Annotated in this window: 102 protein-coding genes and 5 pseudogenes (2 of these 107 only partly in view); 50 read left to right on the top strand and 57 right to left on the bottom strand. The window is 40.8% G+C overall.

Features of this window, described 5'->3' with window-relative positions; translation table 11 throughout:
• From FCN25_RS15215 to FCN25_RS15150, 14 genes are all read right to left on the bottom strand, one after another.
• Positions 1-304: the 5' end (the start) of an FAD:protein FMN transferase gene (locus tag FCN25_RS15215; protein ID WP_137226194.1), read on the bottom strand. 710 nt of this gene lie to the left of the window's left edge; 304 of the gene's 1,014 nt are visible here — the first part of the coding sequence; its start codon is at positions 302-304; the stop codon falls past the left edge of the window.
• 121 nt (positions 305-425) lie between these two features.
• Positions 426-1,673 carry an NADH:ubiquinone reductase (Na(+)-transporting) subunit F gene (gene nqrF, locus FCN25_RS15210; RefSeq protein WP_137226192.1) on the bottom strand — a complete coding sequence of 416 codons (1,248 nt, stop codon included), beginning with the start codon at positions 1,671-1,673 and terminating at the stop codon, positions 426-428.
• Positions 1,674-1,719: 46 nt separating this feature from the next.
• A complete protein-coding gene (gene nqrE / locus FCN25_RS15205; RefSeq protein WP_011636427.1) occupies positions 1,720-2,328 on the bottom strand; it encodes an NADH:ubiquinone reductase (Na(+)-transporting) subunit E in 609 nt (202 codons plus the stop codon).
• A gap of 5 nt (positions 2,329-2,333) precedes the next feature.
• The gene (locus tag FCN25_RS15200) at positions 2,334-2,966 is read right to left on the bottom strand and encodes an NADH:ubiquinone reductase (Na(+)-transporting) subunit D (RefSeq protein WP_137226190.1); all 633 of its coding nucleotides are present in this window, start codon (positions 2,964-2,966) and stop codon (positions 2,334-2,336) included.
• A complete protein-coding gene (locus FCN25_RS15195; protein WP_137226188.1) occupies positions 2,966-3,751 on the bottom strand; it encodes a Na(+)-translocating NADH-quinone reductase subunit C in 786 nt (261 codons plus the stop codon). Before FCN25_RS15195 ends, FCN25_RS15200 begins: the two co-directional genes overlap by 1 nt.
• Positions 3,744-4,943 carry an NADH:ubiquinone reductase (Na(+)-transporting) subunit B gene (locus FCN25_RS15190; protein ID WP_137226186.1) on the bottom strand — a complete coding sequence of 400 codons (1,200 nt, stop codon included), beginning with the start codon at positions 4,941-4,943 and terminating at the stop codon, positions 3,744-3,746. The genes FCN25_RS15195 and FCN25_RS15190 overlap by 8 nt, the downstream gene beginning before the upstream one ends.
• Complete coding sequence (locus FCN25_RS15185; RefSeq protein ID WP_137227427.1) at positions 4,943-6,277, bottom strand: Na(+)-translocating NADH-quinone reductase subunit A; 1,335 nt, start codon at positions 6,275-6,277, stop codon at positions 4,943-4,945. The genes FCN25_RS15190 and FCN25_RS15185 overlap by 1 nt, the downstream gene beginning before the upstream one ends.
• A gap of 444 nt (positions 6,278-6,721) precedes the next feature.
• Positions 6,722-8,797, bottom strand: a complete 2,076-nt coding sequence (locus FCN25_RS15180; RefSeq protein WP_137226184.1) for a TonB-dependent receptor — start codon at positions 8,795-8,797, stop codon at positions 6,722-6,724.
• 198 nt (positions 8,798-8,995) lie between these two features.
• Positions 8,996-9,505, bottom strand: a complete 510-nt coding sequence (luxS, locus tag FCN25_RS15175) for an S-ribosylhomocysteine lyase (protein ID WP_137226182.1) — start codon at positions 9,503-9,505, stop codon at positions 8,996-8,998.
• Between the two features lie 90 nt (positions 9,506-9,595).
• Complete coding sequence (locus FCN25_RS15170) at positions 9,596-10,720, bottom strand: TRAP transporter substrate-binding protein (RefSeq protein WP_137226179.1); 1,125 nt, start codon at positions 10,718-10,720, stop codon at positions 9,596-9,598.
• 148 nt (positions 10,721-10,868) lie between these two features.
• A complete protein-coding gene (locus tag FCN25_RS15165) occupies positions 10,869-11,168 on the bottom strand; it encodes a BolA family transcriptional regulator (protein ID WP_137226177.1) in 300 nt (99 codons plus the stop codon).
• A 167-nt stretch (positions 11,169-11,335) separates the two neighbouring features.
• Positions 11,336-12,013, bottom strand: coding sequence for an alpha-ketoglutarate-dependent dioxygenase AlkB (locus tag FCN25_RS15160; protein ID WP_254693659.1), 678 nt, complete (start codon positions 12,011-12,013; stop codon positions 11,336-11,338).
• Between the two features lie 172 nt (positions 12,014-12,185).
• A complete protein-coding gene (locus FCN25_RS15155) occupies positions 12,186-13,154 on the bottom strand; it encodes a magnesium transporter CorA family protein (protein WP_137226175.1) in 969 nt (322 codons plus the stop codon).
• A gap of 42 nt (positions 13,155-13,196) precedes the next feature.
• Complete coding sequence (locus FCN25_RS15150; RefSeq protein ID WP_137227425.1) at positions 13,197-13,523, bottom strand: winged helix-turn-helix domain-containing protein; 327 nt, start codon at positions 13,521-13,523, stop codon at positions 13,197-13,199.
• Positions 13,524-13,748: 225 nt separating this feature from the next.
• Between FCN25_RS15150 and FCN25_RS15145 the strand changes: the two genes are divergently transcribed.
• On the top strand, positions 13,749-14,477 hold the full coding sequence (locus tag FCN25_RS15145) for a PH domain-containing protein (protein WP_137226173.1): 729 nt from the start codon (positions 13,749-13,751) through the stop codon (positions 14,475-14,477).
• Complete coding sequence (locus FCN25_RS15140) at positions 14,470-16,227, top strand: PH domain-containing protein (protein WP_175405887.1); 1,758 nt, start codon at positions 14,470-14,472, stop codon at positions 16,225-16,227. Before FCN25_RS15145 ends, FCN25_RS15140 begins: the two co-directional genes overlap by 8 nt.
• A gap of 88 nt (positions 16,228-16,315) precedes the next feature.
• On the opposite strand, the gene FCN25_RS15135 is transcribed toward FCN25_RS15140, so the two are convergent.
• Positions 16,316-17,470: a transposase gene (locus FCN25_RS15135; protein ID WP_254693782.1), complete on the bottom strand. Its 1,155-nt coding sequence runs from the start codon at positions 17,468-17,470 to the stop codon at positions 16,316-16,318.
• 81 nt (positions 17,471-17,551) lie between these two features.
• Between FCN25_RS15135 and tnpA the strand changes: the two are divergent.
• Both tnpA and FCN25_RS15125 read left to right on the top strand, forming a co-directional pair.
• A pseudogene (tnpA, locus tag FCN25_RS15130) lies at positions 17,552-17,967 on the top strand (IS200/IS605 family transposase).
• 90 nt (positions 17,968-18,057) lie between these two features.
• Entirely contained in the window at positions 18,058-18,594 is a 537-nt protein-coding gene (locus tag FCN25_RS15125; RefSeq protein ID WP_137226167.1) for a DUF924 family protein, read from the top strand.
• Positions 18,595-18,643: 49 nt separating this feature from the next.
• Here the strand turns inward: FCN25_RS15125 and FCN25_RS15120 are convergent, their stop codons facing one another.
• On the bottom strand, positions 18,644-19,075 hold the full coding sequence (locus tag FCN25_RS15120) for a universal stress protein (RefSeq protein ID WP_137226165.1): 432 nt from the start codon (positions 19,073-19,075) through the stop codon (positions 18,644-18,646).
• A 243-nt stretch (positions 19,076-19,318) separates the two neighbouring features.
• Between FCN25_RS15120 and FCN25_RS15115 the strand changes: the two genes are divergently transcribed.
• Together FCN25_RS15115 and FCN25_RS15110 are read left to right on the top strand one after the other, a co-directional pair.
• Positions 19,319-20,740, top strand: a complete 1,422-nt coding sequence (locus FCN25_RS15115; protein WP_137226163.1) for a coniferyl aldehyde dehydrogenase — start codon at positions 19,319-19,321, stop codon at positions 20,738-20,740.
• A 146-nt stretch (positions 20,741-20,886) separates the two neighbouring features.
• Positions 20,887-21,474 (top strand): TetR/AcrR family transcriptional regulator, encoded by a 588-nt coding sequence (locus tag FCN25_RS15110; protein WP_175405886.1) that lies wholly within the window; start codon positions 20,887-20,889, stop codon positions 21,472-21,474.
• Between the two features lie 15 nt (positions 21,475-21,489).
• Here FCN25_RS15110 and FCN25_RS15105 read toward each other — a convergent pair whose 3' ends face one another.
• On the bottom strand, positions 21,490-21,807 hold the full coding sequence (locus FCN25_RS15105; protein WP_175405945.1) for a DUF1289 domain-containing protein: 318 nt from the start codon (positions 21,805-21,807) through the stop codon (positions 21,490-21,492).
• Between the two features lie 187 nt (positions 21,808-21,994).
• Between FCN25_RS15105 and FCN25_RS15100 the strand changes: the two genes are divergently transcribed.
• The 3 genes from FCN25_RS15100 to FCN25_RS21195 all read left to right on the top strand — a co-directional run bounded on the left by FCN25_RS15100 (position 21,995) and on the right by FCN25_RS21195 (position 24,183).
• On the top strand, positions 21,995-22,573 hold the full coding sequence (locus tag FCN25_RS15100) for a DUF4136 domain-containing protein (protein WP_137226157.1): 579 nt from the start codon (positions 21,995-21,997) through the stop codon (positions 22,571-22,573).
• Positions 22,574-22,729: 156 nt separating this feature from the next.
• Positions 22,730-23,374 carry a DUF2913 family protein gene (locus tag FCN25_RS15095; RefSeq protein WP_137226155.1) on the top strand — a complete coding sequence of 215 codons (645 nt, stop codon included), beginning with the start codon at positions 22,730-22,732 and terminating at the stop codon, positions 23,372-23,374.
• Positions 23,375-23,709: 335 nt separating this feature from the next.
• The gene (locus tag FCN25_RS21195; RefSeq protein ID WP_368074089.1) at positions 23,710-24,183 is read left to right on the top strand and encodes a substrate-binding periplasmic protein; all 474 of its coding nucleotides are present in this window, start codon (positions 23,710-23,712) and stop codon (positions 24,181-24,183) included.
• A 25-nt stretch (positions 24,184-24,208) separates the two neighbouring features.
• Here FCN25_RS21195 and FCN25_RS15085 read toward each other — a convergent pair whose 3' ends face one another.
• Positions 24,209-24,781 (bottom strand): DsrE family protein, encoded by a 573-nt coding sequence (locus FCN25_RS15085; protein WP_137226153.1) that lies wholly within the window; start codon positions 24,779-24,781, stop codon positions 24,209-24,211.
• Between the two features lie 114 nt (positions 24,782-24,895).
• On the opposite strand from FCN25_RS15085, the gene FCN25_RS15080 reads away from it, so the two are divergent.
• From FCN25_RS15080 to FCN25_RS15065, 4 genes and pseudogenes are all read left to right on the top strand, one after another.
• On the top strand, positions 24,896-25,390 hold the full coding sequence (locus FCN25_RS15080; protein ID WP_137226151.1) for a GNAT family N-acetyltransferase: 495 nt from the start codon (positions 24,896-24,898) through the stop codon (positions 25,388-25,390).
• A gap of 10 nt (positions 25,391-25,400) precedes the next feature.
• Positions 25,401-25,737: pseudogene (locus FCN25_RS15075) on the top strand (DMT family protein).
• 15 nt (positions 25,738-25,752) lie between these two features.
• Positions 25,753-26,007, top strand: coding sequence for a DUF2960 domain-containing protein (locus FCN25_RS15070; RefSeq protein ID WP_137226149.1), 255 nt, complete (start codon positions 25,753-25,755; stop codon positions 26,005-26,007).
• Between the two features lie 27 nt (positions 26,008-26,034).
• Positions 26,035-26,544, top strand: coding sequence for an RDD family protein (locus FCN25_RS15065; RefSeq protein ID WP_137226147.1), 510 nt, complete (start codon positions 26,035-26,037; stop codon positions 26,542-26,544).
• Between the two features lie 122 nt (positions 26,545-26,666).
• Here FCN25_RS15065 and lptG read toward each other — a convergent pair.
• Positions 26,667-27,723, bottom strand: a pseudogene (gene lptG / locus FCN25_RS15060) (LPS export ABC transporter permease LptG).
• Complete coding sequence (lptF, locus tag FCN25_RS15055) at positions 27,720-28,832, bottom strand: LPS export ABC transporter permease LptF (RefSeq protein WP_137226145.1); 1,113 nt, start codon at positions 28,830-28,832, stop codon at positions 27,720-27,722. Before lptF ends, lptG begins: the two are co-directional and overlap by 4 nt.
• Before the next feature lie 273 nt (positions 28,833-29,105).
• Between lptF and pepA the strand changes: the two genes are divergently transcribed.
• The gene (gene pepA, locus FCN25_RS15050; RefSeq protein WP_137226143.1) at positions 29,106-30,614 is read left to right on the top strand and encodes a leucyl aminopeptidase; all 1,509 of its coding nucleotides are present in this window, start codon (positions 29,106-29,108) and stop codon (positions 30,612-30,614) included.
• A 109-nt stretch (positions 30,615-30,723) separates the two neighbouring features.
• On the opposite strand, the gene punR is transcribed toward pepA, so the two are convergent.
• Positions 30,724-31,626, bottom strand: coding sequence for a DNA-binding transcriptional activator PunR (punR, locus tag FCN25_RS15045; RefSeq protein ID WP_137226141.1), 903 nt, complete (start codon positions 31,624-31,626; stop codon positions 30,724-30,726).
• Positions 31,627-31,829: 203 nt separating this feature from the next.
• Between punR and punC the strand changes: the two genes are divergently transcribed.
• The 7 genes from punC to FCN25_RS15010 all read left to right on the top strand — a co-directional run bounded on the left by punC (position 31,830) and on the right by FCN25_RS15010 (position 41,135).
• Positions 31,830-33,113, top strand: a complete 1,284-nt coding sequence (punC, locus tag FCN25_RS15040; RefSeq protein ID WP_137226139.1) for a purine nucleoside transporter PunC — start codon at positions 31,830-31,832, stop codon at positions 33,111-33,113.
• A 265-nt stretch (positions 33,114-33,378) separates the two neighbouring features.
• Positions 33,379-34,086, top strand: a complete 708-nt coding sequence (locus tag FCN25_RS15035; RefSeq protein WP_175405885.1) for an ABC transporter substrate-binding protein — start codon at positions 33,379-33,381, stop codon at positions 34,084-34,086.
• A gap of 235 nt (positions 34,087-34,321) precedes the next feature.
• Positions 34,322-35,014, top strand: a complete 693-nt coding sequence (locus tag FCN25_RS15030; RefSeq protein WP_137226135.1) for a hypothetical protein — start codon at positions 34,322-34,324, stop codon at positions 35,012-35,014.
• A 466-nt stretch (positions 35,015-35,480) separates the two neighbouring features.
• Positions 35,481-35,930 (top strand): DNA polymerase III subunit chi, encoded by a 450-nt coding sequence (locus FCN25_RS15025; protein WP_137226133.1) that lies wholly within the window; start codon positions 35,481-35,483, stop codon positions 35,928-35,930.
• 33 nt (positions 35,931-35,963) lie between these two features.
• A complete protein-coding gene (locus FCN25_RS15020; RefSeq protein ID WP_137226131.1) occupies positions 35,964-38,870 on the top strand; it encodes a valine--tRNA ligase in 2,907 nt (968 codons plus the stop codon).
• 225 nt (positions 38,871-39,095) lie between these two features.
• Positions 39,096-39,434, top strand: a complete 339-nt coding sequence (locus tag FCN25_RS15015) for a PBPRA1643 family SWIM/SEC-C metal-binding motif protein (RefSeq protein ID WP_137226129.1) — start codon at positions 39,096-39,098, stop codon at positions 39,432-39,434.
• Between the two features lie 165 nt (positions 39,435-39,599).
• Positions 39,600-41,135 (top strand): MFS transporter, encoded by a 1,536-nt coding sequence (locus FCN25_RS15010; RefSeq protein ID WP_137226127.1) that lies wholly within the window; start codon positions 39,600-39,602, stop codon positions 41,133-41,135.
• 638 nt (positions 41,136-41,773) lie between these two features.
• Here the strand turns inward: FCN25_RS15010 and FCN25_RS15005 are convergent.
• From FCN25_RS15005 to FCN25_RS14975, 7 genes are all read right to left on the bottom strand, one after another.
• Complete coding sequence (locus FCN25_RS15005) at positions 41,774-44,164, bottom strand: OmcA/MtrC family decaheme c-type cytochrome (protein WP_137226124.1); 2,391 nt, start codon at positions 44,162-44,164, stop codon at positions 41,774-41,776.
• Between the two features lie 258 nt (positions 44,165-44,422).
• On the bottom strand, positions 44,423-46,018 hold the full coding sequence (locus tag FCN25_RS15000; RefSeq protein ID WP_254693658.1) for an IS66 family transposase: 1,596 nt from the start codon (positions 46,016-46,018) through the stop codon (positions 44,423-44,425).
• Between the two features lie 83 nt (positions 46,019-46,101).
• Positions 46,102-46,449 (bottom strand): IS66 family insertion sequence element accessory protein TnpB, encoded by a 348-nt coding sequence (gene tnpB / locus FCN25_RS14995; protein ID WP_137221684.1) that lies wholly within the window; start codon positions 46,447-46,449, stop codon positions 46,102-46,104.
• A complete protein-coding gene (locus tag FCN25_RS14990; protein WP_137221686.1) occupies positions 46,443-46,772 on the bottom strand; it encodes an IS66 family insertion sequence element accessory protein TnpB in 330 nt (109 codons plus the stop codon). Before FCN25_RS14990 ends, tnpB begins: the two co-directional genes overlap by 7 nt.
• Before the next feature lie 227 nt (positions 46,773-46,999).
• Positions 47,000-49,351, bottom strand: coding sequence for an OmcA/MtrC family decaheme c-type cytochrome (locus FCN25_RS14985; RefSeq protein WP_137226122.1), 2,352 nt, complete (start codon positions 49,349-49,351; stop codon positions 47,000-47,002).
• A 337-nt stretch (positions 49,352-49,688) separates the two neighbouring features.
• Positions 49,689-50,645, bottom strand: a complete 957-nt coding sequence (locus FCN25_RS14980) for a LysR family transcriptional regulator (RefSeq protein ID WP_137226120.1) — start codon at positions 50,643-50,645, stop codon at positions 49,689-49,691.
• A gap of 64 nt (positions 50,646-50,709) precedes the next feature.
• Positions 50,710-51,423 carry a 16S rRNA pseudouridine(516) synthase gene (locus FCN25_RS14975; protein WP_137226118.1) on the bottom strand — a complete coding sequence of 238 codons (714 nt, stop codon included), beginning with the start codon at positions 51,421-51,423 and terminating at the stop codon, positions 50,710-50,712.
• A 76-nt stretch (positions 51,424-51,499) separates the two neighbouring features.
• On the opposite strand from FCN25_RS14975, the gene glnD reads away from it, so the two are divergent.
• Entirely contained in the window at positions 51,500-54,145 is a 2,646-nt protein-coding gene (gene glnD / locus FCN25_RS14970) for a [protein-PII] uridylyltransferase (RefSeq protein WP_137226116.1), read from the top strand.
• Between the two features lie 250 nt (positions 54,146-54,395).
• Positions 54,396-54,905 carry a YcxB family protein gene (locus tag FCN25_RS14965; protein WP_137226114.1) on the top strand — a complete coding sequence of 170 codons (510 nt, stop codon included), beginning with the start codon at positions 54,396-54,398 and terminating at the stop codon, positions 54,903-54,905.
• A gap of 10 nt (positions 54,906-54,915) precedes the next feature.
• On the opposite strand, the gene FCN25_RS14960 is transcribed toward FCN25_RS14965, so the two are convergent.
• Positions 54,916-55,524, bottom strand: coding sequence for a uracil-DNA glycosylase family protein (locus FCN25_RS14960; RefSeq protein WP_137226112.1), 609 nt, complete (start codon positions 55,522-55,524; stop codon positions 54,916-54,918).
• A 268-nt stretch (positions 55,525-55,792) separates the two neighbouring features.
• Here FCN25_RS14960 and FCN25_RS14955 point away from each other — a divergent pair, with 268 nt between their 5' ends.
• Positions 55,793-56,038 (top strand): hypothetical protein, encoded by a 246-nt coding sequence (locus FCN25_RS14955; RefSeq protein ID WP_254693657.1) that lies wholly within the window; start codon positions 55,793-55,795, stop codon positions 56,036-56,038.
• Positions 56,039-56,114: 76 nt separating this feature from the next.
• On the opposite strand, the gene FCN25_RS14950 is transcribed toward FCN25_RS14955, so the two are convergent.
• Positions 56,115-56,498 carry an MAPEG family protein gene (locus FCN25_RS14950; RefSeq protein WP_137226110.1) on the bottom strand — a complete coding sequence of 128 codons (384 nt, stop codon included), beginning with the start codon at positions 56,496-56,498 and terminating at the stop codon, positions 56,115-56,117.
• A 342-nt stretch (positions 56,499-56,840) separates the two neighbouring features.
• On the opposite strand from FCN25_RS14950, the gene FCN25_RS14945 reads away from it, so the two are divergent.
• The 3 genes from FCN25_RS14945 to FCN25_RS14935 all read left to right on the top strand — a co-directional run bounded on the left by FCN25_RS14945 (position 56,841) and on the right by FCN25_RS14935 (position 59,153).
• Positions 56,841-57,299: a hypothetical protein gene (locus FCN25_RS14945; RefSeq protein ID WP_137226108.1), complete on the top strand. Its 459-nt coding sequence runs from the start codon at positions 56,841-56,843 to the stop codon at positions 57,297-57,299.
• 103 nt (positions 57,300-57,402) lie between these two features.
• The gene (locus tag FCN25_RS14940; RefSeq protein ID WP_137226106.1) at positions 57,403-58,341 is read left to right on the top strand and encodes a DUF692 domain-containing protein; all 939 of its coding nucleotides are present in this window, start codon (positions 57,403-57,405) and stop codon (positions 58,339-58,341) included.
• 2 nt (positions 58,342-58,343) lie between these two features.
• Positions 58,344-59,153, top strand: coding sequence for a DNA-binding domain-containing protein (locus tag FCN25_RS14935; RefSeq protein ID WP_137226104.1), 810 nt, complete (start codon positions 58,344-58,346; stop codon positions 59,151-59,153).
• A gap of 41 nt (positions 59,154-59,194) precedes the next feature.
• Here the strand turns inward: FCN25_RS14935 and FCN25_RS14930 are convergent, their stop codons facing one another.
• The 11 genes from FCN25_RS14930 to FCN25_RS14880 all read right to left on the bottom strand — a co-directional run bounded on the left by FCN25_RS14930 (position 59,195) and on the right by FCN25_RS14880 (position 71,379).
• Entirely contained in the window at positions 59,195-60,541 is a 1,347-nt protein-coding gene (locus FCN25_RS14930; RefSeq protein WP_137227422.1) for a PAS domain-containing sensor histidine kinase, read from the bottom strand.
• Positions 60,541-61,974 carry a sigma-54 dependent transcriptional regulator gene (locus tag FCN25_RS14925; protein ID WP_137226102.1) on the bottom strand — a complete coding sequence of 478 codons (1,434 nt, stop codon included), beginning with the start codon at positions 61,972-61,974 and terminating at the stop codon, positions 60,541-60,543. Before FCN25_RS14925 ends, FCN25_RS14930 begins: the two co-directional genes overlap by 1 nt.
• A gap of 182 nt (positions 61,975-62,156) precedes the next feature.
• Complete coding sequence (locus tag FCN25_RS14920; protein ID WP_137226100.1) at positions 62,157-63,365, bottom strand: FtsX-like permease family protein; 1,209 nt, start codon at positions 63,363-63,365, stop codon at positions 62,157-62,159.
• Positions 63,366-63,394: 29 nt separating this feature from the next.
• Positions 63,395-64,708: an ABC transporter permease gene (locus FCN25_RS14915; RefSeq protein ID WP_137226098.1), complete on the bottom strand. Its 1,314-nt coding sequence runs from the start codon at positions 64,706-64,708 to the stop codon at positions 63,395-63,397.
• A gap of 10 nt (positions 64,709-64,718) precedes the next feature.
• Positions 64,719-65,417 carry an ABC transporter ATP-binding protein gene (locus FCN25_RS14910; RefSeq protein ID WP_137226096.1) on the bottom strand — a complete coding sequence of 233 codons (699 nt, stop codon included), beginning with the start codon at positions 65,415-65,417 and terminating at the stop codon, positions 64,719-64,721.
• Between the two features lie 174 nt (positions 65,418-65,591).
• Positions 65,592-65,813 (bottom strand): hypothetical protein, encoded by a 222-nt coding sequence (locus FCN25_RS14905; RefSeq protein ID WP_137226094.1) that lies wholly within the window; start codon positions 65,811-65,813, stop codon positions 65,592-65,594.
• 65 nt (positions 65,814-65,878) lie between these two features.
• Positions 65,879-67,138, bottom strand: a complete 1,260-nt coding sequence (locus FCN25_RS14900) for an efflux RND transporter periplasmic adaptor subunit (protein ID WP_137226092.1) — start codon at positions 67,136-67,138, stop codon at positions 65,879-65,881.
• 363 nt (positions 67,139-67,501) lie between these two features.
• Entirely contained in the window at positions 67,502-67,825 is a 324-nt protein-coding gene (locus FCN25_RS14895) for a hypothetical protein (protein WP_137226091.1), read from the bottom strand.
• A gap of 659 nt (positions 67,826-68,484) precedes the next feature.
• Positions 68,485-68,733, bottom strand: a complete 249-nt coding sequence (locus FCN25_RS14890) for a PspC domain-containing protein (RefSeq protein ID WP_137226090.1) — start codon at positions 68,731-68,733, stop codon at positions 68,485-68,487.
• 628 nt (positions 68,734-69,361) lie between these two features.
• Entirely contained in the window at positions 69,362-70,150 is a 789-nt protein-coding gene (locus tag FCN25_RS14885) for a cobalamin-binding protein (RefSeq protein WP_137227421.1), read from the bottom strand.
• 191 nt (positions 70,151-70,341) lie between these two features.
• Positions 70,342-71,379: a DUF2235 domain-containing protein gene (locus FCN25_RS14880; RefSeq protein ID WP_137226089.1), complete on the bottom strand. Its 1,038-nt coding sequence runs from the start codon at positions 71,377-71,379 to the stop codon at positions 70,342-70,344.
• Positions 71,380-71,511: 132 nt separating this feature from the next.
• Between FCN25_RS14880 and FCN25_RS14875 the strand changes: the two genes are divergently transcribed.
• From FCN25_RS14875 to FCN25_RS14865, 3 genes are all read left to right on the top strand, one after another.
• Positions 71,512-72,054, top strand: coding sequence for an isochorismatase family protein (locus FCN25_RS14875; RefSeq protein ID WP_137226088.1), 543 nt, complete (start codon positions 71,512-71,514; stop codon positions 72,052-72,054).
• Positions 72,055-72,112: 58 nt separating this feature from the next.
• On the top strand, positions 72,113-73,144 hold the full coding sequence (locus tag FCN25_RS14870; RefSeq protein ID WP_137226087.1) for a sulfotransferase: 1,032 nt from the start codon (positions 72,113-72,115) through the stop codon (positions 73,142-73,144).
• Between the two features lie 86 nt (positions 73,145-73,230).
• Positions 73,231-74,406 carry an aspartyl/asparaginyl beta-hydroxylase domain-containing protein gene (locus FCN25_RS14865; RefSeq protein ID WP_137226086.1) on the top strand — a complete coding sequence of 392 codons (1,176 nt, stop codon included), beginning with the start codon at positions 73,231-73,233 and terminating at the stop codon, positions 74,404-74,406.
• Between the two features lie 127 nt (positions 74,407-74,533).
• On the opposite strand, the gene FCN25_RS14860 is transcribed toward FCN25_RS14865, so the two are convergent.
• Positions 74,534-76,108 (bottom strand): sulfotransferase, encoded by a 1,575-nt coding sequence (locus FCN25_RS14860; protein WP_137226085.1) that lies wholly within the window; start codon positions 76,106-76,108, stop codon positions 74,534-74,536.
• Between the two features lie 223 nt (positions 76,109-76,331).
• Between FCN25_RS14860 and FCN25_RS14855 the strand changes: the two genes are divergently transcribed.
• From FCN25_RS14855 to FCN25_RS14845, 3 genes are all read left to right on the top strand, one after another.
• On the top strand, positions 76,332-77,642 hold the full coding sequence (locus FCN25_RS14855) for an AarF/ABC1/UbiB kinase family protein (RefSeq protein ID WP_137226084.1): 1,311 nt from the start codon (positions 76,332-76,334) through the stop codon (positions 77,640-77,642).
• A 113-nt stretch (positions 77,643-77,755) separates the two neighbouring features.
• Positions 77,756-78,139, top strand: a complete 384-nt coding sequence (locus FCN25_RS14850) for a VOC family protein (RefSeq protein ID WP_137226082.1) — start codon at positions 77,756-77,758, stop codon at positions 78,137-78,139.
• A 170-nt stretch (positions 78,140-78,309) separates the two neighbouring features.
• Complete coding sequence (locus tag FCN25_RS14845) at positions 78,310-80,034, top strand: RluA family pseudouridine synthase (RefSeq protein ID WP_175405884.1); 1,725 nt, start codon at positions 78,310-78,312, stop codon at positions 80,032-80,034.
• Between the two features lie 127 nt (positions 80,035-80,161).
• On the opposite strand, the gene FCN25_RS14840 is transcribed toward FCN25_RS14845, so the two are convergent.
• Positions 80,162-80,704, bottom strand: coding sequence for a TetR/AcrR family transcriptional regulator (locus FCN25_RS14840; protein ID WP_137226077.1), 543 nt, complete (start codon positions 80,702-80,704; stop codon positions 80,162-80,164).
• A gap of 208 nt (positions 80,705-80,912) precedes the next feature.
• Between FCN25_RS14840 and FCN25_RS14835 the strand changes: the two genes are divergently transcribed.
• The gene (locus tag FCN25_RS14835; RefSeq protein WP_217495315.1) at positions 80,913-81,266 is read left to right on the top strand and encodes a VOC family protein; all 354 of its coding nucleotides are present in this window, start codon (positions 80,913-80,915) and stop codon (positions 81,264-81,266) included.
• 26 nt (positions 81,267-81,292) lie between these two features.
• On the top strand, positions 81,293-82,249 hold the full coding sequence (locus FCN25_RS14830) for a pyridoxamine 5'-phosphate oxidase family protein (protein ID WP_137226073.1): 957 nt from the start codon (positions 81,293-81,295) through the stop codon (positions 82,247-82,249).
• 26 nt (positions 82,250-82,275) lie between these two features.
• Here the strand turns inward: FCN25_RS14830 and FCN25_RS14825 are convergent, their stop codons facing one another.
• Together FCN25_RS14825 and FCN25_RS14820 are read right to left on the bottom strand one after the other, a co-directional pair.
• Complete coding sequence (locus tag FCN25_RS14825) at positions 82,276-83,070, bottom strand: 2OG-Fe(II) oxygenase (protein ID WP_137226071.1); 795 nt, start codon at positions 83,068-83,070, stop codon at positions 82,276-82,278.
• A gap of 96 nt (positions 83,071-83,166) precedes the next feature.
• A complete protein-coding gene (locus tag FCN25_RS14820) occupies positions 83,167-84,534 on the bottom strand; it encodes an aldehyde dehydrogenase (protein ID WP_137226068.1) in 1,368 nt (455 codons plus the stop codon).
• 135 nt (positions 84,535-84,669) lie between these two features.
• Between FCN25_RS14820 and FCN25_RS14815 the strand changes: the two genes are divergently transcribed.
• On the top strand, positions 84,670-85,026 hold the full coding sequence (locus FCN25_RS14815; RefSeq protein ID WP_137226066.1) for a helix-turn-helix domain-containing protein: 357 nt from the start codon (positions 84,670-84,672) through the stop codon (positions 85,024-85,026).
• A gap of 416 nt (positions 85,027-85,442) precedes the next feature.
• Here the strand turns inward: FCN25_RS14815 and FCN25_RS14810 are convergent, their stop codons facing one another.
• The 3 genes from FCN25_RS14810 to FCN25_RS14800 form a co-directional block, all read right to left on the bottom strand.
• Positions 85,443-85,985, bottom strand: coding sequence for a hypothetical protein (locus FCN25_RS14810; protein WP_137226064.1), 543 nt, complete (start codon positions 85,983-85,985; stop codon positions 85,443-85,445).
• A gap of 360 nt (positions 85,986-86,345) precedes the next feature.
• On the bottom strand, positions 86,346-86,696 hold the full coding sequence (locus FCN25_RS14805; protein ID WP_137226062.1) for a hypothetical protein: 351 nt from the start codon (positions 86,694-86,696) through the stop codon (positions 86,346-86,348).
• Between the two features lie 70 nt (positions 86,697-86,766).
• A complete protein-coding gene (locus FCN25_RS14800; protein WP_137226060.1) occupies positions 86,767-87,144 on the bottom strand; it encodes a hypothetical protein in 378 nt (125 codons plus the stop codon).
• A gap of 283 nt (positions 87,145-87,427) precedes the next feature.
• Here FCN25_RS14800 and FCN25_RS14795 point away from each other — a divergent pair, with 283 nt between their 5' ends.
• The 3 genes and pseudogenes from FCN25_RS14795 (at position 87,428) to FCN25_RS14785 (ending at position 90,630) form a co-directional block, all read left to right on the top strand.
• Positions 87,428-88,048 (top strand): hypothetical protein, encoded by a 621-nt coding sequence (locus FCN25_RS14795; RefSeq protein WP_137226058.1) that lies wholly within the window; start codon positions 87,428-87,430, stop codon positions 88,046-88,048.
• A 600-nt stretch (positions 88,049-88,648) separates the two neighbouring features.
• A pseudogene (locus tag FCN25_RS14790) lies at positions 88,649-89,566 on the top strand (tyrosine-type recombinase/integrase).
• Positions 89,563-90,630: an IS91 family transposase gene (locus FCN25_RS14785; protein ID WP_137226056.1), complete on the top strand. Its 1,068-nt coding sequence runs from the start codon at positions 89,563-89,565 to the stop codon at positions 90,628-90,630. The pseudogene FCN25_RS14790 and the gene FCN25_RS14785 overlap by 4 nt, the downstream one beginning before the upstream one ends.
• Positions 90,631-90,896: 266 nt before the next feature.
• Here the strand turns inward: FCN25_RS14785 and FCN25_RS14780 are convergent, their stop codons facing one another.
• From FCN25_RS14780 to FCN25_RS14755, 6 genes are all read right to left on the bottom strand, one after another.
• Positions 90,897-91,529, bottom strand: coding sequence for a chromosome partitioning protein ParA (locus tag FCN25_RS14780; protein WP_254693656.1), 633 nt, complete (start codon positions 91,527-91,529; stop codon positions 90,897-90,899).
• A gap of 690 nt (positions 91,530-92,219) precedes the next feature.
• Positions 92,220-92,468 carry a hypothetical protein gene (locus tag FCN25_RS14775; protein ID WP_137226054.1) on the bottom strand — a complete coding sequence of 83 codons (249 nt, stop codon included), beginning with the start codon at positions 92,466-92,468 and terminating at the stop codon, positions 92,220-92,222.
• A gap of 500 nt (positions 92,469-92,968) precedes the next feature.
• A complete protein-coding gene (gene cas6f / locus FCN25_RS14770) occupies positions 92,969-93,562 on the bottom strand; it encodes a type I-F CRISPR-associated endoribonuclease Cas6/Csy4 (protein ID WP_254693655.1) in 594 nt (197 codons plus the stop codon).
• Between the two features lie 19 nt (positions 93,563-93,581).
• Positions 93,582-94,637 carry a type I-F CRISPR-associated protein Csy3 gene (gene csy3, locus FCN25_RS14765; protein ID WP_137226050.1) on the bottom strand — a complete coding sequence of 352 codons (1,056 nt, stop codon included), beginning with the start codon at positions 94,635-94,637 and terminating at the stop codon, positions 93,582-93,584.
• A gap of 9 nt (positions 94,638-94,646) precedes the next feature.
• On the bottom strand, positions 94,647-96,749 hold the full coding sequence (locus FCN25_RS14760; RefSeq protein ID WP_137226049.1) for a type I-F CRISPR-associated protein Csy2: 2,103 nt from the start codon (positions 96,747-96,749) through the stop codon (positions 94,647-94,649).
• On the bottom strand, positions 96,743-97,978 hold the full coding sequence (locus FCN25_RS14755; RefSeq protein ID WP_137226046.1) for a TniQ family protein: 1,236 nt from the start codon (positions 97,976-97,978) through the stop codon (positions 96,743-96,745). Before FCN25_RS14755 ends, FCN25_RS14760 begins: the two co-directional genes overlap by 7 nt.
• Before the next feature lie 234 nt (positions 97,979-98,212).
• On the opposite strand from FCN25_RS14755, the gene FCN25_RS14750 reads away from it, so the two are divergent.
• From FCN25_RS14750 to FCN25_RS14715, 8 genes are all read left to right on the top strand, one after another.
• Positions 98,213-101,002 (top strand): UvrD-helicase domain-containing protein, encoded by a 2,790-nt coding sequence (locus FCN25_RS14750; RefSeq protein WP_137226044.1) that lies wholly within the window; start codon positions 98,213-98,215, stop codon positions 101,000-101,002.
• A 265-nt stretch (positions 101,003-101,267) separates the two neighbouring features.
• Positions 101,268-102,824 (top strand): class I SAM-dependent DNA methyltransferase, encoded by a 1,557-nt coding sequence (locus tag FCN25_RS14745; protein WP_254693654.1) that lies wholly within the window; start codon positions 101,268-101,270, stop codon positions 102,822-102,824.
• A gap of 64 nt (positions 102,825-102,888) precedes the next feature.
• Positions 102,889-104,061, top strand: a complete 1,173-nt coding sequence (locus tag FCN25_RS14740; protein ID WP_137226042.1) for a restriction endonuclease subunit S — start codon at positions 102,889-102,891, stop codon at positions 104,059-104,061.
• A gap of 21 nt (positions 104,062-104,082) precedes the next feature.
• Positions 104,083-107,748, top strand: a complete 3,666-nt coding sequence (locus tag FCN25_RS14735; RefSeq protein WP_137226040.1) for a DEAD/DEAH box helicase family protein — start codon at positions 104,083-104,085, stop codon at positions 107,746-107,748.
• A 31-nt stretch (positions 107,749-107,779) separates the two neighbouring features.
• Positions 107,780-108,046, top strand: coding sequence for a hypothetical protein (locus FCN25_RS14730; protein ID WP_137226038.1), 267 nt, complete (start codon positions 107,780-107,782; stop codon positions 108,044-108,046).
• Between the two features lie 171 nt (positions 108,047-108,217).
• Complete coding sequence (locus FCN25_RS14725; protein WP_137226036.1) at positions 108,218-108,463, top strand: hypothetical protein; 246 nt, start codon at positions 108,218-108,220, stop codon at positions 108,461-108,463.
• A gap of 49 nt (positions 108,464-108,512) precedes the next feature.
• On the top strand, positions 108,513-109,862 hold the full coding sequence (locus FCN25_RS14720) for a nucleotidyltransferase (RefSeq protein WP_137226034.1): 1,350 nt from the start codon (positions 108,513-108,515) through the stop codon (positions 109,860-109,862).
• A gap of 5 nt (positions 109,863-109,867) precedes the next feature.
• Positions 109,868-110,527 (top strand): hypothetical protein, encoded by a 660-nt coding sequence (locus FCN25_RS14715; RefSeq protein WP_137226032.1) that lies wholly within the window; start codon positions 109,868-109,870, stop codon positions 110,525-110,527.
• Here the strand turns inward: FCN25_RS14715 and FCN25_RS14710 are convergent.
• Entirely contained in the window at positions 110,524-110,835 is a 312-nt protein-coding gene (locus FCN25_RS14710) for a helix-turn-helix domain-containing protein (RefSeq protein WP_137226030.1), read from the bottom strand. The two genes, FCN25_RS14715 and FCN25_RS14710, sit on opposite strands and share 4 nt — an antisense overlap.
• 220 nt (positions 110,836-111,055) lie before the next feature.
• On the opposite strand from FCN25_RS14710, the gene FCN25_RS14705 reads away from it, so the two are divergent.
• From FCN25_RS14705 to FCN25_RS14695, 3 genes and pseudogenes are all read left to right on the top strand, one after another.
• Positions 111,056-111,583 (top strand): hypothetical protein, encoded by a 528-nt coding sequence (locus tag FCN25_RS14705; protein WP_137226028.1) that lies wholly within the window; start codon positions 111,056-111,058, stop codon positions 111,581-111,583.
• Between the two features lies 1 nt (position 111,584).
• The gene (locus tag FCN25_RS14700) at positions 111,585-112,997 is read left to right on the top strand and encodes a DEAD/DEAH box helicase (protein WP_254693653.1); all 1,413 of its coding nucleotides are present in this window, start codon (positions 111,585-111,587) and stop codon (positions 112,995-112,997) included.
• Positions 112,972-113,242: pseudogene (locus FCN25_RS14695) on the top strand (transposase); the annotation flags it as partial. The gene FCN25_RS14700 and the pseudogene FCN25_RS14695, both read left to right, overlap by 26 nt.
• A gap of 4 nt (positions 113,243-113,246) precedes the next feature.
• Here the strand turns inward: FCN25_RS14695 and FCN25_RS14690 are convergent.
• Positions 113,247-114,314: a TniB family NTP-binding protein gene (locus FCN25_RS14690; RefSeq protein ID WP_137226026.1), complete on the bottom strand. Its 1,068-nt coding sequence runs from the start codon at positions 114,312-114,314 to the stop codon at positions 113,247-113,249.
• Positions 114,311-115,343: the 3' portion of a Mu transposase C-terminal domain-containing protein gene (locus FCN25_RS14685; RefSeq protein WP_137226024.1), read on the bottom strand. It continues 821 nt past the right edge of the window; 1,033 of the gene's 1,854 nt are visible here — the last part of the coding sequence; its start codon lies off the right edge, out of view; the stop codon is at positions 114,311-114,313. The genes FCN25_RS14690 and FCN25_RS14685 overlap by 4 nt, the downstream gene beginning before the upstream one ends.

The following is a 115,343-nucleotide window of genomic DNA, read 5'->3' as shown; positions in this document are numbered from 1 at the left end:
TTATCACTTTAATCGTATCAGCTGAAACCTTAACTCTCTGCTGTATTTGTAATTGATTAAATTTCGACAGTTCCGAGTCTGGACGATAGGTCGACATTTGATCATTAACAACTTCCAAGGCCATATCTATTTCAGCTTGAAGTAATTGGGGTTCTGGTAATTTTTCATTAGGTACCACTTTAATATGGTATGTGGTCCCCATTGTACTACCTGATAATGAAATCATCGGCTCTGGTAAGCCGCATGCACTGACGAATAGCAAAATGGCTGGCAATAGCAGTAACTTGATTGAATTTACGGTCATTTCAAATTTACACTTTTTCAAATGAATAAAAAAAATTGCAGCACACAGACTCGTGTTTAACCACCCTGTCTGCATTGCTGCAATTTTCATGACTTACATGTCAATGTAATGAGCTAACTCATTAGCCGCCAAAATCATCTAATAAGATGTTTTCATCTTCGACACCTAAATCTTTAAGCATACCAATTACGGCTGCATTCATCATTGGAGGTCCACACATGTAGAACTCACAATCTTCTGGAGCATCATGGTCACGCAAGTAGTTTTCATACAAAACGTTATGAATGAAACCAGTATAACCAGTCCAGTTATCTTCCGCTTGCGGATCTGACAACGCAACATGCCACTGGAAATTTTCATTCTCGGCCGCTAAGCCGTCAAAATCTTCCACATAGAACATTTCACGCTTAGAACGCGCACCGTACCAGAAGCTAATCTTACGTTTTGATTTAAGACGCTTTAATTGGTCAAAAATATGTGAACGCATAGGGGCCATACCAGCACCACCACCAATGAAGACCATTTCTGCATCAGTATCTTTAGCGAAAAACTCACCAAATGGACCAGAAATAGTGACTTTATCACCGGCTTTTAAGCTCCAGATGTATGAAGACATTTTACCACAAGGCAAGGTTAAATTACGTGGCGGTGGCGTAGCAATACGCACGTTCAACATAATAATCCCAAACTCTTCTGGGTAGTTAGCCATTGAGTAAGCACGAATAGTTTCTTCGTCTACTTGTGATTCTAACTTGAAGAAACCAAAGTGTTCCCAGTCGCCACGATACTTATCAGGCACTTCAAACTCAGCATATTTAACATGATGAGCAGGTGCTTCAATTTGAATGTAACCACCAGCACGGAAAGGCACTGTTTCGCCATCAGGAATTTGCAGCTTAAGTTCTTTAATGAACGTTGCTTTGTTATCGTTAGAGATAACTTCACATTCCCATTTCTTGATGCCAAAGATTTCTTCATCAAGTTCAATTTCCATGTCAGTTTTGACGTTTACCTGACAAGATAAACGACAACCTTCACGAGCTTCGCCTTTACTAATGTGGTCAAGCTCAGTAGGAAGAATATCACCACCACCAGACTTAATTTGCACACGACACTGACCACATGAGCCACCGCCGCCACACGCACTTGATACGAAGATGCCGTTGTCGGCTAAAACGCTAAGTAGCTTACCGCCAGCGCCTGTTGTAATTGTTTTATCTGCATCACCGTTAATACCAATTTTGATATCACCGCTTGCCACGAGTTTTGATTTAGCGAATAAAATCACTAATACCAAAATCAAAACAATTGCAGTAAACATACTCACACCTAGATAAACTTCTAGTGGAGTAGATTCAAGAATACCCATTCACTTATCCTTAAAGGTTCAAATTAATGCGTCGCCTCAATGTCTCTTAAAGAGAAACACCCGAGAATGACATGAAACCTAGAGCCATAAGACCTGCTGAAACGAAGGTAATACCTAAGCCACGTAAGCCATTTGGCACGTCAGAGTATTTCATCTTTTCGCGGATACCGGCTAGCAATACAATTGCTAACGCCCAACCAATGCCAGAGCCAATACCAAATACTACACTCTCGCCAAGGTTATAATCACGCTCAACCATGAAAGATACTGCACCGAAAATTGCACAGTTCACGGTAATCAAAGGTAAGAAAATACCTAACGCGTTGTACAAAGGTGGAAAATACTTGTCTAAAGCCATTTCCAAAATTTGTACAAGTGCTGCGATCACACCGATAAAGGTGATGAACTTCAAGAAGCTCAAATCAGCATCAGGGAAACCAGCCCAAGCTAATGCACCTGGAGCCAATAAACCTTGATAAATAATTTGGTTAGCAGGAACCGAAATAGCCAGCACCACGATAACTGCAACACCAAGGCCCATCGCAGTAGTGACTTTCTTTGATACAGCTAAGAAAGTACACATACCTAAGAAGAACGCTAGTGCCATGTTTTCAATGAAAACTGAACGAATTAATAAACTAATATAATGTTCCATTGCGTTTACCCTTTTGCTTCAACTTGCTCTGGCTTGTAAGTACGGATCAACCAGATCAAACCACCGATCAAGAAGAATGCACTCGGTGGTAGTAGTAATAAACCGTTAGGCTGGTACCAACCACCGTCAGAGATTTTGCTGAGGATTTCTACGCCGAATAATGAACCATTACCAAATAGTTCACGCACCACACCAACTGATAATAGAATTGCACCGTAACCTAAACCGTTACCGATACCATCCATAAAGCTCATCAAAGGTGGCGTTTTCATTGCGTAAGCTTCAGCGCGCCCCATTACAATACAGTTAGTAATAATCAAACCAACGAATACCGATAACTGTTTAGAAATCGCATAAGCATAAGCTTGCAATACTTGGTCAACCACAATCACTAATGAAGCGATAATGGTCATCTGCACAATAATACGAACACTGCTTGGAATGTGATTACGAATAAGCGAGATAAACAGGTTAGAAAACGCTGTTACCGCGGTTAATGCAATCGTCATTACTAATGCTGTTTCTAATTTACTGGTAACAGCAAGCGCACTACACACACCCAAGATTTGCAATGCAATTGGGTTGTTATTGATTATCGGTCCGGTCAGAACCTGTTTAAGTTCTTTAGCGTTAGCCATTAGCTTAACCCTCCGTTGCGTGCTTTAGCGATAAAGTTTGCAAAACCTTCTTTACCTAACCAAAACGTCAATGAGTGTTGTACACCGTTACTGGTCAATGTTGCACCAGAAAGCGCATCAACCCCATGAATAGAGCTAGCCACTACGGGGTTTTTAGTTACACTAATAGCCAAGTTACCTTGAGCATCAAATAACTGCTTACCTTTCCATAATGCTTTCCATTTTGGATTTTCAACTTCGCCACCTAAACCAGGTGTTTCACCTTGGTCATAGTAAACAAGTCCTTGCACAGTATTGAGATCAGCTTCTAGAGCTAAAAACGCATACATAGTTGACCACAAACCATAACCATGGACAGGTAAAATTACGCTAGTCAATTTACCTTCATCATTACGAACAAGGTAAACAACGGCTTTATCGGCAACACGCTTGATTGAGGCTATGTCATGTTCAGGTATAGACGACATGTCAGTGTTACGCGATGCTTTACGTTGATCGTAAGTATTAGCGTCACCTTCAACAAAATCACCTGTTTTAAGGTCAACTAAGCGAGCTTCAACATATTGGTTGTATTTGCTTAGAATATCTTTTTTGGTGATATTGCCTTCTTTTAGATTAATCAGGCTCGCCGCCTCAAGAATATACTTTTGCTTATCCAGCAACTTGTTTTCTTGCTGGATGGGTTTTAACAACACCGCAGCGGTAGAAACAAGTACAGAACAGATAAGACATAAGCCGACAACAACAAATAGCGTTCTTCCGAACGAATCTTTATTACTAGCCACGAGCAATCCTCCGCTTAATATTTGCCTGTACAACAAAATGGTCAAATAATGGAGCAAATAGGTTAGCAAACAGGATAGCTAACATCATACCTTCAGGGAATGCAGGGTTAACCACGCGGATAAACACTACCATTGCACCAATAAGGAAGCCGTATGTCCATTTAGCCGTATTGGTAAATGACGCAGAAACAGGGTCTGTCGCCATAAACATCATACCAAATGCAAAGCCACCTAATACTAAGTGCCAATACCAAGGCATTGCGAACATAGGGTTTGTATCACTACCTACCAAGTTAAGTAGAGTAGCAATTGCCACCATACCTAGCATCACGCCACCGACAATACGCCAAGAGGCAATACGGGTATAGATAATAACTAAACCACCTAGCAAAATGGCAAAGGTCGATACTTCACCCACGGAACCAGGAATAAAGCCCATAAAGGCCTCAATCCAGTTAGCATTTGAGGCGTAATCGAAAGTACCTTGCGCAGCCTGACTTAATGCCGTTGCACCAGAGAAGCCATCAGCCACAACCCAAGAGTTATCACCAGACATGCTTAATGGGTAAGCAAAGAACAAGAAAGCACGTCCAGCGAGTGCAGGGTTTAAGAAGTTACGCCCTGTACCACCGAATATTTCTTTTGCTACAACCACACCGAAGGTAATACCTAAAGCGACCATCCATAAAGGAATTGTTGGCGGTAGAGTTAATGCAAATAGCACTGAAGTAACGAAGAAACCTTCGTTAATTTCATGGCCACGCACTGACGCAAAGAGCACCTCCCAAAAACCACCGACAATGAAAGTCACTGCATAGATAGGTAGGAAGAAGCACGCACCATAGAACATCAAGGACGTAATGCCAGAGTCTGCAGTGAGTTGAGCGCCAAATAATTCAAATAAACCTACTTGCCAAATGTCAGGCATACCGAAACCGGCACCCATGGCAATTTGAGCTTGTAAGCCTACGTTGTACATACCAAAAAACATCGCTGGGAATGTACACGCCCAAACCGTAATCATCATACGTTTTAGGTCAAGGTTATCGCGAACATGAGTTGCCCCGTGGTTCACTTTGCCTGGTGTATACAATACGGTGGCAGCCGCTTCATAAAGGGCATACCACTTTTCGTACTTACCGCCTTTTTCAAATTGCGGTTCAATACGCTCGATAAAATCTTTCAAGCTCATTAGCCTTCCCTCTCGATCGTATCTAGACAGTCACGTAAATATGAAGCGTAGTCATACTTACCTGGACATACGAACGTACATAATGCTAAATCTTCTTCATCTAACTCTAATGCGCCTAAACGAGCTGCACCATCAAAGTCCCCAGAAACAAGATCGCGAAGTAGCATAGTAGGTAGAATGTCTAAAGGCATTACGCGTTCATAGTTACCAATCGGCACCATTGCACGGTCTGAACCGCCTGTGCTGGTCGTCATATTAAACAGACGCGATGGATGTAAGTGGCCTAGGAAAGATCGAGTAATAGAGAACTTATCTGAACCAGGCAAAGCCCAACCAAATAATTCTTTCTCAGTACCCTCTTCCAGCACACTCACCTGCTGATGATAACGTCCTAAATAAGCTTTAGGTCCAACTGCTGTATGGCCATTTAACACTGAACCCGAAACCACACGAATATCGTCACCAACTGTTTCATCATTAGTCAGTTCAGCCATGCTAGCACCAACAACAGTACGAACAAGGCGAGGGTTTTTCGCTTTAGGGCCGCCAATAGCAACGACACGCTCAGTGTTTAATACACCTTGTGTAAACAGTTGGCCAAAAGCAATCACATCTTGATAGCCAATATGCCAAACAGTTCGTGTTGCAGAAGCAGGAAGAACGTAATGAATATGCGTACCCGCAAGACCTGCTGGGTGTTTACCCGCAAATTCTTGGACTTGAGCATTAGCCATTGGGATATCAGCGCCTTGAGCTTTACATAGGTAAACTTTACCTTCAGTTAATCGAGCTAAGATCTTAAGACCATTAGCAAAATCTTCTTTATGTTCAGCTATGACTACCACAGGATCGGCAGCAAGAGGTTGAGTATCAATCGCAGTAACAAAAATACCTGCGGCAGTAGCATCTACTGCTGGCACTTTACTGAAAGGGCGAGTACGCAAAGCGGTCCATAAACCTGAATCAATCAGATTATCACGAACAACTTGTGCGTCTAACGTGTCTAGCTTATCAGCATCGTATTGAGCAAAAGCAACGCTATCGTCACCTTCCACATCAATTACCACTGACTGAAGTACACGTCTTGCACCTCGGTTAATTTCTAAAATAGTACCACTGGCTAAAGCCGTATATTTAACGCCTAAATTCTTTTTATCTTCAAAAAGAACTTGGCCTTTTTGTACTTTATCGCCCACTTTGATTTTCATCGTTGGACGTAAGCCAATATACTCTTCACCCAAAGTCGCTACGTGTCTAATGGCTGGGCCATTATGGATAACTTGCTCTGGTCCGCCTGCTATAGGCAGTTCCAATCCTTTCTTAATTGTAATCATATCCACAAGCACTACGTTTGAAGGAAAGACAATGCGCCACGTTCCGCTACAAAAACAAAGTGTTAACAAACACTTTGCGTTTGAGCTAGCGCAGATTTAACTCGAAAATGCGATCATAATCACGCTGGTCGCGCGCATTTTACCGCAAATATGAGACTATCGCCACGAAAATTATAGGTGTTTTCAAACCAATACCTTACTCAATAGCTGGCTTTGAGGTCAAGGCAAACGGATCAGAACCTAAGAGCTTATATTGTCTGCTAGATTCTGATTTTAAAAACTAAAGTATTAATTCTTAAAGTATTAATGTTAAATGCCCATACTAAAAAGAACAGATACCACTGCAATATCACCCCAAAAATGAATATTCTTTTTAAGTGTTAATAACATGTTGAATTATAAATACCATTAACAATAATTAAATATTATTCTATCGATACCGATTTAAAAATGACCTTGATAACCCAAATAAGTGGTCATTTCAGACTGTCCTTGATAACCCATTATCGTACTATTCGCGACTAAGTCTTCATCTAATACATTTTCAACACGAACATACAATTCATGCTGTTCGGAAAAATGATAAGCCGCTGCTATATCCACCTTCCATTGACTATCAATAGCACGATCATTAGTGAATGCCCCTTGATAACCTAGTTCAGATTGATACAAGGCTTGCGCCATAATCGACACATCACCGTAAATAACACCAGAACTTAACGTCAGTTGTTGTTCTGGCACCCATGGCAATTGACTATCAGCAGCAAAACAGCCCATTAAGTCATTGCAATCAGCGTTATCGGTTTCGGCTTGAGTAAATTGATATTTTGCTTTAAATGGAATAGAAAAGTGATCGAAGGTCAATCCATACGCTAGACTAAAATCCGCTCCCACAACAGAGACATCACTAATATTCTCTTGTAATGAGATCTGCTCATAATCACATACCATGCCCTGCATACAGTTAAGATGTTGATTATCGTAATCATGCATATAACCGCTGATCGCAATCGAGAAGGTATCTTGCTGATAGCCTAACGCTAATTGATATTGAAGCGCCTTTTGCGCAGTTTGTTCAACGTTTCCAGCAGAAGCTGCAGTCCAAGCCTGCTTGGCTTGTAATGCTGCAGACCATGCTCCAGATTGATAAGCCACTTCTATGGAAGGTGACCATCCATCATCAGAAAAATCAACAGCATTAATGCTAGCATCTGCATCATCAAGCTCGCGGGATACGCTAACGTGCTCATAGCCTAAACCAAGATTAATAGACCATTGACCATAATTTAATTTAGTGTCGACTGCTGATGAATACACCGAAGCATCGTCAGTATAAGTAAGTGCATATTCATCATCGGTAGTTGGGGTTAATAATAAATCATTTCCCCACAACCATTCTCGTTGACCTAATCGCATTTCAGCTTTATCAGTATGGTATCGCGCGGTATAAGTCACTTGGTGTTGACCATACATGCTGACGCCTTTTGTCTGTATACCAAAACCTGAAAAATCATTGTTTTGAGTTAACGATCCCAAGTTCATCCCATCTGCGGTAGGGGCAACTTCAAACATGGCAATACCAGACAACAAGGCACCATCAATTTGAATACCGTCAACAAAACGCATGTCTTGAGATTGTTGTGAATAACTTTGGTAGTAAATATCGGTAGCCATTGTTGAAGAAGAAGACAAAATAACCTTATGGGCTAATACGTAGCGTTGACGCTCATCTTCAATATTGTCAGTGCTGGCAGCTGAATATAGTTGAGTCGGATTTAATGCAAAATCAACACTTGTTAACCCCAAAGTACCGCGATCAACATCTTGTGACGAATACTGATAACTAAATTCGGTAGTTTGTTGATTACGCGCTCCAGGTAAACTCTCGGCAGCAATTTTAAACAGAATATCTTTCTGAGTCGCATCGGCATCTCTCGGAACGCGATAACCTACATCGTCAGATGCTGATTGATAATCAAGTGCCAATAACATGCCATTTTGTTTTGTGGTGCCGCTGACGATGACACCACCATTGATAGCACTATTGTCACTGCCTTCAAGATTAATGTCTGTAGCATATTTATTGGGACTAATTTGCACGGATTGATAATCAAGTTTACCAAAAGCGGCTTGCGAACTTTCAGTCACACTCGTCATGCCAGTAAACGATACTTTTTGTTGCTGCTTTAAATTGGGTTGTAATACTAATTGCGTTCCAGAATACGGTGCAGGAGAGAAGAAAACACCATCTTGTAAAATGGCAACACCGTCAGTGGCACCGGCATGAGTGATCGTCACATCCTGGTGAGGTGCTGGAGGCAATATTGTTGCGCCCGCCAACCCTAGCACAATATCATTTTGGCGATAATGAAATAAGCTTACCGATGATTGTTGTAAATCGAGTTGATTATTAATGTTATCAATAGATTCTGTCACCGTTTCTGCAACAGCATTGGTTGAATGGCAAACATAGAGCACTGCAGCCGCTATCACTGACAAGCTAAATGGGTGGTTAGACATATTAATCTCCGTATATCTGTCTGGTCACGCAAAAAAATCGCTTAAAATTAAAAATGAAGTACTAAAATTAGCCCATTACAATAACGGTTTCAGTCACATAAAAATAGCGTGACGATAACATTTACCCTGCATTTTGGTGTTTTATTCACAAAAAAAGCGGCTAAAGCCGCTTTCTTCAATATCAGTGAATCAATTAGATTAAAGATTACCTAAAATTTCATCACTCAATTTTAAATCATCATTTTGATTAACGCTCACGCCTGCAGCAATGATCATTCGAGCAATATCTTGTGCTTGTGTTAATGAATGCATTTCATACGTACCACATTGATATTCATTTAACTCAGGAATATCTTTTTGATCAATCACATTCGTTACATCAACCATTGCAGCTAACCAAGCATCAGCTACCTGACCTTCGGTCGGTTGGCCAATTAAACTCATGTAAAAACCGGTACGACAACCCATTGGAGAAATATCGATAATCTCTACACCATCACCATTTAAATGCTCACGCATAAAGCCTGCAAATAAATGCTCAAGGGTATGAATACCACGCTCGCTAAGGATGTCTTTGTTTGGTGCACAAAAACGCAAATCAAATACCGTAATAGCATCACCACTTGGGGTGCTCATGTGTTTGGCAACGCGAACTGCTGGAGCATTCATACGTGTATGATCTACGGTAAAACTGTCTAATAAAGGCATTGCTTACTCCCAAAATAAGTAAAATTATCCGACACGATATTATCTAATGTTGAGATAATATCACTATTCAAGCGTTGTCACAGCCAGAGTTTACTGCTGCTGTTGAGCTTCTAATTCAAATCGACTTAATGCATCTTCAGTGTAACTAAAATAGCGTTTAACCGACGTCTCGTTGGCCATGTATGACTCAAGGACTTTATTAAACAATGGATCTTTAGCCGCTTCATTATTAAGCACATCATCTCTTGCTTGTTTCAATGCGCGGAGCACACTTTGAGGAAAAGGCTTAACCTGCACGGCATGTTCGTTAAGCAATACGTCCATCGCCGTAATATGGCCTTGAGTATAGTCGTCTAACATATCTTGATTTATTGCTTTAGCAGCCACTTTAACAATTATTTTTAAGTCGTCGGGCAAAGTAGAAAAAGCTTGTTTGTTAATTAAAAATTCCATTGTCGAACCAGGTTCATGCCAGCCGGGGTAGTAATAATATTTAGCTACTTGATACAAACCTAGTGGTAAATCATTATAAGGTCCAACCCATTCTGCAGCGTCAATAGCACCCGTTTGTAAAGCGCCATATAATTCTCTGCCTGTTAGAGCATCGACAGGAATGCCGCCTAATTTTTTAAGAACTTCACCACCTAAGCCAGGTAAACGCATTTTGAGACCTTTAAAGTCTTCTGGTCCGGTAATCTCTTTATTAAACCAGCCCCCCATTTGCATACCAGTATTCCCCCCAGCTAATGGCAATATACCAAAGGGTTGATAGACTTCTTCCCACAATGCCATTCCACCACCATAATGAAGCCATGCATTCATCTGTTCCGCATTTAACCCAAAGGGTATTGAAGAAAAAAACTGGGCTGCGGGAGCTTTACCTTTCCAATAATATGAAGCGCTATGGGCCATTTCGATTGTGCCATTACTAACACCATCAAATACAGATAATGCTGGCATCAACTGTCCTGCACCATAAACGGTAATGATTAAACGTCCGTTAGACATGAGTTTGACTAATTGAGCGAACCTTTCAGGAGCCATACCTAAGCCTGGCAAATTTTTCGGCCATGAAGTAGCTAAACGCCATTCAATCACTTGATGATGAACGGAAGATTTTTGAGAAAGAGAGTTTGTTTTCAAAGGAGTATCGGGTTGACAGCCAAACAATAAGAATAAACCGACTACACAAAAGGTTTTTATCACTTTTACCATGTAAATATCCTTATCGTTCTCACTCAGTTAGTCCATGACTGTAACATAATCATAACGAGTGACAAGCACCACATCATTACAACGACCAATAAAAAACCTCACAGGATTTGCGAGGTTTTTGTACAAATAGATCAATAGGTAATAAACATTAGCCTTTACAATTAGGCGTTCTAGGCACGTCATCTAATGCTTGCCATTCTGGTTGGCTATAAGCGTTAATGGATAGCGCATGTACGCCATTAGCTAATTCATCTGCGAGCACTTGGTTAACGGCACGATGACGCGCTAATAACCTTTGTTCGCTAAAAAGTTCACTCACCATAACAACTTTAAAATGTGTCTCAGAATTTGGTGGCACATGATGACGATTACTTTCGTTAATCACCTCAAGGTGTAACGGAGAGAAAGCTTGATTCAATTTATCAGTAATGATTTGTTGAATAGACATAGTAATACTCTTGTTAATACATATCTCAGAAATCGCAGAGTACTGGTTTGCTGATTAAAGGTCAAACAAGCAAACCAAAAGTCGCCACTAGAGCACAGAACCGTTCAAGGATAAATGGGCCGTCGCAGAACTAACAAATTTGAATAGTAATCAGGATGATAATAAAGTTAGCGAGAGTAAAAACCAGCAACAATTTTCCTAAAGGTAAAATTAACTCTAGGCTCTGTCACTTTTAAACGTTTTGGCAATCCATGTTGCCAAACTTGCTGCATTCCAGCATGCATAATCAACAAGTCTCCACAGCCTAAAGCAAAATTCACTTTAGTGTAATTATGTTTATGACGCACAACAAAATCACGTTCAGCGCCTAAAGTGACTGAAGCGATAGCAGAACCACTGACAATTTCAGGCTCATCGTCACTGTGCCATCCCATGCTGTCATGTCCATTGGCATAATAATTAACGAGTACAGCATTACTGTCAAAGTGATGATCAACACGTAACTTATGCCGTAATCGACTCAATGCAGCAGGCCAAGGCAATGGGGAAACCTGCAGTTTAGAAAAGCGATAATCACAGCCGGGATCACCAAACCATGCTTGAGTACGAGGAATAAGATGTTTCTTGCCATAGACTTCAATTTCAACCCGCTCCAATGGATAGCTTGCGACCTCTTTCATCAGTAGCTGCTGTTGCTTGGCAGATAAAAATTGCTTTATGAGGGTTACTGGCGGTTGCAATGAATCGACTTGGTAATCATCTGCAGTTTGGCTGTCTGTAGGAGAAGGTTTTTGGGACGTAATATCAATGTTGCCAAAATTAAACCCATGTTGAAATACCGCCAAAACGCCTCCTTTGATTACAAATATGGCACCAAATTACTGCAAGGTTTAACCAAGATGAAACTACTCATCATGGTAACTAAAATGAATAATAACTAACAACAATGAGTACGGAACAAATTTCACCTTAAACACGAATGATATGTAAAAAACATCTAATATCAATCTAAAATTATTAAAACCAATGCCTAATCTTAGCCATTAATAAACCCGATACCACAATAATGCCCATCAGCAGCAATACCGCAAAGTAACCAAATTGCCATTGCAGCTCAGGCATATTGTTAAAGTTCATTCCGTAAATACCAGCCACTAAGGTTAATGGTAAAAAAATCGCAGTGACAAGGGTTAACGTCATCATCACTCGATTGGTTTTATGAGCACTCACCGAAATATAACCATTAATCAAACTGTCTACTAAACCTTGATAAAGGCTGGCACGACTTGATAAGCGCTCAAACTGATTATATAAATAACTCAGTTGTTCATAGTCCATTTTAATATGTTGATGGCTATCATCACCAAGTAATTGTTGTAACACCTCTTCATGATAGCTAAACGAACGTTTGGCCTTTTGTAATTTACTGTTATAAGCAATCAACTCTGCCAGTAAATCATCCGTTGACACTTCAAATATTTCATCTTCAATTTCACTTAAACGCTCTTCTAACGCCAGCATCACCGCCAGATAATCAAAAACAATTTGGCGCAGCAATTCATAACACACTTTGCTCATATTATTGCTATCAAGGAAACCTTGTTCAATGATCCGTTGAGCCACTTTGCTAACACTCAGTGACGATTTGACATGCTGGGTCACTAAAAAGCGGTCACTGACGTGTAATAGCAACTGGCTACGTTCGAGCAGAAGATAATCTTCTCGGTCCATAAGTTCATGAGTTAATAAGTATGAATGCGTGTCATATTCTTCAAATTGGGGCGGATGACGTTCACGTTGCGCTTCTTCAAAATCGAGACTATTAATCCCAAATAAAGGATATTGCTGAAAAAAACCTTGGCTATTAGGCCCAGTAATATCAACCCATATCAAATGCTGTTGCGGATCATATTGGGCCATAAGCGTGTCATCGCCTTGAGATAACAATTGACCTTGTGGATTAAATAACAATATCTGAATAGTCATGAGTTATCCTTTCAACAATGAATACAATGATGCATAAACGATCTAATGGGCCATTTCAGGATCATCTATAATTTCTAGGTGCTGCTTGATCTGCTTAAAATGACTATTCACCCAAGCGCTGCTGATTGGGCCCCAAGTAGAAATACGATAATAGCCTTCATTATGACGTTGGCCTTGTTGGACAAAATCCACCTCAATACCAATATCAACAAATGCGGCAATCGCATCTTGCAAGGTTCTTCTTGGCATCTTGGTTAATTTTTGTAAGCTTAATAAATTATGCTGTTCTTCATCGAGAAGATGCGCTAAATATAATTTTCGTAGAAATGCTTTTTGCGACTTATTGATCACGTAATTATTCGAAAACATCATCACACCTTATTATTTCTCATCACTGATTAGAAATTACTGTATATGCAGTCAGTTACGCAAGCACTATTGCTAGTGTTAGCTAATCGCGGCTGAATTAATAGCGGTTTTTATGGCAATAGATTCATTTATTCATCACCCTATATGATTAACACTACCTAAGTAGAGACAATCTCGTTATAGTTTTTAACAATCGATATCATCAGATTTGGAAAGCGAACAGCCATGGATACTCCGCCGCAGTTAAAGAGTACATTAACGTCACAACAATCACATGCTCAGTCAACCTTAAGTGATGCTTCTGCGAAGACATCAGCAGAAGAAATATTGCAGTCTGTTTATCACCACGGTCCGCGTTTGTCTCAAGGTGATTATATTCAACTTGCTGATTTATCATTGAGTAATATTGACCCGAATTATCCTAAGCTATTATTGATAATTAGCAGTGTAGTGGCGATGCTTATCATAACGGCATTAACTGCATTTCTATTACTGACAAAACCGTTTCCCTTAACGATAGCCACTAGCATCATAATACTGGTGATATTTTTAGCGTTCATAATCATTAAACTTATCCATCTTAAAGCCAATAAAATTGCGTATGGATTGTTTAAAAATGAAATAGTATTACGTGAAGGTTTATATTGGGTATCAACAACGGCACTCCCCTATACTCGGCTACAACATGTTAATTTGTCGCAAGGGCCAGCTGAACGCAAATACAACTTAGTCACCCTAAAATGTTTTAGTGCTGGCAGTGGTTTAGCTGAAATTAATTTACCAGGCCTCAATGCAGATCTAGCAGAACATTTACGCCAACATTTATTGAGCCAAGCAGCTTCAAGTAAGTTATTACCCACTCGCGAACGCGATGTTATTGATCCAGTGCCTTCAAACGTTGAAGTCGACAGCTTATCCATTCAACCTCCTCAGCAGGGTAGCCACAATGGATAAGCCACCACTATCACAAGATAATGAACGACTTATTCAACGCACTGCTAGCGTTGCGAATAAGCCCGAGAATGCCAGTTCAAAGGATACTCTAGAGGCGATTCACGAAACTTCGAGTGTGACGACCGATAGCGCAGATATGACGAACAATCACTCTGCTGTAACGAACGAGAGTGGTACTCCAACAAGTGATTTACAACAATGGCAAACGCTGTCGGCATGGTCTATCGTCAATAATCTTTTTAGTACCTTGAAAAACATCTTTAGTAATGGCTTCGCTATTGTGCCGATTGTTTACACTGGATGGCAGCAAGGTTTTAATATGCAATGGGGATTATTAGCATCTAGTGCTTTATTAATATTGGTCACATTGTCTGCGATAATAGAATGGCATAAATTTCGCTTTCGCCTTAACAACCATCAACTTGAAGTAAAGCGCGGGTTATTTTTCACCAAAAAAGATGAAATCCCCCTAGGTCGAATTCAAAATATACGTTATCAACAACCATTTTATTTTAAGCCATTGTCGCTCGGTACTCTGATAATTGAAACCGCAGGTTCGAAAGATGACGAAGCCCATTTAGCGGCATTAGACGCACAACAAGCGCAAACCTTAAAAAATTTATTACTTAATTTAACCCATTCGAATTTAAGCGACCCTGCTTTAAATCATTCTGATTTACCTCAATCAGACACCACGTTGTCAATAAACACGGATCCGCAGGCCGTCAACCAACAATGCACTGACAATATGCAGCCTATTGTACGAAAAAGTTTATCTGATTTAGTTTTATTTGGTTTTTATCAAAACAATTTTATTTGGTTTGCGGTCATAGCCGGCCCTATCGCAGGTCAGCTTGATTGGGATAAAGTATTCGACTCGCCTGTCGCACAACAGTTCTGGTATTGGGTTCAACAGCAAACAGATCAAAATATCGGCTTGCAAACTATCATGGTCATCGTGGGGTTATTTGCGATTTACAGCTTGTTTTCGTTAATTTCAATTGTGGCTGCCATTTTAAAATATCATCCATATCAGCTCGACAAACATAATGACACCATACAGCGAAGTGGCGGTGTTATTTCGCATCAGCAAGATGCATTGGCCATAAAGCGTATTCAATTAATTCATTTTCAACAACCCGTTATTGCGCGTTTATTTAACCGCTGGACCTTATACTTTAAACAAGTCAAAGGACATGAAGTTGAACACAAAACTAAACAACACATGTTAATCCCAAGCGTGAAGACCACTGAAATTAAATCCATCTTGGCTCAAATCCCACAGCTCAGTGGCGGCGCATGCGCATTACCTAATCGTTATACAGCTATCCATATTAATTGGCTGACAAGACGAATCGTTCTGCCACTGTTGCTAGCAAGTGTGCTCACAATCATCGGTTATTTTGGCCAACATAGTCTTGGTTTTTTTCAGTTGATTTGGTTTACTGCTGTCATGGTGATATCTGCTATTTACATCCGTTATAAACAATGGGGCTATGTCGTAGAAGATCAGGTTATTTGGCAACATAATGGTTTCTTCGGCCAGCAATGGCAACGAGTCGCATTCGAAAAAATTCAGCATATTAAAATAACGCAAACCAAAGGACAGAGACAGGCTCAGTTAGCCTATGTTGAAGTTGGGCTGGCCAGTGGAAATGTGGTATTTCCGTACATTCCCATGTCGGTAGCACAATTAATTATCGCTCGATCACTCAATGCAATAAGCCACGATAATCGTAATTGGATTTAGCATAATGACATTATTGACATCCTCCCCCACCTCAAAATCCCCAAAAGGATTTTGCCGCTACGCGGAATGGAAGGGGATTCCTACGGCGCTAAGCAGTTTTCAGCTTAGTCGCTTCGATGGGTTCCTGCTTCACAGAGCGGCCTAAAGCTGCCGTTTCTCCACAGGCTAACAAGCGCTGCCCGCGCTCTAATATATTGATAGCGCCGACAACATCGGCGTTATTTTCGTAGTTACAATCTACACACAAAAATTGCGCTTGGGTTTTGCGATTATCCTTTGATACATAGCCACAGCAAGGGCAAGTTTGGCTGGTGTATTGCGCAGGCACGGCGAGCAAAACGCCGCCATTCCAAGCGGTTTTGTATTCCAGTTGTCGCCTAAACTCACCCCAGCCTTGGTCGAGAATGGCGCGGTTTAAGCCCGATTTTTGCGCTACTTTCTTGCCATGCTTTTCCGCCGTACCTTTTGATGATTTCGACATATTCTTAATCTGCAAGTCTTCTACACATACCAGCGCGTGGTTTTTGCTGAGGGTATGTGTGTGCTTATGCAGAAAATCCTTACGAACATTGCCGATATCGACGTGTATTTGTGTGACCTTGGCCTTGGCCTTTTTCCAATTGGCACTGAACTTCACTTTCTTGCTCATGCGCCGCTGATATTTAGCCAGCCGCTGCATCTGCGTTTTGAAGCTGTTTTTCGGCTCAATATAGCTACCGTCATTCATTGCCGCAAAACGCGCAATGCCCACATCAATACCTATGGCGCTTGTAGCCACTGGCACAATCTCAACATCGCGCCGTGTTTGAATCGACACAAACCACTTGCCACCTGATTGACTTACCGTGGCGTTACGCACTTCGCCCAATACATCTCTGCTTTTACGGTATTTTAGCCACCCCAGCTTGGGCAGGAAAATACGGTTATTGGCTTGGTCTAATTTGATTTGCTTGGGTTCTGGATAGCGAAAACTATCGCCACTGCCTTTCTTTTTGAAACGCGGAAAATCCGTGCGCTTTTCAAAAAATCCCTTGAAGGCTTTTTCTAAATCCTTGAGCGCATGTTGCAGCGCTTGCGAGGGGGAATTCTTAATCCAGTCGAAGCCCGCTTCGCGCTTCCACTTCGGCAGATCCGCCGCCATTGGCACATAGCCTATGAACTTATTTCCCGTTTCGTGGTTATCTTTCTGCAACGCCAACGCCTTGTTATAGACGAACCGACACGTACCTGCAAAGCGACGCATATTGCGCACTTGCTCGCCGTTGGGCTGTAGCTCGAATTTGAAGGCTTGTAGTCGTTCCATAGCCAAAGTATAGTTTGGCCTATGCAAACAAACAACGATATTCGACACGGTAGACATTGTGTATTCAATATGCACGTTCACTTGGTCTTTGTGACTAAGTATCGGCACGAAGTATTCACCAAGGAAATACTCGATGAGCTTAAACCCCTCTTTGCAGCTGTATGCGCGGATTTTGGGGCTGAATTGATTGAATTCGATGGCGAAGACGACCACGTTCACTTACTCGTTAATTACCCACCGAAAATAGCGGTATCGGCACTCGTGAATAGTCTAAAGGGCGTTTCCAGCCGCATGATTCGCAAGAAAAATATCCGTCCATCACGAAAAAATTGTGGGGCGGCGCACTGTGGTCTCCCAGCTATTTTGCGGGCAGTTGCGGTGGCGCACCTATCGACGTGATTCGCCGATACATTGAGCAGCAACAAACGCCGCACTAAAATCAAAACCGTGCCAGCTACGCTGCCAGTGCCTTACATCCCCGACCTGAAGGACGGGGTTTTACGGCGCGTCTGATAAAAACCACCAACATCATCGCCAAAGATGTCATTGATTTTTGGTTTACTCAAATATCCCCTAAACAATGGTGGATAAAAGATACCGATTTTGATTTACAGATTACACAGCTTTTTGGCACCACTTTAGATGCCGCCATAAAGGGAGAATTACAACATTGGCGGGTAAACACTCAAGGTCGATTAGCCGAGATTATTGTACTCGATCAATTTTCACGAAACATTTATCGCGATACGCCAGCAGCATTTTCAGCTGATAATCTCGCATTATCACTGGCACAAGAAGCGGTGGCAATGGGTTGTTTAGCAGCGTTACCGACGCAACAGGCTGCATTTTTAATTATGCCCTATATGCACAGTGAATCGATTGTCATTCATCAACAAGCGTTACCATTATTTGAGCAATATGCACCGAACAATCTGCGTAGCCAACAGCAGCACTACGCTATTATTGCTCAATTTCACCGTTTCCCACACCGAAATACGATCTTAGGTCGCGACTCAACAGCGGCCGAAGTCGCATTTTTAACCCAACCCGGTTCGAGCTTTTAAGCAAACAATGACATTGGTTAAGTCACTAGGGCTGTTACAACAGCCAAGATTACTTGACCACTAATACTGGGCATTTAGCTTTATTCGCAACAGCTTCTGCAACATTGGTATTCAAAAAATGTGAAAGTCCACTTCTGCCATGGCTGGCAATAACCACCATTCCAATATCACCACTATTAGCTTCTTCCAGAATTTCGTTAACCGCATCACCACGTCGAATAATCGTTTCAATTTTTAAATTAGTATTAAGTTGCCCCAATAATTTATGCATTTGGCTGGCGGCAGCATCTTCCATGGTTTTTGCCAACTCTTCCGGTGTAATCGTAAGCGCCATGAAATTTTCATCACCAATAGGCTGATCAACTACATTCATGATACGAATATCGACTTGATATAAATTCGCCATTTCAATCGCATATCGTAATGCATGCGATGCCGTATCAGAAAAATCGGTAGGCCATAAAATATTACCTTTTCGCATATTATCCTCCACAGAGATAAGTGTTCACGAGCTATGACATTCATGCCTCAATTAAGGCACCTAATTCCATATCTTCGATTAAAGTATAGTCAGTAACAAAGACTTGCATAGTGATCAAAATCAAACCTAGTGCGAAAACTTGCCTTAGCTCACAAACTAACATAACATCAGACCGACTAATCAGTCGGTTTATTTGTATTAGAGACATCAAATCGACGATATTATTTTTACTGGAGATAGAAAATGAATATGGCCGTTGATAACATTGAAACACAATTACGACAATTACTGACCAATCAACGTACGCGCTTCCAATCTACCCCAGCACCAAATTACCAGTCACGGGTTGATAAATTAACCCAACTAAAACAAGCTTTACTCGATAATCAACAAGCTATTATTGACGCATTAATTAGCGACTATGGCCACCGTTCTGCAAATGACACCATCATTTCAGATATTATGCCTTGTGTTAATAATATCAATTACACCATCAAACACCTTAAATCATGGATGAAACCCAGCCGTCGTCATGCGGGTTTATTACTCTCCCCGTCCAAAGTGTCGGTGCAATATCAGCCCTTAGGCGTAATTGGTATTATTGTGCCATGGAACTTCCCTATCATGTTATCAATGGGGCCATTAGTCACTGCCATTGCAGCTGGCAATGGTGCCATGTTAAAAATGTCAGAGTTCACTCCGGCAACTAATGCGGTATTGCGCAAGATGTTAGCAACGATTTTTGACTCAAATGAAGTCGAATTAGTTGAAGGTGAAGCAGATGTCGCCGCAGCATTTTCAGCATTACCGTTTGACCATATTCTGTTTACCGGTTCAACTGTGGTTGGTCGTCATGTGATGCGTGCAGCGGCAAACAATCTGACACCAGTGACATTAGAGCTAGGTGGAAAATCGCCAGCGATTATTGCGCCAGATATGCCAATAGACACCGCCGTTGAACGGCTTATTTTTGGCAAATGCTTAAATGCTGGCCAAATCTGTGTCGCACCTGACTATGTGTTGTGCCCAGCCGACAAGGTCGAAGCATTTATTGGTGCTTATCAACGTCGATTTAATAAAATGTATCCTAATTTCGACACCAACCAAGATTATGGCAATATCATTAATGAGCGTCAGCACCAACGTCTACTCAAGGTGTTGGAAGATGCGAAGACTAAAGGAGCAACTGTCACTTCCGCAATTAATAGCCCAATATCAACAACTCAACGCAAAATAGCCACTCAGTTAGTCACACATACCACTGACGACATGCTCATTATGCAGGATGAAATATTTGGACCTTTATTACCAATTATTAGTTATCAATCGATTGATGAAGCGATAGGTTATATAAACCATCGAGATCGCCCTTTAGCCCTATATATCATGAGTTTTGATGATAAAACTCAGCAAGATATTTTACAGCAAACGCATTCGGGCGGAGTGTGTATTAATGACACTGTGTTTCATGTTGCTGCCGATGACGCACCGTTTGGTGGTATTGGTCCATCTGGCATGGGCCACTATCATGGCAAAGAAGGCTTTCTAACCTTTAGTCACGCTAAAACCATATTAAATAGTGGTAAAATTAATACTGGCGTGTTGGTCCATCCACCTTATGGCGGCTTGATCCAGCGACTACTAATGAAGTTTTTCCTGCGCTAACAACGTTAAATTGTCGCAACAGTAAGTATGACGTTAATTAGTGATACTTACTGAGCCTATTTCAACATTAAACCGTCAGTATTCAAACGTATTTGATAAATAAACGGTAGATAAACCACACCAATATACACAGGTATTTTGACTCAATGAGCAGTACACCCATTGTCAGCACTGACAAAAAACAAGCCATTTTAGATTCAGCATTACAGCTGTTTGTGAATAAAGGCTTTAACGCCACTTCAACCGCATCAATAGCCAAAGCGGCTGGCGTAGCTACAGGTACCTTGTTCCATCATTTTCCGACAAAAAAAGATATCATGAGTCAACTATTTTTATCCATTAAACAGGAGTTTGCCACCAACATGGTTAGCAATACTCAATTTAGTGGTGATATCGAACAAGATGCCAATACGTTATGGCAAAAAGCCATCGATTGGGCTATTGCACAACCATTAAAACAGTTATTTTTTCTCCAGTATTCAATGTCAGCGGACATTGATGCCGACGTAAGAAAACAAGCAATGAACAGCATTTTAGGATTTGTAGTCGAATTGATTAATCGAGGTAAACAGCAGCAAATTATTGCTGACTTCCCCAACGCATTATTACTCGAAAACTGCCATGGTCAGTACTTAGCAGCCATTCGTTTTTTTACCGATAATCCACATTTAGGTGACGATGAGATACACAGAAGCGCTAGCTTTAAACTATTTTGGCAAGCGATGAAAGCCTAGTTTTATACTGATAAATTATTCATCCAAACTAAAATCCGTTAAATCAACATCGCTACTATCTGAAATTGGCTGCGCATCAAAATCTAATTGAGGCGTGTGCGATGTTTGCTGGGTTTGTTGTTCCTGTTGCTTGGCTTTATGGATAGCATATTGACGACGTCGTTTACGCTGTAAACACAAACGGATCACGTCCTGTTTTCGCAACTCGCTGTAACTCATCCAGTTAAAACGTTCATCACGGCTTCGAAGACAACCCACACAATAGCCGCGACTGTCAGACTGACAAACGCCGATGCATGGACTGGGCACCGCAAAAAAACTTAACTGTTCCATCATTAGAGTCTTTAACCTTAGTATTGAATTTAGTACTTACCATCTAAATATACTATATAGTCATTAATAGCTTGGATTGATAACTGCCATTCGCTTTATTAGCCAAAGTCACCACCAAACACCGTTAGGTTAAGGTTATACTAATTGAGTTAATTTTGTACATTATTGCGAGTTAATAGGAGGTTTCATGATTACATTAAGACATTCGGGTCAGTCGTTTTCACGAACTATCGCGTGGTGCAAGCACATTTTTATACTCTTCGCCTTAGTGTTACTAACTTCTTGTGCTACAAAACCTAAACAAGATTATGATGTTAATTACGACTTCTCGGTACTGAAAACATTCAGTCAACTCAGAGTAGAACACACTGATGATCCTTTAACTGCTGACCGAATTAATGATGGCATTAAACAAGCCTTAGTGAATCAAGGTTATGTATTTAAAGCCGACAATGCTGACTTTTTTGTTAACTATGCTTTCGTGACAGAAAACAAAGAAAAAGATTCAGGATTATCCATTGGCTTAGGCTCCGGCACTTGGGGATCTAATGGTGGAATTAGCCTTGGCACAAGTATAGGTATCCCATTAGGCAGTGACACCGCAAAAACGCAAACTATTCAAATTGATATTATCGACCCAGCTGACAAACGCTTGATTTGGCGCGGTAATGGTCAGTATCACTTTGATCAAGGTGGTGAAGATAAAGCAAAAGATATTAACAAGACTGTTGCGACTATTTTGGCGCAATTCCCGCCAAAAAAGTAAGATAAAAATAGATAAAATGCAGTTTTATGGTTATAAAACTGCAATTATTTCAAACAGAGAATCCAACCTGATGAACTCACTAAACACAAATATCTGTTTAGCAATTAACGTCTACACGTTAAACTGCGCGTCACATTACTTTATTGATCTGTTGAAATGACGACTGAAACTTACAATCAAGCTTTATTCACCCTTGCGCTGGCAGGAATAGAGGCCATAAACACCTCTGCATCGCAGCACAAAGCCGTCAGAACTGCTGCACAAGAAAGCCATTTTTTATGTAACTGGATGGTTGAGTCATTAAAAACAAAACGGTTTTCTAAACTCGTCGCTGACGACTTATCGGCTTGGATCCGCCAAGCGCGTAGTCAGGGCGCTGGGGCACAACTGACACGTTTATTAACCTGCATTGCCGATCAATATCAGCAAGCTAACAACAGTGTTATCGCTACAGGTACGGGACTAAAAAACCTATTGGCAGAGCTTTCCACGCAACAATGGCTGGTAATCACCGATACTGATCTTGATAGTAAACTTAAGCTCGAAAGCGATGGCCAATCGAGTTTAATTATCTCAGCAAAAGAGTTTAATCAGCATATTGTTGAAGACAATATTGTCAAAACAATTTCGATGTATATTCGTGGTGATGAAAAAATTGTGGCTAAGTTAGCTTTGCAACAAGGTCTATTATTAAGCCAAGGTAATAAGAAAACATCACTTATCAAACATCATAAAACTTACACTTTAACCCCAAAAAATAATCATCCAAGTTTGTGTTTATTATGTCTTGAACAATATTAAACCTAACGGACTTATTATTTGAATCTAAGTATTGATATAGCTTGATATTGACCATTTACAAGAAGGGATACTATGAGAAAACACTACAGAATATACCTCTTATATTGGTTGATAACGTGTTGCTTTACGGTAAACGCTCAAACCATTTTAAAATATAATGTTAACGCGTCAAATGGCTGGATACCTTATTTTATCTCTAACTCGCCGGATAATCCGGGTATTATTGGTGAGTTAGTTCCCTTAATATTATCCCAAGCAAATATCAGCATCGAAAACCATAACTTCCCCCCAAAAGAACCAACTATGCTCTTGAAAATGGCTTACTCGACTTTGATATTGTCAGTCCTAGCTGGTTTGAAAATCAAGATCTGGGTGATGATTTTACGCAATCGATACCAATATTAACCATCCAAGAAAACATTATCACCTTGGATAAGAATGCTCATAAATGGCAAGATATTAACCAAATTAAAGATAAGAGGATTGGTACCATTCGGGGTTATCTTTACCATAATGATACTAACTTTATACGAGTGGATTTTGCATCTGAACGAGAGTTAATAAAAGCATTACATAGAGAGCGAGTTAGTGCTGCTATTTCAGGTGACTTACCTGCATTATATTGGGCCAAACAATTAAATATCCCCATCACACTGGCTGCCATTCATTCAAAGGGCGAATTAGTACTACGCCTTCGCAAACAACATGCCATATTATTACCGCAAATCAATGCGGCAATAATACAACTGCAACAAAATGGCGCCGTCAACAAAATGATTAATAAATACACAAAAAAAAGAAGTATTTAATCAACTATAACGAATTAACTAGAGTTTAAAACGGATTAACACTGTAACCTTCATTCGCCAATATTGCATGTGCTGTTAATGCCGATAATGCCATGTCTACGCCAGGCAGTAAATCGTCTGGTGTAATGCCATAATATGCAGCGGTCTGGCCACACACATAAAACTTAACGCCTTGTTTAACCAATTGTGCTATTAAGTCAGTATTTACATTTTTTTGCCCTGCATTAATCGGCTGATAAAAACTATCCTTAGTCATATCATTAGCGGCTTTACCATGCACAACCATGGCGAGTGAAATGTCTTCAAGCTTAACCCCTGCGGCCACATGCATATTAATAAAGCGCGCTAACGTATTAATACTTCGGTTTAATTCTGCTGGTTTGGATGCGTTACTTAAATCAAAAGCGACTTTAAACTTCATATCTGCTGGTATGACTAAACTGCTATTTACTTCAGCCACTTTGCCATAATCTTTAATTACAGGGCCTGATTTAAATGCTTCGACACCAGCCATTGCCATAAATGATGAACACGTAATTAACGTAACCAGTGTTGATGTAACAACACCTTTACTCATTGAATGTAAACTGACTTTCATTATGTTGATCTTCCTAATCTCTATTTTTACAACTACTCTAGCATAGATTAACGCTTAGGTTTTAGGCTGTTTCTGAGTATAATTGCGACTTCAATTATGTGAAGACTGAATGATATGCCAATCCGCCTAATTACCACTACAGACTGGCCCGCTATTATGGCGATCCAAGCGCAATGTTATGTCGAACTCACGCCGGAATCGCTAAGTGTCATGCAAAGTAAATGGCAAACTTCACCCTCAAGTTGCTGGGTATTTGAGCATAACAATCAAATGTTAGCCTACGCGCTTGTTCACCCTTGGCGGCAAGGTGATGCCCCGTCATTGGATACCGAAATCAATGGACAGATTAATGCTGATAGCTGGTATTTACACGACATGGCCATCTCACCCAGCGCTCAAGGCATGGGCATTGGTAAAAAGCTGTTTAATTATATCGTTAAACAGGCAAAAACATTGGCCGTTAATGGTATTGGATTAGTCGCAGTGCAAGGTGCACATACTTACTGGCAGAAACAAGGATTCAAACCAGACAGCACTTCAGTAAAACTGACTAAGTCACTAGACAGTTATCCCGCTGGTGCATGTTACCTATATTTATCTTTATCATAAGGTCTATCTAATGCGCCCATCAGTCATCACCATCGGTTTGTTGTGTATTAGACTTTTGCTTGGTATGGCCATTTAAAGACCTTAAACGGTAAGTCATGGATTATCGATGCTTTAGTGAGCTGGGGGATTGCCTTATTCGAATATTTATTGCAAGTTCCTGCAAATCGTCTTGGTTATACCGCGATGAACGTGGGACAATTAAAGATTCTGTAAGAGGTCATCAGCTTATGTGTATTTGTCCCTTTTGCCGTTTGGTATCTCAAAGAGCCCTTAAAGCCTGACTATTTATGGGCAGGGTTATGCCTTTAGATGCCGTATTCTTTATATTTAAAAGTGAATTACATTAATTTCAGGAGTTATCCATGGCACGCCAAGTGATTTATACCTTTAAAGGCCAAAGCAAAACTATCGCCTTTAGCTATGACATACATCGTGATCTTTATGAAGCAGCAGCTGAAGCTGAAGGTATTGATTTAAAAAACTTTTTGGCCATGGAACAACAAGTTGCCTTAACCTCAAAAAAAGGTGCCAAAGCTGAAAAAGAATTTCGTAAAACCGAGTTCGCACGTTTTGGTTTTACGAGTATCAAATTTGTTCGTGAAGATGACGAAGTTTAGCCATTTGGCTTATTGTAAGGATCCGCTATGTTTAATTCAGACCATGCTAATTTCCCTCGGGCGAGCTTCTTTCGCCGTTTAGGTGCAATGATGTACGACTCAGTACTTGCTGTTGCGGTTTTCATGTTTGCCGGTGCGTTAGGTTTTGGTATTTTTTTCGGGCTGCACAGTAGCGGACTTATCGCAATGAATGGCCATGAAGATGTATCAGACTTACTTAATAACACACCGATTTACCATGGCCTTTATCAACTCTGGATAGCCATTTGTGTCGGCGGGTTTTATGCTCTGTTTTGGAGTAAAGGCGGGCAAACATTAGGCATGCGGGCTTGGCGACTCAAAGTTCAACACCCTAATGGCCAAAATCTAAGTTTTATTACCGCATGTGCTCGGGTAGTTTGGGCTTTATTAGGTATTGGCAATCTGTGGATTCTCATCAATGATGACAAATTAGCATTACAAGACATGATGACTCGTTCTGAAGTTGTGGTGTTGTCAGTAGAAGCTAACCAAATGCGTAACTGGCATGGTGCATAGCTAACCTAATACAGCACTTAGTTAAGTATTAAGTAACAAAAATGGCAACCAACAGGTTGCCATTTTTTTATTCTATTTCACACACTCTATTTATACATAAACTGTTGATAAAAAATTGTTGATTATTTACGAATATAATACAAAGCTAATCCCGTGAACAATATGCTCGGCGCTATAGCCCTACTGCGGCGGGTAATTCATACACTATGCTCATAGGACCAAATATCTGGTTACTGATATAAAAGCTAAATCCAGCCACTACACCCAGCAACACACGAGCCCCATAGTAACAGTTCGTAATGGGCCAAATACAAATGACAATGCCACTAACATCATTACAGCCACGGTCACGGGTTGCATAATTTTGCGCCATAACGCTAACTCATAACGACTTGGGTCTTGTTGATTAACTTCTAAATAATCCAAATAATCAATGAGTCCACTTATAGAAAGCGCCTCAGGTTTTACCGACACTACGCTTAACTTATCAGGCGTTAATGAGGACTGCCATACATCAGTATCAAGATGCTCACGAATAACACGATCACCTTTTACAGTAGTATTTTCAACAGTGGTTAATTGCCAAGCATTATCAGTGAATGCCGCTGTTTTAGCATGTGTCACTCTGGTTAGTTCTTGCTGATCACTAAACTCATACAAGCTAATATTATTCAAAGTGTTAATATCTAATACTTCACCAATATTAACAAATAAGTCACCATCTTTAGCCCAAATACCACGATGAGACTTTATTAAACTGCCACCCGATATTTTAGTTGCCTGCAGTTCTTTAGCACTTTTTTCAGCAATAGGTGCGCCCCACTCACCCAGCGCCATCACTAAAATCATCAAAGGTATTGCCGTTTTCATCGCAGATTGAGTTATTTGTAAGCGTGACATACCAGAGGCTTGCATCACGACTAATTCTGAATTTGATGCCAACATGCCCATGCCAATTAATGCTCCAAGCAATACCGCCATTGGGAAAAACATTTCAATATCTCGAGGCACTAAAAACAGAACATAAATCGCCGCATCCATCATGGTATAAGCACCACGACCAACAACGCGTAATTGGTCTACCCACTTAATAATCCCAGATAATCCTGTCAAAATAAGTAAACATAAACTTGATGTGCCGATAATCATGCGGGCGATATAAAGATCTAATATTCTCATGCAGTCACCTGCTTGCGTTTAAATAAATTTAGGAATTTCATCCCTGTAGGGCGTTCTTTAATTAATAACAACAGCCCTAACATCAACGCAAACCCGTGGATCCACCACATGCCTAAAAACTGTGGTATCACCTCATCTTGCAACGCTTTTTTACCTGCAACCATTAATCCGAAATACCCTAAGTACAGCAAAATTGCTGGAAACATCTTAGCAAACTTACCCTGACGTACATTCACTCGCGCTAATGGCACAGCAATCAAAGTGAGCAATGGAATTGAAATAGGAATGGCCAGTCTCCATTGAAATTCTGCTGCTGCTTCTGGGCCTGGAGTATCTAATAACTCATCAAAGGGTAATGCCGATAATTTACGTCGACGCTCATCCACTTCCTGCTCTTTGATTTCCATTTTATAGCCACCAAACGCTATCACCTGCAACTCAAGTGACCTAGGGCTACCTTGATAACGGAAGCCATTTTCAAGTTGTAATTGTTGGCTACCAATATTATCTTCAATCACTCGACCTTTATTGGCGACAACAATATTTGTTAGACCATTTTCGTCTTCTGGATCGGGAAGCTGTGCAACAAAAACCTTATCTAATGTATTGTCTTTATTTATTTTTTCGACAAATAATACCGCTCGACCATTAGGGCTTTCTTGAAAACGCCCCTGAGTTAATGCCGCTAGACCAGCTTCTGATTGCGCTTTTTCTAAGACTTGATTTTGGCGTTCTTCAGCCCAAGGTCCTACATAAATCGATAAATATGCGGTAAACAACAAATTAGCAAAAGCCACCAATAAGGTGACTCGGGTGACATACCATTCACTCACGCCTACACTGTGTAATACCACCATTTCATTTTCGGCATACATTCGACCGTGAGCAAGCAATATCCCTAAAAAGAAACTTAACGGTAATACTAATACGGTTAATTGAGGTAAATTTAACCCTAATAATGTCATCACTAATGAAGCGGGAAATTCACCGTCCGATGCGTCAGCTAACACTCGCACAAATTGTTGGCTGATAAAAATAGTTAACAACACTAAAAGTACCGCGAATTGTGCTTTTAAAACTTCACGAATAAGATATCTAAATACAATCACAAGTAGGATCCGGTGGCTAAACTTATCTTTTTACTGGTATCAGAGCAACTTTCATGTAAACTGTCTACTTTCAACAGTTTTGCTAGTTTTCTGACCAGCGCGGAAGGTGCTTTGGGGTCATGGTTAACATCTATTTTGGCTGTCAATTTACGCCTCTTTTTCGTTAATATCCCCAAATACTGAACACCTTTTCGTTGATTATATGCCAGATGGCCTAATGCAAACATTATCTAATAAATTTAAATATTTGTCTTTAAGAATCTAGGAGTGCTCATGGAGTTTAGCGTAAAGAGCGGCAGCCCCGAAAAGCAACGTTCAGCCTGCATCGTTGTCGGCGTATACGAACCTCGCCGTCTGTCTGGTATCGCAGAGCAATTGGATAAAATAAGTGAAGGTTACATCAGTAACCTACTTCGTCGTGGTGACCTTGAAGGAAAACCAGGACAAATGTTGCTATTGCATCACGTGCCAAATGTATTAAGTGAACGTGTGTTACTGGTTGGTTGTGGCAAAGAGCGTGAGTTAGACGAGCGCCAATACAAACAAATTATCACAAAAACCATTAGTACCCTTAATGAAACGGGTTCAATGGAAGCCGTATGCTTCTTAACTGAATTGCATGTCAAAGGCCGCGACACCTACTGGAAAGTTCGCCAAGCCATTGAAAGCACTAAAAACAGTTTATACTCATTTGACGCATTAAAAACTCGTAAAGGCGAAACTCGTCGTCCATTACGTAAAATGGTATTCAATGTGCCGACACGCCGTGAATTAACCATTGGTGAGCGTGCGATTGAGCATGGTACAGCAGTTTCTTCGGGTATGCATTTATGCCGCGATGTAGCTAATATGCCACCTAACATTTGTAACCCTGCTTATTTAGCATCTCAAGCCCGTCAAATGGCTGAAGTGCATGAAAACCTTACTGTCACGACTATTGGCGAAGAGCAAATGGCTAAGTTAGGCATGAACGCTTACCTTGCTGTTGGCCGTGCTAGCGCAAACGAATCTATCATGACAGTGATGGAATATCAGGGCGCAGTAAACAGCACAGAAAAGCCAATTGTACTCGTAGGTAAAGGGTTAACGTTTGACTCTGGTGGGATTTCATTAAAGCCAGGCGAAGCCATGGACGAAATGAAATACGACATGGGCGGCGCTGCGGGTGTGATTGGCACCATGAAAGCGTTATGCGAAATGAAATTACCTATCAACGTTATTGGTATATTAGCTGGCTGTGAAAACATGCCTGCCGGTAATGCTTATCGCCCTGGTGACATTTTAACCACTATGTCAGGTCAAACGGTTGAAGTACTTAATACTGATGCTGAAGGCCGTTTAGTGCTATGTGACGTATTAACCTACGTTGAGCGCTTTGAACCTGAATTAGTCATTGATACAGCCACTTTAACCGGTGCTTGTGTTATTGCATTAGGTAAACACGCTTCAGGCTTGTTTAGTTCTCATAACCCATTGGCACATGAGATCCTTAATGCTGGTGAGCAAAGTGGTGACCGTGCGTGGCGCATGCCATTATGGGATGAATATCAAGACATGCTTGATAGCCCATTTGCCGACATGACGAACTTAGGCGGCCGTCCAGCAGGTTCAATCACTGCGGCATGCTTCTTATCGCGTTTCGCTAAGAAGTATAACTGGGCACATTTAGATGTCGCAGGTACAGCTTGGAACAGCGGTGCGAACAAAGGCTCTACAGGTCGTCCAGTTCCGATTTTAAGCCAGTTCTTAATTAACCGCGCTGGTGTTGAAATTAGCGAGTAAACCTTAGGTTTAACGCATATAAAAGGGTAAAGCGAATGCTTTACCCTTTTTTTATTGTGGAAGACGTCAATATATTAGCCTGTAAAGTACCCTCTCAAAACCATCAGAACTAGGCTAACCATTGACGATGTAATTGCTCTTCATCACCTAAATAGTCCAATACCCAAGCCAATGCGGGTGACATTTGATCATCATTCCACGCCAAACAACATGGGCTAGGTTGTTTCACTCTGTGGAGCGTTTTACAGACTAACTTACCAGATTCAATCAACGGTCGAGCCAGATGTTCAGGCATATATCCAACCCCTAAGCCTTCGACAAAACAGTTAATAGCACTGTGCCAATCGGGCACAACTAATCGTCGTTGACTGTTTAGCATCCACGTAATTCGCTTAGGGATATCACGAGAGGTATCTTCAAGACAAATAGACGGAAAAACACGTAACTCATCATCATGAAGTGGACGCATAATATTTGCCAATGGATGATCAAAGCTGACCACAAACAGCCAATCAATATTGCCCATATTAGTGAATTTAAATGCCCCACCAACTGGATTTGCGGTTGTCGCACCAATGGCAATATCACTTCTTCCAGTAGCAAGAGCTTCCCATACACCATTAAACACTTCAATCCTGATAATCAACTCAACATCTTGAAACTGTCGATAAAAATCAGCAATCAACGCATGAACGCTATCCGTTCTCGAAATATTATCCAATGCAATGGAGAGTATAGGCTTCCAACCATTAGCCACTCGTTGAGTGTCGCGTTTCATTAACTCCATATCGTTAAGAAACTGGCGCGCTTTTACGGCGAAATGCTTTCCTGCTGGGGTTAGGCTGACACTGCGATGATGGCGAATAAATAACTCGACTCCCAGTTCAGTTTCAATTTGTTTGACTGAATAACTTATAGCAGACGGTACCTTATGCAATTTTTTCGCGGCTGCAGTAAAGCTACCTGTTTGGGCGACAACGTCTATTAGCTCAAAAACTTGCTGTGAAAGCATATCAATTTAACTCGCTAGAAAATGTACATTAACAGCACAAGATGAATAACACATCCAAGGTTTGATATTGAACTGAAACCTTCCATGCCTGTAATTACATCATGGTATCAATATTTTTGATAGCAGCTGTCAAAAATAAACGTTTCCAGCTAATTTAGTAAACCATTAAGCTAGCGTCCTTTATTGAACTGACGAAAATAGATATGCCTAATTTGAACAATAACAATATATTAATCAACATAAAACAAACAAATATAACATTCTATTTGTTTCTGTTTTATTTAGCCTTACTGAGTATGTTAGGTTTTGTAGCTACCGACATGTACCTCCCATCATTCAAATCTATTGAAGGGACTTTTAATGCAAGCACTTCAGAAGTGGCTATATCGTTAACCAGCTTTTTAGCTGGCCTCGCTATCGGACAGTTATTGTATGGGCCATTAGTACATAAAATAGGTAAGCGAAACTCACTGTTTGTTGGTTTAAGCCTGTTTATGCTGGCAAGTGCATTGATTGCGAACAGTGACAGTATTCTGATGATGAATATTGCTCGTTTCTTCCAAGCGATTGGTGCTTGCAGTGCAGCCGTTATTTGGCAAGCGATTGTGATTGAGCAATACCCAGCCGATAAAGCTCAAAATATTTTCTCTAATATTATGCCTTTAGTGGCATTGTCTCCGGCATTAGCGCCCATTGCTGGCGCAATGATACTGAATAGTTTTGGCTGGCGCGCGGTGTTTATTAGCTTATGTATCATTGCAGTATTACTCATTGCCATGACGTATTTTTTTGTGCCTAAAGAACAAGTGAGCGTTCACAAAAGCAAAACTCATATCCGCTATAAACAACTGCTTTCCAATACGCGATATTTAGGCAATGTGGTTATTTTTGGTGCGTGTTCAGGCGCTTTTTTTGCTTACTTAACGTTGTGGCCTGCTGTCATGGAACAGTATGGTTACGCCGCGACAGAAATTGGCTTAAGTTTTATTCCCCAAACCATCATGTTTATTGTTGGTGGCTACTCAAGTAAATTACTGATCCGCAAATTTGGCACCAAAATCAGCCTAAACTGTTTACTGATATTGTTTGGTTTATGTGTTGCTGCCATTTTTATCTCCAGTGTGACCCTCAATACTGAAATAATATTGCCACTGCTCATTGCATTCTCTTTGCTAGCAGGAAGCAATGGCGCGATTTATCCTATTGTGGTCAATAATGCTCTGCAAGAGTTCAGCAATAACGCGGCCAAAGCTGCAGGACTACAAAACTTTTTGCAGATTACTATCTCTTTTGGGGCATCAAGTCTGGTGGCAATTTGGGCAAGTGCGGGTGATAACGCTATTGGTTGGGGAATTCTGGCCTGTTCAGTATTGGTTGCCGTTGGCCACATAATTAAAAGCCATGATTCTTGGGCACAAATACATCAGAATTTTACCTTTCCTGATCCAGCAAGATTATCTCAAGCCTCAACTAAAAATGACCAGTAACCGTGGTCTGGCGATAAAATAACTCCTTAATGATGAGGTTATAAATTTGTCTATAACTTCATCATATGCTAGGTTATTTATTGAACAATTTAATGTTCCAATTAATCATCAAATTAACAATCACAAGGAATGGGTTGAATGACGCAACACAACCGCTTGATAATGTCATTAGCGTTGGCAAACCAATAAATGAAACGCTTGCCTTTAACGCTTTATATCATCTTCCTCAGTGTTTGCTTTGCACTCACGCCAACGGGCGAGCTATTTGCAAAAGACCATCCGCAAGTTCGATTTATCACCCATCCTTTACCCCCCATTTAGTTATCTTGACAATGATCTTTTAAGCGGTTTTTCTATCGATATTGTTCAAGCGATGATGCAACATACCCAGCACACAGCCAACATTGAAATGTATCCCTTTAATAGAGCATTTCAGATATTGAAATCACAACCAAACACTGCGTTGTTTGTCATTGCTAAAAGGCCAGAAAGAGAAGTAAACATGAAATGGGTAGGTCCCATTATTAGCAGCGGAGTGTATTTTTACCAAAAACGTAATTCCGGACTCTCATTAGCATATTTAGAAGACTTAAAACGTGTCCGAAATGTTGGTGTAGTACTTGGTAATGCTGATCACACCTATTTGGATTCCCAAGGATTCACTAACCTCAGTACTGATAAATCCCAATTGCAATCGCTCAAAATGCTCAATTATGGCCGAGTTGATGTTGCGCCAATGAGCGAACTAGTGATGCCATTTTTGGCAAAAGCAGCTGATATCGATATCAACTCAATAGAACGTACCCCTATTAAGTTATACGACTCTACCTTGTATATCGCATTTTCAAACGACACTTCTGATGAGGTTATTGCACTGTGGCAGCAAGCATTTGATGAGTTAAAATCATCAGGAATGTACCAGACCATTTATCAAGATTATTTTCCAACTGATACCGATATTGCTAAGCGATAACGGATCATTAATTTCCAATACATAACAACTGCAATAACTAAATTTTTACTATCGAATTTTCGTTACCCGCTAAATATGCTTAATGCAATCTCCCCAAAAGATCCTCTCTAAACCAAACAGACTAAGAATAAACAATGATTAACTTGTTACATGTAAGTAACAAATTTAATATAAAACCTAAAATAGCTTAAATGTATAATTTAATGAAATAAAACTCACTGAAAAGAATGTTCAGATGAAGGCGATGAAAGTCATACTCATTTCAATAGTCAGCGCGTTGGCGCTTTTTGGGTTAATGGCTATTTTATTGGGCTGGCTACTCAGTTCCATGTGCGGTAATAACGTTTACACCGAATCACTTTCATTAGATAAAATGTACAAGGCTGTTATCTTTGAAAGAAGTTGCGGCGGGGCTTCTGGCTACTCAACTCAAATATCAATCATAAAAGCTGACGAGCAACTGTGTGACAATTGTGCTGGCGACGTGTTCGTTGCCAATGACCATCCTAACGATAATAAACTCAACTTAGTCTGGTTAGGACAACAAGATTCTGACGACCAACAACTGCAAATTCATATTCCAGCTGATATCGTAATTGAGACTCAAGAAACGACTTGGTCCTCTTGGTTTGACAGTATCGATATTTCCTACCCTGTATTTGACCATTACCCATTAGCCTGTGAACAAACGCCGCAACCTAAAGCGTGTCAGTTTGTGACAAATGATCAGAAACTTATTGATGTGTTAATCAAGTATGAAGGCTTTAAAAACCATAAAGCACTGGCTGTATCGGTTAACGATATGGGTAATGTTAGATATGGATACGGTTATGGTTATGACTCAATGTTAAAAGCACAACGCAGAGCTTTAAAAGAGTGCACCAAAGGGACTAGTCCTACTCATGTAAAATGTGAGTTAATCCGTTAAGGCAAACCAATGCGATTTGAACTCAAACAACACAAAACACATTTAATTGATAATCAGAAAATAGATGTCTATTACAACCGTGTCACCACCCGTTTTAGCTTATCCATAAATCAGCAACAGGTTTATAGTCGACTACTAGTGTTAAGCCCATGGCGAAAGCAACAAATCCTTATAAACAACACGCCATACAACTTAACCATCATTTGGTTTTTATTGTGGCGATCCAGTTTAACCCCTACTCAGCAGCCAGACCGCCATCCTACAATTATAGAACTGCTGCCTGAACGGCGCAGAAAATCCATTATGATCGCGATATATTTCGGATTAATTAGTAGTATAAAACTGACGCTAGGGATATTAATCTATTCCAACATCATATGAATATCGTATCACGAGGTCATTAACCCGCAGACAATTTTAGTGTAAACTCAAGCCCAACTTATTAACCTGTTAAAAGCATCACAACATGACTCAAGCCATATTTTACCTTATGCCTGAAAATCATAATAAAATGAGTGCATTAGATGCACTGTATTTAGCTGCTTGCAGGTTAGCTGAACAACAATATCGTCAACAAAAAACAGTCTACATTCACTGCAAAGACAAACAGCAAGCTTATGCAATTGACGAATTACTGTGGCAATTTGAGCCAAACGCCTTTGTACCACACAACTTAAAAGGTGAAGGGCCAGTGACAGGTGCACCAGTCGAAATTGGTTTTGACACCTTAGGGCCAAATAAAAGTCGCCAAGTTCTGATTAATCTTGCAGACCAAATGCCCAGTTTTGCGGTAAACTTGCACCATATTATCGATTTTGTCGCTAATGATGACGAACTCAAGCGCATTGCACGCAATCGCTACCGTCAATATCAGAATGTAGGCATTACGCCCAGCACTCAAGCATTAGCCGAATAAACACTTAATTTAGATAGAGAACATAACGCTCCTATGGAAAAAACATACAACCCAAAGTCTATCGAACAAGCCCTTTACCAAAACTGGGAAGAGCAAGGTTACTTCAAGCCTAGCGGCGATGAATCACAAGGCAATTATTGCATCATGATCCCGCCACCGAATGTAACCGGTAGCCTACACATGGGTCATGCATTCCAAGATACCATCATGGATACCCTTACCCGCTATGAGCGCATGAAAGGTAAAAATACCTTGTGGCAAATCGGCACCGACCACGCAGGTATTGCGACTCAAATGTTGGTTGAGCGTAAGCTTGAAGCCGAAGAAGGTAAAACACGCCATGATTTAGGCCGTGACGCCTTTATTGATAAAGTTTGGGACTGGAAAGAACAGTCTGGTGGCACCATCACTAAACAGCTTCGCCGCATGGGCGCATCTGTTGATTGGGATCGCGAACGTTTTACGATGGACGAAGGCTTATCTAAAGCCGTTCAAGAAGTGTTTGTTCGCCTATACGATGACGAATTAATTTATCGTGGTAAGCGCCTAGTTAACTGGGATCCAAAACTTCATACCGCCATTTCTGACTTAGAAGTTGAAAATAAAGAGAAGCAAGGCCACATGTGGCACTTCCGCTATCCTTTGGCCCAAGGCGCATTAACGGCCGATGGCAAAGACTATCTCGAAGTGGCCACGACTCGCCCAGAAACTATGTTAGGTGACAGTGCAGTAGCCGTGCATCCAGATGATGAGCGTTATCAGTCATTAATTGGCAAATTCATTCTATTGCCTATCGTTAACCGTTTAGTGCCAATTGTTGCCGACGATTACGTCGATATGGAATTTGGTACTGGTTGCGTAAAAATTACTCCAGCCCATGACTTTAACGACTATGAAGTCGGTAAACGTCATCAACTGCCTATGTACAGTATCTTTACTTTAGATGCCTGTGTCCGCAGTTTTGTTGAAGTTATCAATACCGATGGCACCCCAAACAAAGACATCGAAATAGCCTTACCAGAGCGTTATGTCGGCCTTGACCGCTTTAAAGCTCGTACAGCAATTGTTGAAGAGTTTGAAACATTAGGCTTACTTGAAAAAGTCGCTCCGCACGGCTTAAAAGTACCCTATGGCGATCGCTCCGGTGTGGTCATAGAACCTCTATTAACCGACCAGTGGTATGTGGCCGTACAGTCAATGGCAAAAACAGCGATTGAAGCAGTAGAAACCGGCGAAATTAAGTTTGTGCCGCAGCAATATGAAAATATGTACTTCTCGTGGATGCGTGATATTAAAGACTGGTGTATTTCACGCCAGTTATGGTGGGGACACCGTATTCCAGCTTGGTACGACGAAAACGGTAAAGTCTATGTTGGCCGTAACGAAGCGGAAGTGCGTGCTAAGCACCAATTTGCTGACTCAGTGGTATTACGTCAAGACGACGACGTATTAGATACTTGGTTCAGCTCGGCATTATGGACATTTTCAACCTTAGGTTGGCCGGATAACTTAGAAGATTTAAAAACCTTCCACCCAACCGATGTGTTGGTTACCGGTTTTGACATTATCTTCTTCTGGGTTGCGCGGATGATTATGATGACAATGCACTTCATTAAAGATGAAGATGGCAAACCACAAGTACCTTTCAAAACCGTTTACGTTACTGGCCTTATCCGTGACGAAGCCGGCAATAAGATGTCAAAATCTAAAGGTAACGTACTTGACCCATTAGACATGATCGACGGTATCGATCTTGAAACGTTAGTAACTAAGCGTACTGGCAACATGATGCAGCCACAACTGGCGGCAAAAATTGAAAAAAGTACCCGCAAAGAATTTGCCGACGGCATTGAAGCCCACGGTACCGATGCCCTGCGCTTTACGTTAGCAGCAATGGCATCAACGGGTCGTGACATCAACTGGGACATGAAACGTCTTGATGGCTACCGCAGTTTCTGTAACAAGTTATGGAATGCGTCACGTTACGTGTTAATGAACACTGAAGTGCAGACGGATCCCGATAGCGATGAAGCTGGCGAACCTTTAGATTGCGGTCAACTATTAGTTAATGGCAAACCAGGAACAATGGAGTTGTCATTAGCCGATCGTTGGATCATTGGTTTGTTTAACCAAACCGTGAAAACCTTTGATGACCACATGGCCGCTTATCGTTTTGACCTAGCCGCTAACACTTTATACGAGTTCACTTGGAACCAATTCTGTGACTGGTACTTAGAGCTAACCAAGCCAGTAATGCAAAATGGTAGCGACGCGCAAATGCGTGGAACGCGCCATACATTAGTTAATGTGCTTGAAAAAATGCAACGCCTAATGCACCCAATTATGCCGTACATTACCGAAACGATTTGGCAGCGTGTTAAGCCATTAGCGGGCGTAACAGGCGATACCATCATGCTAGCATCGTTCCCAACTTATCAAGCCGATCAAGTTGATGCGACCGCGATGGCCGATCTTGAATGGGTTAAGCAAGTGATTGTGGCAGTACGTAATATTCGTGCAGAACTTAACATTGCGCCTTCTAAGCCACTTAATGCATTAGTGCGCGGTGTAAGCTACGAGGATCGTATTCGCCTTGAAGCTAACCAAACCTTCTTTGCTAGTCTCGCAAAATTAGAAACCATCACTATCCTTGAAGAAGGTGAAACGGCACCAATGTCGAGCACGCAATTAGTTGGCAATATGGAGCTGTTAATTCCAATGGCTGGTTTGATCGATGTCGGCGCAGAAATGGCCCGTATTGATAAACAACTAGAAAAGCTTGCTCAAGAGATAGCCCGTATTGAGGGTAAATTATCTAATCAAGGCTTTGTGGCTAAAGCCCCTGCCGCGGTAATTGATAAAGAACGCGCTAAAATGACCGATTTAACTCGTGATATTGAAAAACTAAACGAGCAAAAAATTGAATTGGCCAAGATTTAACGGCAACCAGTAAGTTGTTGACTTATTAGTTACGATTTACTCAGCTCAAATAAAGCGTCCTGCAAAAACCAGCGAATAATTCGCTGGTTTTTATCTTTGTTGATGTGAGCTATAGCAATAATTTAACCTTTATTTAGTTCAAACTTAAAACCTTGATATCTCAATTTACATTTTTGGTGTATAAGCTTCGGCCAATATCATCAATCTATTTAATAGGCCAAAACAATGTCTGATAAATTCTTTTTTAAAGGTCGTCAAACCCCTAAACCGGCCTATGGCGAAAGTGGTTATAACACCAAACGCGCAGCCAAACTTGGCACAGAAGCATTACCGCTTAAATTGTCAGTACAAACTGAAGCGCGCAAAGTTGAAGTCGCTGAAATAGTGGCCGACAAACAGTTGTTTGCCAATATCACTATTGATGCCGACAAACCTGAAAACATCATTGATTTAAGCGGTATATTAAATAAACCGAAAACAGTCAGCTTTGAAGCTAAACCTAACCGTAATGATGCTTGCCCTTGTGGTAGTGGTAAAAAATACAAAAAGTGTTGTGGTGCATAAGCCACAATAGCAAACTTAGGCCTGTCGATAGGCTAATAGTGATATAAAAAAAGCGGATCTTGTGATTCGCTTTTTTTATTGTCTTTGGATATTTATCTAGAACTTAGGTACAGTGTCAGCCTTTGTTAAAAAAATGATAAAAAGCATAAAATAAAAGGGTGACTTATGAGCACTAATTCACACTCAAGCAATGACTTGAGTGAAGTAAAACAATTAGGTATGTGGGCAGCAATAAGCAGTTTAGGTTATATATTTTGGCTTGTTGGTGGTATGGAGCTAATAGAACGCATTGCCTATTATGGTGTAAAAGCCAGTGCAGGTTTATACGCTAAAGCGCCTGTATCACAAGGCGGACTGGGCATTAATTTAAGTGATTACGGTATTATCATATCGGTCTGGGCGTTACTGCAAACCTTCGTACCCGTGTTAACCGGCGGGATTTCTGATCGTGTCGGCTACAAAGAAACCATTTTCGTTTCTACCATCATCAAAATATGTGGTTATTTAACCATGGCATTCTTCCCCAGTTTCTGGGGTTTTCTCGCCGGAGCCATGTTGCTAGCCATGGGTACAGGGGTATTCAAACCCGGAATTCAAGGCACCTTAGTACTGTCAACTAATCGTAATAATACTTCGATGGCTTGGGGTATTTTTTACCAAGTAGTTAATATTGGTGGTTTTTTAGGTCCACTGGTTGCAGTGCATATGCGCCAATTATCTTGGGATAATGTGTTTTATGCTTGTGCGACGATTATCTCATTAAACTTTTTATTTTTATTGGCTTACAAAGAACCCGGTAAAGACGAGCGTTTAGAGCGCACTCGTAAAGTAAAATCTGGCGAAATACAGCAAGAGGCATTGTGGAAAGATGCCCTTAGAGAGCTAAAAAAACCAGTAGTTATTTACTATATGCTAGTGTTTGCCGGCTTTTGGTTTTTATATAACTCATTATTTGATGTACTGCCAATCCATATTGCTGAATGGGTTGATACCAGCGTCATAGTCACCTCTCTATTTGGTCCAGAGGGCACCAGTAATGGCATATTACAATTCTGGCTTGGCCTGAGTAATGACGGTACCAAAGTGATGCCTGAAGGTATGCTCAACCTTAATGCAGGGATGATCATGACCACCTGCTTTATTGTTGCTGCACTCACGGCTAAATATCGCATTACAACTGCCATGTTTGTCGGTTGCTTATTGAGTATTTTAGCCATTGCTTTGGTGGGTGCGTTTAATGCAGCTTGGATGATTGTACTGGCTATTGCCATGTTCTCTGTCGGTGAAATGATGATAAGCCCAAAAAAGAACGAGTTTATGGGTAACATCGCACCTGAAGGAAAAAAAGCCATGTACTTAGGTTTTGTTATGTTACCTCAAGGCATAGGTTGGACGTTAGAAGGTTATTTCGGACCTAAACTGTATGACATGTACGCTTCAAAAGAGCGCATCGCTCGTGAAGCCTTGTCTGAACATGGCATGAACCTAACAGACATTGCTAACATCCCACAAGGTGAAGCATTTAACCGCTTAGTCAGCGTCACAGGCCAAGAGCCACAAGCCTTAACCCAAGCTTTATATCAAGCCAACAACATCGGTATGGCATGGTACATTATTGCCGCAATTGGAATTATTTCAGCCGTAGGTATTTTCATCTACGGCAAATGGCTATTAAGAATGCAACGCCAGCAAATGGCTTAACGAAACGAACTGTAGAGTACTTAGCAAAAAATACTGGTTTGATAAAAGGGAAGCAGCTGTGCTTCCCTTTTGTTTTTCTCGCACCAAACAAGTTGATAGATTTTAATAGCGTCATACTAGAACTGCCCCATCGTTAACTTCCCTCTCAATAACGTCTTTCTCATTAATCCGTCCTCCTTAGTCACTCTGTTTATTTTCTACCTTGTTCATTACCGATTGGTAGCCCATATCCCTCAAATCGCATGAGCCATATAACAGACGACAGAGCATGCATCATCAACGATTTACTCGCCGACGTTTCCAACTCATTTAGACATCATCAATTGTAGGACAAATGCCACTACGTTAGATAATTCAGTTGAAGTTGATATGCCATTAACCTCAATTTAATGGTCAATTAAATTGCAATAACTTAAGTTACTGGCATTGGCTGGATTGATTAGATTACGTTGGGTTAAATAGGATTAGATTGTGTAATTAATGATCCTGTTCGATATATTTTTCAAAGAAAATACTGATAACGAATGACCATGAAATACTTATAGATTGATTAATAAACTTCATTAAAAAAACAGGGAGGCATTACTGCCTCCCTGTTAGTTATTTTCTTAAGTGATGATTAAGAATTTATTTTATATTTAGTGTGCTGAACTACCATGAACTACATCTACACCGTATGTTTTACCATCAGCATGACATGTTGCACATGATTCAACCGGTACATCATCAGCTGAGGTAATATTATCACCAAAGACTGTTGCACCATTACTCTTGAAGTGAGCAAGAGCCGCTGCACCAGAGTGAGCGTGACAACTACGACAAGCTTCGGCAACTGGAGAAATAAATTCACCACCACTGATTTCAATCGCAGTTCTACCTGATGTTAACTCACCAGTACCATCAAAGAATGGCATAGCATCGCCAGCAGCATTTGCATCTTTATGACACGCTTGACAATTAGTTTGTACCGCAGGGTAGTTAACCAATTCATCATCTGTATCTAAGTAGATGCCAGCACCTGTACTACCTGCAAACAACCCGCTGTGGAAACGGTGAGCAACTGTTGCTAAGTCACGGTTGTAATACTCTAGGCCTTCAACAACTTCAAACGTAGGTTCGCCGTCATCATCTACACCAGACTGTTTATAAACATCTGCATGATAAGAACCAGGGTAGTTGTTATTATGGCAATCAGCACATTGTGTAAAGTTAGTCACACCATGGTTAGGTGATTTAACATGCGATAAATTGTCATGACAAGCATTACATTTCGCTTCATCAGCCGTTGTACGGTCATTACCCACCTGTGTAGGTGAAGTGTAACCTGTTAGCTCAGGGCTAACAAAACGTAAGTTGGTAGTAGTTTCAGCACCCGCTGCAGCAACTGTATCAAACACAAAGTACTTAGTTACAATGTTTGAAGGAACCGCTACATCACAAGCACCAGTATCAGTACCTGCACCATCAGCTAGCATTGTGTTCTCAACAATCATGTCAGTTGTTGTGTTACCACACATGTTCAATTCAGAAGATACTGAAATTGTTTTACCATCAAGTTGATTAGCGGTAAGTGACTTAGTTAAGGTTAACTGGCCGCCTGCAACAACAAACATTTCTGGATTAGATACAGTGTTTACACTTAATCCACGAATATAATCGCCATTGCTATCAAGTGTACCAATTAAGATATCGTCACCTGATTTCGCTTTGTTTAGATACATAGTTAAATCTGTACCATCAGCTGCAACGGCACCATTTAATTCAACACCAATGACAACAGTTAATACATCAGAAGCTACGTCAGCAGAAACGACGTCTAACACTAAACCATCTTCAAAAGCAGCACGACGATTAACACTGTGCGCTTCCATTGGGCTTAAGCTACCTGAACCGTGACAACCAGAACAAACAGCGTCGCTTGAAGGCACAATACCGTTATGGTTTTCGCCGGTCTCAAGGTTTACAGTTAAGTGACATGATACACAAGCTTCAGCATAGACATTGTCGTTCCACTGGGTGCCATTATCATGACAAACAGTACATTCAGTTGACTCCGCAGGGAAACCAACTTCGCCCCACATCTCTTTAGCTTCACCTTCTAGTCCCTGCCATTGCGCAAGTTCCTTACCCATATGAATGGTGTGGATCATCGCATTGAAATTAGCGTTAAAGCCAACTTCAGGGTCATCTTGTCCGCCCGCATAAGCAGGGTTATGACAAGCAACACAGTTTTCAACTTTTTGATAGTTATGGTGAGCACTAATGTTGCTAATACGCAGATCAGTATCTGCATAACCTTCCATTGGGCTATGACATTTGATACATGCTGCATTAGACACAGCGTCTTTAGCTGAAACCGCAAGTTCGCCAGTTGCTGGAATAAAATCAATTGGCGTTGATAGAGGCTTATCACTTACATCGGTACCATCTGCCATTACAACATCATAAGCACGGATCATCACACGAACTAAATCGTTAGCATCACCATCAGCCAATACTACAGGCGCATTACCATCATGTTCCCAAGTACCAGTATAAGTACCAGGATTAGCTGGGTCTTCAACCAATGTACAGGCTTCTACTTCACTGCCATCGCGAGCTGTAGTGCTACCCGTTAAATTACAATACATGCTGCTGCCAAAATCGTTAGCAAGCGCATGGTTGGTCCATAACATCGGTGCACCAGTATCGGTAGTATTAGCAGACTGGCTGGTTACATATAGTGCAACCTTCTCAAGTCCAGAGAATGGCACAGACGTTCCGCCAGTACCTTCACCTGTTACGCTAAATTTAACGCTAAATGCATCTGTACCCACAACCACAATATCTGCTGGCGCTAAGGTTAAATTAAAATTAGCTGCACTTTCAACGGTAGTGACTGTTAAGCCTGCTGAAGTTCCATCTGTACCATCGGCACCTGCAGCACCATCAGCACCCGCAGCACCATCACTGCCGTCAGAGCCACATCCCGTCACACCCATTGCAGCCATAAATGCTACAGCGAGTAATGTTTTATTATATTTCTTCATTTTAAATCCCCCGATTTAAATTTATAGGTTTTTGCACCTACAAAATATAAGGAAATAAGGCAAAAGACCCGAAAAATGTTACAAACCTGTGATGCTTAATCACAATTCTCCTAATGAAAATTGATAATTTCATATTTGAGTATTTGCAAAACTAAAATTTGCAATTTCACATTATGTAATCACAAAGAGGTATTCCGACATGAACAAATTGAGATAAAAACGAAGAGAGCAAAATAAAGAAAGTGAGCGTCCGGTGAACTACGCCTTGCTTAGATCAACGAGCCAGGACAAGAGGCTATTAAGGTCACAGTTTGGATGGGATAGCTGCTCCAAGCAGTGTTCGATGTAATCGAACGGAATAAGACCGTTAGCTTTAGCGGTTTCTATGATGCTGTATAAAATAGAGCTGCCTTCAGCACCACGATGGTTGTGATTAAATAGCCAGTTTTTTCGCCCTATCACAAACGGTTTTACTGCTCGCTCTGCGCGGTTGTTGTCGATATTGAGTCGGCTATCTTCTGTGTAACGACTGAGCTTTTCCCATTGATTGAGGCTGTAATGGATGGCTTTGCCTAGAGGGCTTCCCTTTGATACTTGCAGCGATGATTTATCCAGCCATTGCTTAAATAGTACCAATTGGGGTTGTGAGTGGGTGCGCCTAAAATACAGACGCTCTTCCAGGCTCAGTGATTGTATTTGGGTTTCAATGCGGTACAGCTTGGCTATCATGCTCAGTGCCATATCCGCTTTACTGACTTTACCTACTTTGGGTTTTCCTTGCGCCACTAGCGCTTCTTTGAATTTACGCCGTGCATGGGCCCAACAGCCAACAAGCTTATTACTTACCTGCTGGTAAGCTGCGTAACCATCGACCTGTAAATAACCATTAAACACCGTTTGCTCCGTGGCAAGAAAACGGCTCACGCAGGTGCCCGCACGGCTACCGTCTTGATAGTCGTAAAGCACTATGCTGCGTAAACCTTGATATCGAGGCTCAGTGCTTGGCCCATCCGCGCCAGCGCAATACACCCACATATAGGATTTCACCCGCTCATCGTTAATCACTTTGAGGGTGGTCTCGTCCGCATGGATGACTTCTTGTGTTAACAAATGTTTGTGCAGTAAATCATATAAGGGTTTAAACAGAGCGGCGGATTTCATCATCCAATCGGCCATGGTTTGCCGACTTAAGTCGATACCATGTTGCTTGAACAAGGCTTCTTGCCGGTAAAGGGGTAATGCGTACTGATATTTGCTGGTGATGAGTTGGCTTAATAGACTTGGGGTGGCAAAACTTTTAGGAATGGGGCTGACGGGCACGGGCGCTTGCTTGATGTTGGCCTTGGTGCCTTGCGTTTCGCAATGCTTGCAGCTGTATTTTAATCTAACATGCTCAATCACACTGATTTGTGCCGGTATAAACTTAAGCTTCTCACTACTGTCTTGGCCCATTAATGCCAGCTGATGACCACAACTGTCACACTGCTTATCTTCATCACTAATATCATGGATGACGACTTCTCGCGGCAGGTCTTTTGGCAGTAATTTGCGCTTGGCGCGTTGTTTAGGCGGTACTGACACATCAGCATCTGTCGTTAACTCAACAAGCTCATCAACCGTAACTTCAGCTTCGTTAAACAACTCACCTTGATAATCATGGCTTTCGCTGCTGGCCCCGAAGCGCTGTTGTTGTGCGAGGCGAAATTGCTCCAGTAACCGCTGCACCGAGTGTTTAAGCTCAGCAATTTCAGCATCTCTCAACTCGATAGTATTGTCTTTAGCCGCCAGCGTCTCAAGCAATAATTGCTTAAGCAAATCAACGTCGTTGGGTAAGTTGTCAGGGCTTAATTTCATGGTGTTATTATACCAAAACTCCCCCTAGAGAAGGGGGTTGCAGTGATCTGATTATCAAAAACTGCATACGCAATGGCGATCAATTAACTGTAATTCAAGCCACTAACATGTTGATGTCCCAATACATCAAAGCCAGACAGCAGCCAATGAAACTGTTGCTCAGATAAGCTCAGGCACTCATCAATACTTTTAGTCGGCCACTTAAACTTATCCTGCTCGAGGCGTTTGTACCAAAGCGCAAAACCAGTGTCATCCCAGTAGAGGATTTTTAATTTATCGCGGCTTTTATTACAAAAGACAAACACGCTGCCGTCTGTGGCCTGTAGCGACAACTGTTGCTCGACGATAACGGCTAAGCCATTTATGGATTTACGAAAATCCACAGGCTCTCGATGCAAATAGACACTGGGGAGCTCACGAAACATCAACATGCTTGCAGGCCTTTTATCATTTCCAGCAGATAGCTTGCAGGCAAGGTGCTAGGGAAAGTCCATATCCCGGATTGATGCTGAAAAAAAATGGTCTGCTCTGGGACCGGAAGTTGAGCTTGGGTAGCCATCGCCGTCGGCGAGGCCAGCGTCGCCTTAACAAATAGTGCGCCCGTTGGAATGCTCATTTTAGCTATGTCTGCTTTGCGGGCGTAAAATCCGCTGATACTGAGTTTATGCAGGCGACAAAAAGCGGTAATCGTCAAGCCGCTAGCGGATTGCTGTTGTATCAAGGCAACCCAATCTTCATGTGAACGTCTAGCCATGTTAACTCCTGATGTAATGATCAGTCGTTAATATAGAGGATGAACAAGAGCTGCTGAAGATGTACTTGCCCGGACGCTTACTAAAGAAATAAAACATACAACTAATGAAGTAAATTACAAATGTTATATATGCAGCGTTTAGCCTGAAAATTAATTAAAAAAGAGGGAGGCATTGCTGCCTCCCTCTTACTTATTTTCTTAAGTGATGATTAAGAAGTTATGTTTTATTAGTGTGCAGAAGTTCCATGAACTACATCTAAGCCGTAAGTTTTACCATCGGCATGACATGTTGCACATGATTCAATTGGCACTGCGTCTGCAGACATAATGTTGTCGCCAAAGACTGTTGCGCCATTACTCTTAAAGTGAGCTAGAGCCGCTTCACCAGAGTGAGCGTGACAACTACGACAAGCTTCGGTAACTGGAGAAATAAATTCGCCATTACCGAGTGCAACTGAAGTTCTACCAGAGGTCAAAGTACCAGTACCATCAAAGAATGGCATCGCATCGCCAGCTGCATTTGCATCTTTATGACACGCTTGGCAATTAGTTTGATCCGCAGGATAGTTAACTAAGTCGCCGTCAGCATTGATATAAACGCCAGATGCTTCTTCCGCATATGTTCCACTGTGGTAACGGTGAGCAACAGTTGCTAAATCACGGTTATAGTACTCTAGGCCTTCAACCACTTCAAACGTACCGTCAGCAGATTCAACTTGAACTGTTTCATGATGAGAACCTACAGGGCTAGCATTGTTATGACAATCAGCACATTGTGTAAAGTTAGTCACACCATGACGAGGTGCTTTAACGTGCGCTAAGTTGTCGTGACAAGCATTACATTTAGCTTCGTCAGCGGTTGTACGGTCATTACCCACCTGTGTAGGTGCGTTATAAGCAGTTACTGCAGGACTAACAAAACGTAGGTTGTCAGTAGTGGCTACACCAGTAGCGGCTACTGCATCAAATACAAAGTATTTAGTGACGATGTTAGCTGGAATACCAACATCACAACCATCAGCTGTAGCAACAATCATATCGGTGTCTGTATCACCACACATGTTCATTTCAGATGACACATAAAGTGTTTCGCCATCTAAATCTGTAGCATCACTAAGTGTTTGAGTTAGGACGATGTTACCACCCGTAACCACAAACATACCTCCATCAGTAGAGATACTTGTACCTTGAACGTAATCACCATTGTCATCAAGGGTACCGATTAAAATACTCCGACCACCAGATGTGCTAAATACATAATCAGCTAGATCAGTACCATCAGCTGCAACTGCACCATTTAATTCAACACCAATAGTGACAGTTAGTTCGCCTGCTGCAACTTCAGCAGAAACAACATCTAAGACTAAACCATTTGCTAAGTCAGCACGACGACCAACCTTATGAGCTTCCATTGGGCTTAAGCTACCTGAACCGTGACAACCAGAACAAACAGCGTCACTTGAAGGCACAATACCATTATGACCTTCACCCGTTTCAAAGTTCACAGTTAAGTGACATGATTCACAAGCTTCAGCATAGATATTGTCGTTCCACTGGGTGCCATTATCATGACAAACAGCACATTCAGTTGACTCCGCAGGGAAACCAATTTCGCCCCACATCTCTTTAGCTTCACCTTGTAGTCCCTGATATGCAGCAAGATCCTTACCCATATGAATGGTGTGGATCATGGCATTGAAGTTAGCATTAAAGCCCACTTCTTCGTCGTCTTGTCCGCCCGCATAAGCAGGGTTATGACAAGCTATACAGTTTTCAACTTTTTGATAGTTATGGTGAGCACTAATGTTACTAATACGCAGATCAGTATCTGCATAACCTTCCATTGGGCTATGACACTTGATACATGCTGCATTAGACACGGCATCTTTTGCTGAAACCGCAAGTTCGCCAGTTGCTGGAATAAAATCAATTGGCGTTGATAGAGGCTTATCACTTACATCGGTACCATCAGCCGTTACAACATCATAAGCACGGATCATCACACGAACTAAATCGTTAGCATCGCCATCGGCTAATACTACAGGCGCATTACCATCATGTTCCCAAGTACCAGTATAAGTACCAGGATTAGCAGGGTCTTCAACCAATGTACAGGCTTCTACTTCACTGCCATCACGAGCTGTAGTGCTACCCGTTAAATTACAATACATGCTGCTGCCAAAATCATTAGCAAGTGCATGGTTGGTCCATAAATAAGGTGCACCAGTATCGGTAGTGTTAGCAGACTGGCTGGTTACATACAGCGCAACTTTATCAAGTCCAGAGAATGGCACAGCCGCTCCGCCAGTACCTTCACCTGTTACGGTAAATTTAACGCTAAATGCATCTGTACCCACAACAACAATATCTGCTGGTGCTAGGGTTAAATTAAAATTAGCTGCACTTTCAACTGTAGTGACTGTTAAGCCTGCTGAAGTACCATCTGTACCATCGGCACCTGCAGCACCATCAGCACCCGCAACACCATCGGCACCATCACTGCCGTCAGAGCCACATCCTGTCACACCCATTGCAGCCATAAATGCTACAGCGAGTAATGTTTTATTATATTTCTTCATTTTAAATCCCCCGATTTAAATTTGTAGGTTTTTGCACCTATAAAATATAAGGAAATAAGACAAAATGCTCGTCTGCTATTGCAAACCTGTGAGATTAAGTTAGAGATTCGTTAGAAGAAATTAGCGATTTTATTTTTAAGTATTAACAAAAATAAAATAGCCAAATTCACACTGCGCAACCCCAAAGAAGTACTTAAAAATAGGTATATTGAGGATGAGTTTGAAGGGAAAAACATTAACAATGTAACATATTGATTTTTAACTATTAACTTTTTAAAACAAAACACTCAACCTACACAGCTAAGTGTTTTGAATCTCATTTACAATCGAATATACCTTAATGCAATAGCGACTTAGTGATATCCATTATCATTTGCGTGGTTTTTGAAGAATAACGGCGATAAAGTTCTGCACGCTCAATTAAACAATAATTAGGCATAGCCATGACATCATTAAGTTTTTTAAATTCGCTATCGGGTAATTTCTCCACTCGTAATTGTGGAATTTGTTGTGCAAATGCCCCTTCATTACAAATCGTGATAGCCAAACTATCCATTGTTAACATATGCCAATACCAATCTTCTAACTTCCTAACACATTCAATATCGTCTAAAAGCAAACCATGGGTTTGACAATAAAGTTCTAAAGGGTCAATACGATTATTAAAACCTTTACAACGTAAATACACGATAGGGTGCTGAATGATATTTTCTAACTTTATCTGTTCACCACCAGCCCAAAATGAATGATTGGTATTTCCCACTACACATAAAGATGTCACGCTTGCAATATTTGATAGCTCTAATTCATGAGCATCTTGAGTATCAAACCCAATACCAAAATCAAGTTCACCATTGTAAATGAGCTCTTCTGTGTCGGCCTCCCAACTGTGAAGTTTAACTTTACCAATGACATTACGAGGGAGCTGGCTTAACGCCATCGCTAAGCTGGTGATAATGCTTGGTGATACCGCAATATGTAAAATAGGCGTTTGACAATGATTTAAACGATCGTCTGCCACTCGCTCAATTTGGCTCACCATGTCACATAATTGGCATATAGGCAGATATAAACGTTCGGCTAATGGTGTCGGTTTCAATCCTTGCTGGCGACGAAAAAATAATTCATCATTAAAAATGACTCTTAATGATGTTAAACAGCGGCTAATTTTCGGTGCGGAGACAGCAAGCTCTTTGGCGGCAAAGTTAGCAAAGCCCGTTTCGTAAATGAGCTTAAACACCAACAAACTAAATACATCTAATTCGCTGACTTTTTTTAATGCTTGAATATCCACATGCCACCTAATTTGTTGTAATGAAGCAGATAAATTAACATGTATTCAAATCAAAAAAGTTGATCTAGTGCTGAATAACGCTATCAACTTCAGCTTTTGTTAATGCACGAAACTCACCGGGTAACAGAGTATTATCTAACAGAATATTACCCACAGACTCGCGATGCAACGCAACCACCGGATTACGAAAACGACCAAACATGCGTTTAATTTGATGATACTTGCCCTCACGCAACACCACCCTTGCTTGATGACTGGATAATAATGCGAGTTGTGCTGGTAAGGTGGTAATGTCTTCAAATTCGAAATACATCCCATTGGCGAATGCCTCGACATATTCTTGCTGGAGTGGATTGGCTAATGTCACTAAATACTGCTTATCTACTTTATGCTCAGGCGCCATCAAAGCAGCAGACCATTTGGCGTCATTAGTGAGCAACAATAACCCAGTTGAATGTAAATCTAATCTGCCAGCAATATGCAGCATATCAGTGTTAACACCCGTCATTAATCCCAATGCCGTTGGGTGTTTATCATCAATAGTTGCACTAACCACCCCATCGGGTTTATTAAGCATATAGTATTGTTTTTGATATTGACGCAACACCACACAATTACAGGTAATATGGCTAAACTCATCTATTTGTAAATCAGGTGATTTGGCTAATTGACCATCGACAAGCACTTTATCGGTAATTAACAATCCACGGACAGCTTTTTTGGAAATTTGTAACGTGCCAGCAATAAATTGGTCCAGCCGCCCTCGTTTAGACACCATAAAACCTCATTAAGAATGATACCAATTTGTTTAAGAATACCTTATTCTGTTAAAAGGCACATCAACAAGGAGTAACATGCTTTCGCAACCTGCTAGTACAGTTTTGCGCCCAGACATGACCACCGCAGAGCTAAAACAGGCGATTAAGTCACTGGATCAATTTTTACAAGATAACATTTTTCAAAGTGCAATTAACGACACTTTGAATAAGCGATCTCACTTTTTCGATGAGTTATTATGCCAACTTTGGCAACCTTTCGAATTAGATCCTGATCGCATCTCACTTAATGCTGTTGGAGGTTACGGTCGACAAACTTTACATCCCTTCTCCGACATCGACATCTGCATTATTCATGATGGGCCTTTAACGCCTACCGAAGCTAATTCAGTGAGTCAGTTCCTCACCCATCTGTGGGATCTTAACCTAGATTTAGGTCATGCTGTGCGCAGTATGGATGACACATTCCAAGCATGCAAAGACGATGTAACCATTGCGACCAGCTTATTGGAAATTCGGCATTTATTTGGTAATAATCAGCACCAACAACAAGTATTAAACGCCCTTTACGGTCAAGATTTATGGCAAAGCCAGGCATTTTTTAATGCCAAACTCAGCGAACAACAAGAACGCCACGCTAAAGCACAAGACACCTCCTATAGTATTGAACCTAACCTTAAAACTAGCCCCGGTGGTATGCGCGATATACAAACCCTTACTTGGGTTGCCCGTAAGCATTTCGGCGTCGCCAGCATGCAATCTCTGCGACGTTTTGGTTTTTTAACCAATGACGAATACGCTGAGTTAATGGAATGCCAACACTTTTTATTTCGAGTTCGGTTTGCCTTACATCAAGCAGCTCAACGATCAGAAAATCGTTTATTACTCCAATATCAAGCTGAAGTGGCTAAATTAATGGGCTTTGGTGATGGTATGCCCATCGGTGAAAGCGGCAATATATCCATCGAAAAAATGATGCGCCAATTGTTTCGCGCCATGAAACGTATTAGTGAATTAAACAAAATTTTAATGGCCTATTTCCATCGTGAAATTATTCCACAGCTCAACCCCAACATCATTGAGTTAAATGAAAACTTTGAAATTGTCGATAAATACATCCATGTTCGTGACGAAACCGTGTTTATTGATCGCACTCAAATTATGGCGTTATTTGAACTTATCGCGATACACCACGACAAAATAGTCGGTATTACCGCAGAAACCTTACGATCACTGCGTCAAGTAAGACGTCGCTTAATGGGAGACTTGCAAGACTTTCAGCGTTGTCGCGAACAATTTAAAGCAATATTTATGCATCCTCAAGGCATGGGACTCGCCATTACCTTAATGCACCAACACGGTATTTTAGCGTCTTATTTACCGCAATGGCGTGAAGTGGTTGGCCAGATGCAATTTGATTTATTTCATGCTTATACCGTTGATGAACACACCCACAAGGTGCTAAAAAATATTTACACCTACGGTAAAGACATTAAAACCTTAAATAAAGACTTGGCATTAGCTGCTGACATCTATCAAAAAATGTTTAACAAATCGACACTGTTATTTGCGGCATTATTTCATGATTTAGCTAAAGGTCGCGGTGGCGACCACAGTGAACTAGGGGCTGTCGATGCCAGTTTATTTGCCAAGTTTCATGGACTGAAAGTGTCACAAGAACACCTCATCTGCTGGTTGGTAGAGCATCACCTACTAATGTCCATGACGTCACAACGTATGGACATTAACGATCCTGAAGTGATTGATACTTTTGCTAAAAAAGTCGGAACCTTAGCCCGTTTAGATGCCTTGTATTGCTTAACCATTGCCGATATTCAAGCAACCAATGATGATCTTTGGAATGACTGGAAGGCATCACTGTTAAAAGATTTATATTTTATTACCCGCAAAGCACTTCGCAATGGCCTCGAAAATATGCTGCAAATTCGCACCATTGTCCGCGAACATAAACAAGAAGCACTTAATCTGTTACACGCAGATGTCGATACCACAACAGCCATTAAAACCTTATGGCGACGATTACCCATAGCCTTCTTTAGTAATGCCGATACCGATGATATCGCCAGATATACTCAAGCAATGATTAACCATGATCTTGCACCAGTAACCGATAATCAATACAACACTCTCATTTTACTTGATGATGCTGTGGTAAAGGGTTGCAGTGATGTGTTTGTGTATACTAAAGATCGCCCAGGCTTATTTGTTAAATTATTTAATACCTTAGCGGCTCTGCGCATTTCGGTAAAACAGGCACAAATTGCCCGAACTAAAGATGGTTATGTGGTTGAGTCATTCAAAGTGCTCGATTTTGACGAAAAACCTATCATCAGTGCGCAACGTCGTAAACAAGTGATCAATAAATTGCATCAAGTACTGGATAAAGGCATTAGCTTACCTAAAAAACGTCAGTCTAGGCGTCATCAAAGCTTTGATAATCAACCCAGTATCGAATTTTTACATTCACGAAAATCGACTCGTAGTTTAGTCAATGTATCCGCCCTAGACACCAGTGAATTTATGGAACAAATTGCCAATATTTTTAGGGAATTAGAATTGCATATTCATTCGGCCACCATAAGTACCGTCGGTGAACGAGCAGACAATGTGTTTTCATTATCGAACCAAGACAATCAGCAATTAACCCCAGAACAACAACAACAGCTTACAGATGCGTTAATGCAAACCATCAACATAGACTGATATTTGGTGTTTAAAAATAGCCATTAATATGGCGCGTTGTTGATAACAATAACGCGCCATATATTTACCCCACGCTTCTGATAAAAGTATTTGATATAGCCATTTACAGCATACTCACGACACTGCTGAGATACAATGACACCAAGGACCGACACTGTTGGTAGCGAGGTGTAACAATAATTAGCATACTTTGAGCAAACTAATGACTATGCGATAATCATGCCCATCAATTGTTGTTAATTAGGTCATCATGTCACAAGCCTTTCGTTATACTGCCGAATATGTACTCAACAAATCATATTTTGAAGAATGTTATCAGCAATCCATCAACCCTACCCCATCAGCAAAACGGTTTATTAAAACGGCCATTTTTGCGCTGATTGGTTTAGTTATTTTATTAATTGATTCAATAAGCCAAGCGGCAATAAGCACTCAAGAAACCTATTACCTAGGCTACTTTTTCATTGGCCTGTCTGTGGTTGAATTTTTAAGCATTCGCTTTAACAAAACGTGGTGGTTATGGCGTCAAATGATGAGTAAAGCGGCAGGTGAAGAGGTAAAGCTGACCATTGATGATAAGGGTATCAACAGCCAATCACTCCATGTTAATCAACATATTTTGTGGACTGATGTTTATCGCATCACCGAAACCGATAGCGGATTTTTACTCCAGTTACAAAAAACCACCACTTATTTATCTAAACGTTGTTTAACGCATAGCGCTATCGATTTTATAAATCAGCAACACATAAAACAATAATGCGTTATCGTTACGCTAACGCAGCAGCCACTCGTTGTTGAATATCACTGAGTAATTCGGTTTCAAACCAGCGATTACGACTAAGCCAAATATTATTAAGCGGGCTGGGATGTGGCAGGGGAATAAAGCGCGGCCCAAACGTATGCCATTGATGCACCGTTTCGGTTAATGTTTTAGGTTTATTAGGTAAATAATATTGTTGTGCATATTGCCCCACCAGTAACACCAACTCTACGTTAACTAACTGCTGTAACAACAAGTTATGCCATTTAGGTGCGCATTCTTTCCTTGGCGGTAAATCACCCGATTTACCCTTTTTAGTACCTACTGCGCCGGCTTGATAACTACCAGGAAAACAAAAACCCATCGGCATTATAGCCACTTGTTTGGCATCGTAGAAAACCTCTCTTGTGACACCTAACCACTGTCGCAACCTGTCACCACTGGCATCGTCAAACGGTATCCCCGACATATGCACTTTACGTCCAGGCGCCTGGCCGATAATTAATATCTTTGCTTGAGGATCAATTTGCACAATGGGCCGCACACCATCAACTAATTCTGCAGCGCAAATTTGGCAATTTCTAACTTGGGTGAGTAAAGAGTCAAAATCTTGCATCGTTTTACCTTTTTATACAAACCACATTAAGCGGGTAAATGAGTGACAATCACAAACAATCTTATCAATTTAGTTATATTGTATTCATAAGAAAAAATACTCGGCAGAACAGGAAAGCACCTTACTTTACAACACTAATATTCCACTTGATATCTGTGACTAAATGATAAAAATACTACTAATAACTCTATCTAACGGAACTAAGCTAAAGTAATATTTGTCCAACTAACTAGTCAAAATAACAAAGTTCTCCCAAGAAGGAACAACCATGCCATCAACTATTATCACCCGCATTACATTTGCAACATTACTGGCCAGTGCTTCGGTAGTTAGTTTTACAGCATCTGCCCTACCGCAAGCCCCTGAGAAGGATGTCGCATCATTAAAACAAGCCTGTCAGCAAATCGCGGTAGAAGATCAATTACCAGAAAGCGAAGTCGGCTCATTTTTATTGGATTGCGTTAACGACCAATTAACTGAAATGGGTTATCAACGTATTACTAGCCTAGATTAATGCAACAATAACGTAATTGATTTCAAATAAAAAAAACGCCATTAAGGCGTTTTTTTTATTTGAAGTAGAAACGGAATTAAAACGCTTGGCAAAAAATCCCTAGCGATGCCCCTATAGCCACAAACCAAGACAACGAACGCAATGTGCCGTAATTTAATAAATACATGACATGATAAACTACTCTCGCGACCACATGCACTATGGCTAAAAGCGCGACAACATCGGTAACATTGTTAGTCACTAACGCCGTTAATACTGCAATCCCAAATACAATTAATGACTCAAATGCATTTTGATGTCCAGCCACTGCACGTGCACCAAATCCGGTTAATTGCCCTTGCTGTGCTCGCGGGTGATTATTGTCATATCGACCCAATTTTGCCATTGCCACCGCGACGGGTACTTTCGCCGCATAAGGCAACAATACTGCGATGAATAAACAAACAAGTATTGTCTGCATAATTTTTCCTTATATTTTTTTATCGTGTTTAACCTGAACTTTGATTATCGAAAAACGATAAATAGCCAGTTAACCCTCATCGCTTGAACGCCCTAGTTAACTCAACTGACATCATTTTATTTATCTTACTTATTCATTTCTTTCGTCTTATAAATCAATTGTAAGTTAACACTTATACAACATTTTAGTGACTAGACTACACTTTATGTTGAAAGATATTGAGCCCCACCACGGTCAATACTAATAACTCCTAACAAGTGTGATAGCTGCAGCAAATCAATCTTGTGACGAGTAACAAGAATAAGCAGTAAAAATAATAATCAACATTGTAAGGAATACATCATGAATACCAAAGCACAAACTAGCCTAACAGGCGCAGCACTCGCATTAGCTATGGCCAGTTTATCAGGTCAGGCAATGGCGGCCGAAACAAGTACAGCACCTATGACTGCTGGCGAAACAGATTTAGTTCATTGTTACGGCGTTAATACCTGTAAAGGCCATAACGATTGTAAAACAGCTGACAATGCCTGTGGCGGTCAAGCGAGCTGTAAAGGAACAGGTTTTGTTGGCATGCCATCAAAAGCTTGTGCTGATGTGGGCGGCACGCAAAAAGATGATTGGGTTGGTAAAGTCACTAAAGCAGACCTAGTACATTGTTACGGCGTTAACATCTGTAAAGGCCATAACGATTGTAAAGGTGCTGATAATGCTTGTGGCGGAATGGCAAGCTGTAAAGGCACTGGCTTTGTGAACACTACAGCTAAATCTTGTGGTGACATTGGCGGTAACGTTAGCTAGTAATCAATAAAACTCATAAGGTTGATGGCTTTCTCACTCTGTGACTTGAACGTCATCAGCCTTTTTATTCATTACCAATTTGTTCGCAATAACAAGGTACACCATGCCAAATACACGTATTACAGAAGACTTTCTTGGATTTGGTTTAGGCTTACGTACTGACCATTTTGAACATATTTTACAGCACCAGCCAGATATTGACTGGTTTGAAGTGCTATCTGAAAACTACTTAGTCGCTGGCGGTAAACCCCGATATTATTTAGAAGCCATTGCCGAACAATATCCTGTAGTAATGCATGGCGTATCGATGTCGATAGGCAGTACCGATCCTTTAGACATGGATTACTTAAAAGCCCTTAAAAAGCTCAATAACGACATTCAACCTAAATGGATATCTGATCATATTTGCTGGACCTCAATTCACGGCGTCAATAGCCATGACTTACTGCCACTGCCTTATACCGAAGAAACCGTTAACCATGTCGCTGAGCGAGTGCGTATTGTGCAGGACTTTTTAGGTAGACGAATTCTGCTAGAAAACGTATCGAGTTATTTGTCATATCAAGACTCGACCATGGATGAATGGGATTTTTTAAGCCAAGTGGCAGAAGCTGCAGATTGCTTGATATTACTCGACATTAATAACATTTATGTCAGCGCCCGTAATCATCATTTTAATCCGTTGGATTACCTTAAAAAAATCGACCCTCGCCGAGTACAACAATTTCATTTAGCGGGTCATAGCGACTTTGGTGATTATGTCATTGATACCCACGACCATGACGTGCCGCCTTCGGTTTGGACACTTTACCAAGCTGCACTAGAGCGCTTTGGCGCTGTTAGCACCATGATTGAACGTGACGCGAATATTCCTGAGTTCCCCGCGTTATATAATGAATTACTCGAAGCGAAACACATTGCCCAGTTAACGCTACCCGATGACCCAGCCCTAGCACGCTCACAATTTGGCACACGTTCACTTGATGACTTAGGCAAGTTTATCAGCGCTAATCACGCTTCACCGCAAAAAGTCAGGGCATAAACATGAGTCGTTTAGCTGAGATTCAACAGCAATTTATGCAGTATTTACTGTCAGATGGTTCGGATACACAACACGGACACATTCAGTCGGTGATGAAAGCGAATGTGTCTGAACAAGCGGGGATCAGCGCCGATGATCGCCTACAAATTTATGCCAACGCTTACCGAATTCGATTAAAAGAAACCATTGAAACCGACCACCAGCTGCTGGGGTTGTATTTAGGTGACGATTTATTCGATAAAATGGCGGCCGACTATACCCGTCAATTTCCATCAAACAATAAGTCACTGCGCCAGTTTTGTGATGGTTTACCGGAATTTTTACAACAAGACGCGTTTTTTAAACAACATCCGATTATTGCCGATTTAGCACGATTCGAGCGCCGGTTACTCAATGCATTTGATGCAGCAGATTGTGCCCGTGCAAGCTTTAATGACTTACAGGCCATTTCACCTGAATTATGGCCCAATTGCTGTTTACGCTTTCATCCCAGCGTACAAATATTCACTTGCAACAGTAATGCAGTCGAAGCTTGGCAAGCATTGAAAATAGACACAGCACCACCTGCACCGGACTATGAATCGCCTAGAGCGTGGTTATTATGGAGGGGAGAGTCGCGGTTAACAGAATTTGTATCATTAACGACAGAACAACATGCCTTATTACTTGGGTTTATTCAGGGCAACAACTTTGCCACCCAGTGCGAACAAATGTTGCAATGGCACGACGAGCAATCTGCGCCACTGATGGTATTGCAAACGATGCAAACCTGGTTTCAACGCGGCTTAATTCGTTCAGTCGTTAGCAGTTAACATGCCGTGAAAGAGTAAATGGGCCAGGCTTCTAGTAGAGATTAAGCTTCTAGCGAAGGCAACCAGACTTTGACGCTTAAGCCGCCTTGTGGGCGGTTTTGCATACTAATACGGCCACCATGAGCTTCAATAATCTCACGACATAATGGCAAACCTATCCCGGTACCCGATTGTTTAGTTGAATAAAACGGTAACAAGGCTTGCGACAATACTTCGCTAGACATCCCGCTACCTTGATCTTCTACTTTAACGAATAACCCGTTAACTGGATGAGTCACGTCCTCAAACATTAACGACACTGTGTCTGCCGCCGCGCCTGACTCATGGGCATTTTTAAGCAGATTGATAAAGACTTGTTCTAATTGCACTGCATCGAGCTTGATTGGATTAACCGGTAAAGGTGATAACAATTTAAATGGGTATTGCTGCGCTAGCTGTTGGGTCATCTTAGCCCAATCAATCAAGTTTTTTTGTGGCAGCGGCAACTTAGCAAACTGGGCATAATGAGAGATAAACTGACTCAGGTGTGTGGTGCGATTTTCGATGGTATCAAAAATCAAATGCAGCTTGCTGTTGTCTAGGTGCTGGGTTAAAAACTTACCAGAGTTGACCATAGATGCGATGGGCGCGACCGAGTTATTAAGCTCATGACTAATAATTCGAATCACTTTTTTCCAGACCGCGACTTCTTGGCGATTAAGTTCTTTGGTGAGTTGTTTAAGCAGAATTAAGTGGTGCTGCTGATTATTTTGAGTAAAACGCCCCCGAGAGATATGCCAAGTTTCAACGTCGCTACTATCAGCATTATCAAGATCACCACCAACGCTATCGCTGCTCCCCATCGAAAACAGCCCTTCTTGCTCACTGCTTAACGCAGATTTTAGCGCATCGGGTAACATCACCACAAGATCTGGTAACAACATGCCTTCTATTTTGACACCCTGATTAAACAAATGCCGCGCAGCGCTATTGGCGTAAATTACCCGCTCGGAATCATCAATTAATAGCATAACGTTAGGCGTGTTTTGAATCACCTTATCGAGCATTAACTCCCGCTGATAAATAAACTGGCGCTCACTGCGCAGTTTTGCCGATGCTTGGTTGTATAAACTCACTAATCTATCAAGCTGTGGCTCACCGTAGGGATGCAGCGACACACTAAAATCGTTATCTTTAAAATTCAGCAAGCCAATTTCAAGCGCTTGCAGGCTTTCACTCAATCGCCTTGTTAGCCACATACTGAAAAAATAACATACAGCCAACATCACGATAATAGCCAACCATAAATTTTCTGCGCCCAATGTAAACCAGACAACAGCCCCTGCCATAGCCCCGACAAGGCAACTCAACATGGTGCCTAATAACAATTTAGTGCGCAGTGACAACATCATGATTTGCTATCTCGGATACCGTATTTTTCCATACGCCGATATAAGGCTTGTCGGCTTAACCCAAACGATTTTGCGACTCTGGCAATCACGCCATTGTATTGAGTCAGTGCTTGCTCTATTTGAAGCTTATCGGGCTCAAATGTGACAACGGTGTCTTCGGAGTCTTCGGAGTCTGGCAAGGTTTTAGGCTGATGTTGAGATTGATCTTGGGTTTGAGGTTGAGCCATTATCTGCACGGGTTTATCGGTTACACCCCCTAACGTCATTAAACCAAAATCATTAATGCTCAGTTGGGTGGATTGAGTTAGAAGCACCGCCCGTTTACAGGCATTTTCTAATTCGCGCACGTTACCCGACCAACAATGATTAACCAATGCCAGCTGGGTGGTTTTATCTAGGCTAAAGCTGTCACCAATAAAATGCTTCACTAACGGTAAAATATCGTCTTGGCGCTGATTTAACGGCGGTATGGTCAGTTCAATCACATTCAAACGATAGAATAAATCTTCACGAAAACGCCCATGGGCAATGTCATCAGCTAAATCGGCATTGGTTGCGCTAATGACTCGCACATTCACTTTGCGGGTTTGATGGCTGCCTAAACGTTCAAATTCACCCGTTTGCAGCACGCGCAATAACTTTACTTGGCCAGACAATGGCAAATTGCCAATTTCATCTAAAAATAATGTGCCACCGTCGGCGGCTTCAAAACGACCCATACGGGTCTTGTTGGCGCCAGTGAATGCACCTGCTTCTGCGCCAAACAGTTCGGCTTCTAATAAATCCATTGGTAGAGCGCCAATGTTAACCTTAATAAACGGTTGGTCTTTTAATGGCGAGTTGGCCTGCAAAATGTCGGCGATTTTGTCTTTACCTGCGCCATTGGGCCCCGTGATCATCACAGATACGTCAGAACGGGCAACTTGCAACGCTAAATCGACACAGCGCTGCATGGCGCCGCTACCAAACACTAAGCCGCATAAGTCGGCGCCATTAATGGCTGACATGCGATCACTGTGAATACGGTTTAACTGGCTATTTTGTTGAGAAAGTCGATAGATAGACAATAAGTTACTAATACTGTTGAGCAACTTAGCGTCGTCCCACGGTTTACCCATGTAATCGGCCGCACCCGCTTTAACCAACTCGACAGCCGTTTCTAATTGAGTCCAAGCCGTCATCAAAATAATTGGTAGATTGGGCTGCAACTGACGTAACGCATAAAACAGCTGCTTGCCCTCCTCTCCCGATGTAGTGTCACGGCTAAAGTTCATGTCTTGGATAACTAAGCTGATCTCTTTGTTAGTGACAATATCAATTGCCGCTTCGGGTGAATGACAAAAAATAGCATGATAATCATGCAGCTCAATCATTAACGCTAGCGCTTGGCAAATGGCATGGTTGTCATCAACAATTAAAATATTATCCATTAGAGTATATTTGAATCCAATTAGGTTATTGCTATACAAAAATATGTTTACACAATAAACATTTACTAACAAAAGTTTATTTATACAATGAACATTTACTGACAAAAATAAAATTAACAATAGCATGACAGAAGTCGTCATTGTCACACTATTGTTAAGCGCTAACGCCGCATTTAAGCAGATTACACACTGCGGGTGGCCATAGCAGGTGAAATATTAGCCGCTTTAGTCGCTGGCACTATTACCGCTAGCGTTGTCACAACCAGCAAACCAATAACAGACACAATCGGATAAATCACTGGCACCATAGGCAAGCTATACAGTGACATTAATTGTTGACCGAGCACTAATGCCAACATGCCGCCAATCACGCCACCCACAATACATATCAAGTAGTTTTCGACCATAAAGTATTGAATGATGTCACGCTTATTGGCACCTAGCGCACGACGAGTGCCTATTTGTTTGGTGCGACGTTGAATATTAAACATCACCATACCGGTTAATCCCAATGCAGTAATTAACAGCAATAACACCACCATAATACTCAACACAGTCGCCATTAAACGGTGGTTACTGTAGGTTAGGTTTTTAATCGAGGTGAGTGTTTGAAAATTCTCCACAACACGATTTGGATTTTCTGCATGCAAGGCTTTACGAATGACTTCTTCTAACCCAGAAATATGTTCAGGCAATGCCCGCACCATGTATGATTTATTACTGCTACTGCCACCAAAATCGATATTTTGAATCACGCTATATTCAAAGTTTTCGTGGTCAACCCAAGCACCTTGCAGCTTATCAACTACGCCTATAATGGTCACCGCTTGCTCACCTTGATATACGGTTTTCCCTAATGGCGACTCATCGCCCCAAAAGGCTTTGGCCAAGGGTTGCGACACTAATGCCAGCATGCCGCTATCATCTAGGCTGGTATTAATTTCATCGGCGGTAAAGTTGCGCCCAGCAATGAGTTTAGCGCCCATCACATTCAATAAATGCTCGTTACCTAAATAAAAGGCAAAACCAGGGGTACTTTTGGCCGCATCCTCATCAGGGCTGTCCACATAACGATCCATCCAACCACTGTCGCTTAATGGCAGCATATTGCTATAACTGGCATCGATGACATTGGGCAGCGAACGCAAAATTTGCTGGTCGACTTGGTTTTGTTTCATGTTGTCGATAGCGGGATCAAAGTTATACACGTTAAAGGTGAGTATTTGGTCTTCGGCATAGCCCGACTCTCGTTGCATTAATGACAAACGTTCATTAATGATAAAGCTGGCATTAGCCACAATCGCAACAGATAGAATAATTTGTAATAACAATAGAATAGGCGCACTTTTACTGCGCATTAAACTGGATAAAATCGGTTTAATATGTAACATGGCAATGTCCTTTTTAACCTTAACTGGAGTTATTGGGCTTTTAAATACACGCTAGGTTTAGTTCGGCACACTACCCATGCTGGATATATGCCTGCTAATACCGCGGTAGAAATAGCAATGATGGGAGTAATAAACCACATACTGGCATCAAGCCCTGTTACATTCTGGTCGACACTAAAATAGGCGTTTAGCGCAGCTAACGACCCCCAAGCCCATAGCAAACCAATCACACCACCAAAAAAGCCAATCATGCCTACCTCGACCATGTACTGGCTAAAAATTTGTCCTCGGCTAGCGCCAATAGCACGGCGAACACCCACTTCAGGTGCGCGTTTTAAAAACTTGGTGAGTAAAAGCCCAAGAATATTGACCAAGCACACGCTTAAAAACAGCAAGCTTAAACCGACAAGAATCTTGTTGTCTTTGGGTACCACATTGTTGTCTTCAAGCCATTTATCAATGTCGCTAATTTGCACTAACTCAGCAGGTGTTTTGGCTGTATCGGTAAAACGACCTATGGTTCGTTGTTGCTCAGCATAACGTGTTAACCAGCCTAAAAAGCTTTGTTTCTGCTCATCGGTGTTAAGTTCAGTCCAAAATTGAATCCACACTTTTTCAGATGTTAATCTGTCGTTATACGTCAGCATGGTTTCGAACTTCCAACCACTGGTGTTACCCCACACATCAAATTCTTCTTGGCCTGTTAACGAGAACGGAATGAATATTTCTTCAGCATCATTAAAGGCACCATTAAGTGGGTCGTAGTATTTAGGTTGCGGATTCCAGTCTTCAATCACTCCAACAATTTGGTAAGGTTTGCGGTCTAAAAACAGTGTTTTACCTACGCTGTTTTTACCTTCAAAAAAGCGTAAGTTTAATTTTTGACTAATCACCACTTGATAGGCTGGTCGTAAATCAACACTGGCATCCCAGTAACTACCATAAAGAAATGGCACCGAAAAAATCCGAAAAAAGTCTCTGTCGGTGACCCGAACACTGTTTAACACAGGTTCTATTTTAGGGTCATCAGACTGCATGGCTAAGCCGATACGATAAGACGCCGCTTTTAACCCCAAATCACTGTTGTTGCGTAAATTCATTGCATCAATGTAAGTAATGCTTGAACTAAACTCATCCCAGGTATCTAAACCTTGGCTCCACAACTGCACTGAATTAATCACCTCACTGCGATCACCTGCTGGGTTATAAGACATGGTTTTATAAACATTGAGCGTAGTGATAGTAATGCCGATCCCAATCGAAATTGCTAACACCATTAACATCGATAACATCGGCGTTTTTCGGATACTTCGCCACGCTAAATCGCAATAGTAAAAAAACATAGTGTTCCCCTTAGCGAGTGCCGGTAGCAGCAGGTTGGTACATCGAAAAATCACATACTTGACCATCAACAATTTGAATATTGCGCTGGGCCCGACGAGCTAATTCAGGGTCGTGGGTCACCATAATAATGGTGGTGCCCTTTTGATTGATATTTTCAAGTAATTCCATCACTTGGCGCGCCATTAAACTGTCTAAGTTACCGGTAGGTTCATCGGCTAATAAAAACCGTGGCTCGCCTGCTAATGCACGCGCAATGGCGACACGTTGCTGCTGTCCGCCAGACAATTGCGTCGGTAAATGCTTCATCCGTGCACCTAGGCCGACCTGTTCTAATGCTGACTCGACTCGGCGCTTACGCTCACTGGCATTCATACCGCGATAACGCAATGGCACTTCAACATTTTCGGCCAAGTTAAGGTCGGGAATAAGGTTGAATCCCTGAAAAATAAAGCCAATTTTTTCATTGCGGACTTTAGCGCTTTTGTTGTCACTTAAATTCGACACATTGACGCCATCAAGGCTGAACTCACCAGAGGTAAAGCCTTCGAGCAAACCCGCAATATTCAAAAAGGTGGTTTTACCTGAACCAGACGGTCCCGTAACCGCGACAAACTCGCCTTCACTCACTTCAAGGTTAAAGTCGCGTAGCGCATGGGTTTCAACTAAGTCAGTTTTGAATACTTTACTGATATTTTTCATGGATAACATAATGGCTTCCTAGGTTAATTCGGTTGTCGCATTCCGGTGCTTAAGGCTGGGAATGTAAATTCTGCTAATATGAATACGGCTTTGCTAAATACGGTCGTGTAAAATAATTTATTGTTAAATGCTGTGTTATTAAATGCTGTGCTGTTTAATACTTTTTTGTTGTCATTAATACAGCTAAAACAGCAGCTTAATCTTGAGCATGTCGCTAATATCAATATGCAAACTAACAGTCGGATTGATGTCACTTAACCGAGTCGATACTTGGCTGCTTATATCAATTAATTGCAAACTGACCGATAACCAATCGGTCTGATTATCAATGCGATAACTCACAGCCATCGCGAGAATAAATAACGCGCCTAGCGCGATAAGCTGTCTACGTTGAATAAAAGTCATAGAATGTCCTTACTCAGTTAAATGTTTGGTTATTTTCTTAGTTATTGATTTAGCTATCGATTTATTTATCGGATTTGAATTGTTGGATCATTTTTAAAGGTTTCGGTACCGGATATCACCCATACGTCACCAGCTTCACCACCGTCTATCACTTCAACTTGGCTCATACTGCGTGCGCCCAATTTAACGGCTTTTTTATGAGCGACAGCGTCATTCACTTGATACGCTACTTCGCCGCCCATATTGAGAAAATCACCACGTTTCACTATCAATACATTGGGTCTGTTTTCCAGTAATACTCGGGCAGACAAACGCTGATTTTGGCGTAACGATAAAGTGTTACTGTCAGCAAAACGCACTCGGGCGGTCACTTCACGATTGCGGACTTCAGGTGAAATTGACGACAACTGGCCAACCACATTCACGTTGCCAAAACTCAACTCGACATCCATCCCTAATCCCAGCTCATCGGCATAAGACTCTGGCACAGCTAACTCGGCCTCAAAGGCACTTAAATCGACCACAGTTAATATTGGCTGACTGGCGGCAATACGGGCTTTTTGTTCCACCAGCCAGTTACCAATAATGCCGCTAACGGGTGCGATAATGCTCAAGGCATTGGCTTGACGGGTTAACTCTCTTACGACTAAAGCTTGGCGTTGTACTTCAAGAGTACGGTTTTTAATTTCAAAACTGAGGGTGTCGCGCATAAGCTCAACTTCTTGTTGGGCATGCTTATGCAATAATTTGGCTTTATGTAAATCATCTTTGCTTTTTTCATAATCGATTATGCTGATCAAACTGGACTCAATCAGTTGATCGCCACGACGACTTTCACGATCAGCGGCTTCTAAATCCACTTTCGCCATGTCTAAAACCTGGCTAACGCGCAATTGCTCTCGGCGGGCATCTAACTTGGCTCGTTCTAAATTTCCTTGCATGCCTTCAAGCAACGACTGCTGTTGTTGCAATTCACTTTGTAAACGTGGGCTTTCAATCTTGGCTACCACTTGCCCAAGTTCAACTTCATCACCTGGCTGACTTAATAGCGTCACCACACCTTCTTCCGTGCTATATAAAATAGGCGCATTGGCCGCCACAATTTTACCGGTAGTGGCAATATCTCGAACCAAAGTGCCACGGGTTAAGGTTGCCAAACGTAAGTCGGCACCATCAACCGAACGTTGATTACTGTCATGACTTAAACTCGCCCACACCAACGCGCTCATCAATATGGCACCGCAACCTATCATCAAGGGTAAGCGCAATTTACGACCTAACTTAGGCGCAATAACGGTATCTTGGCTACTTGTGTCTTTAATCATCTCAGGTCCTTAAGTAACGCGCTGACCGCACCCACCTCTTTACATTTATACCAAGATAAAGCACAAGCCATGCCAATAGTTATTTATTGTTATTTTTCATGATGATAATGATTTCAAAAGATAACCGAACACCCGAAAAGTGTCCGCGGACAGCGTTAAAAACTGTCCGGTTATTGAGAAAGTGTCCGAGCGGACACTTTTAAAGAGAGTTTGAAATAGGTGTGATAAGAGCGACTTAATCGAAATGTTAAAAATAGATAGAGGGATACTGATTTACTTTACTAAGAAACCCGTTCAACCTGGTTTGACGCCAAAAATAAGTAAATGACAAATAGCTAAAACAAGCATCTCCAAAAACTACAGTTATTTGGCTTTTTGATTAGCTTGTATTTTATTTAACTCTTGAGACAAAATGCTTTCCATTGTGTCGTTTTGCGGTAATTGTTTTTCAAGTATATCGACTAGCTCATTATATTTTGGCGAACCACCTAATTGTGGTAACAAAATGGTCAGAAAAACCAATGGGATTACCACATAGGTAAACTCATCACCAGACAACGAGCCAAAAAGCATAGCCAATAACATACCGACCAAAATAGCGAATAACACTGGCTGGAACAGTTTACTTTTGTTTCGTGATTTAATGGCAGCTTTAACAACTGCAACTTCTTTTTGAGTCATATCCATTATCAAATACCCATAAAAAATAATGTTTTAGTATTTATCTGTGCGCGGTTTTAAAAGTGTAAATCACTTATTGGACTTGGTCGATACCATATATACATTTTTACGTAACTTTTACTTAACATGATGCTATAAGCATTTTCTTCAACGGCCTCAAGTTCAAAGCTGAATTTATACATTCGTAAGCTGATGCCAACTCGTTTTTTAGACAAACGTTGGTTTAAGATATGGCCTGCGGCCACTAACGCTTAAGATCGCAAGGTTCCACCCTGCACGGGCCAAAAGGGGATCAACAGCAATCCCCTCTTGGATCACCCCTGCCGTTCCGGCAACATTTTCGCTATTTAACCAAACAACAGCAGCGAAAAAATTGCAACGGAAGTTTATCCAGCTTTAAACCGTATTTGAATCCTGCCTCGGCCTTATTCAAAAATGCTAACGCTTCCGATGGGGCGTCCCTTCCCCTCGAAAGCTAGCCAGACATCCATGTCTGGACTCACGCTATTTTCTTCAACGGCCTCAATTTCAGGGTTGAATTTGTACATTTTCAAGCAAGACGTCTAAGTCATTTATGGACAGAAGCGTTTAAAAAGTCAGTGTTTCAATTTACTTTTTATAAAAGTTTACTCTGACGCCACTAACTCTCTTAAATCTCTCTAACCTTATTTTCGTTGTCGTTTCTTTCGCTTTAAGTCTCGAGCCATAGCATCTGTCGTCGGGTATTTAGGTAACACTAACCACAAAACAACATAAGCGAATACTGGAATGGCAAAAAATAGGCTAGTTAACAAAAATGCTAACCTGATGCTGTTTTTTCGTAAATGATAATACTCTGCAATACCCGAGCAAACTCCAGCAATAGTTGCGGATTCGCCACGAGTTAGCACTTTTATATTATCTAGACTTTCCATGTCACCTCCAATTGGCTGTTAACGTTTTAGTATTCATGCCTTGAAATGTTGGCAGAGTTTAAATCATTTGTAGTGCTAGGCCGATGTCACATCGGTAACTTTTTTATTCATCATATGATGCTATAGGAATTTGCTTTTTTACGGTAGTTTTTTTTACAAAATTTCGGCTAATTGACTGTTCTGATTACACCTTTTGAGGTGGGGTTTATTGTATTTCATCTTTTTCTTTGCTCGGTTATTGCCTTTCCCCTTATACACCTTGCTAACTCGGAATGAGGAAAACGAGTAATATGCCTTGCTTGTAAAGGGATTGATTCAACTCTGAACCTGAGGCCGTTGAAGAAAATAGCGTGAAGCTCACATGGATGTGAGCTTAGCTTTCGCGGTACAGGATGTACCATCGGAAGCGTTAGCATTTTCGAATAAGACTGAGGCAGTTACCCAATAAAGTCAAAAGCTGGATCAATCCCCATGGCGACCTTTTCGCTGTTTGAAAATGTTGCGGGGCGGCTGGGAGTTCCAAGAGGGAACAGCCGTTGGTTTCCTCTTGGTCTGGTGTAGGCGAAGCGCCACGACGTTAGTGGCCGCAGGCCATAAAAAAACAGGCCAAACGCACCAGTTCAATAGTCTATCCTCGTACTTTATCCAACGCACCACAAACCGCATTAACGCCTAAGATAGCCCTTGGGGTTGCCCGATGAAGTAAATCGGCATCAAACTGATATATATGCTGGTTTTTTACCGCGGGTAACTCAGGCCATTCAGCCCAGTTGATCCCTAAAATATTACCTTCATCTTGGCTTTGTAAAATCACTTCTGCGCTGGTTAGTAACACATTTTCGATGCTAATTTGTGGGTACTCACTTGCTGCGTTATAAAACACATTTTCACCATGGCACACTTCAATAAGGTTTTGGATCCAACTGCCTTTAGCAACTGTCATCAGTGGCGTTGACCATAATTGATAAAAAACTTTTACCACTGGCTTAGCTTGGTTTTGCTGTTTAATCTCAGCTAATTGCTGACGATAATCATCTGCAACTTGCTTGGCCTTAACAAAATGTCCGGTGAGCTTGCCTAATTGTTCAAGATCCGTGGCGACATCAACTAAGCGCTTAGGGTCGCTATTAAACAGGTTAAAACCTAAATCACGTAATTGATTAATATCTTCCATTTTATTGCCGCTTTGCCACACCACAATTAAATCAGGATTTAGCTCAATCACTCGCTCTATTTGGATACCATAATAGCCGCCGATACTCGGAATATTCTTAGCTGCTGCAGGGTAATCGGCATAATCGGTGGTGGCAATAATTGAGCTGCCTGCACCAATCGCAAACAGCATTTCAACCCCATGAGGCGATAAAGCAATAATCCGTTTCGCTGGCGGCTTACCTTGTAAATCATCTGAAGCCATCGATTCAGCCGCAGGTAAAACGAGTGATATAGACGAGAGTCCAATCACTGTGATGAGCGATAACAATGTACGTAGCAAAATGCTTTCCTTAATCAAAATTTTTTTAATAATCGTTAGTAATAGTGGTGACTAATGGTGGTTGCTATTAGTGGTTGCTAGCACTCGTTATTTAATGATGGTGTTAACACAGCCTATTGCACCAGTTTATCGGGCCAACCATGGTTATCAATGTAATTTACTAAATTTTTCGGTCGATAATTACTGTCATTCAGCCAACGAGTTTTTACCGATTGGTGTAATAATATCGGCACTTGCTCTGGATCTAGCTCGCGTATAAATCGTTTTTTAACCCGATAAAAACTGCGATATGAATCTTGAATATCTGCCATTGGATTAGGTAACAAGGCATCGGATAAGTGTAACTCGACCGTTAAGTTAACCGCTCGCGCTTGGCTTATCATCCACTGCAACGCAATATCAGACAAGGTGCTGCCATCATCATTGGGGGCAACGCTACCACCAATATTGCTGTGAGCACCAACAAACCATACCTGCTGAATGTCTATGCTGGTACGAGGCGCCCAAATGGTGGGTTCAAAATCACTGCGGTGTTCATCTAACGCCAGAGCATGGCGCGCTACTTTGACATTTCGGCCTAGTTTAGTGTCGTAAAATTCATCTTTATCTTCAAACATGCCTAAAAATGAAAGCGGTATACCCATTGCGCCTACTGTGTCCCATACACCCACAAATTCCACTTCACGCGATGGATGTGAATGTTGCTGACGAAACTGCACCGATCGCTCCCCCTCTGGGCTAAAAGGTTTAGTTTTCATTTTATAATGTTCAAAGGCATGTTGAATTAGCTTGGCGTCAGGACGGGTAACAATACCGCAATTATTGATTAGGCCACACAAACAGCGCACGGTATAGGCTCCGCGGCTAAAACCAAACAGATAAATTTCATCTCCCGCTGAGTAGTTTTGCACAATATAACGATAGGCATCCATAATGTTTTTATTCAGCCCTCGTCCCGTTATACCGCCAATAATAGCATCGTGGGATGAACCAATTCCCCAATCGTAAAACACTTGTTGTGGTACACCATCATCGGCAATGGGTTTGATGGCTCTGGCGAGTTTAAGCACATTAGTGGCATGATCTTTTTCAAGATCTTTCTCGGGACGATTCCAGGTTCCATCGGCACAGATAACAATTCGTTTATTCATATCAATCCCTGACAATCTTTGTTGAACATTTCATCACCATTTACATAGTCATAATAGACTAAATGCTTATTTGCACCACGGTAAAAATAACCAATACTCGACAGTTCACTTAAATAGATTGGGGTACTGAACATGATAACAGCAGAGCAAAGTGTATTAATGATTGTCGACGTGCAAGGTAAACTCGCCCAAGTAATGCAGCAATCAGCCCAATTACACCAAAAACTTGCGGTATTAATTCAGGGTGCACAACTATTTGATATTCCGATTATTTGGTTAGAACAATTACCCAACAAATTAGGCCATACCAGCGACGAACTCTCACAACTCTTATCGCAAACATCCAAACCCATCGCTAAAGAACATTTTAGCGGCTGGCATTGTGAGGAAGCAAAACAACAACTTAAAGTCTTAAACCGTAGCAATGTCATTCTTGCAGGTATCGAAACTCATGTTTGCGTTTACCAAACTTGCCAAGATTTATTGGCCAACGATTATCAAGTGCATTTGGTTGCCGATGCAGTTTCATCCAGAGGTGTAGACAACAAAGTACTTGGGGTGCAGATGATGCTAAATGATGGCGCCAAACTCACTAATGTTGAATCACTACTGTTTGAACTTCAACATGTTGCTCAAGGCGATCGCTTTAAGGTTCTACTGAAATTGATAAAGTAGCCATATGATAACGGTGTGGGTATGATGTTAAAAAATATAACAATAACATCATACCGCTATGCATCAATTTGATCGGCCCATTATTATTTTATCCGCGCCTCGTTCAGGCAGTACCCTGTTATTCGAGGTCTTATCAAAAAGTCAGTCAATATTCACTATTGGCGGTGAAAGCCATGCGCTAATTGAAACCATACCTAAACTGAATATTGCCTACCGACAATTTAGTTCTAATGCGTTAACCGAGCAGGATATTGATGACGATTTACGTCAGCAATTACTGCTACGCTTTAGCGATGCACTGCAAGATAATCAAGGTAACAAACCCAGTGAAGATGGTGCTGCTAGCATACGTTTTTTAGAAAAAACGCCAAAAAACAGTTTGCGGGTCGACTTTTTTAATGCGCTGTTTCCCGACGCTTTATTTATCTATTTAGTGAGGGAGCCCAAAGAAAATATCAGCAGTATTATGCAAGCGTGGCGGTCGAATAAATTTGTCACTTATCCAAGTCTACCGGGATGGGATAAACGTAATTGGTCGCTACTGCTACCAGAAAAATGGCAACAGCTTAATCGTCAGCCGTTACAGTCTATTGCCGCGTTTCAATGGCAAGCCGCTAATGAAGCGATTATGGATTCATTGCAAAAAATCGACAGCAACCGCTGGTGCATGGTGTCCTATGATCAATTAATTGCAGATCCTGCAAAAACCGTTAAGCAACTATGCCAATTTACCGATACTGATTTTGACCCTACTTTAGCACAATTATGCAGTAAGCCATTAGCGTATTCTCGCTACACCATATCGACACCCAAACCCAATAAGTGGCTCGAAAACTACCATGACATCGCTAAAATTTGGCCAAGTACTGCTACAACATTGAACAAAATCAATCATCATTTATGCGAACACGGTCATCCAATATATGACACTCAATGGCAGCTACACGACATTGCTGAACCAGAAGCACAGCCCCCCGAAGCAGCAAAGAAAGTGTTAGCTACGCCAAGCGAGCAAAATGTATCTCGTAACAGTCCCTGCCCTTGTGGGTCTGGCAAACGATTTAAGCAATGCCATGGCCAGTTGCGTTAGCCATTTGTAAATAACCAGCATAACGGGTAAAAATACCCTGTGTAGAAAATCATAACGTTAAGCGCCGTATTACAGAGAGCCAAATTATGAAGTTACCCCATGAGTTTTATCAGTTACCTTTTAGCTTTGATGTCGGTCTATTAGCCAAAGAGATCGAGCAATTTACCGAATCAGATTGGGTGACTCATCATGAAGGTTTTCAGGGTAATTCGGCTATTCCGTTAATCTCGGTCAATGGCGAGTTTAACAATGACTTTAAAGGGCCTATGCAGCCCACTACGGCGTTAGCAAAAAGCCCTTACATAAAGCAAATACTCGCCTCATTTGGTGAGGTACTCAGCCGATCAAGATTAATGCGCTTAGCGCCAGGTGCACAAGTGCCACTGCATTCAGACATTAATTATCATTGGTATAAACGGGTTCGAGTACATATTCCCATTACCACCACTGAACAAGTGCAGTTTTTTTGTCATGACAAACAAGTGCATATGGGCGCTGGCGAATGTTGGATTTTCGACTCGTGGAAGCTTCACAAAGTGGAGAACAACAGCAACCAATACCGTGTTCATTTAGTCGTTGATTTAGCGGGTTCCAGCCAGTTTTGGCAAACGGTATTTCATGACTCGCGTTCAATAGCAGATGATCAATCAACAACATTAAACAGTCAGTTCGTCGATTTTAACCCAGACTCACCGGCAACCTTCATCACTGAGCAATTTAATGCCCCAGTGATCATGCCTGTCGCTGAGGTTGAATACTTAACCAATGAGCTGTTAGCTGAAGTAAAACACAACCCCGTAAATCAGGTTGCAGATGTGAATGCATTTTCGTTATTAGTAGCAGAATTTGTTGCCGATTGGCGGGTGTTATGGCTGCAATATGAATGCACTAAAGCAGGTTGGCCGCATTACCATGCGTTACGTGAACAAACTATGATAAAGGCTGTACAGTGCGCTAAATCACTGCAACTGACCCATTCTGGTTCGGCGGTAAAAGCATTTGAGCAATTGATTATAGTGGCGTGTATTAATGTTGAACTTAGTGAACAATTGGCAACGCGCAAACAAGCTCTTACTTTGCCACAAAAACCACCAGAAAGAGCAAACTTAGCATCGGTAAAATCTGCATCAGCAACATCAATAGTACCAAAACCAACCGCTACAAATACCGCTCGCACTATTGCTGCACCGCCATCACGCAATAGTCCTTGCCCCTGCGGCAGTGGCGAGCGCTATAAGGCATGTCACGGTAAAGTCAGCTAGTGTAGATTGAGAAAAACTCTGATTAATATGAAAATTTATAAAAAATGGCGCTCTTATGCGCCATTTTGGTAAAGTCAGCCAAACTATGTTGTTTTGGCTAATAGCAAATTCTTATTCCAAGTTCTGGTTAACCAAAAAATTGCAGTGCTGCTTTTTTCGCAATGGCATCCAACTCGGCTATTTGCTCAGGAATAAAAGCTTGATACTTGTCTGCCTGACCAATTGCTTTAAGGTTCATAGGCTGCCTAACTTGGCTAGCACTAGGCGTTAATACGGCTCGTTCAGATTCATAAAAGGTAAAGCATTGCGCTTGAATCGGTAACCCACAGTAATCCAATATGCGTTGAATTTGTGACTCAGGCTCTCGCACTAATTGCTCAAAACAGACATGTAAAATTTCATTCGGGTACAACCTATCCCAGTGTTGCATGATGTCTAAATAGTGTTGCCAGTAACTCGAAATACCGGGAAACGAATACGAATAGTCATGACCAAAACTGAAATATTGCTTAAATACACTCAAGCCATTATCGACTGTATTACGCACCACGTTAATGATTTTTGCTTGAGGGAATAAGGTTTTAATTAAGCCAATGTGCAAAAAGTTATTTGGGTTTTTATCTATTACATAGGTTGGAGCATCAGCAAAGTAATGATTCACTTCGGCTAAATACCGTTTGCGAAACAGATCTATATGACTAGCAGAAAGCTGACTTAGTCTTGCATTATAACCACCCGACATGTCCATTTGTAACGCAAAGCGTTCCATAAACGGTAATTCATCGGTCGCCCCAACATCTGTGTGGCACGCCAAAATTTGCTCCACCAATGTAGTTCCAGAACGAGGCATCCCGACAATAAAAATAGGCGTTTGATTAAGTGTTGGTAATTCAGCAATATGTGGAGATGGTGTATGCCCAAGTAGTGACAACACAATATTGGCAAACTGGGTTTGTTTAAACGGCCTATGCAACATCATGATTTTATTGGCTAATAACATCGACTCAGACGCTTTATCAATTTGCTGTGTTTGCTCGTAGGCTTTGCACAAAGCAAAATGCACCAGCGCCTGATTTTGTTTGCTTAACGACTCATCGATTGCAAAACCTTGCAATAAGGTTAAATCATTAGTGCTGAATCGATACTGCTTTAAATCAGCTAAGCTCCAATAACCCACACCTACTTGTTTTGGGTTTAATTGATTATATTGATGATAAAAATTGGCCGCTTTTTCTGTTTCGCCTTTGGCTTTATAGATATGACCTAAATTAAGCTGTACAGCGGGCTCAGAAAAATCATGTGCCACACACCATTCAAAACACTGTTCAGCCAAAGCCATATCGCCAACTTTTGTGGCGACTAATCCGAGTTTGTATTGAAATTCTCCGACGTTAGCTTGCACATCAATCAATTGTAACAAATGCGATTTTGCCAAGAAAAAGTCTTGTTTTACTTCAGCAATAGCCAATAAGCCAGTCAACACTGGCACCGTATTGGGTTCAATAGATGCTGCACTAACAAAATAGCCTTCAGCTTCAGTATATTGTTGTTGCTGCAAATGAATATGGCCTAATAATGCTATAGCACCGACATGTTTATCATCACGCTTAACCACTTTACGGGCGTACATTCTCGCAGACGAATAATTTTTAGAATGAAACAGCGATTCCGCTTGGCTCAAATATTGTTCAATAATACTCAAACTAGGTCCTTTTTATTATAATGACAAATCAACTATTCTAGACTGAATCTAAGTCAAATAACTTAGTTCAATCAGTACTGTACCCATAGAATAACATAAATATCATTAGAATCTTGGGGCGAAAAACTGAGACGAAAATCATTACCAATAGTGAACGAAATAATTAACTTAAGCGTACAATAGTCATATTGGATCCCCGTTTACGAGTCCCAAGAGAATTATCATGAAAAATAATGAATCCAAAGTACCAACTAGCCGCCTATCTCGATTATCAAAAATGGGTGGACTGGCTTCTCGTCTAGCGGGTAACGTACTGCTTGAAGGCGCAAAACAGCTTAGTAAAGGTCAATCACCCAAGTTACAACAGCTAGTAATGACCCCAACTAACATTGGTCATGTTGCCGATAAGCTGTCACAACTTCGCGGCGCCGCGATGAAAGTGGGCCAAATGCTGTCAATGGATGCTGGCGACTTAGTGCCTCCCGAATTAGCAGAAATATTGGCAAAGCTACGTTCTGATGCTAAAGCGATGCCGCACAAGCAGTTAACTCAATTACTAGTTCAGCATTGGGGTCGAGACTGGCTAGCTCCCTTTGCCCAATTTGAACTGCGCCCTTTTGCCGCTGCATCCATCGGCCAAGTGCATTTAGCCTATTTAGATACAGGTGAAAAACTGGCGATTAAAATTCAATATCCAGGTATTAGAGACAGCATCGACAGTGATATCGACAACGTAGCGACGTTATTGAAAGTATCACGTCTTATTCCTGCAAACGTTAAACTGGATACCTTACTGTCAGAAGCCAAAGCCCAACTGCATAATGAAGCGGATTATCACTTCGAAGCCCAACAAATAGCGCTTTATAGGCAACAACTGGGTGAAGATTCCAGTTTTATTGTCCCAAAAGTGTACAAGCAACTCAGTAACAACAGTATTTTAACCATGCAGTTTGTTGAAGGAGTGGCCATAGAGTCGGTGGCGCAAGCGTCACAAGAGGTAAGAGACCACATTGCTAGCGCGCTAATGGGTTTATGTTTTAAAGAGCTATTCGAGTTTAAATTAGTTCAGTCAGATCCTAACTTTGCCAATTTTCAGTATCAAACAGACACTCAAAAAATCGTACTTTTCGACTTTGGCGCCACCCGCACGATTAGTGATGAATTATCCCATGGTTACCATGAACTCATGCTAGGTGCAGCGAATCAAAATAAAGTTCAAATGACATCAGCAGCTAAGAAAATTGGCTTTTTTCAAGATGAAATAGACCCCGCCCATCAGCAATTGATTATTGATATTTTCTACCAAGCTTGTGAGCCACTACGTTTTGAGGGCGAATACGACTTTGGCCAAAGCGACTTAGCAAAGCGTATTACTCATGCAGGTAAAGCAATGAGTACCCAACAAAATGAATGGCATACTCCGCCAACCGATGCTATTTTTATTCATCGTAAATTAGCAGGTACCTATTTACTTGCCGCAAAGCTAAAAGCCAAGGTAGATGTGAGAAAATTATTTGCTGCTTATCACAATTAAATAGCCTTAACTTAGAACGATTAAAAAACACATCAACAAGATAAATCCATCGTGTTGATAAAGATGGATTATTAAAAATTGAATTCAATTGAATTTACACAAGGAGAGTTACTATGTTTAGTCACATTATGATTGGTGTTAATGATATCGATACATCGAAGAAATTTTATGATGCCATTTTAGGCACATTAGGTATTGCGCCAGGTAAAATTGATGACAAAGGTCGTTGCTTTTATATAACACCAACAGGTATTTTTGCATTAACAAAACCCATAAACGGTGAACCAGCATGCCACGGTAATGGCACCACTATTGGTTTTTCTGCAGATACTACCGCATTAGCAGATGCATGGCATGCCGCCGGATTGGTTAGTGGTGGTACAGCCTGTGAAGATGCCCCGGGTGTTCGCTCAGGACCGGGGTTTGATTTGTATTTAGCTTACCTTCGTGATCCAGACGGTAACAAGATTTGTGCTTTGCATAGAGTTGCTAAGTAATAACGCTATTCCGGCAGGTAGTCTGAGTGAAAGATTACCTGTTCGTTTAAATTTCCACTATTTGCGCTAAAAACCTAAGTCACACTTTTTTGATTATTTGTAGTTAGAGATGCATCACAAACAACTACAGGGTAAAATAGCTGCCCTTTGGTGTAGTGAGTGTGTTTTTGATGTCTGTTAACGACCCGTGTTTTATTCCTTTTAGTGATGTAATTGCTTTCAATAACACGCTTGCCGAACAAGGGTTGCCTAGCTCTTTTACTTTCCCGTTTTATTATCAACCTCATCCATTAACCATATTGGCTGCGCAGCAGTTGCAGCTGGAATTACTTGAAGCTAACCCTTGGGGGCATAATTTTGGCTTAGACAGCGAAAATGACCGTGGCATGGTGATTGGTAAGATGTTTGGTGTGTTGGTGGTTAAAGACACACTCGGACAACTTGGGTTTTTAGCGTCATTTTCAGGTAAGTTAGCCGATCAAAATATCTTGCCACCGTTTGTGCCGCCGGTGTTTGATATGCTGACCCAAGACAGCTTTTTTAGTAGTGATAATAAACAAATTAACCAAATTAACCTATCGATTAGTCAGCAAGAAGCGAATCCGTTACTGGCGACATTAACCACAACTTTAGCTACGCAACAACATCAAGCAGAAAGTGAACTTGAGCAGCAACGTAGCGCAATTGTTGAAGGTCGAAAACAGCGTAAGCTGCAACGTGAACAAGCGGATACGGCATTAGCACAAGCAAGCATTAGCGACGATAGCCATAAAACCTTGTCTATCGACTTAAGCCGTCAAAGCGTGCAACAAAAACATCAGTTAAATGCATTAAAGCAGCTGTGGCAGACTCAAATTGAAACGACTAAAGTGGCCTTAGATTCACTTCAGCAGCAAATAAAAAAGTTAAAACAACAACGTAAACAACTTTCAAATGGATTACAAAAAAAGCTCTTTGCCCAATATCAGTTTTTAAATACCTTGGGTGAAGCGCGTGATTTAAACGATATCTTCAATGACGCGCCGAATCATTTACCGCCTGCTGGTGCCGGAGAATGTGCAGCACCTAAGTTACTGCAATACGCGTTTACTCATCAATTTACTCCAATTGCGATGGCAGAGTTTTGGTGGGGCTCATCGCCGAAATCTGAGATAAAACAACACAAAAACTACTACCCAGCTTGCCATGGGAAATGCCGACCTATTTTGACCCACATGCTTAAAGGTATGCAGGTTGATGACGACCCCTTGCTGATTAATCCAGGTAAAGATCAACACATTGATATTATTTATCAAGATGATGCGATAGTGATTATTAACAAGCCCGCAGAGTTATTATCGGTACCAGGCAAAAATATCACCGACTCGGTATTTAGCCGTATGCAGCAACAATTCCCTAATGCGACGGGGCCGCTGATTGTTCATCGCCTAGACATGTCTACATCAGGTTTAATGGTTATTGCACTCACAAAAGAAGCCAATAAAGCCCTGCAACAGCAGTTTATTCAGCGCAGCGTAACAAAGCGATATATCGCGTTAATTGAAGGTGTACCTAATCAGGACACAGGCGATATTAGTTTGCCATTGCGGGTAGATTTAGACGATCGTCCTAAGCAGTTAGTGTGTTACGAGCATGGCAAGCATGCCGAGACATTCTGGCAAGTACACCAACGGCAAGAAAAGCGCACCTTAATACACTTGTACCCAAAAACCGGACGTACTCATCAATTACGGATGCATTGTGCCCATCATGATGGTTTACATATGCCAATAGTTGGAGATGATTTATACGGTGTTGCGACTAACCGTTTGCATTTACATGCGCAGTATTTAAGCTTAAATCATCCGGTGACAAATGAAGAAATGGTATTTGAAGTAAAAGCAGATTTTGAATAATACTTAAATTATTAAATAGGAATTACTATATCGTTAATGCCTATGGCTTTAGAAACAATTCATTTATGGTCTGTTTCATAGGCCGAATGTATCGCAAGGTTTACCCATTGCACCCAGTGTAATGAACTCATTTGGGTTGAATATAATACTGGGCCATATCTTTTGCCATTAACGCAGATGTTTTTATACCTCGGGTATGGGCCATTACAATCGCCCCGTCAACGAGCAAACCGATTTGATCTGCTTTATCTGCATCATGTAGAGGTAATTGTGCGCGAATAAGTTTAACAATGGCTTGTTTGTGTTGGGCTGAAAATACATGTATCGGATTATGAGCATCGGCATATTCAGCACTGGCATTAATAAAATTACAGCCAAAAAAGTGCCCGTTATTAAACCATTCATTCAGTGCATCAAAAATCGCTAACACACCAGAATTACCAGCTTGAACCGCGGCATCAACTTTAGCGCTAATAGAGGTAAGGACTTGTTGATGACGTTGTTGTAATGTCGCCAGAATTAACTCATCTTTGCTACGAAAATGTTTATATAGCGTCGCTTTAGACACTCCTGATTGCGCCAAAATTAAATCAATGCCAGTAGCGTGGTAACCCTGCTGATTAAATAAGCCTAACGCAGTGTCGATTAAATGTTGTTTTCTTGGTTGCATGACTATCTACCTCAATGACTGAGCATAAATTATAGCAACTTTTAACTTGACGTAAACAGTTCTGTTCACCTACGATAGTAGACAGATTTGTTCACCACCGATTTACATTCAAAAATTAAGGGTTATAACCATGTGAAGCACAGCAACTGATCCAAGCTCAAATACAACCTCATTGAGCACCTTGGGCATTCATCACCTCGGCCTCAGTGTGCCAGATATCAAACAAACAGCCACATTTTTCATCGAGCAGCTGCATTTTAAACAAGTGGGTGAAAAACCAGACTACCCGGCTATTTTTGTTTCAGACGGCACCGTTATGCTAACGCTATGGCAAATTAGCGATACTAACCAAATGGTCAATTTTGACCGCTATAAGAATGTTGGTTTGCATCATTTTGCGCTAAAAATGGCTAATGTTGAGCAACTGCAACACATACATCAGCGACTAGCGAAACTTGATAATGTAGACATTGAATTTGCACCAGAGCCATTAGGCGACTTACCGATTCATCACATGATGTGCACTATTCCCGGTGGCATTAGGCTTGAATTGATCGCGTAATCGCGCACTTGGTATAAGGAATAACAATGGACAAGCAACTGGCGCCCAGCTGGCATCAAGGTGAGCTGACGATGCAACAGCGAGCAGGAACCGAAAAGCGTATGGCCGAGATTGGGCCTAAGTTTATTCGTCAGTATCTGCCGCAACAGCATCGAGATTTTTTCGAATCACTGTCGATGATATTTATCGGTTATGCCGAGCAGCCATTACACACCAATGCAAGTGTGTTATTCGGTACGCCAGGCTTTGTCCAATCAATTACCGAAACAGAATTAGTGATAAACACTCAATATTCGATGGGTGATTTTATTAACGATCACCTCAATGTAGGTGATCGGATCGGTTTATTAGGCATCGTATTTGAAACTAAAAGACGTAACCGCATTAATGGCGTTATTACCGACATCAATCAAAAAAGCATTCGCGTAAAAGTATTACAAAGCTATGGTAATTGCCCTAAGTACATTCAACCAAAAGCGTTGCTACCAAACAGTGATTATGGGGAGTTTTCCAGAACAACACGAAGCCAACTTAGTCAGGCGGATCGGCTACTCATTACTAATGCCGACGCTTTCTTTATTGGCAGTCGTTTTGATGATGGCCAGCAACTGAATAATCGAGGTGCAGATATCTCACATAGAGGCGGCCCCGCAGGCTTTGTATCAATAAACGAGCAAGGACAATTATTGGTTAATGATTATGTCGGTAATGGCTTTTTTAATACTTTAGGTAACTTGCTCGAAAATCCTATTGCCAGTTTACTATTTTGCGATTGGCAACAAGGTCATGCATTGCACATAACGGTATCAAGTCAGATAATGTGGCAGGATATAGAACAAATAGGCAGTGCAGAGTTAGCGAATACAACAGATATTCAGAGTAAAAATGCCGTTGCTCTAACTGAACGAACCTTGTGCTTTGCCCCGTTAAAAGTAGAACAACTCACTAACGGGTTAGCTTACCGTCAAACCAACCCGTTTTGATAGCCAATGTTATAAGATAGCCAGTGTTATAGCTCAAACAACACATCGGTACGAATAATGTATTTAACCCCAGAAAAAATAGGCTCTGAGCTGTGAATGCAGTGCAACGGGTGCATGCCGTGTGGAAAACACAATACACTCCCCGCCGGTGTTCGCACATCAACTTGGCGCATATTATCACCGTGTTTGGCTGGTAAACTTGGATTGTCGGCATTGACAAAAAAGCGCGTTGCACCGCCTTCAAAGTCTTCTGTCAGTAAGATTAAAAATGTCAGCAGACTGTAGCGATCACCAAAAGCATCTTGCACTAATTCACCGTCTATAACTTGACTGCCCGGCCACGAACCATCTGAATGAGGCTTAAAAAAATCACCTTGGTTATAGCGATAAAAACGAAACCGATTATTTAATCCTAAGGCTGCTTTACCACCAAAAATCCCTAGGTTGTCATCCATAAGCGATTTAACTCTATTCCAAATAACTTGCTCAGTGGTGTTATCGACGACCCAGGTTAAACTGTCGTTATGACGAACATGACGAGGCAGTGACACAGCGGCGTCGGGTAAAAAGCCCATCGACTCACTGACCGAAATTAACCGTTTACACTCATCTGGCGTCAATACATTGAGCAATTGAAACGCACCCGGTACTTCGGCTAACATTTTTTTACTCACGGTTAACTGCTGTGTTTCAGTCAAAGCCGCATCATTAAGCTCTGCAATATTGGCTTTGTGGTTCGCCCATGTTGGCAACGCAGGATGTTCAGCGCCGGGTTCACGTGCCACGACAAAATAATCTGAATTTACATCTGTTGTGTTCATTTATTTATACCTTTAACCATAAAATGGACTAGTAATGTTTTACTAAAAAGTGTGCTAACGACTGCTTACTCATCAATATGGGTTAATCCAAAAAAATTAATAACTCATCACACGTACTTGAGTAAATTGTCTGTGGCCTGCTGCTGTACCATGAAAGCCAAAACCACTTTGCTTAGCGCCTACCCATGGCGCATTACCTGCACCAGCACCTTGATTAACCCCAACCATACCAGCATCAAGTTGCTCAGCAACCGCTTTAGCACCTTGGCCACCAAACACCACTGCTGCTAAACCATAATCACTGTTATTCGCACGACGAATGGCTTCATCAATGTCACTAAAACGACTGATTGCCACTACAGGACCAAAGGTTTCTTCACGTTCGATCAGCATCTCAGGGGTAATCCCTGTGACCACTGTAGGTTGAATAAACGGTAATGGATAATTATCACTACCCAGTAAAAAGCTGGCGCCTTTGGCTTTAGCATCTTGCAACTGTTCAACCACTTTTTGGTGCTGGGTTGGATTCACTATCGGGCCAATATTCACATTCGCTGCGTCCCATGCGCCTACGCGATAGCGGCTGGCTAAAGCTACTACTTTTTGTTCAAACTCATCGGCAATACGCTCATCAACATAAACTCGTTCCGTTGAGGTACACATCTGTCCGGCGTTTTCAAACGAACTGGCGACAGCGAATCTAACCGCAGAATCGATATTGGCGCTGGCCATAACAATCAAGGGGTCATTGCCACCCAGCTCCATTACCAAACGTTTTAAGCCAGAAGCTGCATTGGCCATAATGTTTTTACCAGCGGCCATTGAGCCTGTAAATGCCACCATATTAATGTCTGCAGCCACTAATGCTTGGCCAAGGGCTTTATCACCTTGAACCACTTGCAACACATGTTCTGGTAGTACTTTATTAAGTGTATTAATAAACAACTCAGCCACTAAAGGCGTCAATTCCGACGGTTTTAATATCACACTGTTACCAGCTATAAGCGCAGGCATCAGTAAGTTATTGGCCATGGCTATCGGGTAGTTCCAAGGCGAAATCACGGCCACTACACCTAATGGTCGATATTGTAATTCCGTACGATTATCAATTTGCTCAGTCGTTAAGGTATCACTTATTTCACTGGCAAAATAAGGCGCATTTTGTATCGTTCCTCCCACTTCATAAGTAGCGCGACGATAATCTTTACCCATTTCTTGACCAATAAGTGTTGCAAGCTCGTCTTGCACGTCCACCAGCTGTTGATACGCTTTAACCACATATTGTTGGCGTTCTTTTAACGGCAAACTTGCCCAAGCTTTTTGAGCAACTTTCGCATTGCTTATCACTGTGGGTAACAGCTCAATAGGGGTTATTTCGACACTACCGACCGCAATGGCTTCAATGTGTTCACCACCATCAACTTTGTGATAACTCGTGGGATCGTAAGAGGTTAATACTGCCATAGAGAAACATTCCTTAATGGTATTAAAGTGGCGCTAGCCGGTTTGTTTGATAGATGAATAGATTTATTGATAACCATTTTGATACAATGGAATACAAAAGCAACTAGTATACTTTTGGTAACCTAGGTTGGATTAATGAAAACTAAAATTGAAACAATGACTAACGGTCAAAAAAAAGTTATCAATGCTTGTGCTGAACCCTGCTCGGTCGAGCGCGGTATGCGTGTATTAGGCGGTAAATGGAAAGCATCCATTTTATGGCACCTGCAAGATGGCCCAGTACGATTTAATGATTTATCGCGCATGCTAGGCGGGGCAAGTAAAAAAATGGTCGACCAACGCCTTAAAGAATTAGAAGCCCAAGGGTTAGTGACTCGTCATGTGATTAGTGATCGTCCTATTGCGGTGTCTTATGCTATAACCGATTTTGGCCGCACAGCCTTAGACATTTTAGAACGCTTAAAAGATTGGGCTGATGAATACGTTGTTTAGCAAAGTACTATGGTCTGTTACTCACCATAAAGATACTGATGAAACATTAGCAAAAAGTATGCGCTAAGCTTTGAACGCCTTGAAACAAAATGGCGAATTAGAAAAAATCACCGCTCGTTAGTTTGTCCCTCATGTTAATTCTGTGGTCACAGACCAATAGCGGTAATATTTAACGTCATTGAGCAATCAATTTAGTACTAACAATATCGCAGCGCCCAAGCGATATTGTCTACTAATTAATGTCGCTGGAAGCAAAGTCTGACATAGGCAACTTCCAGCTTTCAATAACTTACAGAAAAGATATAACCATACTTTGACATAAAATGTACCCATAGTCTGACAAATCGGAACGGCATCTAGATACTATAATTAAGAATTGTCATTTTATTACAACTGAAAGCGCATCTCTTAGTAACTCACTTTTGGACAAAAAACGTTTTAGCGCTTAACCATAGATAGTTTATTGTATTTTTTTTGATTAAACAAAGAGGGATATAGTTAGGCTGCTTTTGGTCGGCTTTTAACAAATTTATATAGCCATTATTATCGTCAATGAGTGAAGCATACGACTCATGAATTAATATATGATTATGCTTGGTTGGATGGACCTTTATTGACATTGAGACCGACTTAAAGGGGCTTGGATTTGTAGGTACTCCCCTTACTCTCGGTCCACGTTTAGAAAAGTTAAAATTTAATATATCATCTTCAGATAGCGATGCCGTTCCATCACTTGTAGATCCCAGCCCCAAATTTAACACCCTTGGTGCGATAGCAGTATAACCTTCACTCTGAAGACTAATTTCAAGAAAAACATCGTTATTATTTATATTAGAATTTAGGGTACAGTCAACTCCTTCTGTCGCTAAATACTCCCCTTCATAATTATGATTACACCCCAATAATGACAAACCTAAGACTGACAAACCTAAGACTGTAACTGAGATTACCTTTTTCATTGAAAACACCTCAACCTGAAAATCGTATAGCATTTGTACAGTTCGCATGCGCACTTATTGGGATTAACACGCATGTGAATTTGCCACGAAAAAGAAGACTAAATACGAATTATTATTCAATATACTTACAATAACTTACTTCAAATACTCCAAATATACCAGCCGACTACATGTGCATGGGAATTCTGCTTGAAAGCTTAAACATCATTGGCTTTATTTTTGGGTACTATTACTCAATATTTGATTTTGCATAATTAGGAGGGAAACAAACTTTGGGGAAATGAGTCACCACCCTAAACCGTTTATGGACAATTCCGAGTTACGATGAACAAGTGCATCTGAATTTTCTGATAACTTATTCTATGCCAAACAAACAAGTTGACTACAAAGTCGTGGCCACTTTTGCTTGACCACTACAATCACCAAAAAATTACGAACACAGAAAAATAACCCAATAAGGCCGCAGACTATGCCTAACCATTCAAAAAGGTGCATTATGCGTTTAAAGAGAGCTTCAATAGCAGGGTAGATAACACTACCCTCACCAGAAGCAATTTTTGCTTCTAACCAAGAGGGGACAATGAAATAGAACAGTACAAAAGTGACAAGACCAAATAACAAAGCCCCCCACCAAGGCAATCTAGAACCTATAAACGCTGAATCTGATATTATCTGGCTAGCGTGACTTCTACGTCTGTAATGTCTTCCCATGACATAAATCCCTTTAGTTAAGCTTTCCTAGCACCCAATGATACGAGTACATTGCTACACTAGCTCTGGGTTATAAAGGCAAGACTGGCTCATCAAACTTATCGTATAATGACTCAGACATAGTATGCACATAGGGTCTTGGGCCACCAATCTCTTGGCCTTCGTTATATATATCCAACAAATATATAATCACATCGTTAACACTTTTGAGTTTATGTATTTCCTTCAATGTCTGAAGCGCTACCTGAGTCTCATGTGTAACGCGGATTTTCTTCCGACGTTTTTCGTACATTGTACTTTTAAAGCTCTTGAGGGTTTCATCGCTTAAAACATCAAACCAATCACGAATAGGCTCGATTGAACTGTCTTCTAGTTCGAACTTGCCCGTTTTTTTAACAAAAGCATTCAAGTCATCCAACATCCGTGGATGTTCATTTTTCTCAACCAAAATAGTAAACAACTTAACTGACAATAAAATTGAATGCTCTCAGGTTGATAGGTGACCAGCAACGTTGCCGACTCCTATAGCCCAAACTGTTTCAAACATTGAACTGAATAAAACGAGCATGATTTTTTAAAGTGTACTAGCTGCAATTCATTAAACATAAAGGATCCCCCCCCAACAAAGTAATGGCCAAATTTACTTGACAATTCAAGACATTGTCAAGGACACTCTAGCATCGAAAACAGATATAATTTGTTGAAATCAGGCATATCAAGGAAGAATACTAATGAAATTACTTAAATTACTGGCACTATTTTCAATTTATTCACTCTCAGTTAGTGCAAAACCAATTAATAGTTTTGATGGTTTTGATTGGGGTTCATCTCGCAATCAAATTATTGAGGTTAGAGGTAGACCCGACGTCCTTTTTGGTACGTTTATGAGCTATGGTGATATTGAAGATACTGTCGCTGGGTATGAAATTGATAGTCTCAATTACACTTTCAAAGAAGGTTGCACCGAACTAAAAGAGACATTGACGAAACCTTGCGAGCTATGGAAGGGCCAATATACTCTTGAAGTTAAATCTCAGGAGAGTTTTGATCAAATTACGCAACTACTTGGATCAAATTACGGTACCTACTCCGCCAAAAAGAAAGATTCCAATCAAGTCGATTACAATACAAAAGAGTTGCAGGCGATTGTAACTTGGACTACGCATGTATTCAAACAAGAAGATGGATCGAGTATTGAAGTAGCAAAAAGAGAATTTGATCGTGACTTCTATGACAATTCTAGCAGTCAAAATTTCAAAAAAGGCATTCAGAACTTAAACGTTTCATATGCCAGTGCAGAGTACAATCAAGTTCAAGAACGCAAAGAGAAAAAAACTAAGAATGGATTTTAATTAGGGCTCTTCTTTACGTATAAAGAGACTATAGAAAACTCACTTCCCCCCCATAAAAAGAGGGCTAACTGTAGTCGCCTACACAGATTGGCCAGCTTGATAGAAGTTATACAAATTACACTGCATATTACTGATTTAAAGGTAGATCTGCACTTTAATGTTTATTAAAGTGCATTTTTCGCGTGTTTTAGCGCTTAATCGATATGTTTTGCGCATAATCGTGACAAAATTGTGTAAAACTCGATTTATGCAGCACAATATGCATAAATAGTCACATCTCTACTTATGTTTATTGCTTCACTCTTAATCAGCAGAGAAAACACGATAACATGACTGAAGAGTAAGTCACTCGCTTTTGGACAGAAGCGTGTTAGTGCCTAAGCTCTAACACTTACTATTCGCATTATGATAAGTATGGTGAATTTAGATTAACGCCGCCATCAACTGCGTAGCAACTTAGCGCGTCTTTGTGCGGTACGCACAAATCGTGACAGGTTGCTGCGTCCTGCTGACTGGCTTTGTTGAACGAAGCCGCTCTGCGGCAGAAAAAGATAAAAACCCATCTTTAGCTTCATCATAAATACTTACTAGACCCGCCTAATGAGGCATTTTTCTAGGAGTATGACTATGGACGCTCACGAACAACAACGCTTTGATTTTCTTTATCAACAACATCTTACCAATTTAACACTGCAAGGCAAGCGCCCCGCTACCATCGATGCTTACAGTCGCGCCGTGAGGCGCATTAGCGCTTATTTTGACTGTTGCCCTGATAACCTTTCAACCGATGATTTGAAGCGTTATTTTGCTGATTTAATTGCCTCTCACTCCTGGAGTACCGTAAAACTCGACCGCAATGGATTACAGTTTTTCTACCGGTATGTCCTTAATCAATCTTGGGAGTGGCTCAACATTGTTAAGCCGCCGCAGGTCAAACGCCTACCGGATATTCTAACCCCTGCCGAAGTCTCAATCGTCATTAGCCTCACCCATAAGCTGCGATATCAAGTGTGCTTTTTAACCTTATACAGTATGGGGTTGCGCCTCGGTGAAGCAATTTCATTACAGGTTGGCGATATCGATTCAGCGTTGATGCAGGTGCATGTTCGTGACGCCAAAGGCGGCAAGGATAGGCTAGTACCTTTACCATAACGCACATTGTTAGCGCTTCGGTATTACTGGCAAACCCATCGCCATCCTCGGCATGTATTTCCCGGTAAAGATGGCAAGCCAGACTCGCTGATGGACCGCGGTGGTATTCAAAAGGCCATGAAAAAAGTGATTTCTGAGTGCAACATTCACAAATCTATCAGTCCACATAATTTACGTCATAGCTATGCGACTCATTTGCTAGAGCAAGGATTAGATTTACGCTCAGTACAACACTTGCTCGGTCACAACAGCCTAAACACCACAGCAAGGTATACACGTCTCACTCATATTACCCGTAAAAACACGGCCTTGTCGGTTAACCAGCTCACTAATAATTTGGTGTTGAAGTGGGAGTGCGAGATATGAAGTTTATCGATATTTTACGTGACCATCTTGATGCGTTTAATCAAGCTTATGATGGCCAAATAACAACATCAATGCGCCATGCCATTAATGCCATGCTGAGCTGTCGCGTTCACACCCAAAGAGCTAGCCACTGGGTTTGTAAGGGGTGTACTCATACAGCAGATTTCCCGCTATCATGTGGTCATCGCAGTTGTCCCCAATGCCAGTACAACACCACAGCAGATTGGTTAGCTAAGCAACAGGCTAAATTGTTATCTGTCGATTACTTTATGGTGACATTTACTTTGCCATATGAGCTGCGTGTGGTTGCTAAATATCAACCGGAAGTACTCTATCCAGCCATGTTTTCAGTGGCTGCCAGTGTGCTCAAAGACTTTGCACTTAACTCACCAAAACTTGCCGGTGATATTGGTTTCACTGGCGTGCTGCATACTCACAGCCGGCGGCGAGATTTACATCCGCATATTCACTTTATTATTCCAGCGGGCAGTTTCAACAAAACCCAACAACACTGGAAAAAGAATAAGGGCAAATACCTGTTCAACGCTTTCAATTTAGCTAAAGTGTGGCGCGCACGTTTACTGGAACAGTTGGCAAAACTGAATCTCAAACTGCCAACCTCACTGCCGAAAAAGTGGGTGGTTGATTGCCAGCATATGGGTAAAGGTTTGCCTGCACTGCAATATCTATCACGCTATCTTTATCGCGGCGTACTGCCAGACAAAAGCATCAAAAGTGATGTCGATGGGCTTGTTAGTTTTGAGTATAAAGACAGTCAAACTCAGTCTACAAAAGTACGAACCTTACCCGCTACTGAATTTCTCTGGTTAATACTGCAACACGTATTACCGAAAGGGTTACGACGAGTGAGAGACTATGGATTACTCAGAGGCAATGCTAAAAAACTCAGGCTACAAATACAACTGATGCTGGCGGTTGCTGGGGCTGTATTTCCAATCATTCCCGAGATAAAGCGCAGATTAGCAACACGCCGTTGCCCCTGTTGTCAGCAACCAATGCACTTTATGGGCATAGTGAAACGACCGACAAACTTAATACCCTGAACCTAATGTTGAAAATGATAATAAGGATAATGGCTTAACTGAATACCGTGGAGGGTTAATTTAAGATACTGAAATATAGTGTTAAAAAAATTAGCAGAGGGGGCTAAGGGAGCTTGCTGACTACAGAAAATTAGCACGATAACTATCACATCAAACAGCGCGTTTTCTCGAGCTGTTAATTACATAATAAAGAGTCACTTTCAGGTGTTCGGGCTTGTTCAACACTTGGGATAAGGACGCGGCTTCGCGCGGCCTATCCTTATTAGTTAGGCTTCAGCTTCATTAAATAAACCACCAAATGCTTTGTTCATCCTTGAAATGTTATTATTTAAGGCAGTTACAAAAACATCAGAGTCACCATCATTATCAAGTTCTTTTCTTAACGCAATGGTCATTGGCGGAAGTAATGATAATAAGCGGCCATGTTCTTTAATACACTGTCTTGCATAATTTATATTCAGTGGACCTAAGATGGCTTTCTGTTTTTCCATAGCTGTTGTGCTGCTAACTACGATATTTTCTTGAGTTTCATAACTTTTGCTTAAATAGTCAAAAGTATTCGGATCTTTTCTGCCTTGAAAGTTAAACTCTTTCATCATCAACAAGATTCTGTTTTTCTCTGCGTTTGCAGTCGCAATAGTAGACTGGTAAATCTCAATAGCCTTTTTATGATCTAAAAGAATAGCCCTCTCTTTCATTAAAATAAGCAGCGATTCAGCAATCTCTGCGGAATAGTTCAAAATATCCGCAACTGACTCTTCCTTAGCGACTAAATATGATTTAGCGACAATACCGCTATGGCCTTCAATATTTTTATTAATATCTTTTTCTGACATCTCTAGATTCATCAGTCTTGGGATAACTCCCAAAACATCAGCAAAGGAACTTGCAACATTCAAAAAAACTTCTTTTTTAGTGCTAATTTTTGCTCAAATTGAAACTTCTCTTTTTCATGGAGAAGTACCGAGGCTTGGCGCTTCGCATTTCCTTTGTTTGTTAGATATACTCCGAAAAATGTAAGGCATGACGCAATAATCGCACTCCAAATAACGTTTGGAACTTTAGAAATCCAGTAGATTAATACTTCCATAGTTTAATACCTAATGTAGCCTAACGTTTGTATATACGACCTGCGCGTTTTGCCAAGTCCCCTCAAGAAAGCGTGCACGGGCATCAAGCCTTATATCTGTATCAATACAATGCATTACGACAAATTAAACCAAATTGTATCCAATACACCTATTGATAAAACTTAGTCGCACACTTTACTTGCCTGCTATCTCAGCTATTCAAGGTCGCACACTTTCATCCTACTGAATTTACATAGTTTATTAACACCCCACAATAGTAAATTGGGAATGATTGTTGATTTTTTGGCTTGATGTGTTGGAAAAGCCAATACGACTGTGTAGGTACACTGCTGTATTGAGGTGTTAGGAATGAAGCACTCTAGTCCTTTTTTGGCGAACAGTGAGGTCATCTCTTGATTTTTCGTCTCACATTAGATGAAATATGACAAAAGCTGATAAACAAGATATAAACAAACTGTCTCCCTAGCTAACTTTGGGGCAAAGGTAGGTTGGATTGGTTCATATCGGGTGATGTTCATCCTCATATGCTTCAACAAAAGAAATGAGCTTTTCAAGCACATCACCTTCTGGCGTATTAAGCTCAGCATCTAATAAGGCTTCAATTCTTTTTAGTGCCGTTGTGTAATCGCTTTCAGACGCTTTTAACCCCATCTCGGATAGTGAGGCTGAAGCTAGCTCATCGGCATGAGTATTATAGGGAGTTAACCCTTCTACGAGTTCGCTTTCTGAATATATTTTCTTGCTCACAATCTCCCTCCTCACATATAGGACAATACATTAGTTAGAGTCTAGCAAAATCAAAGCCTCACTTATATTAGCTATCAAGCTCGTAACAAACATTGAGGCAGAAGTTAGTTGAGTTCTTTGTGTATCATAAACAATAAAAAACCTCTTCTCATAACATCAAGAAGAGGTTTTCTGCCTATACGGCAGATATAAAAGCATGATTAATTGGATGTATTTCACTGACATTTTCAGCTACCTATTCGGCAGGTCACTCGTATGTTCCATATTCTGCAAACAAAGCAGAATTTTTAGCTGCCTATTCGGCAGGTCACAGCATGGCACCAGCACTTCTTAGCTCGTCATAATTTTTAGCTGCCTATTCGGCAGGTCACAATGAACATACCAAAAATAACTGCATAAAATCAATACTTAAAAATGAAATATGACTAAATACCATCACAAACCAAAGGCGATTATTAAACCTATATTTCAATAACTTACTAAGCTTTTAAAAAATATCGTTAATCACCATCTAGCAAATTAGATAAATCAGGAACAGTGCCATTCAACTCCTGATTCGTTGCAAAGCCATAGCGATTAAACACAGCTTTATCTTGTTTTTCTACAATGCATTTTTGAATATGGAGAATGTAATCTTGGTTATTACTTTGGCTGCTGATTGCGATTCGATGAAAAGTATCAAATTCTCGAAGTTCACTATTTTTTTTTGGTTCAAAATGTTCACCTCTGAGCAATGCCCTTTGTTCCAATCGCTTTAACCGTCTCCTGGCCTCGCCAACAAACATTTTTGCAATGCCTTGGTTACGCTTAAATCTGACTTCACCACAGCCTGTTGGCACGGTGCTAACCTCACCAACCTCAAAGAAGCCACACTCCTTCATATCTTGAAAATAAGATTGCAGCCTCAAAGCATTTAAAACATTAGAATCAGTATGGATAAAAGCGATAATGTTACCAATAGACTCACCTGACCAAGCAGGAAAACTTACCCCAAGACCTTGAATATCATGCTTACAGATATAACCATGCATGATAGAAATGCAACGTCCGGTCAATAGAGCCAAGTTTGCTTCTTTTGGTACAAAGCGCAACATAAAGTAATACCGTTCCATGCTATACCTTCTTCTTAGCTTCAGCTTTTTTCTGGAACATCCCACCCTTTATCAAAACAGCAAATAAATAATAAATATCATCACTTATAGCGTTTTCGGTGCTGTGTATCTGCTTAGCAAGCTCACTCAGATAAAGTTCAGTATTAACGAATAAAGAATAAAAACTCCGTTTAGACTCAGGGGTTCGTCGCGCTATACCTACCTCATTGTCTGCACCGTATTCATGAACACGTAATCGCTTGTCGACATCATCGTCCCACCAATCATCAATCAATTGCAGTGCAGCACCTATTTTTACTGAGTTAAAACTAACAGCTAAACGACCGTCGATACATTTAACCTTAGAAAATTGTTTAGACGCTTCACCATTAGCAGCCTTCTCACCAAGAATTTGACTTGGATAGACTTCCTGGCAAAAAGTAGTTTGAATTTTGGCGGTTATGTCTGCACTCCAAAATATGGAACTATCAGATAAAGCATGGTAAATCTCTTCGCTTAACGCCTCTAAAACTTGCTGTGCATCAGAAGGCCAAGCGCTTTCCCATGCAAGCTGTCGAGTGTTGACTATTTGATAATATTTCCCCGAGCTCGTTTTGATTTCAATCTGAGTATCACCTGTATTTTGGTTGCGCCATAACCAAGTACCCAATAACAAATTTTTGCAGTATCTCGTCGCAAGCTCTTTATAACCGCCACACTCTTTGAATTTTTCGGCCAAATCCGTTAGCAAATCAAAGATCTCAGGTTCACTGCATCCAGCAGGCTTAAGTGAATTAGCCTGAATTCTCAAAGAGAAACGGCAATAAAGATATTCAACATTTGGAGGAACATAGCAATCTTCTATTACCAAAGGATTAGAATAAGCCAAGTCCTGAGGTGCCAAGTTTTTAGGTTTAAATTGAGGTGTAAACGCTTCAGTAAAACCAGCCTTCTGACCACGAATCCGGCTTATTTCAGCCTCAAGGGGAATAAAATCATTATCGTTTGTTTTATAGAAAAAAACGGCCTTACCTGGGTATAAAGAACGGTCATATTTTAAAACATTGCATAACTCCATAAAGCTCCCTTAAATCCGTTTCATCAGCATTGAGGTCTCTTTTATATCAAGCATCCAAAATGCCCGTCTGAAAAAATTATGCATTCCTTGCAACCTAATATCAATTGCCGTCGCGCAATCTACGACACCGATAGCTGATTCAGCATAGCAATGCTGTAACTCAATTGACCTCTTCCTGGCTTGCGGTGCTTCGAGCAAAAGATAGCCCATCATCACCGGACATAACGAGACATTTTGCTTCAATAGCACTAACAACTCATCGAGGCTATTTATTGAATGTCTTGTCGGCATAATCCATTTTCCAGATGCTGGTAATCTTCTCAGCTTAGAATACAGAAGAACTTCAGAGCGATATAACGCGCACCAATCAATGGTCTTATCAATTTCAGGAGGATGCATCACCCCTCCAGCAAAATTAGCAGGGAAGCTTGCTTGAATTATACCGATAGAAAAATCAAGTTCAGTTAACTCTTCTTCATAGCCATCAATATGTATAACGAGATCGAACACTAAGTCGCAATAACGATTATCTAAAATACCAGCTCTTCTAAATTGATTTTCTTTCGGCCCTTGCATGCCATATTCGGGTAGTTTCTTGCCTGTAACAGATGAGCACTGACGGATAAACCATGAGAATGATGTCATTCGTAGCGTTGTGCCCAACCTTTCATTTAAACGTCGTTGATAATTATGCATCATCCCCCAAACTGCCGTTAATGATGGAATACCAACGCAGTATGGGTTCGATAAAGCTTGAGCATCAAATACGCGTATGCCCTTCAAATATAAATAACGATGCTGAAGATTTTCATCATCAGTAGATAAAATATTAGACTCTTGAGATATATTCACTAACAGCCATTTTAAAGACTCTTTTAGTGGCTTCATCAACTTTTGATTAAAAGCATACTTACTTGTAACAACAGAATGAGATAACACTGAATTTAACAAGCTAAACAAAAGTGGTAATAACTCAAGTAACTGCTCATTTTCTGCTATTAGAAATCGGTACTCTAAAGAGCCTTTAATTTCTGACAATTCAGCTAGAGATACATTATTTTCGATAATAGCTAAGCGCAGTTCTAACAATGGGACTAACCAAGCTGATAAAGTAGATCGTATTTGTTTAATACTTGCCACCTTCTGCTGTCGACGTTGCTTTAGCGCTAAGGCTAATCCAACCGACGACAAACCAGCCAAAGCTCCAGTAAAGTCTTTTTGAAATAACACCTTATTATTTAATACTGACTCACGACGCAGCACTCTAACCAACCATGAAGTATTTTGTTCGGCCTCTGATTGAGAAATTCTTGGCGGGTAATTTAATACTTTAATATTGCCGCCAAGCGAGGCGGCTAAGTCGCCAACCGACGCTGGTCGGGTAAACCCGATGCTGGTATAGCGACATTGCTTTGCCATAGCCACTTTTTGTAGCTCAGATTGCAAAACATGACTAATCACAGGTGTTATCGATAAATAACTATCTCGATAAGGCATACGGACTTGAATAGAGAACTTATCAACACTATCAGGGCTTTCTATTTTAGGAAGTAATCCCTTAATCCTGCCACACAAATTATTGAAATTTTTAACAGCTAAACCAAGAGCTTGAAAAGCAACTTTCCAGTCTGCCGGAGCCACTGCTAATATGGTCGCGAGGCAACATAGTTGTCCCTGCCAAATAAACTGGCTACCAAATAACTTTGCAAAATTCACTTTCGCACTATCATGAGACCACCCCAAAGTCTGCTCATAATTAGCACTACTCAATATTGCCGCATTTAAGCTCGGTGATGGTAAAATCAATCTTTGCTTACTTACTCTTATGTCAGGGTATTTAAGGTTATGAGTGTGCAACCATAAAACTTCATTTAAACAATGATCTAAGTGAACCTCATTTTGCAGGGTTTTCTTTGCTAAACCTTTATCAAGCAAGTCGTCTACTAATTTCCTCGAATAAGTCAGGTTAAGTAAAATAACAAGCACAATACTTTCATATCCAGTGATATCTAATGGTTCTGTATAGGCTGTAAATCCACGTCGCAGAGCATTATCACGATCCTGAATATCGTCAATTTCCAGTAACTGTTTGAAATGAGTAATATCTACCATGCTGATAAGTACATTCCTTGTCTATCTGAGCCAAAACTACATTTATACTCAATAACTTGTCTTAAATAAAACACCCCAATATAAGGATCAACTCGCTGCTTCATTTTCTGCCGATACCCCGAAGCCAAAACCCCATCTTGATAGAGTCGATACACTTGTTCGTGGGGGGTTGATAGTAGCACCGCAGTTTCAGCCACTGACACCAACATATCAGCCACATTAGGCTTTTTAGACTTAGGATGCGACTCAACTAACTTGCAAATGTATTTCATTAAGCCAATATAGATAAAATGTGGCTCTTTACCCTCAGGCAATAAACACTGGGAGTCTAAAATCAGATCACCAAAAATAAACTTAAATGATGTTCGATTAAAAAGGTCAATTAGCCCCAACTCGGCACCTTTACTTATCTCATCTAATTCTTGATCAAATCCAATAGGCCAGTTTTCAAAATAACTTATAGACGCATGTGCTAGATCTTCAAAATAGACTTCATGACGCTTATAAAACCAAAGCAAAGCAGCAAATCGATGAGTCGCAGATGTGCCCATAAATAACAGAGGGTTGTTAGATAAAGCATCACCATCAAATAAGCTACGTGACAATAAAACCGCCTGGTTATCAGCTTTCGCGCTAAGAGCAGTAGCAAACTCAAAGCCACAAGCACAGTGAGTAATGGACTCGTTCTCAATGTAATTGATAGGCAACTGACACTCAGGGCATTGATGAAGAAGTTCACACTCATGCTTGGCACATGCATTAATAGGTTTCAAATGCCAAATCTGGCGAATATAAGGATCTTCTTTAATGCATTGAGGACAAATCGGCACACTTTCAATACCCTCCTCATCTGCGTAACGAATAAAGCTCAACGGAATATCAACACCATTACGGTGCACTGCCGACATACCGCCAACGAACGTTCTACTCGAGCGTAGTAAGGCCAGTTTTTGTAGTTCGTGTGGAGGTAGATCAAGAAGGGTTTCTAGCAAGCTCAACGCTCGCATTCTAAAGTGGCTATTGTGTTTGGCGTGGTAAACATTAAGGCGTTTTAAATCGACAGGGAACGCACCATGGGCCTCAAAATCAAGCTCATGAAGTTCTTCACGTATTGCTAAGCTGAGCTGCTCATAAGTATCAAAAAAGTTCTCTGCCACAACACGTAGCAAGTAACTTTCCAGCGATTCATCTTTAAACGCACGAGATTTAGGTGAAAATAGAAAAGCCATACCATACCAAAAACTAAGGAATTCTTAGTCAACACTAACCTGTCTAGTTTTTGTTATCAAGTGCCAAAAATTATTTCAACAACTGATTTATAAAACGAAAGATTTACCCTCGTAAACTAAAAAGTGCTCACCTTCGCAAGGTGATCACTTTAAGTATAAAAACACCTTTAATTACTGAGGATTAAGTGTTTATATATTACCTGTACAGTTAAGTTATTTTCTGGAGAGGTATCTGTGAGCCCGTTTCTCTTAAAAAGAAAAAACGTCAAAAAAGTATTCACTGAAAGGGATAGAATTAATCAGCAGTTTGCCGACGCTAAACGTGCACAAACTGCAAAAATGAAGGCATCAAAAGACAATCAAGAGCAAATTCTCGCAGAAGAAGAGAGGAAGATCATAGCGCTAGAGAAAATAGCTGACCAAAAACGCCTCTTAGCTCTTCAGCCTTTAGTTGAAATGCTCGAGTCAAATTACCTCCAAGCAGATCAATACTACAAAGAGCATATTCAACAACTCGTCCCACAACACTATTACAATCAATTACGCATAAATTTCATTAAAAGCTGGCTTGCAAAACATTTACCGACAAGTGATAAAACAGTGACATTAGACGACGAGCAAGCACTCGCTGTAGCATCCGTTAATGGTAATATTCAGGTACTTGCAAGGGCCGGAAGCGGTAAAACAACCACATTAGTACTTAGAGCCTATTTTTTAGTAAAGCACTGCGGAGTACATCCACAAGAGTTGCTATTGTTGGCGTTTAATAAAAAAGCAGCTCAAGAAGTGCGGAAAAAACTACTCTTTCTATTGCATCCATCTGCTAAAAAATGCTTTCAACAGAAACTAAAAGATAATAAACAAACCAATAAACGCGACACTACATCTCAACTTGAGTCAAAAGTCATAGAGCATGTCATTCAAGAAGAAAACTTATTACTGCCATACGTTTTTACTTTCCACGCGTTAGCGTATGCAATCGTACATCCAGATGAGCCTCCACTTCACGACACTGAAAATACACCTATGCTCAGTCGCTTAACCCAAGGAATCATTGATTCGTATCTTCAAACTGATAATTATCGATACGCCATCAGAGATTTAATGATGGCTCACTTTAAAGAAGATTGGCAAAAAATCATTGCCGGCGGATTTGAACAAGACCAAAAGACTTTTTTATATTACCGACGCTTACTGCCTCAACTTTCGTTAAAAGGTGAATATGTAAAATCCTATGGAGAGAAGCTTATTGCCGACTTTCTGTTTGAACATGATATTGACTACAAATACGAACGAAATCATTACTGGAGTGGTATTAATTACCGTCCAGATTTCACCCTATTCGCAACGGCAAAAAGTGGTGTCATCATTGAGTATTTCGGCCTTAAAGGCGACCAAGACTATGATGAATCGAGCCAACAAAAACAACAATATTGGGCTAAAAAAAAGAACTGGCACCTACTTACATTTAGCCCAAATGATATAACCTCACAAGGTAACCAGGCATTTTTAAACATCCTTAAAAAACATCTAGAATCACATGGTTTTGCCTGTAACAAACTACCAGATGAAGAAATATGGCAACGTTGTAAAACCAGAGCAATAGACCGTTTTACGAAAGCAATGGTCGCATTTATAGGTAAAGCCAGAAAACAATCTCTGTCGCATGCCGATTTAATGGTAAAAAAACAATCTTATATGGCTGGTTCTCAAGTCGAATCAACGTTTATTGAATTCGCCATTCAGTTTTATGCAGACTACTTAAACACTCTTGAAAATACCGGCGATGATGATTTTGATGGTCTAATACAAAAAGCCAGTGTCATGATTGCCGATGGTCAAAATATCTTTGAAACTAAAAATTTCACGGGGAATTTATCAAACTTAAAGTATATCTTTGTCGATGAATACCAAGATTTTTCACCACTCTTTAATCAATTAATCCAATCCATTAAAAAAATCGCAACCCAAGCTGACTTTTTTTGTGTCGGCGACGACTGGCAAGCAATCAATGGATTCGCAGGCTCTAACTTAGAATACTTCACTAATATTAGCGCTTATATTCCGGCACCAATAAAGCTCACCATCACAACAAATTATCGTTCACCAATCCCCATAGTTGATATAGGTAACAGACTAATGCAAGGACTTGGCAAGCCTGCAACAACCCAAAACAACGCCGAGTGCATCCTTAATCTGGTTGATTTAAGTAAATTTGAACCCACAATCGTTGAGCGTGAAAAGCACAGCGGTGACATCCTAACCCCTGCCGTTTTAAGGTTAATAAATCAATCACTGCAAAATGATCAAGACGTCGTATTACTTTGCCGAAAAAATGCGATCAACGGATACATTTTTGAAGCTGCCAGCAAGGTCAACTTAGGTAACACCAAAGGTCTCGAGCGATACCTCACCTTTATTCGAAGCTTCTTCCCCGAAAACCTACGCAGCAAAATCACTATCTCAACAGCTCATAAATACAAAGGGTTAGAAAAGCCAACCGTGATAGTAATGGAGCTAATAAAACGTAATTACCCACTCGTACATCCAGACTGGGTATTTAACCGTTTTTTTGATAGCAATTTAGAGCAAATTATTGATGAAGAAAGAAGGCTATTATATGTAGCGCTAACTCGTGCTGAGAATAACTTATTTATCATCACCGACAGCAAAGAAGCATCGCCATTTCTAGTTAACATTCAAGCCTCACCATTCATGCAAAATATCGAATGGCAGCAATACCCCCCTTTTACCACAGACGCTCAAGCCAGCAGAATTACAATACATGTTAAAAACCGAGGATATGTTGAAATCGGAGGGACTTTTCCCATTAAAGACTTACTACAAGCTTGCAATTACACATGGCAGTCCACCACTAATTCTTGGGTAAAAACCTTTCCTTATGAAGGGTTCTGCATTGATGATTTACGAAGTGAAATTTGGTTTTCTCAAGCCTCAAATATAGAAATTCATGCCCTAGGAGATAACAATTCAAGGCTAGGAAGATGGTATACAAATGAGTAATACCATCACGATTAACAATATCACTCAAGAGATGTATGTTAGTTAGGCAAACCATCAACCAAAAGCATTAACCAAAAAGTCAATTAAAACCATAATTTACTAATATTTAAACAATATGATTTTAAACGTTTACCTAAGCTCAATAAGCCTTATATGATAGCGGTAATGAGCAATAGAAGTGTTCCAGCCAGTTCGCTGCAACACTCAAATCGCGTTACAAAGTGGCAATTCTACTCGCCACCACAAAATACCCAAGAGAGAATCAATGTTAACTGGCAAAATACGTAATCAAATCGACCAAGTGTGGACGATGTTTTGGACCGGCGGTGTCGCCAATCCTATCTCGGTAATTGAGCAAATCTCTTATCTGTTATTTATTCGCCGTTTAGACGAGCTACAACGTACCGCTGAGCGTCGTTCACAAGCCACTGGTATTCCTGTTGCTAACCCAACCTTTGGTCCAGACGAGCAAGCGCTACGCTGGAACAACTTTAAAGATAAAGATCCTAACGTGATGATGGACATAGTCCAAAATCAGGTGTTTCCTAAAATCAAAGCCCTGCACAATGAAGGCAGCTTTGCCGAGCACATGAAAGACGCCATCTTTATGATCCCGTCACCTAAGTTGCTCGACCAAGTAGTGCAACTGCTTAGCGCCATCAACATGGACGACAAAGACACCAAAGGCGACTTATACGAATACCTACTCAGCAAGTTGCAGCAATCAGGCGTAAACGGCCAGTTCCGCACCCCGCGCAATCTAATCCAAATGATGGTTGAGCTAATGCAACCAAAGCTGGGCGACACCATTTGTGACCCATCATCAGGCACCTGCGGCTTTTTAATGGCGGCGCTTGAATACGTTGAAAACAACTATAAGCAAGAGGTCAACAAGCCAGAAAACCGCAAACATGTAAATAATGCCATGTTCACTGGTTTCGACTTTGACAAAAGCATGCTGCGCATTGGCGCCATGAACATGCTACTGCACGGCATTGAAAACCCAAGCGTACTGTATCGTGACAGCTTACAAGACCAAGGCGATGCCAATATCAGCGAGGCCTATAACTTAATTTTGGCTAACCCGCCATTTAAAGGCTCGGTCGATTTTGACATCGTCGCCCCTGACTTACTGCGTGCCTTAGGCAAAAACCCAGCCGCCAAAAAAGCCGCGCCAAAATACAAAACCGAAATTGATGAAAACGGTAACGAGATACAAGTTGAAGTCAAAGCCAAAGGCCCAACCGAAAAGTCTGAGTTACTGTTTTTAGCGCTGATTTTACGCATGCTAAAAGTCGGTGGCCGCGCCGCGGTTATCGTGCCTGACGGAGTATTATTCGGCTCAACTAAATCCCACAAAAGCATTCGCGAAAAAATCGTTAACGAGCAAAAGCTCGAAGCGGTTATTTCCTTGCCATCAGGGGTGTTTAAGCCTTATGCCGGTGTCAGCACCGCGATTTTAATCTTCACTAAAACCAATTCTGGCGGCACCGACAAAGTGTGGTTTTACGACATGCAAGCCGATGGTTTCTCCCTAGATGATAAACGTACACCACTGTTTAAAGATGGCCCAGATGGTAGTAAAGGGCAGCCAACCCACGAGCAAAGCAACATTGCCGATATCATTGCCCGTTATTTAAGTTTAACTAATCCCGATGGCACGCCGAACCTTGCCAGCCCAGAGCACAGCCGCAAAACCACCGAGCAAAGCTTTATGGTGCCAGTAGCAAGCATTACCGCTAACGACTGCGATTTAAGCCTGAATCGTTATAAAGAAGTCATTTATGAAGAAGTGCAGTACGACTCACCAAAAGAGATTTAACGCGGATTAAAACCCTGCAAGACAAGATGGCAAAGGGTGTGCAAGAGTTGGAAGGGTTATTGAAATGAGTTGGCCTTTAGTTAATTTATCTGCAGTCTGCCAAATCGATATGGGGTCTGCGCCCAAAGGTTCGACATATGTTGAACTTGATAAAGGTGTGCCACTCATAGCAGGTGCCGCAGACTATGGTGATGTATTTCCTCGACCAAAGAAAGCAACTCTTGAACCTACAAAGTTATGTGAAGAAGGCGATATCATAATTTGTGTTCGAGCTACAATTGGAGATTTGAATTGGGCGGATAAAGAATATTGTCTCGGGCGTGGTGTTGCGGGACTTAGAGTCCATTATAAAAAATTAGACTCTAAATACTTATGGTATTTTATCGCATCAATCGAAGATGAATTATATCGAAATTCAACGGGTTCGACTTTTCCACAAATAAATAAAAAAATAATCGAAGGACTCCAAATCCCACTCCCGCCACTCGAAACCCAAAAGCAAATTGCGGCGGTGTTAGAAAAAGCCGACCAACTGCGTAAAGACTGCCAACAAATGGAGCAAGAGCTAAACAGCCTCGCCCAGTCAGTGTTTATTGAAATGTTTGGTGATCCAGTGACCAATCCGAAGGAGTGGGAAATAGGAATTATTAGTGATCTTTTATCATCAGCTAACTATGGCACATCCGAAAAGTCATCAACTGAAATATTGAAATATCCAGTGCTCCGCATGAACAATTTAACCTATGAAGGGAATTGGGATTTTACATCTTTAAAGTACATGGATATGGACGAAAAAGATGAAGAGAAATATTTGGTTCAAAATGGTGACATTTTATTTAACAGGACAAACAGCAAAGAACTTGTCGGCAAAACAGCAGTTTATCGAGAAAACAAACTAATGGCATATGCTGGTTACTTAGTTAGAGCACGTTGCAATGAATTAGGTCACCCTGACTATATTTCTTCTTTTATGAACTCTAAATATGGAAAGCAAACTCTTCAATCAATGTGTAAAAGTATTGTTGGGATGGCAAACATTAATGCCAAAGAGTTTCAAAGCATCAATATTGCAAAACCGCCAATAAAATTGCAATTAGACTTTTCAATTCGAATCGCAAAGATTAGAGCTCTGATTCAAGAAGCTAAATTACAAGAAGCTCAATATGAATCAGCCTTTAACGCTTTAATGCAAAAAGCGTTCAACGGCGAACTTAATCTCGATAACGCTAACACTTAATAAGATGTAAAAGGAACTTACATGTCAGATACGGTACAACCTCTAGCTTCCACAGCCACTCATGGCGCTAACTCTCTTGGCATTAGCAATTTTGACTTTATGGACGTGGCGCTTGCAAATGGAGCAGGCAATGATCTGTATTCTATGCGCTGCGCTGAAATACAGCTGCGGGCTAAAAGCGCTGAAGCCAACATAAAAACCGATCCGCGTATTGCAGGTTTTTATGCCCGTAATGCGCTGGAGCTAATGGTTGAAACCGTATTTGACATAGATAATTGGCTAAAACGCCCACGCCATGATGCGACATTAATGTCGCTTATCCACGAAAAAGACTTTAAAGATAACCTCAGCAGTAACTTGTTCCCCAAGCTTAAGCTGATTATCAAAATTGGTAACGAGGCCGTACACGGCAAAAGCGCACTGCCACAACGTGATGCCTTACAATCGGTAAAAGAGCTGCACCATGTGCTGTATTGGTTTGTGCGCACTTATACTCCAGGGCTAGACAGGCAACAATTTAACGTTGCGCCGTTTGATGAAGCATTAATCCCCCACAAGCTTGCCATTGATGCAGGTCTTGTAACTAAGGCGATGAGCAACATTAAGCGAGTGCAAGATCTCGAAAAACAGCTGGCAGAAAGTGACAGTGTTAAGCGTGATGAGTATCAGCAACAGCTGAGTGAAAACGCCGCGTTAAAGGCCGAAAACCAAGCCTTGCTTGAGCAAATCGCCAAAGCCAAACAAAGCGCAGAAACGCAGTTAGATACCCACGATTATAACGAAGCCGAAACCCGCCATTACTTAATCGATGCCCTGCTAAATGAAGCGGGTTGGCCTTTAAACCAAGCACGCGACCGCGAATATCCGGTTAACAGCATGCCTATATCGACAGCTAACCCAAATGGTAATGGGTTTGTGGATTATGTGCTGTGGGGTGATGATGGAACCGCACTGGCGGTGGTAGAGGCCAAACGTACCAGTCGCCGCCCAGAAGATGGCCAACAGCAAGCCAAACTGTATGCCGATTGCTTACAAAAACAGTGTGGCGTGCGCCCAGTGATATTTTACAGCAATGGCTATGAAACCCGTTTGTGGGACGACTATTTTTATCCGCCGCGTAAGGTACAAGGTTTTTATACCAAGGCTGAACTTGAGTTAATGATAAAGCGTCGCAGCGATCGTAAAGCGTTTTTTGTGACGGGTAATGACACCCCGCTGGTTGAAACTGAAAACCTTGATATCAATAACGACATCACTAACCGTCACTATCAAAAAGCGGCAATTACTCATATTTTGCAGGACTTCGAATTAGAACATCAACGCAAAGCTCTGCTCGTCATGGCAACCGGTACAGGTAAAACGCGTACCGTAATAAGCTTGGTCGATTTGCTGGTTAAAAACGATTGGATTAAAAACATCGTTTTTTTAGCCGACCGCAACGCCTTATTAACCCAAGCGAAAAAGAACTTTGTTAAACAGTTGCCGCGTGTAAGCTGTTCTATTTTAAGTTCGGGCCAGAGTAAAGACAGCATTGAAAGCCGCCTGTACTTTGCCACTTACCCGACCATGAAAAACTTACTCGACCGTGGTGCTGATGAGCGACCATTCGGTGTGGGGCATTTTGATTTAATTATTGTCGATGAGGCGCACCGCTCAGTGTATTCAAAGTATCGCCAAATTTTTGAATACTTCGATGGTTTATTAGTTGGCTTAACCGCTACCCCAAAAGATGAAGTTGAAAAAGACACCTATGGTATTTTTGACTTACAAAAAGGCATGCCGACTTACGCCTATGAAGATGTCAGCGCCTATGCCGAAAAGTACCTAGTACCACCGACTAAGATAAGCGTTAAAACTAAATTCTTGCGCGATGGTATTAAATACAAAGAGTTGTCGAAAGATGAACAACTAGTGTGGGAAAGCAAAACAGAGCTTGAGGATCGTGAAGAGGTTTTATCGTCAGAGTTAAATAAATTCTTGTTCAACGAAGATACCGCAGAAAAGATGTTCGCCCAGCTAATGAGTAAAGATTTACTTGGCGGCATTCATGTTGAAGGCGGCGATGTGATTGGTAAAACCATTATATTTGCGACTAACAACGATCATGCAGTATTTTTAGAAACCGTGTTTAACAAGAACTACCCCAAGTGGGCAGGTAAGCTGGCTCGGGTTATTACCTTTAAAGAAACCTATGCCCAAAGTTTAATTGATGAATTTGGCGGTGATGAAAACGATCGTAAAGACTTTGACCCGAAAAATCCGACCTGCCGCATTGCGATATCGGTAGACATGCTCGACACAGGCATTGACGTGCCAGAAGTGATGAACCTGGTGTTTTTTAAGGTTATCCGCTCTAAGGTAAAATTTACCCAAATGATTGGCCGTGGCACACGCTTGTGCCCCGATTTATTTGGCCCTAATGACCATAAAACCACTTTTAAAGTATTCGATTATTGTCAGAACTTTGAATACTTTGACGCTAATCCTGAAGGTTTACCCATAAGTGTTGCTCAACCGGTGACTCAACAAGTGTTTGAGAAGCGGGTAAAGCTGAGTACCTTGCTTAACCATCGCCTGCAAGATGAAAGTTACCAAGACAAATACCCAGAAGATTGTGATTTATTACGTGGGTTAAATACCTATCAGCTTGATATGTTGCATCATCAAGTGACAGGTATGAACCTAGATAACTTTATTGTTCGCCCTAAACGTCAAGCGGTTGAACCCTTTTTAGAGCGCACTTATTGGAACAATATTGATGACACTAAGTTTACTGAGCTAGAAAGCCATGTATCTGTGTTACCCACGGAGGCAGAAGCCTTTAATCAAGATGAGCAACCCAATAACTTATCCAACCGTTTTGACAATATCATCTTAACTATGCAATTGGCTTTGCTTGAAAAAGGTATGGTGCCTGAGCAATCTCGATTACGGGTGATGGAATTTGCTCAGTTACTGGAAGAAAAAGATAATATTCCAGCCATTCAGGCACAATTACAGCTGATACAAGACATACAAACCCATGAGTTTTGGCAAGATATTCATCTAGTGACATTGGAAGACATTCGTAAACGGTTACGCAATTTAATGTTCGCCATAGATAAAGAAAAAAAAGAAGTGGTTTACACCAATTTTATTGATGATGTGCAAGGCGTTGATGATGTTACCAGCGTTTATCAAAGCCCAACCATGGACTTAGCTCAGTATCGTAAAAAAATTGAGCTGTATATTAAAGATCATCAAGACCAGTTAACCATTCAAAAGCTCAAACGTAATATGCCAATTACTCAATCGGACTTAGACGTACTCGATGGTTTATTGCTTGAAGCCAGTGGCATGAGTGACATTGATGTTTATCATGCCCAAATACTGCAAGAGAAGCCCTTAGGCACGTTTATTCGTCAGTTAGTAGGACTTGACTTAAATGCCGCTAAAGAAGCCTTCAGTAGCTTTTTAGACGCTGGCGTATACAACGCGGAACAAATTAACTTTGTGAATCAAGTCATCGATCATTTAGTGCATAACGGCGTACTCGATATGGCACAAATATTTGAACCACCATTTACTGATTTTCATGGCGAAAGCGCCTACGGCTTTTTTGACGAAGGTAAAGTGGTAGTGCTGTTTGGGGTGATCAGGAAAGTGAATGCCAATGCGAATGCCGCTGATGAGCCGATGACGGCTTGATGCTGCTAATAATTAGGGATGAAGATTAGTCGTGGAATATTTATATGAATACATTGATGACCTATTAAGGTTACAGTCAAGAGCCGTTGAAAAGTATAACCATAAAGGAATTCTTGGTGAAGCCCGTGAAGAATTTGTTCATTCTGAAATCAAGTCAAGAATTGATAACTTAGCTAATAGACTTCATAAAGGAGAGGTTTACTTTAAAGATGAAGAATTTGGTCAGCATGACATTATTTTGCGAAAAAGAAATACCCTGAATAGCTCTCTTGGTCGACAGATACGGATAAGTTCGTAAGAGTGTGCTGCTATTATTGAAGTTAAAACGAACGCAAGTTAACCGAAATAAGAGATTTTGAAGAAAAATCAAAAAAATTAAAACAAAGCATGCCTAACCTTATTTGTGGCATGTTCTGCTACAAGATTAGTGGTAAAACAAGTACAGTTCTCGAGCGTTCAGGTTTCAAGTTTGATCACGAATATCAACTTTTTGAACGAGACTCATCCAAAAAAAACGTATGCTCATATTGACTTTATCCTCTGCCTGGATAATGACGTTGAAGTCAATGAAACCGCTCATATGAAAGAGGATATTACATATTCCAAGGGGTTTTTCTTAAAGAAAGAGCATGATGAGTACGAATTGTTTCACTCAGCTCCGTTCTCAAAAATGCTTTTTCAAGAATTGATGAGAGCTGATGAACTGAATGTTTAATGGCTTAATTTAACAACTATCGTTCTGAATAATATAGGAAAAGGATTTCATGGGAAAAAGTGCAAATATGTTTCTCTCCTCAAATGAGGACAAGGAAACGCTAAATAAACGCGTTACATTATTAGCAGAACAAATGGATTACGCCCGGTCTAGAAAAAATCATCTACTTGACTATTTGAAGAGTGAATTATCCAATAAGCTGGGTGTAAACGTAGGATACTGCCTTCAAGGGTCGTATAAAAATCATACTCTAATTCGTCCAGTTAGAATTGGTGAAGAATTTGATATAGATGCAGGCGTTTATTTAATGTTTGATGCCGAGTCGCACAACATTCTGGCAAATGATGCTAAATCAATTTTTCGTTCTGTACTTGTGAGCTATTGTGCAGCTAATAATGATACAAAATTGGCTGACTCAAAGCCTAACTGTGAGAGAGTTTGCTTTCCAGGTAGTTTTCATGTTGATCTTCCTCTGTATTATTTTGTTAAAGAGTCAGAAACATGCCGATTAGCTACAGAGGAATCAGGTTGGATTGATAGTGATCCTAAATCCCTTCAAGATTGGTTTGATAGTAAAATAAGTACATATTCGACAGAAAAAAAAGCACGATTAAGAAGATGCATTAAAAACATTAAAACTTGGGTTGCACTTAAATCCGTTAAGCTTCCCTCAATTGCAATCACCGTTTTCATTGCCAATAAATTTGATGATTTTAAGCAGGATGATGATGTGTTTGTACGAAACTCGGCCAATCTACTCCACTTCTTAAAAGCAAATAATAAAATTCTTAGCCCAATAAATGGCGATGATTTAATAGGTGGTACTAATGAAGATAAAACCAAACTAAGCGAACAACTAGCAATTTTACTTAACAACCTGAAAGGTGCGAATGACAGCAACTCAGCTACAGAAGCACATCCTTGTTGGTCATTAATTTTTGAACACATATATCCACCTTTTGCAGAAATCGAAGAATTAGTAAATGTCACAAACCTCCCCGCACTTACAACAGTTCCCTCAATAAACATTCGTAAAACAGATCGTAACAATAATTTTTTGGAAGACTCATCTGGTGAAATTGTCAATGGCTTCTTAGATGAGAATTTGGATTTCTCTATCACTAACACTAATAGTTATCCAGCAAATTCAACCGTGAAGTGGATGGTTAGAAACAAAGAAAAAGATGCGTCCATTGCCAATGATTTAGGTCACTTAAGAGCTTTTAAGCTTAATGATGTTTGTGAAGAACATTGTGGGTATAGAGGTACTCATTATATGGAGTGTGTAATTGAAGCTAATGGTCAAATTTTAGGTGCTAAATCGGTAAAAGTAATCGTTAGTTCTATTAAAAGGCCTTTAAGAAATCCTCCTCGAAAAACCTATGGTCCAGGAAGGTAAAAGCCATGTGGAAAGTTCTCCCTAAATTTGGGCTATTGAAAGCCCTAGCGTTTGTATTTACCATTTTATTGCTATCAACCGTAATTATCTTATTGGGTGATACAAATTTTGTTGTAATGCTAAGTATAAATAACTTAATTGAGGTGTCGGCATACTCAGGGACAGTATCAATAATTTTTATTGGTATAATTTGGTTGCTTGCAAAGTGGGGTTGGAAAGCCATTTGGTATATTCCTAAACTCGGTGGTTTATTAGACAAGAACGTTTGCCCAAATTTAAATGGGAAATGGGCAGGATATGTTGTTTCGAGCTTTAAAGATGAATACGGCAATCCATTAGAGAAGCAAGTTGAAATGGATATCAAAGCTGATTTTATTGGTTTTGATATTAGATTAAAATCACTTGATGATTATCAACGGAGCACCGTAGTTCAGAGTGAAATATATAAAGATCCCAGAGATGGAAACTTTTATGTTTCGTATATTTTTGAATCAGTTATTGATGAGCCTTTGTCGACAGACGATAGTAAATTCGATGGTGCAGCAAAATTAGTAGTTCGCTTTGAGGCTGATCATATTTGTCTAGTGGGGACTTATTGGACGAATAGAACATGGCAAAGGGGCGGAAACACCGCAGGCTCTATTAGCCTTAAACGCAAAAGCTAGCGTTTCATTATAATTTCGACCAGAGATAATTTTTCTTCTTCACTCATCTTTTCAAGCAAGCACAGTAATTCAGCTGTGCTTTCTGACTCACAAAAAAAGTAAGCCACAGGCACACCTAATTCATCGGCCATCGCCTTTAAGGTTGCGTAATCAGGAGTGTGCTTGCCTTTCTCATAATGGTTCATCCGCGCACTCGCCGTACCCGGCTCCATGCCCAATTGAATGCCAAGCTGTTTCTGGCTGATGCCCATAGCCTTTCTTGCTTGCTTAAGCCTAAGCGGTAGTGGATTGATCTGTTTGTCTGACACGAGTTCATTTTTATTATTAATTCCAGATAACTTAGATTGTCTTAGTTTTTTGCCTTGAGGTATACTAAGGAATCCTTAGCTTTTTATTTGTAGTTGTCAAGTTTTTAGACTAAAACAAAAAAATTAAGCTATTGGAATAAAAAAAATAACAATGGAATGTCACAAAAACGCCAAGGATGAACTCTTTACTTATTGAATTTATTATAAATTGGTATTTAACGTGACGATATCTGTTATCAGTATAAATGAAGTTATCCTCAACATTTTGAAGGATAAAAAATTACAACAAATTAGTGCAGTTGAGCTGAAAAAATTGTTTATGGATGCTTGTCCAGCCTCTAAAAACAAACAAGCGACTCAGTTGGTCCACCGAACACTCAACAAATTATGCCGGTATCAGTTTTTCGAAAAAGTAGCTGTAGATAAAAAAGTAATGTTTTCAAAAACAGCACAATTTGATGAAAGACGCCTTAGTGACAGTAAATCTAAGTCTGAAGTTATTCATCCGAGCGAAGTAAAAACAAGAATGACAAATTCAAATGAACTAAAAGCAACACTTAATCAATACCAGATAGATCTACTTGGGCTGATTGGTGAAGCTGAAGAGTTTAAACGGCTTATTAACGAGTATCCAGAAGCTAAAACGACACTTTACCCTCGCTATATGCGGGCTAAAAATCAAAGTTCAACAATGGTTGGCAAGATCAATGCTATTGAAGTATTTATAAACAGTTTAGAGGGCAGGTAACATGATAAAGCTCAGAGATTGGCAAACGCGATGTGTTAAACAGGCTCTTAATATCTATCAATCACAAACTCATTTTTTATGTTTAGCGACACCAGGTGCAGGTAAAACTGTTATGGCCTCTGAGCTTGCGATGAGATTATATGAACAGGACAAAATTGATTTTATTTTGTGTTTTTCACCATCCACAGAAGTAAATGAAAGTATTCAACAGACATTCTCAAAAAGGTTTAAACGTCGTTTTAATGGGCTAATTGGCGCTATTGGCGGGGTATATACCTACCAATCAATGCCTTCCTTATCTGATGAGGTCTGGCAATTAATACGCTGTCATAATGTGTTTGTGATAATGGATGAGATACATCACCTTAAAGGTACTGAAGTTGGTAATGCCAATGCTTGGGGAGAAGAGGTGTTGATTAATATTCAAAACCAAGCCAGCTACACACTAGCTCTTTCTGGTACGCCATGGCGTTCAGATAATGCCCCTATTGTATTATCGACATTTACTGAACCAGATAACACTATTCATTGTGATTTCATCTACGGCTTAAAGGAGGCAATTGCTGATGGAGTATGCAGAGAACCTAAAATAGTGCTGATTGATAACAATAAAATAAACTTGGAAAGTAATAATCTTCAAGAGTCATTTTCTTCAATTGAGCAATTACTGAGTAAGTCTAAGGTGAGCTTTCAAGGACTCATTACACACCCAAAGATAATGGAATATATGCTGGGTGAAGGTGTTAACAAACTAAATGAAATCCGCGAGCATAATCCAAAAGCAGGTGGATTAGTTATCGCTACATCGATTCAGCACGCAAAGCAGTTACATCATATTTTAGTCGATAAACTCAAGCAAACTGCGAGTATTGTGACTTCAAAAGTACAACACCCATCCTTAATTATTGATAATTTTCGACACAGTAAAGTACAGTGGATTGTTAGTGTGGGAATGGTAAGTGAAGGGACGGATATACCGAGACTACAAGTTTGTTGTCATTTGAGTAGGATAAAAACTGAAATGCATTATCGGCAAGTGTTAGGTCGAATATTAAGAGTGACTGACGATAAAGATCAACAAGCTTGGTTGTTCACACTGGCAGAAAAAAGCCTGACTGAGTTTGCATATCGAATTAATCAAGACTTACCAGAAAAAACTGTTGTTTTTGAAAAGTCGATTTCTGATGAGTTAGATTTAACATCAGAAAAATCATATGACCCAGAACCAAAAACGACTTTTGATTTGAATTTAAACTTGGATTTAACTCAGGCTAAAAAGCCTGTAAATCCGCCACAGAATTTATCAGATATTGATGAAGAAAACCTTTATAACTTAACGCTGCTTGGTGGTTTTAAAGAAAAGATTGTGAAGATGTTTGATACTCATTTGGGCTCATCTCAATACTTTACTTAACTATCCTAAAGATATCCGAAAGGCAATCTACACCACCAACGCCATTGAATCGTTGAACAGTGTTATCAGAAAGGTCATCAAGAAACGCAAGCAGTTTCCTAATGATGACTCTGCGAAGAAGGTTTGTTCACTTGGCTATTATGCAAGCGTCGAAGAAATGGACAATGCCGATTAGAAACTGGAAACCGGCACTGAATCGTTTTATTATTAAATTTGAAGAACGAATTTCAGATTATATAAATTAGGTAGTTACACAGAATCTGTTGGGTCTTTACGGAGTAACTGAGCTAAAGTTTTAGCTTCTGAAAACTCACGAGACACAAGCATATTCTCTGGAGTCATTGCATTCGAGTTATATCTAGAAGGTTTGATCACTTCAGATATTCCTATTTCGAAAAATGGCTGCTTAAAAGGATTTAGAGGTTCTTTATCTTTATCTTTATCTTTATCTTTATCTTTAACGTCAATATTAAAAATCTGGCTATACGCTTCAGACAAGTGCTGACAATTTAAAGTGTCGGAATTGTTGCTAAGAGCTATTTTCAATCCTTCTAAGAGTAAATGCTTTAGAATCCTATTTTCACCTCGGCTCGCCGCAAACAATGGTATAGAAAATTCTTTGCTCTCGAGTTTTGGTGGATCACTGAAAGGCATGTGTTTGGCCAATCCACCCAAATAACTTTGAAAGTACTTCCTGTCATTTTTAAGGCTAAAATACTCTAGCTTTCTTCTTCTCACTAAGCGAGAAGACCACTGTGGCTCATCTGCAATCTGTTCGGCCCAAGGCATACCGACTAGCACAATTGGGACTTTTGCTTCTTCACTTATATACTTCAACGCATTTGCAATTAATTGTCGCTCTTGAATTGTTTTGAACTCGATTAATTCTTGAAACTCATTAATGATAAGTAGCTCAACTTTGGCCTTAACCAAACTATCGACCAGTTTTTTTCTCATGTCAGTGGCATAGCCGCGCTTCTTTCTTTGATGGCTACCAAAAAGTTCAAGGTCCATCAACATCTGAGTTAATGTGGCATCCAACCCCTTACCACTAGATATACGACTCACTAGGACAGGCATAGATTCACGACCGTAATTCTGGCTAGCTAATGTGAGTTTTTTATAGTGATTTATCAGATGACTTTTTCCTACGCCAGTATCTCCAGTTAATAACATGCATTGTTGATCTGATTGAAGATTACGATTTACTCGTAACTCATCAAAATCGTTATAAATGGTTTTAATTTGTGAATGAAGGACAATACAGTCACTAAATATTTGTAATTGCTCAATCTGAGCAGAACTCAAGGTCTTCATTCAAAAGCCTCTAAATCATCATCCCAGCTATCGAGAATATCTTTGATATACTGTTCTGGTTCGTTGGAGATTAAAGGCTGCGGTTCACTTTTTTCAAGCTTAATTGTACCTTGCCCAGTATTACTAATATCAGCCAGTTGAGCCTGTTTCTTAACCGCTTTAATTTTTGCAGTTGTTTTCGATTCCATAAATACTTCTTGCTCTTTTTTAACTCGAGCATGAATTGCCATACGCGCTTTCGCTAACCCCAAATTATCTTTTCCTTCCCGAACATCTTCACGATTAATTTTCTTAATCACTTTATGTTCATGGAGACTCAAGCCGATGGTATAACCACTATTATCTGTGCAGGGCACTTTAAGATAACCATCTAATTCTTCAAGATAGACATTGATACTTGATAGATCATCAGGGTCGACTTTAATAATTTTTTTTATTGTGTCTTTAGTTTGTGGGTAACGCTTTCTGTAATCAGCTAAAGCTGTAGAGTCATACATTAGTTCTGCAAATTTAAAACCATTTCTCGTTAAAGTTCTTCCATAAGTAACCCCCATGAGCGCATTAAAGCGCTCTTCATCGTCAATGCTCATCTGCAATGGAGGATAGACATCAAAACCACGTTGCCACTGTTTTATGGGAATTCGAGTTTCTCGTGAATTTGAATCCTGGTGATAAATATCAACAATCCAACGGTGGAATTCTTCGACAAAGGTAGAGAAGCGCATAATGGCGTCTTTTTCAGGTTTGTAGTCTGCTTTCTCTAGTATATTCGAGAAGGTTTTCCCTGGGAGTTCGGTTAAAAAGTATTGATTAATCATACCAAAGAAGCGCTCAACAAATGGCTTCAACCAAGGTTTACGAACAGGGTTATATTGAATGTTTATACCAGCTTCTTTACAGGCATGCTCTAAACTTTTCGACCAAAATTCAGCTCCATTATCAACAACTAGGTTTTCAAATTTTCCATAACAAGGCCAATCATTTTGAAGCTCTATTCCGACATTAACTAGATCTTTAGGCTTTATCGCA

This window comes from Shewanella sp. MEBiC00475 (genome assembly GCF_005234075.1).
GTDB classification, from domain to species: Bacteria; Pseudomonadota; Gammaproteobacteria; order Enterobacterales; family Shewanellaceae; genus Shewanella; species Shewanella polaris.
The sequence above is the reverse complement of the archived record's forward strand: the minus strand, read 5'-3'. Positions and strand labels throughout refer to the sequence as shown.

Excerpts from the sequence above, each read along its gene's own strand:
- FCN25_RS14735 (WP_137226040.1), top strand. The coding sequence starts at position 104,083 with ATGTCAGATACGGTACAACCTCTAGCTTCCACAGCCACTCATGGCGCT.
- punC (WP_137226139.1), top strand. The coding sequence starts at position 31,830 with ATGCCTAATTTGAACAATAACAATATATTAATCAACATAAAACAAACA.
- FCN25_RS14805 (WP_137226062.1), bottom strand. The coding sequence starts at position 86,696 with ATGGGAAGACATTACAGACGTAGAAGTCACGCTAGCCAGATAATATCA.
- FCN25_RS15185 (WP_137227427.1), bottom strand. The coding sequence starts at position 6,277 with ATGATTACAATTAAGAAAGGATTGGAACTGCCTATAGCAGGCGGACCA.
- FCN25_RS15155 (WP_137226175.1), bottom strand. The coding sequence starts at position 13,154 with ATGACTATTCAGATATTGTTATTTAATCCACAAGGTCAATTGTTATCT.
- FCN25_RS14940 (WP_137226106.1), top strand. The coding sequence starts at position 57,403 with ATGCCAAATACACGTATTACAGAAGACTTTCTTGGATTTGGTTTAGGC.
- FCN25_RS14820 (WP_137226068.1), bottom strand. The coding sequence starts at position 84,534 with ATGGCAGTATTAACCTCTTACGATCCCACGAGTTATCACAAAGTTGAT.
- FCN25_RS14740 (WP_137226042.1), top strand. The coding sequence starts at position 102,889 with ATGAGTTGGCCTTTAGTTAATTTATCTGCAGTCTGCCAAATCGATATG.
- FCN25_RS15030 (WP_137226135.1), top strand. The coding sequence starts at position 34,322 with ATGAAGGCGATGAAAGTCATACTCATTTCAATAGTCAGCGCGTTGGCG.
- FCN25_RS15005 (WP_137226124.1), bottom strand. The coding sequence starts at position 44,164 with ATGAAGAAATATAATAAAACATTACTCGCTGTAGCATTTATGGCTGCA.
- FCN25_RS15190 (WP_137226186.1), bottom strand. The coding sequence starts at position 4,943 with ATGAGCTTGAAAGATTTTATCGAGCGTATTGAACCGCAATTTGAAAAA.
- FCN25_RS14950 (WP_137226110.1), bottom strand. The coding sequence starts at position 56,498 with ATGCAGACAATACTTGTTTGTTTATTCATCGCAGTATTGTTGCCTTAT.
- FCN25_RS14870 (WP_137226087.1), top strand. The coding sequence starts at position 72,113 with ATGCATCAATTTGATCGGCCCATTATTATTTTATCCGCGCCTCGTTCA.
- FCN25_RS15150 (WP_137227425.1), bottom strand. The coding sequence starts at position 13,523 with ATGTTTTCGAATAATTACGTGATCAATAAGTCGCAAAAAGCATTTCTA.
- FCN25_RS14910 (WP_137226096.1), bottom strand. The coding sequence starts at position 65,417 with ATGTTATCCATGAAAAATATCAGTAAAGTATTCAAAACTGACTTAGTT.
- csy3 (WP_137226050.1), bottom strand. The coding sequence starts at position 94,637 with ATGGAGTTATGCAATGTTTTAAAATATGACCGTTCTTTATACCCAGGT.
- FCN25_RS15025 (WP_137226133.1), top strand. The coding sequence starts at position 35,481 with ATGACTCAAGCCATATTTTACCTTATGCCTGAAAATCATAATAAAATG.
- FCN25_RS14990 (WP_137221686.1), bottom strand. The coding sequence starts at position 46,772 with ATGGCTAGACGTTCACATGAAGATTGGGTTGCCTTGATACAACAGCAA.
- FCN25_RS14745 (WP_254693654.1), top strand. The coding sequence starts at position 101,268 with ATGTTAACTGGCAAAATACGTAATCAAATCGACCAAGTGTGGACGATG.
- FCN25_RS14720 (WP_137226034.1), top strand. The coding sequence starts at position 108,513 with ATGGGAAAAAGTGCAAATATGTTTCTCTCCTCAAATGAGGACAAGGAA.
- FCN25_RS14755 (WP_137226046.1), bottom strand. The coding sequence starts at position 97,978 with ATGGCTTTTCTATTTTCACCTAAATCTCGTGCGTTTAAAGATGAATCG.
- FCN25_RS14815 (WP_137226066.1), top strand. The coding sequence starts at position 84,670 with ATGAAAACTAAAATTGAAACAATGACTAACGGTCAAAAAAAAGTTATC.
- FCN25_RS14935 (WP_137226104.1), top strand. The coding sequence starts at position 58,344 with ATGAGTCGTTTAGCTGAGATTCAACAGCAATTTATGCAGTATTTACTG.
- FCN25_RS14930 (WP_137227422.1), bottom strand. The coding sequence starts at position 60,541 with ATGTTGTCACTGCGCACTAAATTGTTATTAGGCACCATGTTGAGTTGC.
- pepA (WP_137226143.1), top strand. The coding sequence starts at position 29,106 with ATGGAGTTTAGCGTAAAGAGCGGCAGCCCCGAAAAGCAACGTTCAGCC.
- FCN25_RS14895 (WP_137226091.1), bottom strand. The coding sequence starts at position 67,825 with ATGGATATGACTCAAAAAGAAGTTGCAGTTGTTAAAGCTGCCATTAAA.
- FCN25_RS14875 (WP_137226088.1), top strand. The coding sequence starts at position 71,512 with ATGATAACAGCAGAGCAAAGTGTATTAATGATTGTCGACGTGCAAGGT.
- FCN25_RS15200 (WP_137226190.1), bottom strand. The coding sequence starts at position 2,966 with ATGGCTAACGCTAAAGAACTTAAACAGGTTCTGACCGGACCGATAATC.
- FCN25_RS14890 (WP_137226090.1), bottom strand. The coding sequence starts at position 68,733 with ATGGAAAGTCTAGATAATATAAAAGTGCTAACTCGTGGCGAATCCGCA.
- FCN25_RS14865 (WP_137226086.1), top strand. The coding sequence starts at position 73,231 with ATGAAGTTACCCCATGAGTTTTATCAGTTACCTTTTAGCTTTGATGTC.
- FCN25_RS15080 (WP_137226151.1), top strand. The coding sequence starts at position 24,896 with ATGCCAATCCGCCTAATTACCACTACAGACTGGCCCGCTATTATGGCG.
- FCN25_RS15115 (WP_137226163.1), top strand. The coding sequence starts at position 19,319 with ATGAATATGGCCGTTGATAACATTGAAACACAATTACGACAATTACTG.
- cas6f (WP_254693655.1), bottom strand. The coding sequence starts at position 93,562 with ATGTTGCGCTTTGTACCAAAAGAAGCAAACTTGGCTCTATTGACCGGA.
- FCN25_RS14845 (WP_175405884.1), top strand. The coding sequence starts at position 78,310 with ATGTCTGTTAACGACCCGTGTTTTATTCCTTTTAGTGATGTAATTGCT.
- FCN25_RS14785 (WP_137226056.1), top strand. The coding sequence starts at position 89,563 with ATGAAGTTTATCGATATTTTACGTGACCATCTTGATGCGTTTAATCAA.
- FCN25_RS14840 (WP_137226077.1), bottom strand. The coding sequence starts at position 80,704 with ATGCAACCAAGAAAACAACATTTAATCGACACTGCGTTAGGCTTATTT.
- FCN25_RS15135 (WP_254693782.1), bottom strand. The coding sequence starts at position 17,470 with ATGCGTCGCTTTGCAGGTACGTGTCGGTTCGTCTATAACAAGGCGTTG.
- luxS (WP_137226182.1), bottom strand. The coding sequence starts at position 9,505 with ATGCCTTTATTAGACAGTTTTACCGTAGATCATACACGTATGAATGCT.
- FCN25_RS14690 (WP_137226026.1), bottom strand. The coding sequence starts at position 114,314 with ATGAAGACCTTGAGTTCTGCTCAGATTGAGCAATTACAAATATTTAGT.
- FCN25_RS15015 (WP_137226129.1), top strand. The coding sequence starts at position 39,096 with ATGTCTGATAAATTCTTTTTTAAAGGTCGTCAAACCCCTAAACCGGCC.
- FCN25_RS14920 (WP_137226100.1), bottom strand. The coding sequence starts at position 63,365 with ATGTTACATATTAAACCGATTTTATCCAGTTTAATGCGCAGTAAAAGT.
- FCN25_RS14905 (WP_137226094.1), bottom strand. The coding sequence starts at position 65,813 with ATGACTTTTATTCAACGTAGACAGCTTATCGCGCTAGGCGCGTTATTT.
- glnD (WP_137226116.1), top strand. The coding sequence starts at position 51,500 with ATGCTTTCGCAACCTGCTAGTACAGTTTTGCGCCCAGACATGACCACC.
- FCN25_RS15000 (WP_254693658.1), bottom strand. The coding sequence starts at position 46,018 with ATGAAATTAAGCCCTGACAACTTACCCAACGACGTTGATTTGCTTAAG.
- FCN25_RS14700 (WP_254693653.1), top strand. The coding sequence starts at position 111,585 with ATGATAAAGCTCAGAGATTGGCAAACGCGATGTGTTAAACAGGCTCTT.
- FCN25_RS14855 (WP_137226084.1), top strand. The coding sequence starts at position 76,332 with ATGAAAAATAATGAATCCAAAGTACCAACTAGCCGCCTATCTCGATTA.
- FCN25_RS15010 (WP_137226127.1), top strand. The coding sequence starts at position 39,600 with ATGAGCACTAATTCACACTCAAGCAATGACTTGAGTGAAGTAAAACAA.
- FCN25_RS15120 (WP_137226165.1), bottom strand. The coding sequence starts at position 19,075 with ATGCGAAAAGGTAATATTTTATGGCCTACCGATTTTTCTGATACGGCA.
- FCN25_RS14975 (WP_137226118.1), bottom strand. The coding sequence starts at position 51,423 with ATGGTGTCTAAACGAGGGCGGCTGGACCAATTTATTGCTGGCACGTTA.
- FCN25_RS14795 (WP_137226058.1), top strand. The coding sequence starts at position 87,428 with ATGAAATTACTTAAATTACTGGCACTATTTTCAATTTATTCACTCTCA.
- FCN25_RS15100 (WP_137226157.1), top strand. The coding sequence starts at position 21,995 with ATGATTACATTAAGACATTCGGGTCAGTCGTTTTCACGAACTATCGCG.
- FCN25_RS14880 (WP_137226089.1), bottom strand. The coding sequence starts at position 71,379 with ATGAATAAACGAATTGTTATCTGTGCCGATGGAACCTGGAATCGTCCC.
- FCN25_RS15085 (WP_137226153.1), bottom strand. The coding sequence starts at position 24,781 with ATGAAAGTCAGTTTACATTCAATGAGTAAAGGTGTTGTTACATCAACA.
- FCN25_RS14715 (WP_137226032.1), top strand. The coding sequence starts at position 109,868 with ATGTGGAAAGTTCTCCCTAAATTTGGGCTATTGAAAGCCCTAGCGTTT.
- nqrE (WP_011636427.1), bottom strand. The coding sequence starts at position 2,328 with ATGGAACATTATATTAGTTTATTAATTCGTTCAGTTTTCATTGAAAAC.
- FCN25_RS15065 (WP_137226147.1), top strand. The coding sequence starts at position 26,035 with ATGTTTAATTCAGACCATGCTAATTTCCCTCGGGCGAGCTTCTTTCGC.
- FCN25_RS15145 (WP_137226173.1), top strand. The coding sequence starts at position 13,749 with ATGGATACTCCGCCGCAGTTAAAGAGTACATTAACGTCACAACAATCA.
- FCN25_RS14960 (WP_137226112.1), bottom strand. The coding sequence starts at position 55,524 with ATGCAAGATTTTGACTCTTTACTCACCCAAGTTAGAAATTGCCAAATT.
- FCN25_RS15020 (WP_137226131.1), top strand. The coding sequence starts at position 35,964 with ATGGAAAAAACATACAACCCAAAGTCTATCGAACAAGCCCTTTACCAA.
- FCN25_RS15070 (WP_137226149.1), top strand. The coding sequence starts at position 25,753 with ATGGCACGCCAAGTGATTTATACCTTTAAAGGCCAAAGCAAAACTATC.
- FCN25_RS15180 (WP_137226184.1), bottom strand. The coding sequence starts at position 8,797 with ATGTCTAACCACCCATTTAGCTTGTCAGTGATAGCGGCTGCAGTGCTC.
- FCN25_RS15170 (WP_137226179.1), bottom strand. The coding sequence starts at position 10,720 with ATGGTAAAAGTGATAAAAACCTTTTGTGTAGTCGGTTTATTCTTATTG.
- FCN25_RS14945 (WP_137226108.1), top strand. The coding sequence starts at position 56,841 with ATGAATACCAAAGCACAAACTAGCCTAACAGGCGCAGCACTCGCATTA.
- FCN25_RS14925 (WP_137226102.1), bottom strand. The coding sequence starts at position 61,974 with ATGGATAATATTTTAATTGTTGATGACAACCATGCCATTTGCCAAGCG.
- FCN25_RS14830 (WP_137226073.1), top strand. The coding sequence starts at position 81,293 with ATGGACAAGCAACTGGCGCCCAGCTGGCATCAAGGTGAGCTGACGATG.
- FCN25_RS14915 (WP_137226098.1), bottom strand. The coding sequence starts at position 64,708 with ATGTTTTTTTACTATTGCGATTTAGCGTGGCGAAGTATCCGAAAAACG.
- FCN25_RS15095 (WP_137226155.1), top strand. The coding sequence starts at position 22,730 with ATGACGACTGAAACTTACAATCAAGCTTTATTCACCCTTGCGCTGGCA.
- FCN25_RS14900 (WP_137226092.1), bottom strand. The coding sequence starts at position 67,138 with ATGATTAAAGACACAAGTAGCCAAGATACCGTTATTGCGCCTAAGTTA.
- FCN25_RS14985 (WP_137226122.1), bottom strand. The coding sequence starts at position 49,351 with ATGAAGAAATATAATAAAACATTACTCGCTGTAGCATTTATGGCTGCA.
- FCN25_RS15105 (WP_175405945.1), bottom strand. The coding sequence starts at position 21,807 with ATGGAACAGTTAAGTTTTTTTGCGGTGCCCAGTCCATGCATCGGCGTT.
- punR (WP_137226141.1), bottom strand. The coding sequence starts at position 31,626 with ATGCTTTCACAGCAAGTTTTTGAGCTAATAGACGTTGTCGCCCAAACA.
- nqrF (WP_137226192.1), bottom strand. The coding sequence starts at position 1,673 with ATGGGTATTCTTGAATCTACTCCACTAGAAGTTTATCTAGGTGTGAGT.
- FCN25_RS14810 (WP_137226064.1), bottom strand. The coding sequence starts at position 85,985 with ATGAAAAAGGTAATCTCAGTTACAGTCTTAGGTTTGTCAGTCTTAGGT.
- FCN25_RS14850 (WP_137226082.1), top strand. The coding sequence starts at position 77,756 with ATGTTTAGTCACATTATGATTGGTGTTAATGATATCGATACATCGAAG.
- FCN25_RS14760 (WP_137226049.1), bottom strand. The coding sequence starts at position 96,749 with ATGGTAGATATTACTCATTTCAAACAGTTACTGGAAATTGACGATATT.
- FCN25_RS15140 (WP_175405887.1), top strand. The coding sequence starts at position 14,470 with ATGGATAAGCCACCACTATCACAAGATAATGAACGACTTATTCAACGC.
- FCN25_RS14965 (WP_137226114.1), top strand. The coding sequence starts at position 54,396 with ATGTCACAAGCCTTTCGTTATACTGCCGAATATGTACTCAACAAATCA.
- FCN25_RS15165 (WP_137226177.1), bottom strand. The coding sequence starts at position 11,168 with ATGTCTATTCAACAAATCATTACTGATAAATTGAATCAAGCTTTCTCT.
- FCN25_RS14885 (WP_137227421.1), bottom strand. The coding sequence starts at position 70,150 with ATGGCTTCAGATGATTTACAAGGTAAGCCGCCAGCGAAACGGATTATT.
- FCN25_RS14955 (WP_254693657.1), top strand. The coding sequence starts at position 55,793 with ATGCCATCAACTATTATCACCCGCATTACATTTGCAACATTACTGGCC.
- FCN25_RS15110 (WP_175405886.1), top strand. The coding sequence starts at position 20,887 with ATGAGCAGTACACCCATTGTCAGCACTGACAAAAAACAAGCCATTTTA.
- FCN25_RS14825 (WP_137226071.1), bottom strand. The coding sequence starts at position 83,070 with ATGAACACAACAGATGTAAATTCAGATTATTTTGTCGTGGCACGTGAA.
- tnpB (WP_137221684.1), bottom strand. The coding sequence starts at position 46,449 with ATGTTGATGTTTCGTGAGCTCCCCAGTGTCTATTTGCATCGAGAGCCT.